This window comes from Streptomyces sedi (genome assembly GCF_006335015.1).
Classification (GTDB): Bacteria; Actinomycetota; Actinomycetes; order Streptomycetales; family Streptomycetaceae; genus Streptomyces; species Streptomyces sedi.
Window position 1 is genome coordinate 228,097 of record NZ_VDGT01000006.1, and the last position, 81,427, is coordinate 309,523.

The 81,427-nt window shown below is 73.6% G+C and carries 73 protein-coding genes and 1 pseudogene (1 of these 74 cut by a window edge); 32 read left to right on the forward strand and 42 right to left on the reverse strand.

All coding sequences use genetic code 11. The annotated features are described in order from the left end of the window. The 4 genes from gmd to FH715_RS10810 form a co-directional block, all read left to right on the forward strand. Positions 1-986 carry the 3' portion of a GDP-mannose 4,6-dehydratase gene (gmd, locus tag FH715_RS10795; RefSeq protein ID WP_246108670.1) on the forward strand. The gene continues 37 nt to the left of window position 1, outside the view, so 986 of the gene's 1,023 nt are visible here — the last part of the coding sequence; the start codon falls outside the window, past its left edge; it ends in the stop codon at positions 984-986. A gap of 232 nt (positions 987-1,218) precedes the next feature. Next, positions 1,219-4,077 carry a CBM96 family carbohydrate-binding protein gene (locus FH715_RS10800; RefSeq protein ID WP_139643667.1) on the forward strand — a complete coding sequence of 953 codons (2,859 nt, stop codon included), beginning with the start codon at positions 1,219-1,221 and terminating at the stop codon, positions 4,075-4,077. Then, positions 4,074-4,592: a hypothetical protein gene (locus FH715_RS10805; protein ID WP_139643669.1), complete on the forward strand. Its 519-nt coding sequence runs from the start codon at positions 4,074-4,076 to the stop codon at positions 4,590-4,592. The genes FH715_RS10800 and FH715_RS10805 overlap by 4 nt, the downstream gene beginning before the upstream one ends. Before the next feature lie 148 nt (positions 4,593-4,740). After that, positions 4,741-5,574 carry a glycosyltransferase family 2 protein gene (locus FH715_RS10810; RefSeq protein ID WP_139643672.1) on the forward strand — a complete coding sequence of 278 codons (834 nt, stop codon included), beginning with the start codon at positions 4,741-4,743 and terminating at the stop codon, positions 5,572-5,574. Between the two features lie 142 nt (positions 5,575-5,716). Here the strand turns inward: FH715_RS10810 and FH715_RS10815 are convergent, their stop codons facing one another. The 6 genes from FH715_RS10815 to FH715_RS10840 all read right to left on the reverse strand — a co-directional run bounded on the left by FH715_RS10815 (position 5,717) and on the right by FH715_RS10840 (position 11,889). Beyond that, on the reverse strand, positions 5,717-6,868 hold the full coding sequence (locus tag FH715_RS10815; protein WP_139643676.1) for a glycosyltransferase: 1,152 nt from the start codon (positions 6,866-6,868) through the stop codon (positions 5,717-5,719). A gap of 7 nt (positions 6,869-6,875) precedes the next feature. After that, a complete protein-coding gene (gene argS, locus FH715_RS10820; protein ID WP_425472704.1) occupies positions 6,876-8,660 on the reverse strand; it encodes an arginine--tRNA ligase in 1,785 nt (594 codons plus the stop codon). Between the two features lie 124 nt (positions 8,661-8,784). Then, on the reverse strand, positions 8,785-9,297 hold the full coding sequence (locus FH715_RS10825; RefSeq protein ID WP_139643893.1) for a GNAT family N-acetyltransferase: 513 nt from the start codon (positions 9,295-9,297) through the stop codon (positions 8,785-8,787). A 50-nt stretch (positions 9,298-9,347) separates the two neighbouring features. Further along, positions 9,348-9,866, reverse strand: a complete 519-nt coding sequence (locus FH715_RS10830; protein WP_139643683.1) for a tetratricopeptide repeat protein — start codon at positions 9,864-9,866, stop codon at positions 9,348-9,350. Beyond that, the gene (locus tag FH715_RS10835) at positions 9,863-10,708 is read right to left on the reverse strand and encodes an MOSC domain-containing protein (RefSeq protein WP_139643685.1); all 846 of its coding nucleotides are present in this window, start codon (positions 10,706-10,708) and stop codon (positions 9,863-9,865) included. Before FH715_RS10835 ends, FH715_RS10830 begins: the two co-directional genes overlap by 4 nt. Beyond that, a complete protein-coding gene (locus tag FH715_RS10840; RefSeq protein ID WP_139643687.1) occupies positions 10,687-11,889 on the reverse strand; it encodes an MFS transporter in 1,203 nt (400 codons plus the stop codon). The genes FH715_RS10835 and FH715_RS10840 overlap by 22 nt, the downstream gene beginning before the upstream one ends. An 86-nt stretch (positions 11,890-11,975) precedes the next feature. Between FH715_RS10840 and FH715_RS10845 the strand changes: the two genes are divergently transcribed. From FH715_RS10845 to FH715_RS10870, 6 genes are all read left to right on the forward strand, one after another. After that, positions 11,976-12,593 (forward strand): CGNR zinc finger domain-containing protein, encoded by a 618-nt coding sequence (locus tag FH715_RS10845; protein ID WP_139643689.1) that lies wholly within the window; start codon positions 11,976-11,978, stop codon positions 12,591-12,593. A gap of 190 nt (positions 12,594-12,783) precedes the next feature. Further along, positions 12,784-13,026, forward strand: a complete 243-nt coding sequence (locus tag FH715_RS10850; RefSeq protein ID WP_139643692.1) for a hypothetical protein — start codon at positions 12,784-12,786, stop codon at positions 13,024-13,026. A 4-nt stretch (positions 13,027-13,030) separates the two neighbouring features. Further along, the gene (locus FH715_RS10855) at positions 13,031-13,546 is read left to right on the forward strand and encodes a DUF6879 family protein (RefSeq protein WP_139643694.1); all 516 of its coding nucleotides are present in this window, start codon (positions 13,031-13,033) and stop codon (positions 13,544-13,546) included. Between the two features lie 6 nt (positions 13,547-13,552). Then, positions 13,553-14,401: a helix-turn-helix domain-containing protein gene (locus tag FH715_RS10860; RefSeq protein WP_139643696.1), complete on the forward strand. Its 849-nt coding sequence runs from the start codon at positions 13,553-13,555 to the stop codon at positions 14,399-14,401. A gap of 320 nt (positions 14,402-14,721) precedes the next feature. Next, entirely contained in the window at positions 14,722-15,177 is a 456-nt protein-coding gene (locus FH715_RS10865; protein ID WP_139643699.1) for an NUDIX domain-containing protein, read from the forward strand. A gap of 41 nt (positions 15,178-15,218) precedes the next feature. Continuing rightward, positions 15,219-16,163, forward strand: a complete 945-nt coding sequence (locus tag FH715_RS10870) for a hypothetical protein (protein WP_139643702.1) — start codon at positions 15,219-15,221, stop codon at positions 16,161-16,163. Positions 16,164-16,431: 268 nt separating this feature from the next. Here FH715_RS10870 and FH715_RS10880 read toward each other — a convergent pair whose 3' ends face one another. After that, on the reverse strand, positions 16,432-17,292 hold the full coding sequence (locus FH715_RS10880; RefSeq protein ID WP_139643706.1) for an SDR family oxidoreductase: 861 nt from the start codon (positions 17,290-17,292) through the stop codon (positions 16,432-16,434). Between the two features lie 158 nt (positions 17,293-17,450). On the opposite strand from FH715_RS10880, the gene FH715_RS10885 reads away from it, so the two are divergent. Further along, positions 17,451-17,903: a winged helix-turn-helix transcriptional regulator gene (locus FH715_RS10885; protein ID WP_139643709.1), complete on the forward strand. Its 453-nt coding sequence runs from the start codon at positions 17,451-17,453 to the stop codon at positions 17,901-17,903. 1,256 nt (positions 17,904-19,159) lie between these two features. Here the strand turns inward: FH715_RS10885 and FH715_RS29530 are convergent. Continuing rightward, positions 19,160-19,315 (reverse strand): annotated as a pseudogene (locus tag FH715_RS29530) (DapH/DapD/GlmU-related protein); the annotation flags it as partial. Between the two features lie 747 nt (positions 19,316-20,062). On the opposite strand from FH715_RS29530, the gene FH715_RS10895 reads away from it, so the two are divergent. Then, positions 20,063-21,508 carry a hypothetical protein gene (locus FH715_RS10895; protein WP_139643715.1) on the forward strand — a complete coding sequence of 482 codons (1,446 nt, stop codon included), beginning with the start codon at positions 20,063-20,065 and terminating at the stop codon, positions 21,506-21,508. On the opposite strand, the gene FH715_RS28555 is transcribed toward FH715_RS10895, so the two are convergent. The 3 genes from FH715_RS28555 to FH715_RS10910 form a co-directional block, all read right to left on the reverse strand. Next, the gene (locus FH715_RS28555) at positions 21,413-21,802 is read right to left on the reverse strand and encodes a hypothetical protein (protein WP_211367538.1); all 390 of its coding nucleotides are present in this window, start codon (positions 21,800-21,802) and stop codon (positions 21,413-21,415) included. The two genes, FH715_RS10895 and FH715_RS28555, sit on opposite strands and share 96 nt — an antisense overlap. After that, complete coding sequence (locus FH715_RS10905; RefSeq protein ID WP_139643719.1) at positions 21,783-22,745, reverse strand: aminoglycoside phosphotransferase family protein; 963 nt, start codon at positions 22,743-22,745, stop codon at positions 21,783-21,785. Before FH715_RS10905 ends, FH715_RS28555 begins: the two co-directional genes overlap by 20 nt. A 313-nt stretch (positions 22,746-23,058) precedes the next feature. Then, positions 23,059-23,457, reverse strand: a complete 399-nt coding sequence (locus FH715_RS10910; protein WP_139643721.1) for a hypothetical protein — start codon at positions 23,455-23,457, stop codon at positions 23,059-23,061. 84 nt (positions 23,458-23,541) lie between these two features. On the opposite strand from FH715_RS10910, the gene FH715_RS10915 reads away from it, so the two are divergent. After that, on the forward strand, positions 23,542-25,524 hold the full coding sequence (locus tag FH715_RS10915) for a bifunctional serine/threonine-protein kinase/glutamate ABC transporter substrate-binding protein (RefSeq protein WP_139643724.1): 1,983 nt from the start codon (positions 23,542-23,544) through the stop codon (positions 25,522-25,524). Positions 25,525-25,623: 99 nt separating this feature from the next. Here the strand turns inward: FH715_RS10915 and FH715_RS10920 are convergent, their stop codons facing one another. The 4 genes from FH715_RS10920 to FH715_RS10935 form a co-directional block, all read right to left on the reverse strand. After that, a complete protein-coding gene (locus FH715_RS10920) occupies positions 25,624-25,977 on the reverse strand; it encodes a hypothetical protein (protein ID WP_139643727.1) in 354 nt (117 codons plus the stop codon). Positions 25,978-26,100: 123 nt separating this feature from the next. Further along, the gene (locus FH715_RS10925; protein WP_246108671.1) at positions 26,101-27,375 is read right to left on the reverse strand and encodes an MATE family efflux transporter; all 1,275 of its coding nucleotides are present in this window, start codon (positions 27,373-27,375) and stop codon (positions 26,101-26,103) included. Between the two features lie 183 nt (positions 27,376-27,558). Further along, positions 27,559-29,301: a lipopolysaccharide biosynthesis protein gene (locus FH715_RS10930; RefSeq protein ID WP_139643730.1), complete on the reverse strand. Its 1,743-nt coding sequence runs from the start codon at positions 29,299-29,301 to the stop codon at positions 27,559-27,561. Next, positions 29,298-30,590: a glycosyltransferase gene (locus tag FH715_RS10935; protein ID WP_246108672.1), complete on the reverse strand. Its 1,293-nt coding sequence runs from the start codon at positions 30,588-30,590 to the stop codon at positions 29,298-29,300. Before FH715_RS10935 ends, FH715_RS10930 begins: the two co-directional genes overlap by 4 nt. A 391-nt stretch (positions 30,591-30,981) precedes the next feature. On the opposite strand from FH715_RS10935, the gene FH715_RS10940 reads away from it, so the two are divergent. Continuing rightward, positions 30,982-31,449, forward strand: a complete 468-nt coding sequence (locus tag FH715_RS10940) for an FAD synthase family protein (protein WP_139643735.1) — start codon at positions 30,982-30,984, stop codon at positions 31,447-31,449. Here the strand turns inward: FH715_RS10940 and FH715_RS10945 are convergent. Beyond that, positions 31,365-32,114, reverse strand: coding sequence for a CDP-alcohol phosphatidyltransferase family protein (locus FH715_RS10945; protein ID WP_246108673.1), 750 nt, complete (start codon positions 32,112-32,114; stop codon positions 31,365-31,367). The genes FH715_RS10940 and FH715_RS10945 overlap by 85 nt on opposite strands. 128 nt (positions 32,115-32,242) lie before the next feature. Here FH715_RS10945 and FH715_RS10950 point away from each other — a divergent pair, with 128 nt between their 5' ends. Further along, positions 32,243-33,241: an SCO2278 family lipoprotein gene (locus tag FH715_RS10950; protein WP_139643742.1), complete on the forward strand. Its 999-nt coding sequence runs from the start codon at positions 32,243-32,245 to the stop codon at positions 33,239-33,241. Positions 33,242-33,385: 144 nt separating this feature from the next. Here FH715_RS10950 and FH715_RS10955 read toward each other — a convergent pair whose 3' ends face one another. Then, positions 33,386-34,075 (reverse strand): bifunctional DNA primase/polymerase, encoded by a 690-nt coding sequence (locus tag FH715_RS10955; protein WP_139643745.1) that lies wholly within the window; start codon positions 34,073-34,075, stop codon positions 33,386-33,388. 229 nt (positions 34,076-34,304) lie between these two features. Here FH715_RS10955 and ddaH point away from each other — a divergent pair, with 229 nt between their 5' ends. Next, positions 34,305-35,177: a dimethylargininase gene (gene ddaH, locus FH715_RS10960; RefSeq protein ID WP_342782169.1), complete on the forward strand. Its 873-nt coding sequence runs from the start codon at positions 34,305-34,307 to the stop codon at positions 35,175-35,177. A gap of 78 nt (positions 35,178-35,255) precedes the next feature. Here ddaH and FH715_RS10965 read toward each other — a convergent pair whose 3' ends face one another. Together FH715_RS10965 and FH715_RS10970 are read right to left on the reverse strand one after the other, a co-directional pair. Then, positions 35,256-35,849 (reverse strand): ADP-ribosyltransferase, encoded by a 594-nt coding sequence (locus FH715_RS10965; protein ID WP_139643748.1) that lies wholly within the window; start codon positions 35,847-35,849, stop codon positions 35,256-35,258. A 260-nt stretch (positions 35,850-36,109) separates the two neighbouring features. Next, entirely contained in the window at positions 36,110-37,165 is a 1,056-nt protein-coding gene (locus FH715_RS10970) for a LacI family DNA-binding transcriptional regulator (protein WP_139643751.1), read from the reverse strand. Between the two features lie 161 nt (positions 37,166-37,326). Between FH715_RS10970 and FH715_RS10975 the strand changes: the two genes are divergently transcribed. The 4 genes from FH715_RS10975 to FH715_RS10990 are packed head-to-tail and all read left to right on the forward strand — an operon-like array spanning position 37,327 to position 42,809. Next, on the forward strand, positions 37,327-38,649 hold the full coding sequence (locus tag FH715_RS10975) for an ABC transporter substrate-binding protein (protein WP_139643753.1): 1,323 nt from the start codon (positions 37,327-37,329) through the stop codon (positions 38,647-38,649). Further along, complete coding sequence (locus FH715_RS10980; RefSeq protein WP_139643756.1) at positions 38,646-39,572, forward strand: carbohydrate ABC transporter permease; 927 nt, start codon at positions 38,646-38,648, stop codon at positions 39,570-39,572. Before FH715_RS10975 ends, FH715_RS10980 begins: the two co-directional genes overlap by 4 nt. A gap of 3 nt (positions 39,573-39,575) precedes the next feature. After that, positions 39,576-40,436 carry a carbohydrate ABC transporter permease gene (locus FH715_RS10985; RefSeq protein WP_139643759.1) on the forward strand — a complete coding sequence of 287 codons (861 nt, stop codon included), beginning with the start codon at positions 39,576-39,578 and terminating at the stop codon, positions 40,434-40,436. 24 nt (positions 40,437-40,460) lie between these two features. Next, positions 40,461-42,809, forward strand: coding sequence for an FAD-dependent oxidoreductase (locus FH715_RS10990; protein WP_139643763.1), 2,349 nt, complete (start codon positions 40,461-40,463; stop codon positions 42,807-42,809). Between the two features lie 479 nt (positions 42,810-43,288). Here the strand turns inward: FH715_RS10990 and FH715_RS10995 are convergent, their stop codons facing one another. The 6 genes from FH715_RS10995 to FH715_RS11020 all read right to left on the reverse strand — a co-directional run bounded on the left by FH715_RS10995 (position 43,289) and on the right by FH715_RS11020 (position 49,867). Beyond that, on the reverse strand, positions 43,289-44,281 hold the full coding sequence (locus tag FH715_RS10995) for a small ribosomal subunit Rsm22 family protein (protein WP_246108674.1): 993 nt from the start codon (positions 44,279-44,281) through the stop codon (positions 43,289-43,291). After that, positions 44,278-45,639 (reverse strand): Bcr/CflA family multidrug efflux MFS transporter, encoded by a 1,362-nt coding sequence (locus tag FH715_RS11000; protein WP_139643766.1) that lies wholly within the window; start codon positions 45,637-45,639, stop codon positions 44,278-44,280. The genes FH715_RS10995 and FH715_RS11000 overlap by 4 nt, the downstream gene beginning before the upstream one ends. A gap of 779 nt (positions 45,640-46,418) precedes the next feature. Next, complete coding sequence (locus FH715_RS11005; protein WP_139643767.1) at positions 46,419-48,041, reverse strand: alkaline phosphatase D family protein; 1,623 nt, start codon at positions 48,039-48,041, stop codon at positions 46,419-46,421. A gap of 244 nt (positions 48,042-48,285) precedes the next feature. Then, positions 48,286-48,612: a hypothetical protein gene (locus tag FH715_RS11010; protein ID WP_139643770.1), complete on the reverse strand. Its 327-nt coding sequence runs from the start codon at positions 48,610-48,612 to the stop codon at positions 48,286-48,288. Next, the gene (locus FH715_RS11015; protein ID WP_139643772.1) at positions 48,609-49,274 is read right to left on the reverse strand and encodes a hypothetical protein; all 666 of its coding nucleotides are present in this window, start codon (positions 49,272-49,274) and stop codon (positions 48,609-48,611) included. Before FH715_RS11015 ends, FH715_RS11010 begins: the two co-directional genes overlap by 4 nt. Beyond that, positions 49,265-49,867 (reverse strand): RNA polymerase sigma factor, encoded by a 603-nt coding sequence (locus FH715_RS11020; protein ID WP_139643775.1) that lies wholly within the window; start codon positions 49,865-49,867, stop codon positions 49,265-49,267. The genes FH715_RS11015 and FH715_RS11020 overlap by 10 nt, the downstream gene beginning before the upstream one ends. A 193-nt stretch (positions 49,868-50,060) precedes the next feature. Between FH715_RS11020 and FH715_RS11025 the strand changes: the two genes are divergently transcribed. From FH715_RS11025 to FH715_RS11030, 3 genes are all read left to right on the forward strand, one after another. Further along, entirely contained in the window at positions 50,061-50,597 is a 537-nt protein-coding gene (locus tag FH715_RS11025; RefSeq protein ID WP_139643778.1) for an Asp23/Gls24 family envelope stress response protein, read from the forward strand. 83 nt (positions 50,598-50,680) lie between these two features. After that, on the forward strand, positions 50,681-50,848 hold the full coding sequence (locus tag FH715_RS28175) for a hypothetical protein (protein WP_170184693.1): 168 nt from the start codon (positions 50,681-50,683) through the stop codon (positions 50,846-50,848). Continuing rightward, positions 50,845-51,876, forward strand: coding sequence for a YihY/virulence factor BrkB family protein (locus FH715_RS11030; RefSeq protein WP_246108675.1), 1,032 nt, complete (start codon positions 50,845-50,847; stop codon positions 51,874-51,876). The genes FH715_RS28175 and FH715_RS11030 overlap by 4 nt, the downstream gene beginning before the upstream one ends. On the opposite strand, the gene FH715_RS11035 is transcribed toward FH715_RS11030, so the two are convergent. Further along, positions 51,856-53,004, reverse strand: coding sequence for an alkene reductase (locus FH715_RS11035; protein ID WP_139643781.1), 1,149 nt, complete (start codon positions 53,002-53,004; stop codon positions 51,856-51,858). The genes FH715_RS11030 and FH715_RS11035 overlap by 21 nt on opposite strands. A 52-nt stretch (positions 53,005-53,056) precedes the next feature. Here FH715_RS11035 and FH715_RS11040 point away from each other — a divergent pair, with 52 nt between their 5' ends. Then, positions 53,057-53,467, forward strand: coding sequence for a MerR family transcriptional regulator (locus FH715_RS11040; protein ID WP_139643906.1), 411 nt, complete (start codon positions 53,057-53,059; stop codon positions 53,465-53,467). Between the two features lie 234 nt (positions 53,468-53,701). Here the strand turns inward: FH715_RS11040 and FH715_RS11045 are convergent, their stop codons facing one another. Genes FH715_RS11045 through FH715_RS11085 form a run of 9 tightly spaced genes read right to left on the reverse strand, consistent with a single transcriptional unit; the run spans position 53,702 to position 64,520 of the window. Then, entirely contained in the window at positions 53,702-55,111 is a 1,410-nt protein-coding gene (locus tag FH715_RS11045) for an FAD-dependent oxidoreductase (RefSeq protein WP_139643784.1), read from the reverse strand. Continuing rightward, positions 55,108-55,881: an isochorismatase family protein gene (locus tag FH715_RS11050; RefSeq protein WP_139643787.1), complete on the reverse strand. Its 774-nt coding sequence runs from the start codon at positions 55,879-55,881 to the stop codon at positions 55,108-55,110. The genes FH715_RS11045 and FH715_RS11050 overlap by 4 nt, the downstream gene beginning before the upstream one ends. Further along, positions 55,878-57,296, reverse strand: a complete 1,419-nt coding sequence (locus FH715_RS11055; RefSeq protein WP_139643790.1) for a dihydroorotase — start codon at positions 57,294-57,296, stop codon at positions 55,878-55,880. Before FH715_RS11055 ends, FH715_RS11050 begins: the two co-directional genes overlap by 4 nt. Positions 57,297-57,306: 10 nt before the next feature. Next, on the reverse strand, positions 57,307-58,224 hold the full coding sequence (locus FH715_RS11060) for an isocitrate lyase/PEP mutase family protein (protein WP_139643792.1): 918 nt from the start codon (positions 58,222-58,224) through the stop codon (positions 57,307-57,309). A 34-nt stretch (positions 58,225-58,258) separates the two neighbouring features. Beyond that, positions 58,259-59,002: a GntR family transcriptional regulator gene (locus FH715_RS11065; RefSeq protein ID WP_139643795.1), complete on the reverse strand. Its 744-nt coding sequence runs from the start codon at positions 59,000-59,002 to the stop codon at positions 58,259-58,261. Between the two features lie 30 nt (positions 59,003-59,032). After that, positions 59,033-60,331, reverse strand: a complete 1,299-nt coding sequence (locus FH715_RS11070) for an MFS transporter (RefSeq protein WP_246108676.1) — start codon at positions 60,329-60,331, stop codon at positions 59,033-59,035. Further along, positions 60,324-61,781, reverse strand: coding sequence for an MmgE/PrpD family protein (locus FH715_RS11075; protein WP_139643798.1), 1,458 nt, complete (start codon positions 61,779-61,781; stop codon positions 60,324-60,326). Before FH715_RS11075 ends, FH715_RS11070 begins: the two co-directional genes overlap by 8 nt. Beyond that, the gene (locus FH715_RS11080; RefSeq protein WP_139643801.1) at positions 61,778-63,190 is read right to left on the reverse strand and encodes an MmgE/PrpD family protein; all 1,413 of its coding nucleotides are present in this window, start codon (positions 63,188-63,190) and stop codon (positions 61,778-61,780) included. Before FH715_RS11080 ends, FH715_RS11075 begins: the two co-directional genes overlap by 4 nt. Beyond that, positions 63,183-64,520, reverse strand: coding sequence for an MFS transporter (locus FH715_RS11085; protein WP_139643804.1), 1,338 nt, complete (start codon positions 64,518-64,520; stop codon positions 63,183-63,185). The genes FH715_RS11080 and FH715_RS11085 overlap by 8 nt, the downstream gene beginning before the upstream one ends. Positions 64,521-64,714: 194 nt before the next feature. Between FH715_RS11085 and FH715_RS11090 the strand changes: the two genes are divergently transcribed. Beyond that, positions 64,715-65,641 (forward strand): aminoglycoside phosphotransferase family protein, encoded by a 927-nt coding sequence (locus FH715_RS11090; RefSeq protein ID WP_246108677.1) that lies wholly within the window; start codon positions 64,715-64,717, stop codon positions 65,639-65,641. Between the two features lie 256 nt (positions 65,642-65,897). Here FH715_RS11090 and FH715_RS11095 read toward each other — a convergent pair whose 3' ends face one another. Continuing rightward, positions 65,898-66,710 carry an SDR family NAD(P)-dependent oxidoreductase gene (locus FH715_RS11095; protein WP_139643806.1) on the reverse strand — a complete coding sequence of 271 codons (813 nt, stop codon included), beginning with the start codon at positions 66,708-66,710 and terminating at the stop codon, positions 65,898-65,900. A gap of 141 nt (positions 66,711-66,851) precedes the next feature. Here FH715_RS11095 and FH715_RS11100 point away from each other — a divergent pair, with 141 nt between their 5' ends. The 3 genes from FH715_RS11100 to FH715_RS11110 all read left to right on the forward strand — a co-directional run bounded on the left by FH715_RS11100 (position 66,852) and on the right by FH715_RS11110 (position 69,480). Then, entirely contained in the window at positions 66,852-67,430 is a 579-nt protein-coding gene (locus FH715_RS11100; protein WP_139643809.1) for a sugar O-acetyltransferase, read from the forward strand. A 123-nt stretch (positions 67,431-67,553) separates the two neighbouring features. Then, on the forward strand, positions 67,554-68,180 hold the full coding sequence (locus FH715_RS11105; protein ID WP_139643810.1) for a TetR/AcrR family transcriptional regulator: 627 nt from the start codon (positions 67,554-67,556) through the stop codon (positions 68,178-68,180). 91 nt (positions 68,181-68,271) lie between these two features. Beyond that, positions 68,272-69,480, forward strand: coding sequence for an MFS transporter (locus FH715_RS11110; RefSeq protein ID WP_139643813.1), 1,209 nt, complete (start codon positions 68,272-68,274; stop codon positions 69,478-69,480). A 135-nt stretch (positions 69,481-69,615) separates the two neighbouring features. On the opposite strand, the gene FH715_RS11115 is transcribed toward FH715_RS11110, so the two are convergent. Further along, complete coding sequence (locus FH715_RS11115) at positions 69,616-70,491, reverse strand: glycosyltransferase family 2 protein (RefSeq protein WP_139643816.1); 876 nt, start codon at positions 70,489-70,491, stop codon at positions 69,616-69,618. A gap of 412 nt (positions 70,492-70,903) precedes the next feature. On the opposite strand from FH715_RS11115, the gene FH715_RS11120 reads away from it, so the two are divergent. The 3 genes from FH715_RS11120 to FH715_RS11130 all read left to right on the forward strand — a co-directional run bounded on the left by FH715_RS11120 (position 70,904) and on the right by FH715_RS11130 (position 74,609). Beyond that, positions 70,904-71,953 carry a sugar ABC transporter substrate-binding protein gene (locus FH715_RS11120; protein ID WP_425472701.1) on the forward strand — a complete coding sequence of 350 codons (1,050 nt, stop codon included), beginning with the start codon at positions 70,904-70,906 and terminating at the stop codon, positions 71,951-71,953. Between the two features lie 87 nt (positions 71,954-72,040). Next, complete coding sequence (locus FH715_RS11125) at positions 72,041-73,585, forward strand: sugar ABC transporter ATP-binding protein (protein ID WP_139643819.1); 1,545 nt, start codon at positions 72,041-72,043, stop codon at positions 73,583-73,585. Next, on the forward strand, positions 73,578-74,609 hold the full coding sequence (locus FH715_RS11130) for an ABC transporter permease (protein WP_139643822.1): 1,032 nt from the start codon (positions 73,578-73,580) through the stop codon (positions 74,607-74,609). The genes FH715_RS11125 and FH715_RS11130 overlap by 8 nt, the downstream gene beginning before the upstream one ends. Before the next feature lie 42 nt (positions 74,610-74,651). Here the strand turns inward: FH715_RS11130 and FH715_RS11135 are convergent, their stop codons facing one another. The 3 genes from FH715_RS11135 to FH715_RS11145 form a co-directional block, all read right to left on the reverse strand. Continuing rightward, positions 74,652-75,194: a GNAT family N-acetyltransferase gene (locus FH715_RS11135; RefSeq protein ID WP_139643824.1), complete on the reverse strand. Its 543-nt coding sequence runs from the start codon at positions 75,192-75,194 to the stop codon at positions 74,652-74,654. Between the two features lie 113 nt (positions 75,195-75,307). Then, positions 75,308-76,069 (reverse strand): ALF repeat-containing protein, encoded by a 762-nt coding sequence (locus tag FH715_RS11140; protein ID WP_139643826.1) that lies wholly within the window; start codon positions 76,067-76,069, stop codon positions 75,308-75,310. A 508-nt stretch (positions 76,070-76,577) separates the two neighbouring features. Further along, entirely contained in the window at positions 76,578-77,591 is a 1,014-nt protein-coding gene (locus FH715_RS11145; protein ID WP_139643829.1) for an AraC family transcriptional regulator, read from the reverse strand. 127 nt (positions 77,592-77,718) lie between these two features. Here FH715_RS11145 and FH715_RS11150 point away from each other — a divergent pair, with 127 nt between their 5' ends. Then, the gene (locus FH715_RS11150) at positions 77,719-78,726 is read left to right on the forward strand and encodes an MBL fold metallo-hydrolase (RefSeq protein WP_139643832.1); all 1,008 of its coding nucleotides are present in this window, start codon (positions 77,719-77,721) and stop codon (positions 78,724-78,726) included. Here the strand turns inward: FH715_RS11150 and FH715_RS11155 are convergent. Beyond that, the gene (locus tag FH715_RS11155) at positions 78,711-79,931 is read right to left on the reverse strand and encodes an outer membrane protein assembly factor BamB family protein (RefSeq protein ID WP_170184694.1); all 1,221 of its coding nucleotides are present in this window, start codon (positions 79,929-79,931) and stop codon (positions 78,711-78,713) included. The genes FH715_RS11150 and FH715_RS11155 overlap by 16 nt on opposite strands. A 158-nt stretch (positions 79,932-80,089) precedes the next feature. Further along, positions 80,090-81,388 carry an outer membrane protein assembly factor BamB family protein gene (locus FH715_RS11160; RefSeq protein WP_139643838.1) on the reverse strand — a complete coding sequence of 433 codons (1,299 nt, stop codon included), beginning with the start codon at positions 81,386-81,388 and terminating at the stop codon, positions 80,090-80,092. Positions 81,389-81,427 lie beyond the last annotated feature (39 nt).

The window sequence follows — 81,427 nt, forward strand, 5'->3', positions numbered from 1 at the left end:
TCACCGGGCAGGACGGCTCGTATCTGGCCGAGCTGCTGCTGGCCAAGGGGTACACGGTGCACGGGTTGTTGCGCCGTTCCTCCTCGTTCAACACCGAGCGGATCGACCACGTCTACCAGGGCCCGCAGGACCCCGGGCGGACCCTGGTGCTGCACCACGCCGACCTCAGCGACGGCGTCGCCCTCGTCAACCTGCTGCGTGAGACCGCCCCGGACGAGGTGTACAACCTGGGCGCGCAGTCCCATGTGCGGGTCTCGTTCGACACCCCGCTCTACACCGCCGACACCACGGGACTCGGCACCCTGCGGCTGCTGGAGGCGATCCGCGCCAGCGGCGTGGACACCCGCATCTACCAGGCGTCCTCGTCCGAGATGTTCGGCTCGACACCCCCGCCGCAGAACGAGCGGACGCCCTTCCACCCGCGCAGCCCCTACGGCTGCGCCAAGCTCTACGGCTACTGGTCGACCGTCAACTACCGCGAGGCGTATGGCATGTACGCGGTCAACGGGATCCTCTTCAACCACGAGTCGCCGCGCCGGGGCGAGACCTTCGTGACCCGGAAGATCACCCGCGCCGTCGCCCGCATCGGGGCGGGCCTCCAGGACCATCTCTATCTGGGCAATCTGGACGCCGTCCGCGACTGGGGCTATGCGCCGGAGTACGTCGAGGCCATGTGGCTGATGCTCCAGCGCGAGGAGCCGGAGGACTTCGTGGTGGCCACCGGGGTGCCGGCGACCGTGCGGGACTTCCTGACCGCCGCGTTCGCCGCCGGCGGGCTGGAGTGGGAACGCCACGTCAGGTTCGACCCCAAGTACGAGCGTCCCAGCGAGGTGGACGCCCTGGTCGGGGACCCCGCCAAGGCCGAACGACTCCTGGGCTGGCGGCCGAGGACACACTGGCGGGAGCTGGCCGAGCTGATGGTGGCGGCCGATGTGGAGGCGCTGGAGGCCGAGTTGACCGGCGCCAAGGTGAGGGTCGACCGGTGAGCGCGGACTCCCCGCGGAGCGGGGGTGTGGGCGGGCGGCGTGCGGACGGGCGGCGTGCGGACGGGCGTCGTGCGCCCTTCACACCACCATGCGCCGACAACGTGCGCCCCGCCGCGGGGGTCCATCCTCACGGTGCGTCAGCTGTGGGGATGCGGAGTGTCAGTGGCGTGAAGGAGTATGGGGACCGTCGGATGGACAGGGCTGTGGGCACGGCAGTCGAAGGGGAGGCGCCATGAGGCTCAGGGGACTCGGGGGAGGGTGGTCCCGGCTCACCAGCCGCTCGCGGCCGTCGCGGGTGGCGTGGTTCGCGCGGACCGCGCGGTCGCGGGGCGGCCCGGCGCGGCACGCCAGGCGCCGCTCCCGGCGCGCCGTCGTCCTCGCGGCCGTACTGGCGCTGGGCGCCGGGCTGTTGGGGCAGGGCGCGGTCTCCGGGGGGGCGGGCGCGGTGACGCCACCGGTGACGATGACGGCCGAGGATCTGCCCACGTGGCAGACCAACGGCATCGTCCACGCCCTCGCGGAGGCGGACGGCGTGGTGTACGCGGGCGGGACCTTCTCCACGGTCCGCCCGCCCGGCGCCGAGTCCGGCACGGAGGAGCGGGACGCGGTCAACTTCGTGGCGCTGGACGCCGCGACGGGCGAGCCGGTGGCCGAGTGCGAGCTGGCGTTCACCGTCGGCTCGGGCAGCGCCTCGGTGCGGGCGCTGGCCGTCTCCCCCGACGGCTCCACCCTCTACGCGGGCGGCACCTTCGGCACGGTCGCCGGCTCGGGAGCCTCCAGCGTCGCCGCGTTCGAGCTCCCCGGGTGCGCGCGCAAGCCGTTCCCGGTCGCGGCCAACGGCATCGTGCGCGCGTTGGAGGCCACCGACGACACGGTCTATCTCGGCGGTGACTTCGGCCAGTTGAGCGGGCAGCCGCGCGCCAAGTTCGGCGCGGTCGACACCGAGGGGCGGGTGCTGGACTGGCGGGCCGACGCCGACGAGGCGGGCAAGGCCATCGCGGTCACGCCCGACGGCGAGCGGGTGATCGTCGGCGGGGACTTCTTCACGGTCAACGGCGCCGACTCGCACGCGCTGGCCGTGGTCGAGGCGGACTCGGGGGCGCTCGTGCGGGCCTACCCCGAGGGCTTCATCGACACCCGTTCCACCGTGCAGGACCTGGACGTCGACGCCACGGGCTTCTACACGGCCAACGAGGGCACCGGCGCGTTCGACGGCCGGATCGCGCTCGACCTGGACACGCTCGACGAGCGCTGGCGCGACACCTGCCTGGGCGCCACCCAGGCCGTCGCCGTCCACGACGAGGTGCTCTACAGCGGCCACCACGCGCACGACTGCTCCAGCATGGGCGAGTTCCCCAACCAGGAGCGGTACCACCTCTTCACGCAGGCCGTGGACGACCCGAAGTTGCTGGGCTGGTTCCCCAACACCAACGACGGCCTCGGCGAGCGGCTCGGCCCGCGGGTGCTGGCCGTCAGCACCGACCACCCCACGGACGAGCGGGACTTCCTGTGGGTCGGCGGCGGGTTCACCACGGTCAACGGGCAGCCGCAGTGGGGGCTGACGCGGTTCACCACCGAGCCGGACACCGGCTCCCCCACGGTCCCCGAGACCGCCGTCGCCTCGACGGAGGACGGCGTGGTGGAGCTGAGCTGGCGCGCCAGCGTCGACCTCGACGACTCGCTGCTGACGTACCGGGTCTACCGGGACGGCGCCTCGACCCCGCTGCACACCCAGGACGCCGAGTCGGTGCCCTGGCGCCGGCCGCAGCTCCGGTACACCGACACCGACACCGCGCCGGGCGAGACCCACAGCTACCGGGTGACGGCCACCGACGGCGCGGGGAACGTCAGCGCCCTCTCCCCGCCGGTGACGGTCACCACGGCGGGCGGCGGCCAACCGTACGTGGACGCGGTACTGGCCGACGAGCCGCTGCTGTACTGGCGTTACGACGAGCCGGCGAACAACTTCGCTTCCGACACCTCGGGGAACGACTCGGGCGGCGTGCACCGCGGCGGCCCGCGGCGCGGGGTGACGCCCTCGGCGGTGCCGGGCCCCGGCGCGGCGGCCATCGGGTACGACGGCGTCGACGACTACACCTACGGCGACGTCCGTTACGGCGGGATGAGCGAGTTCACGCTGGAGACGTGGTTCTCCACGACGACGACCAGGGGCGGCAAGCTGATCGGCCTCGGCGACCGCACCCTCCAGCCCTCGGCCAACCGGGACAACAACATCTACCTGCTCGACGACGGCCGGGTCGCCTTCGGCGTCTACGACGGCAAGTACCACACGGTCACCAGCCGGGAGAAGTACAACGACGGCGAGTGGCACCAGGTGGCCGCCTCCGTCGGCCCGGCCGGGATGCGGCTCTACGTGGACGGCGAGCAGGTCGCCTCCGACACCTCGATCACCGCGAGCCGCGAGGTCGACGGGTACTGGCGGACCGGCGGGGACAGCCTCAAGAGCTGGCCCGGCCGCCCCACCAGCGACTTCTACGAGGGCATGCTGGACGAGACGGCGGTCTACGCCCCGCAGTTGCCGGCGTCCAGGATCGCCGCCCACCACGAGGCGGCATCCGTGCCGACCGACACGGTCAGCCAGCTCACCCCGATCGCCGACACCTATGTCAACGGCGCGGCCACCTCGACGAACTACGGCACCCACCAGCAGCTGGCGGTCCGCGGGACCTCGGCGTACGAGAGCTATCTCGCGTTCGCGCTGCCGGAGGCGCCGGCCGGCACGGTGCTCAAGGACGCGGCGCTGCGGGTGCGGGTCAGCGACGACGCGGCGGCGGGCTCCACCGACGACTTCGCGGTGCGGCCCCTCCTCGGGGAGTGGTCGGAGACGGAGACGACCTACGCCGACCGCCCGGAGTGGGGCGAGGAGCCGCTGGGCACGCTCTCCGCGCCGGAGGCCACGGGCGGGAGTTACACGGCGCGGCTGGAGACGGCGGAGATAGCCGACGCGCTCGGCGGTGAGCTGGGCCTCGCGCTCACCGGCGACGGCGCCGACAGCCTGTGGCTGCGGGCCAGGGAGGCCGGGCAGGCCGCCGCCCGACCGCAGTTGCTGCTGACCTTCGGGGCGCCGTGAGGGGCGGCGGGCGCGGACGCGCCCTGCTTCCGGCGCTGGCGCTGCTGCTGACGGCGGGGCTCACCGCGTGCGGCGGCTCCTCGGACGACGAGGGGGCTTCCGCCTCGGGGGAAAGCGCGCCGCACGCGTTCTCGGACGCCCCGTCGGATCCGGCGGACTCCCCGGAGGGAGCGGGTGAGGACCCGGAGGGCGCGGGTGAGGAGTCGGAGGGGGCGGGCGAGCCGGTCGACGACGGGGTGCCCGAGGAGACCCTCACCGAGGAGGAGTTGGCGTCCTCGGACGACGAGTTCACCGAGGAGCAGCGGGAATTCCTGGTGGAGCGGGTGCCGACCGGGGTCGACCCCGGGGCGGTCCTCGACCAGGGCACGGCGGCCTGCGAACGGCTGGGCTATCTCTCCCGGCACGCCCCCGAGTCCATCGGGGAGGCGGTGGCCTCGGGCGAGATCCCCGAGGCGGAGGCGGCCGTGGGCCATCTCTGCCCGGAGTACGCCGAGTTGGTCTCCCCCGCCGACTGAGCCGGAACGGGCCGTCCGGGTCCCCGTCCGCCCGCGCCGTGCCCCTCCACCCCGCAGCCGCGCCCGCGGCCCTGCCCGAAGCCGTGTCCGAAGCCCCGTCCAACACCGTGTCCGAAGTCGTGTCCGAAGTCGTGTCCGAAGGAGCAGCGTGTCCCGACTACCGATAGCCGTGGTGATCCCCACGAGGAACGAGGAGGCGAACATCGTCTCCACGGTGCGTTCGGTCATCGCCCACTTCGCGGCCGTGGTCGTAGTGGACTCCGACAGCACCGACGCCACCCGCGAGTTGGCCAAGGCCGAGGGCGCCGAGGTCGTCGAGTACACGTGGGACGGCGGCTATCCGAAGAAGAAGCAGTGGTGTCTGGAGCGGGTCCGCACCGACCTCGACTGGGTGTTCTTCCTGGACGGCGACGAGACGCCCAGCGGGGAGCTGCTGGCAGAGCTGCGGCGGATCTTCCTGGACGGCCGGCGGGTGCGGCCGGCCGCGTTCGACATCCCGCTGGGGTACTGGTTCGCCGGCCGCCGGCTGCGGCACGGCCACACCATCGTCAAGCGGGCGCTGGTGGACCGCACCAGGGCCCGGTTTCCCGAGCCGGACGACCTGGAGGCGCCCGGCATGGGCGAACAGGAGGGCCACTACCAGCCGTTGGCCTACCCCGCGTACCGGCTGCGGGCCACCATCGAGCACCGCGACCTGGACCCGGTGCGCACCTGGTTCGAGCGGCACAACCGGTACTCCGACTGGGAGGCGTGGCTGGAGCGTCGCCCCGAGGTGCGCGAGGGGATCAGGCGTGCCAAGACCCGCCAGGGCCAGCTCTTCCACCGGGCGCCGCTGAAGCCGCTGCTCTCCTTCGGCTACGCCTATGTCTACCGCCGCGGCTTCCTCGACGGGAGGGCCGGGCTCGACTACGCGCTGGCGATGAGCTTCTACCGCTGGCAGATCGGCCTCAAGGCCCGCGAACAGCCTCCGGCGGCTTCCTAAGCCCGACAGTTCGCCGTTCGCGTCCCGCGCCGTCGTCGTCGCCGTCCGCGGAACGCGACCGGTCGCCCGCGCGGTCCCCGCGCCCCGGAGGGGCACACCGCCGTGCGAGCCCCCGGTCGGCGAGAGGGCCGGGGACACCCCGTCAGAGGGCGCGCCGGGTGGTCAGGACCTGGTGGTAGAGGGTGGTCAGGCGGTCGACGACGGCGTCGAGGGTGAACCGGTCGCGGACCAGGGTCCACGCCGCGCGGGAGGCGTGGTCGCGGGCGGGCGGGGCCAGGAGTTCCAGCACGGCGCGGCCGACGGCCGGTCCGTTGGGGCCCTCGGCGGCCGGCACGACCCGGCCGGCACCGGCCGCCGCCACGTCGGGCGCCAGCCCGTTGGTCGCGGTGACCACCACCGGCGTGCCCACGGACATCGCCTCCAGCACCGACAGCGGGAACGCGTCCCGCGTCGACGGCAGGACCAGCGCGCTCGCGCCCCGCAGCGCCGCCAGCACCTCGGGACCGTCCAGCGCCCCCACCACGTCCAGCGCGTGGCGCACCCCCAACTCCTCGGCGAGCGCGACCGTTTCGGCCAGCGCCCCGGTGTCGGGCCCGGCCAGGGTGAAGCGCGCGTCCGGGTGGCGGGCCAGCACCGTGGGCATGGCACCCACGAAGTCACGCGGGCGTTTGCCCTCCTGGACCCGCGCCAGATAGAGCAGCCGGGGCGGACCGGCGGGCGCGGGGGCGCGTTCCCGCGCCGGTACGCCGTTGACCAGCCGGTGCGCCGGCGCGATCGGCGCGGGCGCCACCACGGCCGCCGTCTCGCGCCGTTCCCGCTCGGTGAGATGCAGCACGGCGTCCGCGCGGCGCAGCACGCGCCGCACGCCGAGCCCGTCGACGATCCGCGCGACGCGGTTCTCCGTCGGGTCGACCATGCCGTGGGTCTGCAGCACCAGCGGTGTGCCGGCGCGCAGCGCCAGCAGCGCCACCGGCAGCGTCACCAGGTCCCGCATCAGGTGGACGTGCACCACGTCCGCCGACCGCACATACCCGAACGCCCTCGCCAGCAGCGCCGGCGAGGTGATCCCGCTGACCTCGAACCGGGGCAGCACGTGCCGCGCGCGGAAGAGCCGCACCCGCGCCCCCTCCACGGAACGCGGCAGCGGCCCCGCGGGGAACTCGTCCCCGAGCGCCAGCAGCGTGGCGCTCTCCCCCCGTTCGGCGAGCCCCCGGCAGAGCCCGAGGGCCACCCGGGTCGGCCCGCCGAACGCGTGGCTCGGGGTGTGCAGTGTCACCGCGTGCAGCACCCGCACCGTCGGCTCACATCCGGTCGGGCGCGGTGATGCCCAGCAGCTCCAGCCCCTGGGCGAGGGTGGCCCTGGTCAGCTCGCAGAGCGCGAGCCGGTTGGCGCGGACCTCGGGGGTCACGCCCTTCAGCACCGGGCAGGACTCGTAGAACGTGGTGAACGCCTTCGCCAACGCGTACAGGTAGCTCGCGAGTTGGTGCGGCTCCAGGGTGTCGGCCACCTCGGTCAGCGCCCGCCCGAAACCGTCGAGCGCCAGGCCCAGCGCGTGCTCCGCCGGCTCCAGCGCCAGCTCCGGCTGGAACGCGGCGTCCGCGCCCTCCGCCTCCGCGGCCCGCCGCAGGATGGAGGCGATCCGGGTGTGGGTGTACTGGAGGTAGACGCCGGTCTGGCCGTTGAAGGACACCATCCGGGCGACGTCGAAGGAGTAGTCGCGGTTGCGCGAGGTGGACAGCTCCGCGTACTTGACCGCGCCGATGCTCGCCACGCGGGCGATCTCGGTCAGCTCCTCCTGGTCCAGCCCGGGGTCCTTCTCGGCGACGACGTTCCGCGCGGCGTTCCGCGCGTCGTCGAGCAGGTCGGCGAGGCGCACGGTGCCGCCGGCGCGGGTCTTGAACGGCTTGCCGTCGGGGCCGTTGATGGTGCCGTTGGCGGCGTGCACCGCCTCGACGGAGTCGGTCAGCCAGCCGGCCCTGCGGGCGGCCCGGAAGAGCATGTCGAAGTGCTGCGACTGCCGGCTGTCCACGACGTAGATCAACCGGGTGCCGCCGTGGGTCTCGACGCTGTACCGGAGGGTGGCCAGGTCGGTCGCGGCGTAGCCGAAGCCGCCGTCCGACTTGCGGACCAGCATCGGCACCGGCTTGTCCTCGGGGCCCCTGATCTCGTCGAAGAAGATGACCTTGGCGCCCTCGCTGTCCTCCAGGATGCCCTTGGCGGCCAGCTCGTCGACCACGTCGTTGAGCCACGGGTTGTAGAACGACTCGCCGGCGGTGTCGTCCCTGGTCAGCAGCACGCCCAGCCGCTCGTAGACCTGCTGGAAGGCGGTCTCCGACTCGGCGACGATCTCCTTCCAGATGGCGACGGTCTCCGCGTCGCCGCCCTGGAGGGCGACGACCCGCCGCTGGGAGCGTTCCTTGAACTCCGGGTCGGCGTCGAACGCGGCGCGCGCGGTGCGGTACAGCTGGTCGAGCGCGGAGACCGCGCCGCCCGTGCCGGCCCGCACGACGTCCTCGTCCTTGCTGCGCCAGCTGGCCTCGGGGTGTTCGAGGATGTACTGGATCAGCATCCCGAACTGGGTGCCCCAGTCGCCGACGTGGTTCTGCCGGACGACGCGCGCGCCGAGGAAGCCGAGGACGCGGGTCAGGGCGTCGCCGATCAGCGTCGACCGCAGGTGGCCGACGTGCATCTCCTTGGCGACGTTGGGCCCGGAGTAGTCGATCACCGCGACCTCGTCGGCCTGCGAGGCGGGCACCCCGAGCCGGGGTGCGGCCAGCCGGACGGAGAGACGTTCCAGCAGGGCCGCGTCGGTCAGGTCGATGTTGAGGAAGCCGGGCCCCGACACCTCGACGGAGGCCACGAACGGGGCGTTCTCCACCAGGTGGTCGCGGAGGGTGCCGGCCAGTTCGCGCGGGTTGCGGCCGAGGCGCTTGGCCATCGAGAGCGCCACGTTGGCCTGGAAGTCCGCGTGGTCGGACGGGCGGACGAGCGGGTCCGCCGAGGCCAGCTCGGCCGGCAGTGCCTGCTCCATCGCCGCGGTCACCGCGGCGCCCACCTCGTCGGCCAACGGCCGTACCTGATCCACCATCTTCTGTGTACTTCTTCCCCGGGAGTCGAACCGCCTCATGGGCGCCTGTGCCGCTTCTAGCATGGCAGGCCCGGGGCACTGCCTCCGACCCAGTCGCCGCCCGGGCCGCCCGGCCCGGCGCTCAGCCGGCGTCCAGGGCGCGCTGCATCAGCAGGGTGTCGACCCAGCGGCCGTGCTTGCGGCCCACCCCGGTCAGCCGCCCGACGTCGCGAAACCCGTGCCGGCGGTGCAGCGCCGCCGAAGCCGGCGTCCCGACGTCCGCGATCACGGCCACCATCTGCCGGGCCCCGGCGTCGGCCGCCCGTGCCATGAGGGCGCGCAGCAGCACGCCGCCCAGCCCACGGCCGGTGTGGCCGGGGGCGAGGAAGAGCGAGTCCTCGACGGTGTGCCGGTAGGCGGGCCTCGTCCGCCACGGCCCGGCGTACGCGTACCCGGTCACCGTGTCGCCCTCCTCCGCGACCAGGAACGGGAGGCCGCGCGCGGTGATCGCGCCGTGCCGCTCCCGCCACGCGTCGGCGTCGGGGACGACCTCCTCGAAAGTGATCGCGGTGTGCGTCACGTAGTGGGCGTAGATCTCGGCGACGGCGGTGAGGTCGGCGGCGGTGGCCGGCCGGACGGCGGCGGGCTCGTGCACGGCCGGCTTCTGACCGGTGCGCCGTCCGGGGTCCGGCGCCTCGTCCGCCGTCACGGGGCGCTCCCCGGCCAGGTCTCGTCCAGGCGGTCGGCGTAGTAGGTGAGCGCGCGGCCGTAGTCGGTGACGGCGGGGTCGGCGCTGGTGTCGGCGAGGAGGTGGAGGAGGAGGCGGACGGCCTCCTGGTGTTCGCCCGTGTTGTGCAGCGCCATCGCGAGGAACGCGCGCAGTCCGCCGTGGTCGGGGAACTCCGCGACGCCGCGCCGCAGCGTCTCCACCGCCTCCGGGTAGCGGCCCAGCGCGCGGTAGGTGGAGCCGAGGCCGAGCAGCGCGCCCTGGCGGTCGGCGGGTGGGAGGGCGGCCGGGTCGGCGAGCGCCGTCTCGTAGAAGGGGACGGCCGCGGCCTCCAGGCCGAGCGCGTCGTGGGTCCACGCGGTCTGGAAGGCGATCTCCGCGTCCTCGGGGAGTTCGGCGCTCAACGCCAGGAGCCCGGTCCTCGCCCGCTCGGCCTCACCGGAGCCGCGCAGCACGACCGCCGCCGCGAGCCGCCGGTCCCTGTCGTGGTGGGTCATCGGGCCATGGTGCCCGACGGGGCCCCGGCGTCCCGCACGAGATCGGCGACGCGGTCGCCGACCGCCAGCGTGCCCGGCGTGAGGACGGCGAACTTGGCGCCGAAGACCACGCCGCCCGCCGGGTGACGGCGGTAGTCGGCGAGGGTGCGCAGCGGTTCGGGGCCGGCGCGGGTGCCGGTGCGCTGGTCGACGAGGGTGACGGCGCAGCGCACGGCGAGCTTGGCGAAGCCGAGGCGCGCGCCGCCGAGGGTCAGCGCGCGGTAGGCGTCCTCCTCGTGTGGCGCCTCGGTGTCGTCGAGCACCACGTTGGGGCGGAACCGGTCCATGGGCAGCGGGGGTTCGCCGCGGGCGGCGAGGCGCGCGTGGAACGCGTCCAGCGAGGCGCGGCCGACCAGCAGCACGGCGCAGCTGTCGGCGTAGCCGCTGGTGCCGGGGGTGAGTCCGTCGGTGGTCCGCCGGTGGTCGGGCGGGACGCGGACCAGCCGGCTGGGGCGGCCGAGGAGTGCGCCGAACCAGTCGGCGGCCTCCTCGCCCTGGTCGACTCCGGTGAACGGCTGCCCGAAGAGCGTCACGGGTCGGGCGGGGCGCGCGGTGTCCACGGGGAGCGTGAGCGGCGCGAACCCGGGCGCGGTCAGGGTGAGTCGGGCGCCGTCCTCGCTCATCGAGGGGCGGGCCAGGGCGAGTCGGGGGTCGGCGCGCTGGCTGCGGTGGGCGCCTTCGGCGTCGACGACCATGAACGCGCGGTCGTGCGGCAGGCCGGCGGGCCCGAGGTGGGCGACCCGGTGGCGCACCCCGGCGCAGCCCTTGACCGGGTAGCTGATCAACTCGCCGATGTGCGCCATGCCTCCGAGCCTATGCGGCTTCCGCCCGGGGCCGCGCTCCCGGCGAGGGCGCGGTGGAGCGCGGCGGCGGCGAGTTGGCAGAGCGCGACGGCCCCCAGCAGGGCGGGTGGGGGGAGTTCGGCCGCCAGGCCGACGGCCGCCGCGCCGAGGGAGGCGGCGGTCAGTTTGAGGCCGGCGCCCAACGTGAAGACCTGCGCGCGGGCGTGCGCCGGGGCGTGGGCGGCCCGGAGCCGGAGCGTCGCGGTGAGCAGCGGCCCGTCGCAGCAGCCGGCGAGGGCGTAGAGCGGCAGCGCGCACGCGAGCCCGGGCGCCCAGGCCGCGGCGGCGAGCGCGAGCCCGAGGCCGAGGAGCGACCAGCCGGCGAGCCGCCCCGGCTCGACCGTGCCGGGCACGGCCAGCGAGCCGAGGAGCGCGCCCAGCGCGAACGCGGTGAGCAGCGCCCCGGCCTGGCCCGGCGCGCCGAACCCCTCGGCGAACAGCACGCTGGCGGTGGTCAGCGCGCCGAGTCCGAACGAGGAGAGCACGGTGGCCGAGGTGACCGCGCGCAGTGGGCGCACGGCCCAGACGACGCGCGCGCCCGTAAGCAGGTCGGCGCGCAGCCGGGTGGTGCGCGCCGGCGCGCGGCGGCCGAGGGGAAGCGTGGCGGCGAGCGGCGCCGCCAGCCCGGCGGAGAGCGCCAGCGCGGCGAGCGCCGCCCCCGGCGAGACGGCGCCCGCGAGCAGGGCGACCAGCGCCGGGCCGGCCAGCGAGGCCGCGTTGTAGCCGGCGGCGTCCCAGGCGTACGCCCGGTCCCTGGCCCGGCCCTCCGGCGTCAACTCGGCGACCAGGCTGGAGAGTCCGCCGGAGACCACGGGGCCGCAGGCGCCGCCGGCGAGGGCGACGGCCAGCACCAGCGGGGTCGGCGCCCGGCCGACGAGCGCGGCCAGCGCGGCGATGGCCAGGGCGAAGCAGCCCAGCGCGGCGCCGCACAGCGGTGCGGGCCGCCGCACCCGTCCCACCAGCGCGCCGGTCAGCGGCGCGGTGGCCACGTGCGGCAGCAGCCAGGCCGTGAGCACGAAGGCGCCCTGGGCCGCGTCGCCCGTCCTGGCCAACGCCGCCAGCACGACGGCGACGCCCATGCCCTCGTCGGCCAGTCGGGCCAGGAAGGCCGTGGTCAGGCAGCGCCCCAGCGCGGCGGTCATCACGCTCCCCGTGTAATGTCTTATGGAACAGAGCCATTACACGCCGGGCGAGCGGTCCGGGCAAGAGGGCGGAAGGGGGCGGGCCCGTGTCGGGGAACGGCTTCGCGGCGGCGCGACGGGCCGTCGACGTGGTCAACGCCGTGCGCGCCACCCCGGCGGCGAACCGCGAGCGGTTGGCGGCGCTGCTGGTCGCGCACGGCGAGCGCCCGTCGGACGTCGGCCCCGCCGCGCTGACCGAGGCGGACGCCGAGGCGCTGCGGGCGGCGGCCGGAGCGTTGGCCGAGGTGCTGACCGAGACGGACGTGGACCGCGCGGCCGAGGCGCTCAACGCGCTACTCGCCGCGTGCGGCGCCCGCCCACGGCTCTCCCGGCACGACGGGCACGTCTGGCATCTCCATGTGGATCGGGGGGAGGACGCCTCGTGGGCCGAGTGGTTCACGGCTTCCGGCGCCCACGCTCTGGCTCAACTCCTCAGCGAGCACGGCGGGTTGGCGTGGGGCGTCTGCGCCGCCGCCGGCTGCGGGCGCTGCTATCTGACGCCGGGCCCCGGCAGTCCGCGCCGCCACTGCTCCCCCGCCTGCGCCAACCGCGCCCGGGTCGCCGCCCACCGCCGTCGTCGCGCGGCCGAGCGGCGGACCACCCCTCCGACCGGAACGGGCTGGTCGGGGGCCCCTTCCCTTCCCCGGCGCCATCAGGGATCTTGATCGCCTTTGCAACCAGGGCGCTTGAGCCCCGGATTTGTCGGCAGCTACCTGACGGAGCGCCGCATCGCCTGTGGGTAGCTTCGGCCTCACGCCCAAGTCCTGTCCAGATATGCGGTCTTGACGTGTTCCACCAACGGAGTGAGAGTCATGCAATCCACCGCAATCGGATCGACATGGCGGGAGGCCGAGCATGAAGCTGCGGTTCCTCGGGATCATCCCGAACAGCCCTGACACCGACTCTCCGACAATCTGGCTGGAGGAGGAGACTGGGGATCTGTTGATCCAGTCCCACCGAGCCACCGAGGCTGAGGTGAAGGCGTGCCAGGAGATCGGCTCAATCCCTGGACACGGCACGGATGTTCCGGATCATAAAGTGATCATCCGCCTTCCCAAGGTCATGCGGCGGTACCTGCCGCCCCACGACAGCGAGTAGGACTATGACGAACCCTGTGCTTGAGGGGCTGGCGAAGGCGCGCCGCTCGGCTGTCCACCTGGAGATGCGGGACGCCTACCAGATGAACGACCCCGAGTTCATCGCGTGGCGGAACGGCAAGAGGCTGGACCCTACGGCCGACCGCTCCGAGTGGTGGCGTCCGTTCCTGGACGTGGCGACGGAGACGACGGCGCGGGGCGTGATCATGCGGCGGGCCCGCATCGTCTCGGAGCCGGTGACCGACTACATCCGCTACGAGCATGACGTGACCTTCCCCAACATCGTGGCAGGGGAGCTTGTCCGGTGGTTGCCCCGTCGGCTGGCCGCTGACATCCCACTGCCGGGAACTGACCTGTGGATGTTCGACGGCGAAGCGGTGTTGTTCACGTACTTCTCTGGCGTCGGGGAGGCTGTTGACCGTGAGTGGCGGACGGAGCCGGAGGTGATCCAACTCGTCTCCCGCGCCTTTGAGTTGGTGTGGGAACGGTCTATGCCTCACGAGGAGTACAAGCCGGTCTAGCGAGCCATGCCCCAGTCAGCGTCATCGAGCGTCCGGCAAGCCCGGCAGCTCCTTGCCGACCGCCTACGGGAGTTGGCCAAGGACGCCGGGCTTGAGGGCAAGGACCTTGCCGCGCTGTGCGGGTGGCACCCGTCCAAGGTGTCCCGCATCTCGACAGCGAAGACACAGCCGAGCGAGGACGATATCCGCGCGTGGTGTGCGGCATGCGGCGCGGAGGACCAGGCGGCGGACCTGATCGCTTCCCTGCGAGCCGTAGAGGGCATGTGGGTGTCCTGGCGGCGAATGGAGCGCGCGGGGCTGCGGCGTGCCCAAGAAGCCCGCTTGCCGCTGTACGAGCGCACCCGCTGGTTTCGGGCCTACTCGCCGGGTCTCTTCCCCGGTCTCCTCCAGACGTTCGGGTACACCGAGGACGTGTTGCGCGCTGTCCAGCGGAGACGGGTAAGCGTCGATGACGTGGCCGACGCCGTAGCCGCCCGCATGGAACGTCAGCGAGTGCTCTACGACGGGCACCGGCGGTTCGCGTTCCTCGTCGAGGAATCCACGTTGCGCAACGGGCTTGGCGACGCCGAGACGCAAGCGGAACAGCTCGACCACCTGACGGACATCGCCGTCCTGGCCAACGTCAGCGTCGGCGTGGTGCCTACTCGACTTGGCCGGACCCGAATGCCGGTAGAGGGCTTTTGGATCTTCGACAGAACGCAAGTGAACGTGGAGCTTGTGTCCGGCTACCTCACCATCACGCAGCCCAGCGAGGTGACCGCCTACGCCGACACGTTCGCCACGCTGGCCGATATGGCGGTCTACGGAGACAAGGCCCGCGCGCTACTGGTCAAGGCGCGTGACTCTCTCGTGTGATCAGCGCGCAATCGCATGCAATCGGCTGTGAGTTGAGGCCTTGCCGTCCCTAGCTTTGCCTCATCGGATCACGCGACGGAACGGCGGAGTGATGGCACACACCACGCGGGGGGAACCCCGTGGAGCTCCCCGTGAGGCTCGACGAGGAACCCCAAGCCCTGTCCCCCTCGGTGTCGCCAAGGCTCCCCCGTGCCAAGGCACAGGCCCCAGGGGGACGGGTTCCGACCCTCATCACCGAAGTGCGGGCGTGACTCGCATTTCACTCCACAGGTTGAACCGGCATAGCAAGCGTCCGACGTTGCCCGATCGAAAGGGTGCGCATGAAGCGAATCATTGCCCGAGTATGGAAACTCATTCGCGGCCCTCTGCAGTGGCGTGTCCTGTGGTTTGCTCACGCCAAATTCATGATCGGCGTAACGGGCGTGGTGCGGAACGAGGCAGGAGAGATCCTGCTTTTGAAGCATCGCATGTGGCCCGCCGATCGACCGTGGGGACTTCCCACCGGATACGCGGTCAAGAGCGAGGAATTCCCGAAGACCATCGTTCGAGAGGTTCTGGAAGAAACCGGCCTTGACGTCGTTCCGGGGCGGCTGCTTCAGGTGACCAGCGGCTACAAGCTCCGCGTAGAGATTGCCTACGAAGCTCTCTGCATGGGTGGAACTCTCAAGCTCGACAGCTTCGAGATTCTGGAGGCGAAATGGTTCAGCCCGGACGCGCTCCCGGAGGGGATTCAACAGAGTCACATTCAGCTCATCAAGGCGGGCACGCCGACTTGACGGAACTCGCCCCGAACGAATCCGTCAGTGACGCTAAGGCAATGGCGGCGCTGACGGCGATGCGTGCCGACACATCGTCGCTCACGGGCAAGCACCCGGCCCACGTCTTCAGGCCCCTGCCGGAAATGCTCAGCCGGTGGGCGGCCGACGGCATCGACACCACACTTTTCCATGCCGGTGTCGAGAACGCCAAGCGCCGGTACGCCGGGTACGGGCTGGCCGCGATGCTCCCCCTTGACCGCGTGTTGGTCGGCGCCGACTCCTCGCGCGCTGGGGCCTTCGGCGGATTCCATCACCCGGACCAGGGATACAGGCACCTTCAAATGGTGGCCGTCATCACCATGTACGGGCCGATGGAACTCCGTATTCCCGAGCGTCCCGCGCTGGCGGTGCTCGATCTGCTCCGCGCGTACGCCCACGACTGCCTTCACTACGGGTCGCGTCGGCGGTACGTGGAAGTGGCAGGCGTGCCGGTACGGACTCAGTACGGGATCAACTACCGCCGCGCAACGGGACAGTCGTACTCGGCTAAGGATCAGCGAGGAACCCCGTACACGCGAAATCTCGGAATCGTGATGGAAGGTGCGTGCGACACGGAAGCGCGCGCCATCACCCGGCAGACGGCGGAGCGGTTCGGCATCAGGCAACCCACGGACGCTCTCAACGCTCTCGCGTTCCGAGACGTGACGGGAACGCTGACCGAAGAGGACACCGGGCGCCTGGCGGAAATACCGGAAAGCGAAGAACGGACGCGATACGCGGCGGCGCTCAGCGGATACGAGAGGGACGTTAATCGGCGGTACTCGCATTTCCTGGGAGAGTTTGCCCCTGGGGAAGAGGACGAGTGCCACAGTCGCCTGCTCACGGCCATCATCAGCGGCGACGTGACGGCGCTGGGAACGTGGCTGGACGAACGACACGGCCCCGGAACCTTCGCGGGCCTGTTTCGCACGCCGGGCTACTTCGATCCGGGCTTGACTGCCTGAGCGGCCCTACGGCCCCGTCCGTGTGCTCCCCATGGCGCACGGGCGGGGCCTGTTCGTGCGTCTAAGCGGGTCGGGCCAAGCGCGCTAATCTGTGGCTCTGTTGGTCCAGGGGCAGACGATGTCGCCCCAGATCTCGACGCGCATCGCGGCCGTCGTCTCGGCGGTCTCGGCCCCGGCCCCGGCCGCGGTCTCGGTCTCGGTCATCTCGTTCTCTCCGTTCTCCTCGGTCGGCCGGTCGTCCCCGTCCGCCCCGCGCCGCGCCGCGCGGTCAGGCGCGCAGCGCCTCGGCGAGGGTGGTGGTCGGCGGGGTGGCGGGGCGGCCGAGGAGCTTGGGCAGGTCTTCGGTGACCGTCTCCAGCACGCCATCGGCGACCCTCAGGTCCACGTCGACCAGCAGCTCGACGACGAACTCCGGCAGCCCGGCGCCGCGCAGCACCTCGGCGAACTTCTCGCCCGGCAGGTCACGGTAGGCGACCGGCCGGCCGGTGATCCGGGCGGCCTCGGCGGCCAGTTCGGGCAGCGACCAGGTCCTCGGGCCGGTCAGCTCGTACACGCGGCCGGCCTGGTCGTCGAGGGTCAGCACCTCGGCGGCGGCCTCGGCGTAGTCGGCGCGCGCGGCGAACGCGGTCCGGCCCTCGCCCGCGCTGCCGGGCAGCTCGCCGGTGGCGACGGCCCCGGAGAGCTGCGTCAGGTAGTTCTCGCTGTACCAGCCGTTGCGCAGCAGCACCGAGGGCAGCCCCGAGGCGGCGATGGCGCGTTCGGTGGCGCGGTGGGCCTCGGCCAGGGCGAGCGGGTTGGTGTAGGCGTTGATCACCGAGGTGTAGGCGAGGAGTTCGACGCCGGCGACGCGGGCGGCCTCCACGGCGGCCAGGTGCTGGCGCACGCGGGTCTCCTCCGCCCCGACGGAGGAGACCAGCAGCAGCCGGCGCGCGCCGGCGAAGGCGGTGGCCAGGGTCTCGGGCCGGTCGTAGTCGGCCTCCCGCACGGTCACCCCGAGGGCGGCCAGGTCGGCCGCCTTCTCCGGGGTGCGCACGGCGGCGACCAGCTCGCCGGCCGGCACCCCGCGCGCCAGCAGTCCCCGGATGACGCCGTTCCCCAGGCCGCCGTTGGCACCCGTGACCACGATCATGTTGACGCTCCCTCGTACTCGTCGCTCGTACTCGTCACTCGGCGGCGGACGCCTGCCGCGTCCGCCGGTTCGACCGCAACGGTACACGCACTTTTTGATAGCACAAACTTTTTGACAGTGCTGCCGAGCGGTACGCTCGACGGCGGGAGGTTTTGTCCATGAACGAGATGACCCCGGAGGACGAGCGGCAGGCGCACCTGCTGGCGTTCGACGTGTTCGAGAAGAACTGCCCGTCCCGCACGGTGCTGGAGCATCTGACCGGGCGCTGGGGGGTGCTGGTCATGGCGGGGCTGCGCAAGCGGGGGCCCGCGCGGTTCAACCACCTCCGCCGGCGCATCGGCGGGGTCAGCGAGAAGATGCTCGCCCAGACGCTCCAGGCGTTGGAGCGCGACGGCTTCGTGTCGCGCGAGGTGCTGGCGGTGATGCCGCCCAAGGTCAACTACTCGCTGACGCCGCTGGGCGAGAGCACCGCCGACCATCTGCTGGCGCTGATCGAGCACATCGAACGGGAGATGCCCGCCGTCCTCCAACGGGACGAGCGGGCGGAAGGCCCCGGGGAACGGGACAGGGGAGAGGAACGGCTGGCGCGGACGAGCGCGACAGGCGGCTGACGCGGGGCCGCGCGGCGGGTCCGGCACCGCGCGACAGGGGCGCCTCCGGATACGAGGGGGCGCCCCCGCCGCGCGGGCTCGTTTCAGCGCGCGGCGGGCGTCTCGCCGAGCTGGGTGGCCGGTTCCGGACGGTGCACGCCGGTCGGGCGGTAGCCGAGGGACTCGGCGACCCCCACCAGGTCGGCGAGGTACCAGAGAGTGGCCAGCCACATCTCGGTGCCCTGGAGCCCGGGCCGCTGGTCCCGGCCGACCGGCCCGCCGGGCGGCGGGAAGCGGAACGGGAAGCCCTCCCCGTCCACCCACCGCTCCAGCAGCGGCCCGCACTGGCCCGTGGCCCAGGCGGCGACCTCGTCCGCCCGGTGGGCCGGCACCTGCCGGGCGGCCAGCCACAGCGGGTGCGCCACGTCCAGCACGTTGCAGGAGGTGGTGCGGCCGGGACCGAAGTGGCGCGGGTCGGCGGCGTGCCGCAGCACCGAGTCGACCAGCCGCTCCGGGTACGGCACGGGCAGCCCGAACTGCGCGAACGAGCCACGCGACGCCCGGTAGTACCCGTTGACCGGCTGGAGCAGCCCGTCGGCGGCCCGCTCCTCGCTCCACAGCCCGGTGCCCGGCCGGCAGTGGGTCAGCAACCACCCGAAGTAGACGTCGAGTTGGCGGCGGGTGTGGTCGGGGCCCGCCGGGTCGAGGGTCAGGTTCCAGTGGAACGCCGTGCCCAGCGCGTCCACGCCGGCGCCGGCGCCCCAGCCGCGCTCCCGCCACGGCAGCGCGGCGAGAACCCCGACGAGCGCGTCGGCGTCGAGTGCGGCGACCGCGCCCACCGGGTGGGCGAAGCGCGAGCCCAGCAGCTGGAGCGCGTACCCCAGGCTCAGCACGTGGTAGTCGGCGTCCCCGTCGCTGCCGAAACCGGCGGGCGCGGGGCCCGGCCGGCCGTTCTCGTCCAACGGGGCGATCAGCCCGGTGACCGGGTCCTGCCCCTGGCGCAGCCGGCGCACATGCTCCTCGACCGTCAGCTGCCTCGGCGCGCTGCCGTGCAGCAGCGCGGTGATCTCGACGGCGTCCGCGTGCGCCCGCAGGGTGGGCGGCGCGTCGGGGGCGTCGAGGTAGCGGCCCGTGGCGGCGCCGTCCGGCGCGGTCGCGGTCGCCTCCCAGGAACGGGCCACCACCGCGTCGGCCTGCTCCCGCGCCCGGTCGGCGAACGCGGCCAGCCGCCCCGCCAGTTCCGCGCGCGGGTCCCGGCGCGCGGCCTTGGGCGCGCGCCGGTCGCGGATCACGCGCGCCGGGTTGCCGCCGACCACGGCCCACTCCGGCACGTCGCGGGTGACCACGGCCCCGGCGCCGATCACGGCTCCGGAACCGACCGTGATGCCGTCCAGCAGCACGGCGTTCGAACCGATCCAGACATCGTCGCCGATGGTGATCCCGCGCTCGGAGGTCGGCTGCCGGTGAACCGGCCGATCCGGCTCCATGCCGTGGTTGAACCCGAGAATCGAGGCGTGCGCACCGATCCGCACCCCGTTGCCCAGGGTGACCGTGCCGCGCAGTACGGCGAACGGGTTGACCGAGCAGTGGTCACCCGCGGCGACCGTGCCGGTCAGATAGGCGTGGGCGGCGACATAGCAGTCGGAGCCGAGCCGCAGGCTGGTCGGCTGGACCATGGCCAGCTCGGAGAGGAAGCAGCGCTCGCCGAGCTCCCCCTCGATCCCCGCCAACACGGCCTTCTGCCGCGCCAGTTGTGCCGCGCGCGTGTCCTCGTCCGCGCGCCGCCAGAAGAGCCACGCGTTGTAGTCCAGCAGCCGGGGGTCGTCGTCGGGGCCGAGGCCCGTGGGCGGCTCGGCGGCGGCGGGCTCGTCGGCGATGGCGGGCTCGGCGGCGCGGGGGCCGGTGGCGTCGGGGTCGTCGGGCGCGGCGGCGGGTACGTGCGGTGACATGGCGGCTACGACACCTCGTGTCTTGTTCGTGCAGGTGTGCGCATCGTCCCCCGGATGCCGACACCCCGTCCACACCCGCCCACAGGGCGGAACACGACCGGGGCGCGCGCCCGGCCCCCGTCCACCGCGCGGCCGGAACCGGTGAAAGGCCGCCGCGCCCGACCTAGACTGAGCCCTCCCGTGGCGGCGGAACCGAAGCCTCCCGTGGCGGAGCGGCGGAGGGGAGACCGGGTGGCGATCGAGGTGCCGCGCCGAGCCGTGCTCTCCCGGCCGCTCTCGGTCCCGCTGATCGCCACGGTGGTGGGCGCGTTACCGCTCGCGGTCGCCGCCCAGCCGGGCCCGGGGATGCGGGACACCGCGTTCTGGCTCCAGTTGGTCGTCGCCGGCTACGCCGGGGTGCGGCTGTGCGCGATGGTGCTCTCCGGGCGGCGGCAGCTGGTGCAGGGCGCGTTCTGGCTCTTCGGCTATCTGGCGATGGGCATCGCGCCGCTGGCGCAGAGCGTGCTGGGCCGCGACCCGACCCCCGTGCTCGGCCCCCGCGAGGACACCCAACTGGCCATCGCGCTGGTGCTCTGCGGCATGATCGCGTTCGACGTGGGGGCGCTGCTCGCCCGGGTCCGCCCACTGGGGCGCGAACGCGGCAGGCCGGCCAGTGTGCACCGGGGACGGCTGGCGGCACTGGTCATCCTCGCCTATCTGGCCAGTGGTCTGCTGATCGTCCAACTCGGCGGCCCCGCCGTCTTCTTTACCAGTCGGCAGGAGATCAGTGCCAGCCTCGCCGAGGCGACCGGCGGCCCCTCCGACGCGTCCGACGGCGGCGGAGAGGCGGGCAACGCGCTGCTGCGGGGCTTCGGAACGGTGCCGGCGATGCTGGCGCTGCTCTTTCTCACCCGCTGGCTGGTCACCTCCCGCGACGCCCGCCGCCGACCGGCCGTGGTGCTGCCGTGGGCAGGGCTGCTACTGGTCAACACGATCGTCAACAACCCGATCTCCAACCCGCGTTACTGGTTTCTCACCGTTCTCTTCGCGCTGCTGTTCACCGTCTTCCCGCGCAGCCCGGTGATGTACCGCGCGGCGCTGGCACTCGGTCTGGTCGTGGCTTTGCTGGTCTTCCCCTTCACCGACCGCTTCCGCTACGAGGAGGGGGAACAGCGCCCGCTGGAGACGGACTCCGTGTTGGAACCACTGGTGGTCAAGGACTACGACCAGCTGAACATGTTCGCCAACACCGTCACCTTCGCCGACGACGGCAACGGCCACTCCTACGGCGAGCAACTCGCCGGCGCCGTGCTCTTCTTCGTGCCGCGCGGCCTGTGGGCGGACAAGCCGGAGGACACCGGCTTCCTGGTCGGCGGCTGGATGGGCACCGACAGCGCCAACCTCTCCTCCCCGCTGTGGGCGGAACTCTGGCTGGACTTCGGTCCGTTGGGCATGAGCCTGGTCTTCGCGGGCGTCGGCTACGCGGCGGCGCGCACCGACCGGCGCTATGTGCGGCGCACCGTGGACGACCCCTCGCCCGGCAACGTGCTGGCCGTCGCGGTGCCGGTCCTCGCCGGCTACAGCTTCATCCTGCTGCGCGGCTCACTCCTCCAGGCGTCCGGCCGCATCGGCATCGCCCTGCTCTGCCTGGCCCTGGTCACCACCTTCCGCCCACGCCCCCGCTCCGAACTCCGCTGAACCCGGCGGCCCGGGGCCGCGTCGGCCCGCGAGGAACGCCGCCAGCCACGCCGCGTGGTCGGCCGGGCCGTGCAGCGGCGTCGCCGGGGCCACCAGCAGGTCGGAGCCCAGGAGTTGGTCGAGCGCGTCCCACACCACCGCGTCGTCCAGCTCCGGCGCTTCGCCCTCCATCACCTCCCGCGCCCAGTCCGAAGCCGCGCCGGCCGTCGCCGGATCGGCCACCAGCAGCCGCAGCCGGCGCTCCACCTCGCCGCGCAGCCCGCCCCCGTCCCCCTCAGCCGGCGCGCCGCGCACGCAGCACCTCAGCGACCCGGCGGTCTGCCCGGACATGCGCCGACGGCGCGGTGACGCCGGCCTCGACCTCCCAGAGCACGCTCTGCAACACCCGCGCCAGAGTCCAGGCCACGGCCCGCCGCCGTTCCAGGCCCAACACCTCCGTCATCAGGTCGAAGCGCCGCAGCACCGCCCGGGCGACGTCGCCGCCCGCGACCACCTCGCCCCAGCGGTTGTGCAACGCGGGCAGCAGCTCGAACGCCGGGTCGCCGGCCAGCGGCTTCGGGTCGATCGCCAGCCACTCCGCGGGCCGGCTCCCGCCGGGCAGCGGCGCCAACACGTTGTCGTAGTGCAGGTCCCAGTGGAGCAGCCGGTCACCCGCGCCGTCCGGCAGCACCTCGGCGAGCGCCCCGGCGCAGCCGTCCAGCAGCCCGCGCGACGCCGGGTCGCCCACCCGCCCGCGGGCGGCCGGGGCGCGGCGCAGCAGGTCGGCGGCGATCTCCTCCAGCCGCCGCAGCCCGGGCGGTGCCGGCACCGAGGACAGCTGGGCGAGGCGCGCGCTGAGCAGCCGCAGCGCCTCCTCCGCGTCCGGCACGGACCCCAACGAACGGCTGGCGTCCAGTCGTTCGAGCAGCATCGTCCCCGAAGCCGGATCGTGCTCCAGCAGCCGCACCGCCCCGGCGCCGTCCCAGGCGCGGAGCGCCGCCGGCTCGCCGCGCGTCTCCTCGTCGACGGGCTGCAGCTTGAGCACGGCGGCCGTGCCGTCCCGCCGCCGCACGGGCACCACCAACGCGACGGCCCCGCACGCCACCGCCCCCTCCGGCGTCAACCCCCACTCCCCGAGCCACTGGTCGGCCAGCGCCGGCAGCCGCGCCGCCCACGCCCGCCCGGCCTCCCCCGAGTACCGCGCGTGCGCCTCGCGCAGCGACGCGGGGACCTCGACGAGGAAACGTGACCGGGACACGGGACGAGCGAACCACGCCCCCGGGCCGCGGTCCACCCGGACACGACGGCGCGCCCCCACCGGCCGCCGCTCCACCCGGCACACCGTGAACGCCCCGTCCCGGGCGACGCGCCGCCCGTCGGCTCCCCCTTGTCAGCCCGCCTCCCGCTCGGCGGCCCAGGAACCGGACTCCCGCGGACGCGGGGGCGCGACGGCCGAGGCGCCGCAGGCGTTACGCCAGCCAGAGCAGATCGAAATGGGCGAACCACGGCTCCGTGCCGGAGTCCACCCAGATCCGCGGCCCCTCCCCGCCCGGCGCCACGGTGAGGTCCCATCACGCCCAGCCGCGCATCCCGAACTCCGGCTCGAAGCGGGAGAGCCAGTCCTCCCACTCCCAGGGCCCGTCCGTTCCCGGGTGGGCCAGATAGCACGCCCGCCCGGCGCGGGCGAAGTCGGGAACGGCGAGGTCGACGCCCGCGCCTCCCCCCGCCGACACCGCCAGGAACCAGGAGGGGACCGACCCCGTCGGCAGCTCCTCGGCATCGAAGTCGACCGTCGCCGCGAGCGCCAACGTCGAGGCGAGTACCTCACGCAACCGACGCTCGTAGACGTCGACGGGCTCGGCCGGCCTCACGTCGAGGCACGCCAACTCCGTTGGCGCCGCGCCTCTTTCGGATCTCCGCACCAGTCGCCGCCGCTCGGCGGCCAGCGCCCCTCGTCCTTCCACGACCATTCCCGTCCGTCTCCTCGCCCGCCGCTGCCTACGGGTGTCGGGTTTCGGGCGGCGTTGTCGGAGGAGTCTGTCAGAGTGGGGCCCGTGGACCCTCTGACGAGTCAGGACCCGGTGCGGCTGGGCGAGTTCACGCTGCTCGCGCGGTTGGGCAGTGGCGGCATGGGGCGGGTGTACCTGGCGCGGTCGCCGGGTGGGATGCAGGTGGCGATCAAGGTGATCCGCGAGGACATCGCGGAGAGCGCCGACGCGTTGGCGCGGTTCCGGAGGGAGGTCGCGACCGTGCGGACGGTCCGCGGCCCCTACACGGCGCGGCTGGTCGGGGCGTCGCTGGAGGAGCCGCCGCACTGGCTGGCGACCGAGTTCGTGCCGGGCCCGACGCTGCTGCGCGCCTCGCGCGGCACCCCGCTCGAACCCGCCCTGTGCACGGGTCTGTTCGCGGCCCTGGCGGAGGCGCTGGTCGCGGTGCACGCGCACGGGGTGGTGCACAGGGACGTCAAGCCGCACAACGTGATCCTGGCCCCCGGCGGCCCCCAGTTGATCGACTTCGGGATAGCGCGGGGCGACGAGCAGACCGCGTTGACGCACACCGGCCACACCCCGGGGACCGTCGGCTACTCGGCGCCCGAGGTGCTGCTGGGTGGTGCGGCGGGGCCGGCCGCCGACGTGTTCGCGCTGGGGGCGACGATGGCCGCCGCCGCGACCGGCCGCCCCCCGTACGGGAGCGGCGAGTGGCCGGTCGTCGGGTACCGGGTGGTGTACGGGGAGGTGGACGTGGCGGGCGTGGAGCCCGACCTCGCCGCGTTGATCCGCCGGTGCGTGGCCCGTGAGCCGGCCGAGCGGCCGACGCCCGAGGAGATCGTGCGCCGGTGCGGCGTCTCGTACGCGCTGGCCGAACTGCCCGCGTACCGGCGGCTGCACGCCCCGGAGCCGGAGGCTTCCGAACCGGCGGCGGCTCCGGGGGCGCCGGCCGAGGCGTCGCCGTGGGCGCACCCCACGGTCACCGCGACGGACCGGCCGCCGGTGCCGGCCCCGGAGCCCGAGCCGGAATCGGAACCGGAGCCGGAATCGACGTCCGCGCCGGGGCCGGCGAGCGACGGGCCGCCGGAGGCGCCCGCGCGGACCGCGCCCCCGCCGCCCCCGCCTCCCCGCACCGCGCCGCGGGCCGCGCGCGGCCGGCGGCGGGCGCCGCTGCTGGCCGGGGGCGGGCTGGTGGCCGTCGGGGCGGCGGTGACGCTGCTCGCCTGGTTGCTGCCGAACGACGGCGGCGACGCCTCGGCCGACGACTCCCCCACGGACGGACCGGCGGACGGTTCCCCCACGGACGGACCGGCCGACGACGGCGGCGGCGAGGGCGGGGGGACCGTGTCCATCGGCGTCCGGTTCGACCAGCCCGGGATGAGCGTCCTCACCCCCGAGGGCGAACCGGCCGGCTTCGACGCGGACGTGGCCCGCTATGTCGCCGCCGAACTCGGCTACGCCGAGGAGGACATCGACTGGGTGGAGGCCCCGGCCCCCGAGCGCGTCACGATGCTTCAGACGGGTGAGGTGGACTTCCTGGTGGCCGCCTTCACCATCACCGACGAGCGCATGACCGAGGTCGACTTCGCCGGCCCCTATCTCTCCTCCCGCCAGGACCTGCTGCTACGCGCCGACGACGAGCTGACCGACGTGTCCGAGCTCAACGACCGCGTCCTCTGCTCGGTCTCGGGCAGCACTTCCGCGCGGGCCGTGAGCGACGGGCTGGCCCCGGGGGTGACGCTGGTGGAGCAGGCCACCTACGGCGAGTGCCTCGACGCACTCGCCTCCGGCCAGGTCGACGCCGTGACCACGGACGACGCCACGCTGGCCGGGTACGCCTCCGCGGAACCCGGCGTGTACCGGCTGGCGGGGCTCAGCCTCGGCGGCCCCTACGAGTACGGCGTGGGCGTCCCCAAGGGCGAGACGGAGCTGGCCGACTCGATCGACGCGGCCCTGGCGCGGATGGTCGCCGACGGCAGTTGGGCGGAGTCCGTCGAGACCCACTTCGGCGGGGCCGAGGACTACGAGCCGAGCCCGCCGGTGCTCTGACCCGCCGACCGGCGGCGCGCCCCGGCACCGGGCGGCCTGGGGCCGCGCGGGGAGCCGCGCGGCATGCCGGGGGCGGTGGTCAGCCCCGCCCCACGCTGGTCAACGGAAGGTGTGGACCAGCGTGATCTCGCCGACCAGATGGGCGTTGAACTCGTCCAACTCCTCGGCAGGAACCCACAGTTCGAGAATGGTCCGGCCGCCGGCCCGGCGCACCGGGTAACGGGCGAGAAACGCCGAGTCCATCTCGAAGCGGGTGACGAAGCCGGCACCGTCGTGCTTGACGTTCCAGTCGCGGGCGATGCGGACGGCGTAGTCCTCGTTGAGCACGGGGTAGAAGATCGGCTGCTCCGGCAGCCGGGGCGGCCAGGCGCGCCAGCCGGCGGCGCGCACCAGCTCCAGCTCGGCGGGCCCGGTGGGCCGCCAGAGCGTCGTGGTCCTCGCCTGGCCGTTCACGCTGTCCCTCCCCGTCCGAAGACGGCCGCTCGGCCCGGCCGTCCAGCAGAAGGTAACAATGATCGTCCGCCGGAGACGAACCCGTTTCGCCCCCGGCCGACGGCGGCCGGGGGCGCGAGAGGCTCAGGCGCGGACCACCGTGCGGAGTTCCAGGGCGGCGCGGAGCCAGGAGGCCAGGGCCTTGGCCGCGGAGCCGAGCGCGAGGCCCCATGCGGCGCCGAGGACGCCGCCGGTGGCGTACCCGACGAACAGCGCGACGACGGAGAGCGTGGAGAAGACCAGCTGGATGGGGAGGGTGGCGCGGGGGGTCAGCACGCGGAGCAGCAGCAGGCCGCAGGTGCCCAGCGCCATGAACGCGTACTGGCCGCCGGTCGCGGTGAGGATCTCGGAGGCCGAGTCCCAGGTGTCGCCGAGGAGTTCGCGGCCCATGGTGTCGGGCAGCACGGTCAGCGCCGTCGCCCACACGACGGCCGTCGCGGCGAGCGCGCCGCCCGCGCCCAGCGCGGCGCGGGCCTGCGGGTGCGGCCCCGGGCGGCGGTTGAGCAGCGGGGGGCCGAAGGCGGTGGCGGAGTTGAAGAGGACGTTGAGCGGTCCGAAGAGGGTGCCGGCGCCGCGCAGCGCGCCGACGACCAGCGGGTTGGCCAGCAACCCCAGGCAGATGATGGCCAGTTGGGAGGCGGCGTTGCCGACGCCGAACTCGACGACGAAGCGTCGCCCGAGGTGGCGGTGGCCCAGCAGCCGGGCCGGGCGAACGCCGCGCACGTCGCGGGTGCGCCAGGCGAGCAGCCCGCCGGTGAGCAGCAGCGCGGGGGCGGCCGACAGCCCCCAGGCCAGGACGAGTTGGCCGGGTCCCGTGCCGTGCGACTGGGCCGCCAGCACGGGAACGACGACGGCCAGCCGCAGCACGTCCCCGGCCAGGGCGAGCGGGGGTATGCCCAGTAGCGAGCAGGCGTAGCGCAGGATGTCCTGGGTGAGGACGATCGGCAGCACCAGGCCGAGCGAGGCGAGTCCGGCGGCGGTACCGCCCGGGAGGGCGAACGTGGCCAGGGCGAGGACCGCGCCGACGGCGGCGGAGCCGGCGAGGGTGAAGGTCGCGGCGTCCCAGCAGTGGCGGTTGAGCGTGAAGTCGGCGCCCTTCCGCAGGACGAGGGGCTGGCCGACGTAGGCGCCGGCCGCGCCGAGGAGCACCGCGAACACCGTGTAGACGACGGCGAAGGAGGCGAAGTCGTCGGCCGTGGACTGGCGGGCGGCGACGATCACCACCGCGATGTTGGTGAGGGCGGCCACGCCCTGGTCGGCGACGGCCGCCAGGGAGGACGAGGTCAGGGAGGTGCGGGGAGTCGGGGGCGTCGGGGGCTCGGCGGGGGTCGCCGGGCGGGCGCCGTTGTCTTTGCTCACTGCGTGTTTTCTCTGCTCACTGCGGGGGTCAGTGGGAACGGGTGGACGGGGTGCTCGGGAAGGGGGCGGGGCTTCGGGAAGGGGGCGGCGACCGGGGCGGGCCCGGGTCGCGTGCCCCGGGGTGAACTCCGGCGCGCGGACGGTGGCGTGCGCGCCGGCGGGTGGGGCGGTCGGCGCGCGGGGTCAGATGCGGTGGCGGGGGTCGCCGTCCTCCAGCTCGGCGGGGTCGAGGACGCGCAGGCCCATGGTCTCCGCGTTGCCCTCGCCGCGTTCGGCGCCGGGGCGCCCCCGCGCTCCCGGGGGCTGTCCCGGCGGCGTGCGGGGCGCCGGGTCGGCGGGGGCGTCGCGGGGCGCCGCGGGCTGGCCGCGCGTGTGCTCGGAGCCGTTGCCCCAGGAGTGGAGTACGGCGCCGAGCAGCGATCCGCCGGCGCCGACGACCAGTTCGCGGACCCGCGCCAGATCCTCGCGGCGCACCTCGGCCGGGTCGCAGACGACCAGCACGCCGTCGACGCGGTCGGTCAGCGCGATGGCGTCGGCGTAGGAGAGGACGGGCGGCGCCAGCACCACGACGACGGAGCCGCGCACGTCGGCGTGGGCGATGAGTTCGGTGGCGGCAGGGGAGGTCAGGGCGCGCGGCACGTTGCGGACCCGGCGGCCGGGGACCAGGTCGAAGATGCCGGACTCCCCCGCGTCTATCGGCACCCGCATCCCGGCCGGCCAGCCGCCGCCTTCGGCGCGCGCCGGGGCGTGCGCCCAGCCGGGGGCCACGCCGTCGGCGTGGCGCAGCTGCTCGGTGAGGGTCGGGGTGCGCAGGTCGGCCTCGACCAACAGCGCGTTCATGCCCATCTCGGCGAAGGCGGCGGTGACGTTGACGGCGGCGGCCAGCGGGGTGTCGATGCCGCCGCGCGGCGCGACCACGAGCAGCCGGCGGCGCTGGGCGAACGCCTCGTCGTAGGCGAGGCGGAACGCGATCGAGCGGTACTCCTCGGCCAGCCTGCCCTCGGCCAGCAGCTGTTCCGGGTCGCGCCCGGCGCGCGGAAGCACGCCGAGCACCGGCGCGCGCAGCGCGCGGGTGACGTCGCCCGCGGAGCGGACGGTGGGGTCGAAGACCAGCCGCACCCAGGCGGCGAGCAGGCCGAGGCCGATGCCGACCACGTAGCCGAGGCCGAGCAGCAGCGGCAGTCCCGGTCCCGCGGGCGAGGAGGGCGGGGTGGCCTCGGTGATGACCCGGCCGCCCGTGGTGTCCAGGGCGCGCAACGCGCTGATGTCGGAGTTGAGTTCGGCGATCCGGCCGACGACCTGGGAGAGGTCGGCCACCGCCAGGTCGTAGGCGGAGGTGCCCTCGATCAGGGTGTCCACCTCGGCCTGGAGCTGGTCGCGGCGCTCCAGCAGCGGTTCGCGCTGGCCTTCGAGGGAGGCGACGTTCTGGGTGATGGTCTCGTCGGCGTCGGCCTGCCGGTTGGCGAGGTAGGCGGTGACGAACGCGCCGGCGCGCTGGGCGGCGGCCTCGGGGTCGGAGGCGCTGTAGGCGAAGCGCAGCACCTGCGTGTTGGGCGGGTTGGTGACGGTCAGGCCGCGTTTGAGGCGGCCGACGCTCTCGGAGGTGCCGAGGGTCTGGGCGGCGCGCTCGGCGACGATGTCGCTGACGGCGGTGCGGCGTTCGGAGCCCATGGCGACCCGGTCCATGGGGGCGGGGGCGGCGAACGGGTCGGCCGTCGGGGTGCGGAGGCTGACCTCGCCGGTGGCGACGTAGCGCTCGTTGGCGGTGAGGCCGAGCCAGGCGCCGCCCGCCAGGCCGAGCAGGATGCCGCAGATGATCAGGGCGCGGTAGCGGAGCAGTTGGCGGAACTGGTCGCGCAGCAGGTCGGGCTCGTCCCACGGCTGGTGCGGGGCGGCGGCGCGTTCGGCGCCGGCGACCGCGCTCACGCGGGCGCCCCTGGGAGCGCGGGGCGCACGGCGCGCACGCGCGCCGGCGCGTGCGCGGTCAGGGCCTCGTCGAGCAGCGCGGAGACCCGGGCGAGGCCGGCGGCGCGGCTGAGGTGGCCGGCGGCGTAGGCGGCGCCCGCGGCGCCGAGCGCGGCGGCGCCGGCCGGGTCGGCCGCCAGCGCGCGGGCGGCGTCGGCCAGCGCGTCCGGGTCCTCGGGCGGCACCAGCCTGCCGCCGCCGGAGCGGCGCAGTTCGGCGGCCGTGCCCCCGTCGCCGGCGACGGAGGCGAGTACCGGGCGGCCGGCCACGAAGTAGGAGGTCAGCTTGGAGGGGACGCTCATGTCCAGCACGCTGGCGCGCTGGGTGACCAGCAGCACGTCGGCGGCGGCCAGGACGTCGGTGAACTCGGCCTCGGGCGCCGGCGGCAGCAGCTCGACGTTGGGCAACCCCTCGGCGGCGGCGGCCAGTCGGGCGCGGCAGGAGCCGTCGCCCATCAGCACCACGTGGAGTTCGGGCGCCCGCCTCGCGGTCTCGACCAGCACGTCGAGCCCCTGCTTGACGCCCATGTTGCCGGAGTGCAGCAGCACGGTGCGCTCCTGGGGCCAGCCCAGGCGTGCGCGGACGGCCGCGCGCGGGCGCGTGGGGGGCGTGACATGCGACCAGTTGGGGACGAGCCGGATGCGCGCGGCGGGAACGCCGAGGGCGCCGACCCCCTCGGCGAACGACTCGTGGATGACGCCGACCAGGGTGGCCCGCGCCAGCATCCGCCGCTCGATCCCGGCGGCCAGCGCGGCGACCCGCCCGCCGCCGGCGATGCCGCTCTGCGCGGCGGCGGCGCCCATCAGGTCCTGCACGACGGGCACGAAGGGCACCCGGTGGCGGGCGGCGATCCGGGCGGCGAGCAGCCCGCCGGCGAGGCTCGGCACCTGGGCGACGACGGCGTCCGGCCTGGCCATCCGGGGCGGGGCGAGCAGCCCGTGGCCGAGGATGGTGCCCTCGTAGGCGGCGCGCCGTAACGCGCTCTGCCGGCCCGGGACATAGTGCCGGCGGCGGTGCACCAGGACGCCGTCCCGTGCGTCGACCAGCCGCCAGCGCCCCCGGTACTCCGGGTCGACGCGCCAGGCCGGGTAGTGCGGCAGGCCGGCCAGGACGTGCACCTCGGCGTCGCGCGCGGTCGCCCAGTGCTCGGCGAGCTGGGTGGCGTAGGGGCCGATCCCGGCCTGCTCGGGCGCGTAGTTGGTGGATACCAGCAGCAGACGTTCACCGCCGGGTGCCTGCGGGTCGCTCACGACGCTTCTCTTCTCCACTTCTCCACCGTCGGGGCACGTGGCCTCCGTGGCGGCGTCCGTGACAGCGGGGGACCTCCCTGGCAGCGGTGGCGCACAGCTTATCGGCGCGCGACCGGTACGGCACGACCGTGCGTCAGCATCCCACGACGGGCGGGGAACGGAGGACGGTGTGGCGGACATCGGCCGGAGAACGGCCGTGCGGCGGCCCGGGGTTGGCGGTCCGGCCGGCGTCGCGGGTGTGGATTCCGGCCAATCCCGTTCGCCCGGGGGCGGGTTGGCCGTTCCCCCTCCGGCGACGGCCGACCCCGGGTTAGGCTCCGGACGACGCGGCGGGGCGCCCCGGACAGGGGGCGCCCGGGATGGGCACCGGCCAGTGGGGGGTACGGACGTCATGGGGACCGTGGGGTACGCGCCGGGGGTCTACGACCTCTTCCACGTGGGGCATCTCAACATCCTTCGGCACGCCAGGAGTCACTGCGACCATCTGGTGGCCGGGGTCGTCTCGGACGAGATGGCGGCGCTGGCCAAGGGCAGGCCGCCGGTGGTGCCGCTGGTGGAGCGGCTGGAGATCGTGCGCGGCATCCGCCATGTCGACGCGGCGTTCGTGGAGACCGTGCCGGACAAGCTGGAGACCTGGCGGCAGGTGCGGTTCGACGTGCTGTTCAAGGGCGACGACTGGCGGGGCACGGCCCGGGGCGAGAAGTTGGAGCGCGACTTCGCCACGGTGGGCGTGCGGATCGTGTACTTCCCGTACACGGTGCACACCTCCAGCACTCAACTGCGCGGCGTGCTGGACGCGTTGAGCGCCGAGAGCGCGCGGAACCAGCGCACGGAGAAGCCCGCGCAGCACAGCACGTAGGCGCAGCCGAGGGCGAGATAGCCGTAGCGGAAGGCGCGTTCGTCGCCGAGCAGCACGAAGAGCAGGCAGAGGGTGCCGTAGTCGACGGGCAGCAGCGCCAGCGCGCGCCGGCGCGAGGGGGCGGGCGGCGGCGCGGTGGAAGGTGCGTGGCGGCGCAGCTGCTCGGCGAGCAGGCCGCCGAAGAAGAGCAGCAGGTGGGCGAGTTGGAAGCCGAGCGGCAGCAACAGCCAGCCGTCGCCCGGCAGTGCGAAGTGGCGGTGGAAGGTGATCAGCACCACGGCGTGCAACGCGGTGATCTTCGCGAGGTCCACGGCGTGGTCGAGCCATTCGCCGGCCGGCCCCGACCGGCCGAGCAGCCGGGCGAGTTGGCCGTCGGCCGAGTCCAGGGCGAAGCCGAGGAAGAGCCCGAACCAGACGGCGCACCCCCACGCCCAGGACGGCTCGGCGAGGGCGACGGCGGCCAGCGCGGCGCCGCTGACGGCGGCGCTGAGCAGCGTGACCTGGTGGGGGCCGAGCCCCAGGCGGTAGGCGGCGGCGGCCAGTCGGCGTCCGACGGGGCGGTTCACGTGCCGGGAGTAGAGGGAGACGCCCCTGGCGGTCTTCTGCGCCTCGGCGAGCCGCGCGACGGCGGCTCCGTAACCCAACGTCCGCCCCGTCCCCACCATGCGTGGCATCATGCCACGCGCCGCCCGGCGTCCGTCAGGCCGCCGGTGCGACAGCCGCCGCACGCGACCGCTCCCGGCACGGCTACCATCGGGGGCCGAAGCGACACACGACGGGGAGGGCCGAGGAGATGCGGCTGCGCGCACGACTGACGACGACCACGGCGGGGCTGTTCGTGGCCCTGGCCACGGTCACGTCCCTGTCGGGGTGCATGACGGTACGCGGCGAGACAGCCGTGGTGCCGGCGACCACGGAGGAGGAGGCCCAGGAGGTCCTGGACCACTACTTCGAGGTCAGCAACGAGGCGTGGGGCGCCTTCGATCCGGAGCTGAACGCGACGGTCGAGGGCGGCGCGCTGGCGGAGATCAACGGCGCCTCGATGGTCGCCCAGGGCGCTTTGGCCGAGGAGGCGGAGGCGGCGGGCGAGGAGCCGACCGTCCGCGAGCCGCTGTCGCCGGTCGAGCCGCGCTTCCTGATTCCGCAGCAGTCCGGGTGGCCCAAGTTCTTCATGGTGGACACCCAGCTCGACGTGCCGGACAGCGAGCACAACTGGCTGCTCACGTTCGCGCGGAACAGCGTCGACGAGCCGTGGAAGGCGCGTTACCTGTCGGTGCTCGCGCCGTCGGCCATCCCGGAGTTCGCCGAGGACGGTGACGGCTATCTGGAGGAGTTGCAGGTCTCCAGCGAGAACACCGGCCTTTCGGTGGTGCCGGGTGAGCTGGGCGAGACGTACGCCACCTATCTCCAGGAGGGCCAGGGCTCGTTCCTCGGCGGCCCGCACACCTCGGAGACGCTGGCGGTCAGGGACGAGCGGGCCGAGGACGCGGCGAGCCAGACCGACTACGCCGACGTGCCGCAGGAGGAGGCGGACCACCCGTCGTTCGCGGTGCGGACCGCCGACGGCGGGGCGCTGGTGCTCTTCACGATGCGGATGGACGAGAAGCAGACCTGGGCCGAGGGCGAGACGCCGGTGGTGGACGACCGGGTGAAGCCCCTGATGCAGGGCACGGCGGACCGGGCGGTGACGCTCCAGCGCTTCGCGACGTTCACGGCCTATGTGCCGGAGGGCGAGGACCCGGTGGATCTGCGTTCCCGGCTCGCGGGCGTCTTCAACGCGCTGGGCGAGTAACGCGCGAGCCCCCCGCGGGCTTCGACGCGTCAGCACGACCCGCACGGGGAACGGGGAGGGGCACCATGGCCCCTCCCCGTTCCCCGTGGTCGCTCGTGGCTGTGCGTGCTTCCCGCCCGGTCGTCCCGCGCGGGCGGTGTCGGCTCAGCTCGGCCAGGCCGGCTCTCGATGGCTGGCGCAGGCGTCGGTCAGGGTCTCCAGCAGCGCCAACGGGTCGGGCAGCGGGTGCTCGGGGCCCCGCAGCCACCGCGCGCCCTCGCGCCCGTCCTCGGTGAGTCGGGAGGGCGGCAGCAGCACATAGCTGCCCCGGCAGTGCCAGCGCAGCCCGTGGTGTTCGTCCACCGTCTCGGGGTGGCAGTCCAGTTCGCAGGGCCACCACTCGTCCTCGTCGTCCGGGGTGCCCCTGGTCGCGGTGAAGAAGAGCATCCGGTCGGGGTCGACCACGGCGACGGGGCCGACCTCGACCCCGTCGGCGGCCAAACGTTCCAGCGCCTGGTGGCCGGCGGCCAGCGGCACGTCGAGCACGTCGTGGGCGCGGCCGGTGGCGGTGACGAAGTTGGCCTCGGGGTCGGCGCGCAGCCAGCGCAGCACCTGCTCGGGGTCGGTGGTGGCCTCCGCGTTCCAGGTGAGGGAGACCGGGTGCCGCGCCGGCGTGGGACAGCCGATCCGGGCGCAGGAGCAGCCGGGGCCCCTGGGGCGCGCGGCCGGCGCGACGGGCAGCCCCGCCTCGGCGACGGCGAGCAGCGACTCCTCGCGGGCCAGTGCGGCGGCCTCACCGCCGGCGTCCCGACCACCACGACGCCACCAGCGGGGGGTTCTGCTCTCGCGTGCCATCAGCTGCCTACCGCCTCACTTCCGTCTCGTCAGCAGAGCAGCGCTCGGATGTCCCGCGTTATTCCGCGTCCCTGGAAAACCCGCGCGCTCCCGGACGCTCCCGGGGTGCGACCGGGGCGCCTCGGGCCGTACTCCGGGTTGCACTCATCCTGCCCTGTCGCCGCCTCGGATGGGTAATCGGTGGGCCCTGGTGGACGGCGCCCGTGCTGGGCACACTGTGCTCACCGCGGTGCGTTCCGCACCAAGCCAAGCGGCCCTTCACCCACAAGGAGCCTCGGTGTACCGACCTCGTCGCTATCTGATGTGTCCACCGGAACACTTCCGTGTCACGTATTCGATCAATCCGTGGATGGACCTGACCAAGCCTGTCGATGTGCGACTGGCGATGGCCCAGTGGAGCGATCTGCGTGACTGTTATCGCTCGCTCGGCCACTCGGTGGAAGAGCTGACCCCGCACCCCGACCTGCCCGACCTGGTCTTCACGGCCAACGGCGGGCTGCTGCTGGAGGACCGGGTGCTGGGCGCCCGGTTCGCCCACCCCGAGCGGTACGGCGAGGCGGCGGTGCACGAGGAGTGGCACCGGGGACAGGGGCGGAGCGAGTTTCAACGCGCTCAACACACCAACGAGGGCGAGGGCGACTTCGCGGTGACGGCCGACTGGCTGCTGGCCGGCCACGGCTTCCGTTCCAGCCCGCTGGCCCCGCAGGAGGCCCAGGAGTACTTCGGGCGGCCGGTGATCGCGCTGGACCTGGTGGACCCGCGCTTCTACCACCTGGACACCGCGCTGTGCGTGCTGGACGACGCCCCGGGCGAGGGCGACGGGGCGCGGAGCACCGTCATGTACTACCCGGGGGCGTTCTCCCCCGGCAGCCGCGCGGTGCTGCGGCGGCTCTTCCCCGAGGCGATCGTCGCGGCGGAGTCGGACGCGCTGGCGCTGGGGCTGAACGCGGTCTCCGACGGGCACCACGTGGTGCTGCCGCAGGCCGCCGTCGGGCTGCTCGACCCGCTGCGGGAACGCGGGTTCGACCCGGTCCCCATCGACCTGTCGGAGCTGCTGAAGGCGGGCGGCAGCGTCAAGTGCTGCACGGGCGAACTGCGTTGACCCGAGCCCGGGACCGTTGAGACGTCCGCCCGCCGCCGGGCCGAGAGCGCCGGCGGCGGGCGGAGGCGCGGCGCGGGCTCAGCCGCGCCAGGGGGTGTAGTGCGGGTTGTCGACGCACTCGTCCATGATCTCGGTGCGGCTGTCGGCGTCGATCGGACAGGCGCCGACGACGAACTCGGTGGCGATGCCGCCGGGGAAGGCGACCTCGACCTGGTCGGCCCAGCGGTGCTGGTCGCCGATGGTGGCGTTGACGTCGATGCCGCCGGGGGCGTCGATGTAGTAGTTGTAGCCGGCCGAGCGCCAGCCCTTGTACAGGTCGTGGTCGTAGCTGGTGCTGACGAACGGCGACGGCTGGTTGACCAGCACGTACTGCTCCAGGTCGTACTGCCCGCCGACCACGTCCCTCGGCTCGAAGCCCTCCTCGAAGACCACCTCGGGCGCCCTGCCGTCCGCCCGGTACAGCTGGCGGCAGTCGTCCCGGTAGTCGGGGTCGGGGGAGATCCGGTCGACGTCGACGTCGTGGTTGTTGGCCGCGTACAGCGGGTCCTCGACCACGGGGCAGGCGACCGCGGCGCTGGCGACCGGCGCGGCGGTGATCGTGAGAGGGGTCAGCAGCAGGCCGACGGGCAGCGCGAAGACGGCTGCCCGGCGCAGGGTTCGCTTCCAGAACATGGCGCCCACCCTGGCGACCCCGGCCGCCGGCACCGCGCAATGTCACCCGATAGGCGGCGTGGCGCGGCGGCAACGCGACGCCGGCCGACGGGAGTTCACCGCCGCGTCCGGGGGCTGACGCCCCGGAGGCGGGGGAACGTCCCCGCCTGCCGCTCGACGGCCGCCTTCCACGAGGGACATGCCCCGCTCCACGGAAGGGACCCGCCCCTGTCGTGCGACGCGCGGCGGCGCCCCGCCGCGCCCGCGCGCCACCGCCGTCGTCAACTCCCCGCCGCGGCCAGCGAACTGCCGCGCACCAGCAACTCGTGCCCCATGCGCACCGTCCGGTAGGGCAGGTCGTCGCCCCGCGTGATCCGCTCGTTCAGCAGCCGCATCGCCTCCCGGGCGATGCCCCGCTTGTCCGGCGCGACGGTCGTCAGCGGCGGGTTGCAGTACCGCGCCTCGTCCGTGCCGTCGAAGCCGACGACGGCCAGGTCCTCCGGCACCCGCAGCCCCCGTTCCCGCGCGGCGTGCACCGCCCCGACGGCGAGCATGTCGTTGAACGCGAAGACCGCGTCCGGCGGCGCCGGGCCGTCGAGCAGCGCGCCGACCGCCTCGGCGCCCTCGGCGCGGGTGTAGTGGTCGACGCGCGGCGCCAGCGCCGGCTCGAACGGCACCCCCGCCTCCTCCAGCGCGGCGCGGTACCCGGCGATCCGCCGGTGGCTGTTCTCCGTGCCGGCGGCCGGCGACTCGCCCACCGCGGCGACCCTGCGGCGGCCCAGCGCCAGCAGGTGCGCGACGGCCTCCCGCGCCGCGCCCTCGTTGTCGACGATCACCACGTCGCCCGGGCCCCGGTCGCCCTGCTCGCCGAGGAGCACCAGCGGGCGGCCGGCCGCCTGCGCGGCGACCTCGTCGGCGACCAGCGCCTGCGGGAAGAAGACCAGCCCGTCGGTGGGCGTCGGCCCGTAGCCGGCCAGCGCCCGGCGCTCCAACTCGCCGTCGCCCTTGGTCTGTTCGATCAGCACCGTCCAGCCGAGCGCGGCGGCCTCGTCCAGCAGCAGCCGGGCCAGCTCGGCGAAGTAGGAGTTGTCGATGGTCGGAATGGCGAACGAGACGGCGCCCGAGCGGCCGGCCCGCAGGTTGCGGGCCGAGGAGTTCGGCACGTAGCCGATCCGTTCGATGGTCTCCAGGACGCGCTGGCGGGTCGCGTCGGAGACGTTGGGCGCGCCGCGCACCACGTTGGATACCGTCATCACCGACACGCCGGCGAGCGTGGCGACGTCCCTCAGCGAAGGGCGCCCGCCCGGCCGGGGACCTCCGGAAGCTTCACGTGGCATGGCGCCCAGTATGGCGCGAGAGGAACAAGCCGAGCGAGGGGGGTTTACAAGCCAGGTTTAACGTTACACACTCGGGCGAAGTCCAGTCTCAGGACGTGCGACCCGGATGCCGCGAGGCACCCGGGTGCCGTCGTCCTCGAATCCCGCACGAGGCCCCGAACATGCCGCGACACACCCGCGACCCCGCGACCACCCCGCGACCCACCCGCCGGACCGTGCTCGGTCTGGCCGCCACCGGACTGGTGGCGGCCGGCTGTGGCGGCGGGGGAGGTGGTCCCGGGATGGCCGCCTCCTGGTGGGGCGACCCAGGACTCAACGACGCCCTCAACGACGCGGTCGGCGCCTTCCGCGACTCCGGCACCGGACGGCCGCGCGTCCGCTCCGAGTTCCTGCCCTGGGACGGGTACTGGGACAAGCTCGCCACCCGCACCGCCGGCGGCGACACCCCCGACCTGATGATGCAGGCCGCCACCTATCTCCCCGAGTACGTGGGCCGCGGGGCGCTGCGCCCGCTGGACTCCTACCTCGGCGACGCGCTGCGCCTCGACGACGTCGACGCCAGCGCCCGTTCCACCGGCGGCTACCGGGGCAGGACCTACGCCGTCGTGGCCGCGACCAACGCGCTGACCGTGATCGCCGACCGCGGGCTGCTGCGCGGGGTCACGGGACGCGACCTGCCGGACGACCGCGCCTGGACCTGGGACGACCTGGAGGAGCTGGCCGGCGAGGTGCACCGCGCCTCGGACGGGGAGACCTTCGGCCTCCAGGACGGCGGCGGCGACCTGATGGCGTTCCAGCTCTTCGTGCGCCAGCGCGGGCGCGAACTCTTCGACGGGGACGACCGCCTGGCGTTCCCCGTCGACTGGCTGGCCGAGTGGCTGGCGCTGTGGCAGCGGCTGCGCGAGAGCGGCGCGGCGCCGCCCGCCGACATGACGGCGGAGAGCGTCAACATGCTGGCGCAGAGCCCGATGGTGCGCGGCCGGGCCGCGATGTCCTTCGCCTGGACCCAGGACATCGGCTCGCACGCCTCGCTGCGCGAGGCCGAGTACGCGGCGCTGCTGCCGCCGGGCCCTTCGCGGAGCGCGCCGGGCGAGGCGCGCCCCGGGCTGTGGATCAACGCGGCCAGCCTGTGGTCGGTCGCCGCCGAGACCCGGCACGCGGACACGGCGGTGGAGCTGGTGGACTTCCTGGTCAACGACCCGGCGGCCGAGGAGCTGCTGGGCACCCGGCTGGGCACCCCGCCGCGCGCCGACGCGCGCGCCCGGGCGCGCGAGGGCGCGGACGCGGTGACCCGGGTCTCGCTGGACTACATGGACCTGGTCGCCGAGTACTCCACGCCGCTGCCCCGGGTGTGGCCGCTCGGCTTCACCGAGCTGCGTTCGGAGTTCAACCGCTACAACCAGGACGTGGGCTTCGGCCTGCGCTCCCCCGAGGCCGCGGCCGACGCCTACTACGACTACGCGGCGGGGGTGGTCGAGGGATGAGCGCCTCCCCCCGCACCCGCGTCCGTGTCCGGGCCCGCCACCGGCACAACGGCTGGGGCTATCTCTTCCTGGCGCCCTGGCTGGTGGGCTTCTTCCTGCTGGTCCTCGGCCCGATGGCCGCCTCGCTGGCGCTGTCGTTCACGGACTTCAACCTCTTCGACCCGCCGAAGTGGATCGGTCTGGACAACTACCGCCAGGCGTTCTTCGACGACGAGCGGTTCTGGAACGCGCTGCGCGTCACCTTCACCTATGTCTTCGCCTCGGTGCCGGCGCGGCTGGCGTTCGCGCTGGCCGTGGCGATGCTGCTCAACCGGGGCGTGCGCGGGCTGCGGGTCTACCGCGCGGTCTACTATCTGCCGTCGCTGCTGGGCGGCAGCGTCGCCATCGCGGTGCTGTGGCGGCAGCTCTTCGGCTCCGACGGGCTGCTCAACCACTTCCTGTCGTGGTTCGGCGCGGACACCGGGCACTCCTGGATCGCCGACCCCGACACCTCGCTGCTGACCATGATCGTGCTGGCGGCCTGGCAGTTCGGCTCGCCGATGATCATCTTCCTGGCGGGGCTGCGGCAGATCCCGCAGGAGTTGTACGAGGCGGCGGAGCTGGACGGCGCCGGGCCGATCGCCCGGTTCCGCGCGGTGACGCTGCCGCTGCTGAGCCCGTTGATCTTCTTCAACCTGCTGCTCCAGGTGATCGGCGCGTTCCAGGCGTTCACCCCGGCGTACGTGGTGAGCAACGGCACCGGCGGGCCCTCGGACTCGACGCTCTTCTACACCCTCTACCTGTACGAGGAGGGGTTCACCCAGTTCCACATGGGCTACGCGTCGGCGCTTGCCTGGGTGCTCTTCGCGGTGATCGCGGTCTTCTCGGCGATCGCCTTCCTCTCGTCCAAGTACTGGGTCCACTACGCGGATGTGAGGAGCTGACCGATGTCCGTGCTCAACCGCCCCGCCGGCACCACGGCACCGTCCTGGCGCCGCTTCGCGCTGCACGCGGCGCTGGCCGCCGGCGCGTTCGTCACCGTCTACCCGCTGCTGTGGATGACGGGCAGCTCGCTGAAGCCGGAGAACGAGATCTTCGGCGGCTCCTCCCCGGTCCCCGGCAACCCGACCACCGAGCACTACACCGAGGGCTGGAGCGCCGGTGGCGACTTCGGTACGTACTTCCTCAACTCGCTGACCATCTCGGTACTCGCGGTGATCGGGAACGTCCTCGCCTGCTCGATGGCGGCCTATGCCTTCGCGCGGCTGGACTTCCGGTTCCGCAAGCTGTGGTTCGCGCTGATGCTGGCCACGATCATGCTGCCGTACCACGCGGTGCTGATCCCGCAGTACTTCCTCTTCCACGAGCTGGGCTGGGTCAACACGATCCTGCCGCTGGTCATCCCGAAGTTCCTGGCCACGGACGCGTTCTTCGTCTTCCTGATGGTGCAGTTCATCCGCTCGCTGCCGCCCGAGCTGGACCAGGCGGCGGCGATCGACGGCTGCAACCCGTTCCAGACCTACCGGCGCCTGATCTTCCCGCTGCTGCGGCCGGCGCTGGTGACCACGGCCGCCTTCACGTTCATCTGGACCTACGAGGACTTCTTCAGCCAGCTGGTCTACCTCAACGACAGCAGCCAGTACACGGTCCCGCTGGGGCTGCGGATGTTCCTCAACTCGATGGGCGACTCCAGTTACGGCCAGCTGTTCGCCATGTCCGTCCTGACCGTGCTGCCGGTCTTCGTGCTCTTCGTCCTCTTCCAGAAGCACCTGGTCGAGGGCATCTCGACCGGCTCGGTCAAGGGCTGAAACCCTCCCAAGGAGACACTCCCCATGCACCACCTCACCGAAAACTACGACGTCGTCGTCTGCGGCGGCGGCCTGGCGGGCCTCAGCGCCGCCGTCGCGGCGGCGCGCCACGGCTCCCGCACCTGCCTGGTGCAGGACCGCCCCGTCCTCGGCGGCAACAGCTCCTCCGAGATCCGGGTGGTGCCGCGCGGCGCCGCCATCTACCACGCGTACGCCCGCGAGACGGGCGTCGTCTCCGAGCTGCTGGCGGCCGAACGCGCCACCAACCACGAGGAGATCTTCGAGAACGGCTGGACCAACGGCGTCTGGGACCTCGTCCAGTACGACCTGGTGATGAACACCCCGGGCCTGACGCCGCACCTCAACACCTCGGTCACCGGCGTCGACGTCACCGACGGGCGGATCACCTCGATCACCGCCCGCACCACCCACGCCGAGACCGAACTGACGCTGCGCGCCGACGTGTTCGTCGACTGCACCGGCGACGGCGTGGTGGCCGACCTCGCCGGCTGCGAGTGGCGCATGGGCACGGAGGGCGCGGACGAGTTCGACGAGCCGCACGCGCCGCCGACCGCCAACGACAACGTGATGGGCTCCTCCATCCACTTCAAGACCCGGGACGTCGGCTACCCGGTCGAGTTCGAACTGCCCTCCTGGGCGGTCGAGTACGACGACGCCTCGTTCTTCTACAAGGGCGGCCGGCGGCCCAGCACGCTGCGCGGCGGCTTCTGGTGGATCGAGATCGGCGTGCCGTGGCACACCATCCACGACAACGAGCGCATCCGCCACGAGCTGACCCGGCACGCCCTCGGCGTCTGGGACTGGATCAAGAACAAGGACCCGAAGCTGAGGGAACGCGCCGCCACCTACGCGCTGGACTGGATCGGCCAGCTGCCCGGCAAGCGGGAGAGCCGCCGGATCATGGGCCAGCACCTGATGACCGAGCACGACCTGCGGCGGCCCGAGCCGTTCGAGGACGAGATCGCCTACGGCGGCTGGAACATCGACCTGCACACCCCCGGCGGGCTGCTCGCCCCCACCAGCGAGCCGACGGCCGCCGAGGGCCACGACCCGTCCGCCTCGGCCGCGGTGGCCGCCTACGTCGGCCCGTTCGGCATCCCGCTGCGCAGCCTGACCGCCAAGGACGTGGACAACCTGCTGATGGCAGGCCGCAACGTGAGCGCCACCCATGTCGCGCTCGGCTCCGTGCGGGTGCAGAACACCACGGCGCTGATGGGCCAGGCCGCCGGCACCGCCGCCGCCGTCGCGGTGCGCCGCGGGCTGACGGCGGCGGCCGTGCCGGCGGAGGCCGTCGACGAGGTGCAGCAGACGCTGCTGCGGGACGGCTGCTTCCTGCCGAACGTCCTCAACACCGACGCCGACGACCTCGCCCGCCGGGCGCACGCCGTCCACGCCAGCTCGGAGGCGGTGCTGCACGGCGCGGGTCCGCACGACCCGTGGCGCGCCGAAGGGTGGGACCGGCGCAGGAAGTTCGGGCCCGACGACCCGGCCGACGAGCTGACGGCCCGCCGGGGCCAGTGGATCGGCGCCGAGATCGCCGACGGCCGCTTCACGCTGCGCGAGATCGAGGTGTGCCTGAGCAACGACGGGGACGAGGAACGCGAGGTCGCCGTCTCACTGCTGCCCGTCGACCACATCTGGGACTACCGCGTCGACCGGGAACCGCTGGCCACCACCACGCTGCGGGTGCCCCCCGGGCGGCACCACTGGCTCCCGTGGCGGCCCGAGCTGGGGAGTTCGGCGGCGGTCGAGGCGCTGCCCGGCACCGGCCACCGCTATCTGCGGCTGGACCTGGCGGCCACGCCAGGGGTGCGCTGGCACACGGCGAACCGCGTCGAGCCGGGCCACGTCAGCGCGTTCCAGATGGCCAGCGGGCAGCTGCGCCGCTTCCGCGACGGGGTCACCGCCGCGTTCCGCGTCTCCCCGCCGCAGGGCTGCTACGGGCCGGGGAACGTGCTCAGCGGCGAGACCAGGCCGCACCGCGCGGTGAACGTCTGGCGCTCCGACCCGGCGGCGCCGCTGCCGCAGTGGGTGGCGGCGGAGTGGGACGAGCCGGTCGAGCTGCGCACGGTGCAGCTGACGTTCCCCGGCCATCTGATCCGCGACTACGAGGTGTACGGCCCGTTCTACCGGGACCCGCAGTGCGCCCGCGACTACACGGTCGAGGTCACCGAGGCGGCGCCCGGCGAGCCCGCCGAGTGGCGGCCCGTGGTGACGGTGACCGGCAACTACCAGCCGCGGCGGCGCCACGAGCTGGCGGAGCCGGTCCGGGCGCGGCGGGTGCGGGTGGTCGTCCACGCGACCAACGGCGACCCGTCGGCGGCCCTGTACGAACTCCGCTGCTACGGCTGACCGCCCACGAACGCACCGCGCCGAGGACGACCACCCACCCAGCCGGTGCGGCACCGTAGTCGCCTGGCCCCCGCCACCCATGCACCGCGCAGTTCCCCGCGCCCCCAAGCCGCCCACCGGCAGTGAAGGGGCGCGGGGAACTGCGCGAGCAACCACACACCGGGCTCACGCCGACAACCCACCCAGCCACGAAGCTCCGTACTCGACCAACCCCCGCCACCCAGCATTCGCGCAGTTCCCCGCGCCCCCAAGCCGCCCACCACCGGTGAAGGGGCGCGGGGAACTGCGCGAGCAACCCAACGCCGGGGCGAGGACGACAACCCGCCCAGACCGGCAAGGTCAGTAGTCGGCCAACCCCCGCCACGAACGCACCGCGCCCCCAAAGACGGCCGCCCGCGGCAGTGCGGGGGCGAGCAACCACTCACCGGGGCAAGGACGACACACGCCGCTGCCCGTCCGGCAAGGACCCCGTCGCGGGGTCAGCCGCCCGGCAGGGCGTACGGGTCGCCCCACGCCGTGTCGCGGGCCAGCCGATAGGCCCCCGCGCCGTGCCGCTTGGTGACGGTGCGGGCCTCCGTCGTGCCGTCCGGGAGGCACAGGTCGAGCAGCACCTGCCCCTTCCGCTGCCGCGGCCGGCGAATCACTCGGGGCTCTCCCCCGCCGACCGCCGGCGGGTCGCTGAAGGCCACGACATAGGAGAACTTCTCGTCCTCGTAGGGGAGTTCGCCCCCCTTGACCCGCCGGTGCAGCGCGGAACGGTTGACCCGGGTCCCGAAGTGGCACCAGTCCTCGCCGACGGTCAACGGGCAGCTCGCGCCGTGCGGGCACGGCGCGAGCACCGTGAGGCCTGCCGCCAGCAGCTGGTCCCTGGCGGCGCGCACCCGCAGATAGCCGTCCGGGGTGCCGGGCTCCACCAGCACGACGGCCCGCCCGGCCGCGGCCACCGCCGCGACGGTGGCCTCCCGTTGGGCCTCGGGCAGCTCGCCCAGCACATAGGAGACGGTGACCAGTTCGGCCGTGGGCAGCTCGGCGCCGATGGCGTGCCGGCGCCACTCGGCGGCACGCACCGCGGCCGGCGCGGCCGGCGCGCCGGCCAGCTCGCGGCCGAGGTCGAGCGCGGGGCCCGCCCGGTCGAGGACGAGGGTCGGGCGTTCCGTCGGCCAGACCCTTGTGGCGGCCCAGGTCGCGGCGCCGGTCCCGCCCCCCAGGTCGAGGTGGCTGGCCGGGGTCCAGTCGGGAAGCCTGGCCGCGAAGGCGGCCAGCGCGGCCGAGACCGCCTCGAAGGTGGCCGGCATCCGGTAGGCGGCGTAGGCGACGGCGTCGGACCGGTCGCGCAGCTCGGGCGCCGGGCCAGGGGTGGTGCCCCGGTACCCGGCCATCAGCCGCTCGACGGCGCCCGCCGCGCCGCGCGGCGGCAGCCCGGCGAGCAGCCCTTCGAGCGAGGCCCGCAGTTGGTCGGAGGTGCTGGTCACCCGGGAAGTGTAGGCCGGGCGGCGGACCGCTTCGGCCGGCACATCGTGAAGTAGCACAGCGCCCCGGCGAGCACCGCGACCAGCTGGACGACGGCCATCGGCACGGCGGTGTGCTCCCCGGCGACGCCCACCAGCGGGGAGGCGACCGCGCCGATGAAGAACTGGAACGCGCCCAGCAGCGCGGAGGCCGCGCCCGCCGCGTGCGGCGCCCGGTCCAAGCCCTCGGAGTTGGCGTTGGGCAGCACCAGCGGCATGGAGCCCATCAGGAAGAAGAGCCCGACGGAGATCGCCAGCAGGTTGGCCTCGCCGAAGACGCCGGTGGTCATCACCAGCAGCGCGACGGCGGAGAGGGTGATCATGCCGAGCCCGATCGACATGGTGCGGTGCACCGGGACGCGGCCGACCAGGATCTTTCCGTTGACCTGGCTCATCAGCACCAGGGCGATGGAGTTGGCCATGAAGACCATGCTGTAGGTCTGCGGCGAGGCCCCGTAGATCTCCTGCACCACGAACGGCGAGGCCGCGACGTAGGCGAAGAGCGCGGCGAAGACCAGGCTGCCGACCAGCAGATGGCCGGTGAAGACGCGGTCCTTGAAGAGCCCTCCCATGGCGCGCAGCGCGGCCGGCACGCCGCCGCTCTGCCGGCGCTCGGGCGGCAGGGTCTCGGGCAGCCAGCGGATGACCACGAAGATCAGCACCACGCCGGTGCCGGCAAGCACCAGGAAGATGCCGCGCCAGTCCGTGACCCGCATCAACTGGCCGCCGAAGACCGGCGCGAGGATCGGCGCCACGCCGGAGACCAGCATCAGGGTCGAGAAGAACCGCGCCATCGCGACGCCGGAGTAGAGGTCGCGGACGATGGCCCGCGCGATCACGACGCCGGCCGAGCCGGCCAGCCCCTGCACGAACCGGCAGCCCGTCAGGATCTCGACCGTCGGCGCGAACGCGCAGGCGACGGAGGCGACCACGTAGCAGGCCATGCCGGCGATCAGCGGCCAACGGCGGCCGAGCTGGTCGCTCATGGGTCCCACGATGAGCTGCCCGAGGCCGAGGCCCAGCAGGCAGGCGGTGAGCGTGAGCTGGATGGTGGCGGCGCCGGTGCCCAGCGAGTCGGCGACCTCGGGGAGCGCCGGCAGGTACATGTCGATGGAGAGCGGCGGCAGAGCCGAGAGGCTGCCCAGGATCAGGACGATCAGCAGCCCCGCCTTGCGGCGCTTGCTGAGCTGCGGGGTGGGGAGCGGAGTATGGAGGGCGGCGGTGGATATCCCGGGGGGGGCTCCGGTGGATATCTCGGTGGCGTTGGGGGGACGAACGTCGGAACCTGATACGGCCGTTGGGCTCTGGCCGAGCTGAGTCATGCACCTCTCCGGGAATCGTTAGGACGACCCAATCATCCCACGATCTGCCTTCGCCGCCTTCGGATAACGGCCGGACGAATGACGCGTTCCCGGCGGACGAACGCCACCGGAACCGCGCGCGTCGCCCGCTCGTTTGCGCTGGCCAGCGCCGTCCTGACGCGCCGCCCCCGGCCGGGGGCCGCCTGCCGGCGGGGCGCCGGGAGGGCCCTGCGGGGCCCTCCGACCCGGAAGTGAAACGCGTCTCATCTCCGCCGGAACGACCACCCACCCACCCGGTGCACCGTCGCTGTCGTCCGCACCCCGCCACGAATGCACCTGGCCGACCACGCCAGCCCACACCAGGGGCGCGGGGAACTGCGCGAGCAACCCACCACCGGGCCGAGGACGACAACCCACCCAGACCGGCAAGGTCAGTAGTCGACCAACCCCCGCCACCCATGCACCGCGCAGTTCCCCGCGCCCCCAAGCCCGCCGTCACCTGCCGAACGTGAACCCGCACCTGACCCACCACGCCCACCACAACCAGGGGCGCGGGGAACTGCGCGAGCAACCGACCACCGGGCCGCACCCGACAACCCACCTGAGCCACGCACGTGAATAGTCGACCAACCCCCGCCACCCATGCACCGCGCAGTTCCCCGCGCCCCCAAGCCGCCCACCGCCGGTGAAGGGGCGCGGGGAACTGCGCGAGCAACCCACCACCGGGGCGCAGACGACAACCCACCCACCCACGAAGCTCCGTAGTCGACCAACCCCAACGCCCCGCGCGGGGACGGCGGTCAGGCCCGCCGGAGGCCCGGCTCTCCCGCCGTCGTGGTGAACGTGGCGGCCGTCGTGACGCCCGCGTCGGGGGTCGTGACGCGGTCGACCACGCGGTACTCCGCGCGGGCCGCCGTCTCGTCCAGGGTCACCACCACATACCCCCGCCGCCCGTCGTAGAAGCGGAGATGCGGGTTGGCGCCGGTCAACGCCTCCCAGTTGGCCGGCCGTTCCGCCCCGTCCCCGCCGCTCGCGACCGAGCTGGTGACCAGCTCGACCCCGACCGTGCGGGAGTCCGGGTCGTCCCAGTCGGCCTTCAGGTCGAACGCGTAGTGCACGTGGACGTCCCCCGTGCACACCACCAGGTTCTCGACGCCCGCCTCCTCCGCCGACGCCAACAGCCGTTCCCGCGCCGCGGGGTAGCCGTCCCAGGAGTCCATCGACAGCGGCCACGGCCCGGTCACCCGGTCGCGGCGGCGGGCCACCGTCACCTGCTGCGGGACGACGTTCCACACCGCCTCCGACCCGCGCCAGCCGTCGGCCAGCCAGCGTTCCTGCTCCGCGCCGAGCAGCGTGCGCGCCGGGTCGGCGGCCTCCTCGCCCGGCAGCTGCCAGCCGTCGCCGTGCGCCTGGTCGTCGCGGTACTGCCGGGTGTCGAGGATGTCGAGCTGGGCCAGGCGCCCGTAGTGGAGCCGGCGGTGCAGCCGCAGGTCGGGGCCGTCGGGCAGCTGGGGGGTGCGCAGCGGCATGTTCTCCCAGTAGGCGCGGTAGGCGGCGGCCCTGCGCACCAGGAACTCCTCGACGGGGTCGTCCTGTTCGGAGACCGCGCCGGCGTAGTTGTTGTCCACCTCGTGGTCGTCCCAGGTGACGACGAACGGGTGCGCGGCGTGCGCGGCCTGGAGGTCGGGGTCGGAGTGGTAGAGCGCGTAACGGGTGCGGTAGTCCTCCAGCGTGCGGGTCTCGCGGTTCAGGTGGGAGGGCACCGGGGTGCCGCGCACGCCGGCGGTGGCGTCGACCGCGTACTCGTAGAGGTAGTCGCCGAGGTGCAGCACCGCGTCCAGTTCCGGCTCGGCGGCCAGGTGCCGGTAGGCGGTGTAGAAGCCCTGGTCGTAACGCTGGCAGGAGACCAGTCCGAAGCGCACCGCGGCGGGCAGCGCGCCCGGCGCCGGCGCCGTCTTCGTGCGACCGGTGGCAGATGACCAGTCGCCGGTGGTAAAGCGGTAGTGGTAGGTGGTGGCGGGTTCGAGCCCGGCGACCTCGACGTGCACGCTGTGCGCGAACTCGGGGTGGGCCACCTCGGTGCCGGAGGCGACGGGCCGGGTGAAGTCGGCGTCGCGCGCGACCTCCCAGGCGACCTCGTAGGGCTCGGCCGGCAGCCCGCCGTCCAGCTCCAGGGGCAGCGGCGCCAGCCGCGTCCACAGCACGACGGAGTCGGGCAGCGGGTCGCCCGAGGCGACTCCGAGGGTGAACGGGTCGCTCTCCAGGGCCGATCCGTCGGCTGCGGGGGCGGCGTGGGCGGTGTTCGGCAGGTTCGCGGCGAACGCGATCGCGGCGGCGGCGCCGGTCACGGTGAGGAAGCGGCGGCGGTCGATCCGGCGGGCGGCGGTGCGGAGTTCGTCGGTGGGGGACGGAAGCTGCGTCATGTACACGAGTGCAGCCAGCGCGGCCTACGGGCGGCTGACCCCGCCCTGGCGCCCGGCCGGCGATCCGATGGCCGCCATCGGGCCGGCGGGCGAAGCGCGGGCCACGCGCGAACTCCGCCCCGTTAAGCCCGGGTTGCCCAAGCCTTCGCCCGCCGAAAGGGAACGGTCGGACCCGTTCGCCATACGAGCACCGTTCGGTCGGTGAACGGTCGAAGCGGTCGGCAAACCCGCCGCCCGGCGAAGCTCAGGTGATGCTCGTGACGGTCACGGTGACGCCCAGCGGTCCGGCGGGTGTCCCGGGCGCCGCCTCGGCCACCGCGCCGCGCACCGCGCGCCGCACCGCGCGGGTCACGTCGACCGCCCGGTGGCCCCGCACGACGCCCACCGACACCTCCACGCGCCACCCGCCGCCCGGCAGCGGATCGACGCGCACCCCGCCGGCGCCCCGCCCGCCCGGGCGCCCGCGCAGCAGCCCGGCGATGCCGGACGCGGGGAAGGCCACGCCCTCCACGCCGCGCACCGCGAGGCCGACCGCCTCCCGCACGCGGTCCCGGACACCGTTCCCGTTCACCGCGCCCGCCTCTCGCCACCCGGGAGGGTGTCCGTCAGGTCCAGCACATGCACGTCCACCGTCCGCACCTCCAGGCCCAGTTCCTCGTCGGCGGCCACCGCCAGCCGCGCCCGCACCGCCTCGGCCAGCTCGGGCACCGTCCACCGCAGCCCGGCCACCATCTCGATCCGCACCGCGACCGGCCCGCGCGGCGGGCCCTGGCCGGAGGAGTGCGCGCCCAGCGGCGCGATCCGGCAGCTGCCGACCCGCACCCCGCCCAGCTCCTCCACCGCGTCCCTGAAGACCCGTGCCACCGCGGCCTCCACGATCCACGCGTCCTCGTTGGGCTCCCCCAGCGGCAGGGTGCGGCCGGGGCGCAGTTCGAGCCGGACGATCTCCATCACCCGGGTCGTCACGCGCGAGGCCAGGCCCTGGGGCGCCGGCGCGTGCTCCTCGGCGGCCCTGGTCGCGGCCACCACCTCGCCCAGCGCGCGCAGCTCGGCGAGCGCCGCCTGGCAGTACGCGCACTCCCGGGTGTGCGGGTCGGCGGCGGTCCTGCCCTCGTCCCACGCCTCCCACAGTTCGGCGAGCGGCCGGCCGCAGTCCAGGATCTCCTCGTCCGGGGCCCGCTCCACGTGCGGCTCCTCGCCGCTCCCGGAGGCGCCCGCTCCCTCTAGCGCCATGCTTCCATCGCCTCCATCAGGTAACGCCTGGCTCGGAAGAGCCGACCCCGGACGGCCTGCGGCGTGATGCCGACCGCCTGTGCGATCTCCTCGTAGCTCTGCCCGTGGAACTCCCGCAGCACCCAGCACGCCCGCTGCTCGGGCGAGAGCCCGCCGAGCGCGTCGCGCAGCGCGCGGACCGCCGCCCGGTTCTCCGCGGCGCGCGCCGGGGACGCCAGCGCCTCCGGCGCCTCCGGCTCGGCGACCGCCTCCAGCGGGTCGGTGGGGCGGCCGGCGCGGAGCAGATTCAGACAGCGGTTGGTCACGATCCGGTACATCCAGCTGCGGAACGCCGCGTCCCCGCGGAACTCCGGCAGCCGCCGCCAGGCGCTGACGAACGCGTCCTGCACGGCGTCCTCCGCGTCCGCCGAGGCGCCCACCCCCGCGCGCCCGCCGAGCAACTGCCCGGCCAGCCGCAGCAGCACGGGCCCGTGCCGGTGCACCAGCGCCTCGAAGGCGGCCTCGTCGCCCTCGCGGGCACGGGCCGTCAGCAGGGCGTCGTCGCCCCCGCTGTCGTTACCGGTCTCCGCCCCGGCATCGGCGTCGATCGCCACCCCTCGCTCCTCACTGGACTACTCGCGCCACCGTTCCCACCCCTGCTCTACCCGAGGCACCCGGGGGCGCGCCATGGCCGAAACACGACCGTCTCAAAAAACGTGCGTGACGTTTCCCGAACCACCGTGTCCTACCAGATGTGAGCGCGACCGGGCTTCCGGTCGCGGCCCGACCGACGAAAGGCAGGCAGCCATGGCAACCAAGACAGCCTCGCACAGTGCCGCTGACAGCGCCCAGGACCAGACCGCCGCCGGGGACGAGCGGCTGCCGCGCCAGACGGCGGCGGCCGGGCGGGACGCGAACACCACGGTGAGCGAGGGCACCTCCGGCACGCAGGAGCCGGCGGCGACCCGCGGGCGCACCTCGATCGCCGGCGGCGTCGTGGAGAAGATCGCCGGAATGGCGGCCCGCGAGGTCCCCGGCGTGCACGCCCTCGGCGGCACCCTCTCCCGCACCCTGGGCGCCGTCCGCGACCGCGTCCCCGGCGGCAGGACCCAGGTCTCGCGCGGCGTCAAGGTGGAGGTCGGCCAGCGGCAGACCGCCATCGAGCTGGACGTGATGGTCGAGTACGGCGTGCCGATCAGCGACCTGGCGCGCGAGGTGCGGGAGAACGTGATCTCCGCCGTGGAGCGGATGACCGGCCTTGAGGTGATCGAGGTCAACGTCTCGATCGTCGATGTGCGCCTCCCCGACGAGGAGCTGGAGGACGACGAGCCGCGCGTGCAGTGACGCGTCGCGTACGGTGACGACGCGCACCGTGACGGTGCGCCGGCGGCTTGCGGAAACGGACGGAACGGAACGGGAGCGGCGGAATGCGTGGTGAGGAAGGGCACGGCGGTGCCGCGCGCCGGGGGGCCGGTGCGCGGCGGGGGCGGCCCGTTCAGGGACACTGGTCCCAGCGGCGCCTGCCGGCGCTGACCGCGGTCTGTGCCGGGCTGGCCGTGTGGCTGGCCCAGGTGGTGGAGGCGGCGAGCAGGTGAGTCGGGCCGAGGACGGGCGGACGCGCGACGGCGAGGGCCGCCGCTGGTGGGTGGCGTTCCGGCGCACACCGGTCTCGCTGTGGCGGGACGACATCGACCACTGGGCCGCCGCTCTCACCTACTACTCGGTGCTGGCGGTCTTCCCCACCCTCTTCGTCGCGCTGTCGCTGATCGGCATGGCCTACCCGGCCGCCGGGCCCGAGCTGATCGGCCACGTCTCGGCGCTGGTCCCCGCCAACTCGCGGCAGGACGTCTACACCGCCCTCACCGACGTCACCGAAGAGCGGGCCGGGGCATGGGTGTTGATCGTGGTCGGCGTGCTCAGCTCCATGCTGGCCTCGTACAACTACCTCAGCATCTTCCGCCGGGTGCTGCACGCGATGCACGGCGTCGCCGACCGCCGACCGCCGTGGCGGGCCATCCCCCGCACCATCCTCACCGCCCTCGGGCTGCTGGGGCTGCTGGTCGCCAGCGCGGCGGCGCTGATCCTCAGTGGCGAGGCGGTGCGGGCCATAGGGCGGGTGCTGGACCTCGGCGAGGGCGGCAGCACGGCGTGGACGGTCTTCAAGTGGCCGCTGCTCGTCGTACTGGTCGCCACGCTGGTCCTGGTCGTCTTCAGGACCGGCCCCGACGAGTCCCGCTCGCCGCAGCGGGCGCTGCCCGGCGGGGCGCTGGCGGTGCTGCTGTGGCTGGTCGCCTCGGCCGGCTTCGCCCTGTACGCCTCCCATGTCCCCACCTACAACCGGCTCTACGGCTCGCTGGCCGGGATCGTGGTCTTCCTGGTGTGGCTGTGGGTCTCCAATCTGGCGCTGCTGTCCGGCGCCCAGTTCAACGCCGAGCTGGCCAAGCTGAACCGCGGCGAGAGGGCAGCCGCCGCCGCGCCGCCCGTTCCCTCCCGGCCGCCGACGCCGCCGGCAGGGCCGTCGGCGTTAGCGCCGGCGCGACCCGCGGTGCCGCCGCGCCCCGCGTACGCTCCCCCGCCGCCGCACCCGCCGTCCCGCCGGGCCTCATCGGCCGGCGTCCGCTAGCGCCGCCGGCCCCGGGCCGTCGGCGAGGGTCGGGTAGTCGGTGTAGCCCTCGGGGCCCCAGCCGTAGAGCCCGTCCCGGTCGATCGCGTTGAGCGGGGCGCCGGCGGCGAAGCGGGCGGGCAGGTCGGGGTTGGCGAGGAACGCCCGCCCGTAGGAGACCAGTTGGGCGCGGCCCTCGGCGATCAGCGCCTCGCCCCGCGCCCGCGTGGTGGCCGGGCCGTTCTCGCCGACGTTGGCGACCAGCGTTCCCGACCAGCGGGGGCCGAGGTCGGCCAGCGCGGGGTAGCGGTCGTTGTCGGTCAGGTGCAGATAGGCCAGGCCGAGACCGTCCAACTCCTCGACCAGCGGCCGGTAGACCGGCGCCGGGTCCTCCTCGACCATGCCGAACTGCGGGTTTCCCGGCGACAGCCGCAGCGCGGTGCGTTCGGCGCCCACCGCGTCGGCGACGGCACGGACCAGCCGCAGCGGGAAGCGCCGCCGGTTGGCCGGGGAGCCGCCCCAGCGGTCGGTGCGCAGGTTGGTGTTGTCGGCGAGGAACTGGTGCGGCAGATAGCTGTTGGCGCCGTGCAGCTCCACCCCGTCGAAGCCGGCGGTGGTGACGGCCAGCCGGGCGGCCTCGGCGTATTCGTCGAACGTCCGCGCGATGTCCTCCTCCGTCATCTCCCGTGGCACGGCGGCCGGTTGACGACTGCCGTCGCGGAGCGCCACGCGCTCGGGCGCGGCGACGGCCGAGGGCCCGGCCGGCCGGCTGCCGTCGACGCGTCCCTCGGGGTGGCCCAGCCGGCCGCCGTGCATCAGCTGGGCGAAGATCCGGCCGCCGGCCGCGTGCACCGCGTCGGTCACCTCCCGCCAGGCGGTGGCCTGCGCGGCGTTCGCCATGCCCGGGATGCGCCATCCGCTCTGCCCGGCCGGGCTCGGCCACAGCCCCTCGGTGACGATCAGCCCCGCGCCGGTGCGCTGCGCGTAGTAGTCGGCGACGATGGGCTGCGGTCGCCCGTCCTCGGTACCCCGGTAGCGGGTCATGGGTGCCATCACCAGCCGGTTGGGCAGGCTCAGTCGGCCGAGGGAATAGGGCGTGAGCAGCGCGGCGTTCGTGTGCGTGTTCGGATGGGCGTTCGGCTGTGTCATGTCGGGACGGTAGGAGGTGACATCGGTGTCAGGTTCAAGTGGCCCCGGGCTGATGGGGATCGGCGAACTGGCCCGCCGCACGGGTGTCAGCGAACGGTCGCTGCGCTACTACGAGCAGCAGGGGATGCTGGCCGCCGAACGCACGGCCGGCGGCCAGCGCCGCTACCCGGAGCACGCGGTGCACCGGGTGATCCGCGTGCAGGAACTCTTCGCCGCCGGGCTGTGCAGCGCGAAGATCGCGGAGCTGCTGCCCTGCCTCAGGGACGAGGACGGCGGCCCCTCGGAGGCGGCGACCCCGACGCTGCTGGCCGAACTGGCGGTGGAACGGGCCCGGTTGGACCGCATGATCGCCCGTCTGGAGGCCAGCCGCGAGGTCCTCGACCAGGTGATGACAGCGGCCGGCACCCCCGGCGGTGCCGCGGACGACCACCCACCTGCCCGGTGCGACACCGCGGTCGACTGACCCCCGCCGCCCACCGGCGTGGAAGGGGCGCGGGGAACTGCGCGAGCAACCCGACACCGGGGCGAGGACGACAACCCACCCGACCACGAAGCTCCGTAGTCGACCAACCCCCGCCACCCAGCACGCGCGCAGTTCCCCGCGCCCCCAAGACCGCCACCGGCGTGGAAGGGGCGCGGGGAACTGCGCGAGCAACCACCCACCGGGCTCACGCCGACAACCCACCGCACCAACCGCCTACGGCAGTCGCCTCCCGAGGCCGGCGGCGCCAGCCGCACTCGCCCCGGCCACGCGGCCCAACCCGACGGCCGACAGGAGCCCGTTGCCCGAGGAGTAGCCCCGCGCGCCCGAGCGGCCGGAGAGGCCGCCCGCGACGCCGCCGACCGCGAACAGCCCGGGGATCGGCTCCCCGGCCTCCGTCAGCACGCGCGACTCGCGGTCCACGTCCACCCCGCCCTGGGTGTGGAAGAGCGCGGGAACGGAGCGGACCACGCAGTACGGCGCGGTCAGCGGGCCCATCGGGAAGTCGGTCCTGCCGGTGGCGTCCGCCGAGCCGTCCGCCGCGGCCCGACGCTGGTCGGCGACGGCCTCGGCGAACCGTTCCGGCGGGCAGCCGATGATCGCCGCCGCCGCCTCGGGCGTGGCGGCCTCCTTCACGCCGCCCGCGTCGACGAGTTCGGCGAACTCGGGCTCGTTGCCGGCGATGAAGTCCCGGATGCGGGTGTCGAAGACGACCCAGCTCTCCTCGGCGACGCCGGCGACGACCGGCGCGAAGCCGGAGTAGCCGACGCTCTCGTCGCCCATCCGCAGCCCGTCGGGGGAGAGCAGGAAGCCGCCCTTCTCCACGGAGGTCCAGCTGACGATGGAGCCGTGCGGGTAGGCGACGGCCGCGTAGCCCTGGAAGGCGCCCATGTTGAGCAGCCTGGCGCCCAGTTGGTCGGCCCAGGCGATGGCCTCGCCGGTGGAGCCCTCCGCGCCGAAGTACTGCGCGCGCAGCGACTCGGGGATCCAGCGGGCGATCATCTCCTTGTTGTTGCCGAAGCCGTTGGCGGCCAACACCACGGAGTGCGCGCGGAGTTCGTAGCTGCCGGCGCGGTCGCCCGCGACGCGGACGCCGACCACGCGGCCGTCCTCGACGAGCAGTTCGCGCACCGGGTTTCCGGTGACCACGTCCACGTCGAGCCGCTTGGCGGCGGCCGTCAGGTCCTTGACCAGGGACTCGCCGCGCCGGTCCGGCGGGGCGTGGAGCCGCTGGACGCTGTGGCCGACGTGCTTGTAGTCGGTGATGATCCGCAGGTCGACGGCGTGCTGTTCGACGAGCCACTCCACCAGGGAGGCGGACTCCTCGGCCAGGAAGCGGACCAGGTGTTCGGCGTCGTGACCGCCGCTCTGCCGCAGCAGGTCGGCGGTCATCCGCTCCGGGTCGTCCTCGATGCCGGCGGCCTTCTGGTAGCGGGTGCCGGCGGCGGGGATGGAGCCGGTGGAGACGAACGTGTTGCCGCCCCAGCGTTCCAGCTTCTCCAGCAGCGCGACGCTCGCGCCCGCCTCGGCCGCCGCGATGGCGGCCGTCAGCCCGCCGCCACCGGCGCCGACGACAACTACGTCCACGTCCACGTCGACGCCCACGTCACTTCTCCGGTCGCTCATCGCCGACTCCCCTCGTTCTTCGGCCCGTTCGGCCCGTTCTGGTCGCTCAGCGCCACCAGCCGGGGCAGCAGCTGCTCGGTGGTGGAGACGTCGGCGTACTTCTGCGCCATGTCGAAGAGGTTGACCTCGTGGACGACGGGGCTGCGGTCGTACACCGCGTCGCTGGGCACGGCGACGCGGAAGTTGTAGGAGAACGCGTCCGCGACGCTGGAGCGCACGCACCCCGACGTGGTGCAGCCGGTGACGACCAGGGTGTCGACGCCGGCCTCCACCAGGTAGCTGGTGAGCGGGGTGCCGAAGAACGCGCTGGGGTGCCGCTTGGGGAGCAGCACGTCGCCCTCGGCTGGCGCGACCTCGGCGACGAAGTCGTAGCCGTGCTCGGGGATCTCCATGATTCCGGGGACCTTGGCGCCGAGCCGGCCCGCGTCGTAGCCGCGCTTGGGCGCCACGTGCGGGTAGAGCACCGGCCAGCCGTTCTCCCGGAAGGTCCGCAGCAGGGTGCCGATGCGTTCCACGGCGGCCCAGCCGGTCTCCCCGCAGCTGGTGGTGAACTCGCGGGTGGCCTCGTCGAACGGCATCGGCCGGGTGCCGATCGTGCGGTACTGCACGTCGATGATCAGCAGCGCGGGCCGGGCGCCGAGCCCGGAGGGCCGGCCGAAGCCGGCGAGTTCGTAGCGGTGCCTGGTCTCCGCGTCGATCGCCCCGGCGCCGCCCACCGTCCAGGGCTGGTCGGCGCCCGCGTCGTGGGCGGGGCGGGTGGGGTCGCTCATCGTGTCTGCTCCTTCTCCGCGGCGGCCAGGGCCGAGGCGCCGCTGTGCGCCCGGGGCAGATAGGCGCCCCGGGGGGTGTTCGACAGTTGCCCGTCGCGGACGGCGAAGTGGCCGCGCACCAGGGTGTGGACGACCCTGACCGGCGCCTTCCGCCCTTCCCAGGGGGTGTACTCGGCGGCGGAGTGCTGCCGTTCGGCGGCGATGGTGGTCTCGCCTTCCAGGTCGACGACGGCCAGGTCGGCGTCGGCGCCGACCCGGATCACGCCCTTGCGCGGGTAGAGCCCGAAGAGCTTCGCGGAACGGGTGCTGGTGGCGTCCACCAGCCGGGAGAGCGGCACCCCGCGCCGCAGCCCCTCCCCCAGCGTCAGCGGCAGCAGCACGCCGGTGCCGGGGAAGCCTGCGGAGGCGGACCAGATGTCCTTCTCCTTGAACGAGCGGTGGCGCGCGTTGTGGTCGGAGCCGACGGTGTCGACGCTGCCGTCCGCGACGCCCTCCCACAGCGCCTCCAGGTCGGACTCCGGCCGCAGCGGCGGGTTGACCTTGCCGTAGGTGCCGCAGGGGGAGCCGGTGGTCAGCGTCAGGTAGTGGGTGCAGGTCTCGACGAAGAGGTTCGGGTAGGCGGAACGCTGCATCCGCATCGCGTTGAGCCCGGCCGCGCTGGAGGTGTGCACCGCGTAGGCGGAGGCGCCGGTGGCCGCCGCCAGATAGGCGACGCGCTGCTCGGCCTCGGCCTCCACCAGCGGCGGGCGGGTCAGGTGCCAGGCGTGCAGCGGGCCGCGGGACTCGTCCCTCGGCTGCTGCCTCAGCTTCCAGACGATCTCGATGTTCTCCGGGTGCGGGTTGACCATCGCGCCGTGGTCGGCGGTGATGCCCAGCAGGTCGTACATGAAGCCGTCGTCGTTGCCCGGCATCCCCAGGTAGGCGCCCTCGTCGCCGCGGAAGTTCATGAAGAACTTGAAGCTGGAGACGCCCAACTCCCGCACGTAGTCGGGGACGGCCCGCACGTGCTCGTCGGTGCCGAGCACGAAGTGGAAGCCGAAGTCGGTGTGGGTGCCGGACTCCATGGCGCGGCGGGAGGCGGCGTGCACCTCCTCGTAGGGCTCGGAGCTCATCAGGTAGACCAGCATCGAGGTGACGCCGCCGGCGACCGCCGAGGCGGTCTCCCGTTCGGCGTCGTCGCGCTCCTTCGGCACCCGGATGTCCTTGCCCAGGTGGACGTGCGGGTCGATCGCGCCGGGCAGCACGGTCGCGCCCCGGAGGTCGACGGTCTCGCGGGCGGCGGCCGGGGCGCCGGGCGCGCCCGGCTCGACGATGCCGGCGATCCGGCCGTCGTGGATCAGCAGGTCGGCGTCGACCAGTCCGCTCTCGTGCAGGAAGACGCGACCGCCGGTCAGCCGCAGGTCGTACTCGTTCATCAGGGCTCCGTTACTCGGGGGCGTCCGTGGGGGCGTCCGGGTCGGTCACCTCGCCGTCGGGCCGCTCGGCGTACCGGCGGTCCAACGCGTCGAAGTGCGGCTTGCGCACCAGTTCCTGGCGCTCCGTCCAGCTGATCATGAGGTCGGCGGCCTCCCGGGTGTCGCCGTGCCGCGCGAGGTGGTCGAGCACCGACTGCATCCCGAGGACCGCGCCGCGCATCGCCGCGTTGGCGTAGAGCGCGACGGAGAAGCCGAGGTCGGCGAGGTCCGCGCGGGACAGCAGGGGGGTGCGCCCGCCCTCCACCATGTTGGCGACGTGGCGGCCCGGCACCGTCTCGGTGATGTACCGCATCTCCTCCCTGGTGGTCGGCGCCTCGACGAAGAGCACGTCGGCGCCGGCCTCCAGGAAGGCGGCGGCCCGCTCGCAGGCGGCCTCTATCCCCTCCAGCGCCCGCGCGTCGGTGCGGGCGACGACCAGCAGGTCGGGGTCGTTCCTGGCGTCGACGGCGGCGTGGATCTTGCCGACCATCTCGGCCGTGGAGACGATCTCCTTTCCGTCGAAGTGGCCGCACTTCTTCGGGCTGACCTGGTCCTCGATCTGCACGGCCGCGGCGCCCGCGCGCTCCAGGGTCCGCACGGTGCGCTGCACGTTGAGCGCGTTGCCGAAGCCGGTGTCGGCGTCGACGACCAGCGGCAGGGAGACCGCGTCGGCCATCGCCGCGACCTGCCCCGCCAGCTCGGGAAGGCTGAGCAGCCCCAGGTCGGGCATCCCGAGCTGGGTGTTGGTCACCCCGGCGCCGGACACGTAGACCGCGTCGAAGCCGGAGAGCTCGACGACTCTGGCCGTGAGCGCGTTGGGGGCACCCGGCAACATCAGCGGCCGTTCGTCGCGCTCAAGGAGTTGCCGCAGCCTGGTCGTGGTTCTCATGCTCGCCTTCGCTCGCGTGTCGGTGTTCTTCGGTTCAGTCGGGTGCGACGGTGCCGTCCGCTCCGCGTGACCGGTCGTCGCTTCGGGTCGTGGGGGCGTCCTCGTCGCCCGGCAGTCCCAGCACCGCGATGGCGCTGGCCATGGAGTGGTCGAGGTGGCGGATCATCAGCGCGGTGGCGCCCTCCAGGTCCCGCGCGCGCAGCACCGCCACCAGCTCGCCGTGCTCGACGACGGCCGCCCGCGCACGCGTCGGACGCTGACCCGACATGGAACGCGCCAACGACAGCTGCCGGTGCGCCTCCAGGGCGCTGCGCATCAGCGCCTGGTTGCCGGCCAGCAGCACCAGCCGCAGATGGAAGTCCAGCTCCTGCGGGTAGGCGTGCCCGGTGGACTCCCGCATCCGGCTCTCGGTGTCGGAGAGCATGGCGTCCAGGTCCTCCAGCTCCGCGTCGCTGGCCCGCGCGCACACCAGCCGCACCGCGTGCAGCTCCAACGCGGCGCGCAGCTCGTAGAGTTCGACGATCTCGTCCCGGGAGAACGTCCGCACGAAGGCGCCCCGGTGGCTGATCACGGTCAGCAGCCCCTCGCTGGTGAGGCGTTGGATCGCCTCCCGCAGCGGGCCCCGGCTGATGCCGAGCGACGAGGCGAGGGTCACCTCGTTGAGCCGCTGGCCGGGTCCTATGGAGCCGTCGAGGATCATCTCGCGCAGCACGGACTCGGTGGCCTGCGCGTAGGTGTTGTTCCTCGGCAGCAGACGGCTCTGGTCGGACTCGGACATCGGCTCTCCTGTCGTGTTCGGGGGACCGGTTCAGGCGTCCCGCAGGGTCGTACCGGCAGTCTCCTTCAGGGTGAGCGCGGCGATGAGGGTCAGTACCGCCGTGCCGATGACGAACCAGGCGGGCGCCAGGGGCGACCCGGTCTGGTCCACCAGCCAGGTGCAGATGTAGGGCGCGGTGCCGCCGGCCGCCGCACTGCCGATGTTGAAGCCGAGCGCGATGCCCGTGTAGCGGACCCGGGTCGGGAACATCTCGGCGAACGTGGAGAACGCCGCGCCCATCAGCGCCGAGTCGATCAGGCCCATCACGATGTGCGCGGAGATCGCCCAGCCGGGGCCCATCTCGAAGAGCATGAACCCGGGCACCGGCAGCACCAGCGCGGCCACCGAGGCGCCGACGAAGACCGGCTTCCGCCCGACGCGGTCGGTCAGCGCGCCGAAGAGCGGCATACACACCGTCGAGACGGCGAGCGTCGCCGAGGTCGACCAGAACGCCAGCCCCGAGTCCATGCCCACCGTCTCGGTGAGGTGGATGTTCACGTAGACGTAGAAGACGTAGTACGCGGAGAACAGCAGGATCGACAGGCCCACGCACTGGATCAGCGCCCTGCGGTGCAGCCGCAGCGCCTCCAGGACGGGCGCGCCGGACTTCTCGTCCTTCTGCTCCACCTTGCGGAACGAGGGCGAGTCGTGCAGCTTGGCGCGGATCAGCAGCCCCACGACGCCCAGCGGGATGGCGATCAGGAACGGCAGCCGCCACGCCCAGTCGTGCATGGCCTCCTCGCCGAGCGTCTCGTTGAGCAGCGAGACGGTCAGCGCGGCCAGCAGCGAACCGCCCAGCGCCCCGGTCTGGGTGGTGGAGCAGTACATGCCGCGCCGCTTCGGCGGCGAGTACTCGGCGACGAACGAGGCGGCGCCGCCCAACTCGCCGCCGGCGGCGATGCCCTGGAGGCAGCGCGCCAGCACCAGCAGCGCGGAGGCGCCGACGCCGATCGCGCCGTAGGTGGGGAGCACCCCGATCAGCCCGGAGGCGACGGCCATCAGCACGACGGTGCCGGCCAGCGCGTTCTTCCGGCCGTAGCGGTCGCCGAGATGACCGAAGATCACGCCGCCGACCGGGCGCAGCGCGAACGCGACGGCGAACGTGGCGAGGGTGGAGAGCAGGGCGGCGGTGTCGTCTCCGCTGACGAAGAAGTGGGTGGCGAGGATGGTCGCCACATAGCCGTAGACGCCGAAGTCGAAGTACTCGACGATCGAGCCGACGGCGCCGGCGGCCACCACCCGGGGCGGCACCTTCTGCTCCTGGGGTGCGGACGTGGCGGGCTCAGCCATGGTCGTTCTCCTCCCGGTGGGACGTTCCGGGTGTCGTGTGCTCGCGCGCGGTCAGGCGCAGCACGCCGAGGTCGGGGTCGGGCGCGCCGAGCAGTTCGTCGGCGACGGCCCTGGCGGCGTGGTCCGCGACCCCGCCGAGGGCGGCGTTGGCGAGGAACTTCGCCACCACCTCGTCGGTGCCCATCGGGCGGCGGGCCGAGCCGCGCACGTCCTCGACGTGCGCCTCGTGCGTCGCGCCGTCGGTGGTGCGCACCCGCACCCGCGCGGGGAAGACCTCCGGGTAGCCGGAGTCGGGCCACGGCTCGGCGGTCACCAGCCGGGCGGCGGCCAGCAGGTCGGGGCGGACCCCGCCGCGGAAGTGGTCGGCCCGCACGTCGCCGTCGACCAGCTGGGCGGCCAGCGCGTAGGGCAGGCTCCAGCGGGCGTCGTTGGCCCTGGCCGGGTGCCGCTTCGCGGCCCACGGCTCGGCGATCACCGGCAGCTGCCCCTCGGGGACCGCGCAGTGCACCTCGGCGACGTCGGCGGCGGCGACGCCCGAGTCCAGGACCCTGGCCAGCGCCTCGACGAACGGGTGGATGAAGTGGCAGCAGGGGTAGCCCTTGAACGCGGCCTCCGGCAGGTACCAGCGGGTGCCGACGGTCGCGGCCAGCGCGGCGAGCCGGTCGGCGCCGGTGGCGTCGCCGGCGAACAGCTCGAAGAAGCCCGTCGGCCCCTCGAACACCCCGTCCGGCCCGGTGACCCCGGCGCGCGCCAGGTCCAGGGCGAGCAGCCCCGACTGGGCGGCGAAGCCGGGCTGGGCGGCCTTGACGGTGGCGCCCTGCCGCAGGAAGGCGAAGGTGCCGGCGGCCTGGCTGCCGGCGATGCCCAGCGCGTGGGTCAGCGCCCCGGCGTCGACCCCGTGCACGACGCCGGCGGCGACGGCCGCGGCGAAGGGGCCGGCGGCCGAGGAGCCCTGGAAGCCGCGGGCCTGGATGGTGCCGGGCGCGGCCAGCCCGATCCGGATCAGCGTCTCCCAGCCCAGGGCGTAGCCGCGCAGCATCCGCGCCCCGCCGCCGGCGCCGGTTCCCTCGACGGCGGCCCGCTCCTGGGCGGCGGCGAGCGCGGCGGGGGCGAGCACGGCGCTGCCGTGCATCACGGAGGCGACATGGGTGTCGTCGTACTCCAACGAGTGCGTCAGGGTGCCGTTGACCAGCGCGGCGAGCGGCGCGGGCGCGGTGGCGCCGGTGCCGATGACGGTGCAGGGGCCGGCGCGTTCGGGCCGTCCGGCCAGCGCGGTGACGCCGGTGACGGGGCCGGTCGCGGCGGCGGCGAGCGCCACCCCGCAGGCGTCCAGGAAGTGCAGCCGGGCGGCGGCCGGCACCTCGGCGGGCGGCTCGACGCGCGGGTCGGCTGCGGCGAGCACGGCGTCCGCCAGCAGTCGGGCGGCGGTGGTGTCGGGGTGCGTGGTCATCGCGTTCCCTCCCCGGCGTCGGCGGTGAGCCGCGCCAGCAGGTCGGCCAACGGAACGTCCCAGTCCACGCCCTCGCCGAGGGTGACGGCCGCGACCTCGCCGAAGTACGGGTAGCGGCCCGCGGTGAGGGCGTCGATCTTTCCCAGCAGGTCGCCCGCCGACAGCGGCCGGTCGGGGCCGCCCAGCGCGCTGACCACCTCGTGGCTGTGCCGGGCGCCGCCGCGCAGCTCGACGGTGACCCGCGCGGGCCGGTCGTGCGGCGGGTCGCCGATCGCCGGGTGCTCGCTCAGCTCGACCCGGCCGCGGACCTCGGCGACCGCGCGGTCGCCGAGCCACTCGGCGGAGAAGACCTCCGGCGCGGTGGACCCGGTGACCAGGGTGGCGGCGACGGCGTGCGGCACGGAGAACTTCCCGGCCAGCACGTTCTCCGGCCGGTCGCCGTCCAGGGTCAGCGCCAGCGGGTGGGTCTCCACCCGCACGGAGGCGACCTCGTCGGGCGCGAACGAGGCCAGCGGCCCGGCGCGCAGCGCGTGGGCGGCCTCGACGGCGGCGTGCGCGTACTGGCAGCAGGCGTAGACCTTGTGGTAGCCGTCCTCGACGGCGTACCGCTCGCCGAGGCCCTCGGTGAGGGCGGCCGGCTCCACGGGGTGGTCGAGGCCGTCGGCGAAGACGGAGGCGAGGCCGTCGTCGGAGCCGGCGACGCCGAGCGCCGCCAGGTCGGCGGCGAGGAAGCCGGCCTGGGCGCCGGCGCCGGCCCAGGCGTTGCGCACCAGGGCGCCGCGCCCCGCGTGGGCGAACGGGCCGACCATCGCCAGGCTCGCCGCGCCGGAGACCGCGTCGGCCAGGGTGCGCGCGGTGTGGCCGCGCGCGGCGGAGACGGCGGCGGCGGCGCCGATCGGGGAGAGCGTGGCGTGCGGGTGCAGGGCGGGCGGCCGGGGCGCCGGGTAGGCGCGGGCGACCCGGGTGACGATCTCGTAGCCGACGACCAGCGAGGTGAGGGCGCGCCCGAGGGCCGCGTGCTCGGCCTCGCACTCGGCGACGGCGGCGGGCACCGTGTACAGCCCGCCGTGGCAGGTGGCGCGGCGGTAACCCTCGTCGAGTTCCTGCCAGTTGGCGGCGACCCCGTTGGCGAACGCGGCCCAGCCCCGTTCGGCGCGGTCGGGGGCGCGGGTCAGCAGGGTGGCCTCGGCGCCGGGGCCGCGGCGGGCGGCGAGCGCGGCGACCTCGGTGACCTGCCGGTCGGTCCTGGCGCCCGCCATGGCGGCCAGGTCGTCGACCAGGATGGTGGCGGCCCGGCGCCTGACGCGTTCCGGCAGGGCGCCGATCCCGCCGGCCGCCAGATCGGCGGCCCACTCGGTCAGCCGCCGCAGCTCGCGGGCGGCCTCCCCTCGGGTGTGCTGGTCAGCCACGGCGGCCTCCGGGGACGGCGGTGGGCTGGGGCGCGGCGGGCGTGCCGTTGGACCCGTACCGGGGCTTCGCGCCGAGCGCGCAGCCGGCGGCCAGCGCGCCGAGCGCCGCGATGTAGAGCGCGAACGGGTAGTTGCTGTCCGACCAGGCGTACAGCGCGGTGCCGATGAACGGGGCGGTGCCGCCGACGAGCGTGGTCGGGATGGCGTAGGCCAGCGAGGCGCCGGTGTAGCGGACCCGCGGCGGGAAGAGGTCGGCGTAGATCGCCGGCTGCGGGGCGTAGGCGGCGGACTGGACGACGGCCAGGGCCACGGCCATGGAGGCCAGGATGACCCAGGTGTTCCCGGTCTCCACCAGCAGGAAGTAGGGGAAGATCATCAGCGCGCTGAGCGCCCCGGCGATCGCCACCTGGCGGCGCAGCCCGATCCGGTCGGCGAGCGCCCCGAAGAGTGGCACGGTCACCAGGTAGAGCGCGGCGACCAGCGTCACGTGGTGCAGCACCTGGTCCTTGTCCACGTCGAGGTGGTCGGTGGCGTAGGACAGCGTGTAGGTGGAGACGGTGTAGAAGATCGCGTTGTTGGCGGCGGCCAGCCCGGAGCCGAGCAGGACGGACCTCCAGTCCTCGCGCAGCACGTCGGCGATCGGCAGCTTCGCCTGCTCCTTGCGCTCGGCGGCGGCCTGGAACTCGGGGCTCTCGGCGACCCGGGAGCGGATCACGGTGCCGATCGCGACGATCACGACGCTGGCCAGGAACGGCAGTCGCCAGCCCCAGGACTCGTAGCTGTCCCCGCTGACCCAGCTGGCCAGGCTGACCGCCCCGGCGGCCAGCAGCATCCCGCCCGGCGCTCCCATCTGGGTGGCGCTGCCGAACAGCCCCCGCTTGTGCTTCGGCGCGTGCTCGATGGACATCAGCGCGGCGCCGCCCCACTCGCCGCCCAGGGCCACGCCCTGGAAGAGCCGCAGTATCACCAGCAGGACGGGGGCGCCCACGCCGATCTGGTCATAGGTGGGAAGACAGCCGATCAGAACGGTGGAGACACCGATCGTCAGCAGCGACAGCACCAGCATCTTCTTGCGACCGATCCGGTCGCCGTAGTGCCCGAAGAGGATGCCGCCGAGCGGTCGGGCGGCGAAGCCCACGGCGAGGGTGGCGAACGAGGCCAGCGTGCCGGCGACGTCGCTGGCGTTCGGGAAGAAAAGGTCACCGAAGACGAGCGCGGCGGTGGTCCCGTAGATGAAGAAGTCGTACCACTCCAGCGTCGTCCCGAGAAAGCTGGACGCCGACGCGCGCAGGGACTGCTGTGGAGCGCGAGCTGGGGAGTCGCTCTGCATGATCACTCCAACGGGGAAGAGAGGACATTCACAAAGGGGGCGTGCCGGCGTGCAGCAACACTCAACCGTGAACTGCAAACTGTCAACAGTTCACAGAGATGTCTCTTTCCGTGCCCAACCGGTCGCCGAGCGGAGCGTGGCGACGGTGTGGCCGACGGATAAACCGGTGGACAGCGGGCCACGGCCCCGCTCGGATGGGCCGGGTGGGGTCGACGACGAAGATGCACGAGGACGAGCTGGAGCTCGACGAGACACTGGTTAGGCGACTGGTCAGTGACCAGTTCCCGCGCTGGTCAGGACTGCCGATCCGGCGGGTGCCGTCGTCCGGCACGGACAACGCGATGTTCCGGCTGGGCGAGGCCCTGGTGGTCAGGCTGCCGCGCCGGCCACACGACGAGGAGACGGTCGCACGGGAGGCCCGCTGGCCGGCCGCGCTGGCGCCGCATCTGCCGGTGGCCGTTCCCGTTCCCCTGGAGGTCGGTGCGCCCGGCGGGGGCTATCCACAGCCCTGGTCGGTGCACCGCTGGCTCCCCGGCCGCAACCCGGTCGTCGGGCAGATCAACGAACCGGCGCGGCTGGCCCGCGAGTTGGGCGAGTTCGTGGTGGCGCTGCGCTCCGTCACCCCACCGGCGGACGCGCCGCGCGCCCGCCGGGGGGTGCCGCTGACCGAACGGGACGCCGCCACCCGCGAGGCGATCACCCGGCTCGCCCAACTCCCCCCGGGTACAGAGCCGTTCGACCTGGACGAGGTGACGGCCCTCTGGGACCACGCCGTCGCCCTCCCCGCCCCGGACGGCCCCGACCGCTGGCTCCACGGGGACATCTCCCCCGGCAACGTGCTGACCGGCGAGGACGGCCGGCTGAGCGCGGTGATCGACTTCGGCGGGATCGGGGTCGGCGACCCGGCGGCCGACCAGGCCGTCGCCTGGAACCTGCTCCCGGCGTCCGCGCGCGACACGTTCCGGGCGACGGTCGGCGCCGACGACACGACCTGGCTGCGCGGCCGGGGCTGGGCCCTGTCGGTCGCGCTGATCCAACTCCCCTACTACCGCGAAACCAACCCCGCCCTCGCCGCCAACTCCCGCCACGTCCTCCACGAGACGCTGGCCGCTGGGCTCTAGCCCGCCCCCCGGCCCTCCCCAGGGGCGCGGGGAACTGCGCGGCGCATCCGCGACGGGCCGCAGACGACAACCGAGCGACACGACCAGACGCGTAGTCGAGTGCACCCCGACGACCAATTACCCGCGCCGTTCCCCGCGCCCCCAGGCGCCCCCAAGGGGCGCGGGGAACTGCGCGCCGCATCCGCGACGGGCCGCAGACGACAACCCACCGCCATCACAACGGCGGACCGTCGCCCCACCAAACCCCCGGAGGGACTCAGCGCAGAGTGAGCACGTTGCCCGTCACCAGCCTCGCCTCCGGGGAGACGAGGAACGCGATCGTCTCCGCGACCTCCGCCGGGTCCGCGACATGGAAGTGCGTCCTACTGCCCGCCACGAACGCGCGGACCTCGTCGGTGATCCAGCCGGTGTCGGTCACCGGCGGGTGCACCACGTTGGCCGTGATCCCGTAGCGCGCCAACTCGGCGGCGGCCGACAGCGTGTAGTGGGTCTGGGCCGCCTTCGCCGCGCCGTAGGAGACCTCGCCGGGGAAGCCGAGTTCGCCGCCCGAGGTGAGGCCGACGACGCGGCCCCAGTCGGCGCCGCGTTCCCGGTGGCGGCGGGCGAACTCGGCGATCAGCAGCGCCGGCGCCCACGCGTCCACCGCGAACTGGTGGGCGACCTTCTCGGGCGTGACGGGCGCCGAGGCGCGGCCCACGGCGTCGGGGCGGTCCGCGTCGAAGGAGTCCTGGATCCAGCCGGAGGCGTTGTTGACCAGGATGTTGACCGGGCCGAGCAGTTCCTCGGCCGCGTTCAACAGCAGGGCGGCGCTTGCCGGTTCGGCGAGGTCCGCCTCGAAGGCGGCGGCCCGGCCGCCGGCGGCGCGGATGCGCGCGGCGACCGGTTCGCCGTCGCCGCCGCCGTCCGCCGCCCGCAGGCAGGCGCAGAGCACCGCGATGCCGCGCCGGCCGAGCGTCTCGGCGACGGCCTCGCCGATGCCGTGGCCGGCGCCGGTGACCAACGCGACCCGCTCGGCGGGAGCGGCGGGGACGGGAGAAGGGGCGGAAGAGCCGGAAGGGGAGATCGTCATGCCCCAGCGGTACCACGAACGCCGCCGGCCGCCCTGCGATTTCCGTCGACCCGCCGGCGCCCAACGCCCGCCCCTCCGCAGGAGAAAAGCCCAGCTCAGGACGGGTGTACGTTCGTACACCCGAGGTGTAGTCTCGCTCGGGTGACGGACTACTTCGCCGGGGACGACCGGAGCAACCTGGAGCGGATGCTCGCGGGCGACCTCTACATCGCCGACGACCCCAGAATCCTCGCGGCCCAGCAGCGCGCGGTCCGCCTGGCCGGGGAGTACGCGGCGGCCTACGCCACCGACATCGAGGGCGCCCAGTCGATCGTCAGGGAGCTGGTCGGCTCGCTCGGCGCGGACGCCCACATCCGGCCGCCGCTGTATGTCGACTACGGGAGCTATCTCTCCGTCGGCGACCGCACCTTCGTCAACTGCAACCTGACCGCGCTGGACGTCGCCCCGATCACCGTCGGCGCCGACTGCCAGATCGGTCCCAACGTTCAACTCCTCACGCCCACCCACCCGTTGGAGCCGCAGCCGCGCCGCGACAAGCTGGAGGCCGCGAAGCCGATCACCATCAGCGACAACGTGTGGCTCGGCGGGGGCGTCATCGTGCTTCCCGGGGTCACCATCGGGGACGACTCGGTGATCGGCTCCGGCTCCGTCGTCACCCGGGACATCCCTTCCGGCGTCCTCGCCCTGGGGAATCCGGCCCGGGTGATCAGGTCGCTGTAGTGCGTTCCCCCGCGCCCTCGTTCGACGCCGCGCCCTCGTTCGGCGCCGCGTCCTCGTTCGACGCCGCACCCCGGGTCGGCGCCGTGCCGCACGGACGGCGGTCGTGACGTTCGGACGGCGGTCGTGACGTTCGGGCGGCACGACCCGGACCGCCGTGACCGCATACTGCGCGCGACGCTCGACGTGATCGCCGAGGTAGGGGTCGCCGGCGCCTCCCACCGGAGGATCGCGGCCAGGGCCGGGGTGCCGTTGGGTTCGATGACGTACCACTTCGACGGCATGGACGCCTTACTGCGGGAGGCGTTCACCGGCTTCGCCATGACGGTGGTCACCACCTTCGAGCAACGGCTGGGCGCCGCCCGGGACCTGGCCGAGGCCAGGGAGGCGGTGGCCGACCTGGTCCACGATCTCTCCCGGGGCGACGAGGGCAACCAGCGGTCGATCGTGCTGACCCACGAGCTGTACACGCTGGCGGCGCGGAAGCCGGCGTTCCGGGAGCTGACCCGGGAGTGGATGCGCCGCAGCCGGGTCGCTCTCGAATGGCACTTCGATCCGGTGACGGCCCGTCAACTGGACGCGCTGATCGAGGGGTTGGCGATCCACCGGGCGTTGGAGACCGAGCCGCACGACCGTTCCCTGACGATCGAGGCGATCGCCAGGATCACGGCGGGGACCGCAGCCCCGGCCGCTCCTCCCGCGTCCGCGCCCTCCGCGCCGGCCACGCCCTCCGCACCGAACGCTGTTCGCTGACCCGAACAAGTCCGGGCCCACGGTAGCGGGCCCGCGCCCCCACCCGCCCCCTCACTCCCTCTGACGCACTCGCACGCCCGGAAAGAGAGCCATGCCCTCCCTCGCCGCAACCGACCGCCCTGTCAAAGCGCGCTGCGCGGTCGCCGCGCTCTTCTTCACCAACGGTTTCCTCTTCGCCAACGTCGTCCCCCGCTACCCCGAGATCAAGGCCGACCTGGCCCTCTCCAACGCCGCGCTGGGCACCGCCATCGCCGCGATGCCGCTGGGCGCGCTGCTTCTGGGGCTGGCGGCCAGCCCTCTGATCAAACGATTCGGCTCGGCTCGCACCGCCGTCTTCAGCCAGCTGCTGATGGGCTTCAACATCCTGCTGGTCGGCACGGCCCCCAACCTGGCGGTGCTCTGCCTCGGCATGTTCCTCGCCGGCAGTCTCGACTCGATCACCGACATCGCGATGAACGCCCACGGGCTGCGCGTGCAGCGGCGGTACGGGCGTTCCATCCTCAACTCCTTCCACGGGGTGTGGAGCATCGGCGCGGTGGTCGGCGGCATAGCCGGCGCCGGCGCGGCCCAGGCGGGGTTCTCGCTGGCCATCCATCTGGCGATCGTCGGGGCGCTGGCGATCGGCTCGGCGTTGACGTCGAACCGCTTCCTCCTGCCGGGCCCGGAGGACGCCGAACGCACACCCGCCGAGGCAGCCGCCGAGGGCGGGCAGCCGGCGGCGCAGGGCCGGCGCGCCTGGCTGCGGCGGCCGGTGCTGATGGCGTTCCTGCTGCTGGGGCTGCTGACGGCGGCGGCGGCCGTCGTCGAGGACGCGCCGGCGTCCTGGGGCTCCAACTACCTTCAGAACGAGCTGGGTTCGAGCCCGTTCGTCGGCGGCCTGGCGTTCATGGCGCTCCAGGGGACGCAGACCGTGGCCCGGCTCTGCGGCGACCACGTGGTGCGCCGGCTCGGCGACCGGACGACGGCCCGGATCGGCGGGCTGCTGGTGGTCGTCGGCATGGGGGTGGCGCTGCTGTGGCCCTCGGTGCCGACGACGGTGCTGGGCTTCGCGCTCTGCGGCATCGGCATCGCCACCCTGATCCCGGCGGCCTTCCACGCGGCGGACGAGATCCCCGGGCTGTGGCCGGGCGCGGGCATCGCGGTGGCGGCGTTCCTGCTGCGCGTCGGGTTCCTCGCCTCGCCGCCGGTGATCGGGCTGATCGCCGACGCGGAATCCATTCGTCTCGGGCTGGTGCTGGTCCCGCTGGCCGGCCTGGTGATCCTGGCCACCTCGGGAATCCTCGACAAGCGGTCTGCCTAGGTCCTGTCGCGCCCCGCCGACGGAGGAGGGGCGCGGGGAACGGCGCGGGCGGCCGTCCAGGGGCCGAGGCTGACCACCCACCCCGACCACGCATGTGGGTGGTTACCCGGTCACCACACCAGTTCCCGGGGGTCACTACACCAGTGGGGGCCGCCCCGCCCTGGTCAGCCGGCGGACAGTGTGCCAGCTCATCGGCGCGCGCCGCCCGTAGTCCCCGCGCCATCCCTCGGCGAAGCCCTGGAAGGAGACCCGCAGCGTCCGCCCCTCCCGGGTGCGGGCCAACGTGACCACCAACCAACTGGCCAGGTTGAAAGGAACCAGTACCGACGGCAGGTTGCGCCGCGCCAGCCAGACGCGGTTGCGGGCGGTGAGGCGGTAGAAGCCCTCGTGCCGCGTCGGGCTGGTGGCCGGGTGGTGGACGAGGACGTCCGGCGTGTAGCGGCCGGTGTAGCCGTGGTCCCACAGCCGCCAGGCGAGGTCGACGCCCTCGTGGAAGAGGAAGAAGTGCCCGGGCCAGCCGCCCACCTCCTCGAACGCGGAGCGCCGCACCAGCACCACGCCCTCGGCCATCACCGTCGCCACCCCGCCCCGCGCCGGGTCGGAGGCGCGCAGTCTGGGCACCCAGCGGCGCAGCGTGGTGCCGTCGGGGTCGGCGATCCTCGGCTGGACATAAGCCAGTTGGGGATCGCCGCGGAGGTAGGTGACCAGTCGGGCGAGGGCGTCGGTGGTGGGCAGTACCGCGTCGTTGTCGAAGAAGACCAGATGGTCGCCGGCGACCTGCCCGGCGCCCACGTTGCGCCCCTCGGGGATGCCGACGTTCTCCGGCAGCGAGACGGTGCGCAGCCCGTCGGGGATGCCCTCCGGTACGCAGCCGTTGCCGACCACCACGATGTCCAGCTCCACTCCGCGCTGGGCGCGGAGCGAGGCAAGCGCCTCCGCCAGCTCGCGGGGACGGTCGTTCATGGTCAGCACCACCGCCCCGACGCGGGGAAGCGCGTCGCCCTGTTCCATCACGTGCCTCCGCTCGCGTGCGCCGCTGCCGCGCGTACGCCGGTCGTTCACCCCACCGTCCGCGTGGGGATGCCTCACCTTAGAGCACCCCCGGGTGACGACGGGTCTTCACAGCGTCGCCACCGGCAGAGACATAGGGTCACTTCTCCACCCCAACTCCATGCGGCTCTCGGGGCGTTCGTCGCTGACCTGCGACGGCGTGGTGTTTTTTGCGCGGGCCATGGACAGCATCACCGGCGGGGTCTATAAAACGATCCCATGTCTGGTCGCGCCGAAGGGCCCCGGTCGCGCACCCCCACTCGCCCGTCCGACTCCGCCGAGTGCTCACCGTTCCTCTTCCACTCCTGCGCCGTGCCCCGCTCGCGGACCGGCGGCCGACCGCCGCGCGCCCGTCCGAAGGAGAAGATCAGAAGTGAAGCCCCGCCTCCCCCGCCTGGCCGGAATCCTGCTGCTGTCCACCGCCCTGCTGACCGCCTGCGCCGACGACCCCGGCGGCGCCGGGGGCGGCACCATCGGCGTCGACTACCCCCGCTCGGACACCGACTTCTGGAACTCCTACATCGGCTATGTGCCGGAGTACGCCGAGGAGCTCGGCCTCGACATGAAGACCACCAACTCGAGCAACGACGTGGCCACCCTCGCCTCGAACGTGCAGACGTTCCTCAGCCAGGGCGTGGACGGCGTCGCCATCGCCCCGCAGGACACGGCGGCAGTCGCGCCGGTGCTCCAGACCCTCGCCGAGCGGGACATCCCGGTCGTCACCGTGGACACCCGGCCGGACGAGGGCGAGGTCTACATGGTGGTGCGCGCCGACAACCGCGCCTACGGCGAGCAGGCGTGCCGCTATCTGGGCTCCCAGCTGGAGGGCGAGGGCAAGATCGTGATGCTTCAGGGCGATCTCGCCTCGATCAACGGCCGGGACCGCACCGAGGCGTTCAACGACTGCATGGAGGCCGAGTACCCCGGCATCCGGGTCTTCGGCGAGGCCACCAACTGGGACGCGGCGACCGCGGCGCAGAAGCTCCAGACCACCCTCACCGCCCACCCCGACGTGCGCGGGGTCTACATGCAGGCCACGTTCGGGCTCTCCGGGACACTACAGGTACTTGACCAGTTGAACATGGCGGTTCCGCCGGACGATCCCGAGCACGTGTTCATCGTCTCCAACGACGGCATCCCGCAGGAGCTCCAGCTGATCGGCGAGGGGAAGATCGACGCCACCGTCTCCCAACCCGCCGACCTCTACGCGGAGTACGCGCTGACCTACCTTCAGGCGGCCCTCGACGGCGAGACGTTCGAACCGGGCCCGACCGACCACGGCAGCGAGATCGTCGAGGTGCGCGAGGGCGTGCTGGAGGACCAGTTGCCGGCGCCGCTGGTCACCAGGGACGGCGGCACCTACGGCGGGGTGGAGAGCCTGCCGTTCGACGATCCCTCGCTCTGGGGCAACGACCGCGGCTAGGCCGTCTCGACCTGGGGCAGACGGCTTCGGCGCGCCCGGGGTTGACGTCGGGCGTGCGGGGACGCGGAGAGATACGGAGGCTTTCCGGTGGGTGACGAAGCGAGGCACGACCGGGCGTCGGAGCGCCCGCCGGCGGCGCTGGCCGTCGGGGTGAGCAAGCGCTACGGGTCGACGGTGGCGCTGGACGGGGCCGGGATCAGCGTGGCCGCGGGGGAGACCCACGCGCTGGTAGGACGGAACGGCGCCGGCAAGTCCACGCTGGTGTCGATCATGACGGGGCTGGTTCGGCCGGACGAGGGCGAGATCGCCTTCGACGGCGGGCCGGCGCCCCGGCTGGCCGACCGGGAGGCGTGGCGCGGGCGGGTCGCCTGCGTCTACCAGAAGTCGACGGTGATCCCGGGGCTGACGGTGGCGGAGAACCTGTTTCTCCACCGGCAACCGACCACCCGTCTTGGACTGGTCAACTGGTCAGCTCTCCGCCGCCGGGCGGCCGAGCTGCTGGCGGAGTGGGACGTGTCGGCGGACGTGCACGCGCTCGCCGGTGAACTCACGGTCGAGCAGCGGCAGTTCGTGGAGATCGCCCGTGCGCTCTCCGGCGGCGCGCGGTTCATCGTGCTGGATGAGCCCACGGCGCAGCTGGACGCCGCCGCGATCGGCCGGCTCTTCGCCCGGATCAGGGAGCTCCAGCAGCGCGGAGTCACCTTCCTCTTCATCAGCCACCACCTCCAGGAGGTCTACGACCTCTGCGACACGGTGACCGTCTTCCGCGACGCCCGGCACATCCTGACCGCGCCGGTCGCCGAGCTTTCCAAGGGGGAGCTGGTCGCCGCGATGACCGGGGAGGAGGTCACCGCCGCCTCCGGCCATCTGCGCGAGCGCCAGGCCGACCCGCCGCCCGAGGCGCCGCCGGTGCTCACCGTCGAGGGGCTGACGCTCGAAGACCGCTACGCGGACGTGTCGTTCGCGGTGCGCGCCGGCGAGGTGGTCGGGCTGGCCGGCGCGGCGGACAGCGGCCGGATCGAGCTGGCGGAGACCCTCGCCGGGCTGCGGGCCGCCGACGCGGGAACGGTCGAGGTGGACGGGCGGCGGCCCCGGCCGGGCGACGTGCCGGCCGCGTTGGCCGCCGGCGTCGGCTTCGTTCCCGAGGACCGCCACCGGCAGGGCCTGGTCCCCGACATGACGATCGCGGACAACACCACCCTGACCGTTCCCGACCGCCTGGGACCGAGAGGGCTGATCGATGTGCGCCGACGGGACGCTTTGGCGCGGGAGATGATCGACGATCTCGCGATCAAGACGCCGGGCCCCGGGCTGCCGGTCTCCGGCCTCTCCGGCGGCAACCAGCAGAAGGTCGTCATGGCCAGGGCGTTGGCCAACAGGCCCCGGCTGCTGGTGCTGGTCAACCCGACCGCCGGCGTCGACGTGCGCTCCAAGGACTTCCTGCTCGGCAAGGCCGAGCAGGTGGCCGACGAGGGCACCGGCGTGCTGATCGCCTCCGACGAGCTGGACGACCTGGCCCTGTGCGACCGGGTGCTGGTCATGTTCCGGGGCCGGCTGGTCGCCGCGTTCACCGCCGGGTGGACGGACAACGAACTGGTCACCGCCATGGAAGGGGTACACACCGATGCCTGACTCCACGGTCGTCGAAGCGCCGGAACGGGAGCCGGGCGCGCGGGCGCCCCGGCTGCTGGGCGGCCGGATCCCGATCGCCAGACTGCGGGAGTTCGCCCTGGTGCCGGCCATCGTGGTGGTGGCGATCGCCGGCTGGATCGTGGACCCGGTCTTCGTCCAGCGCCAGAACGTGATCAACATCCTTCAGACCATGTCGGAGATCGCCCTGTTGGTGCTGGCGCAGGCGCTGGTGCTGATCGTGCGGAAGATGGATCTGTCGCTGGAGTCGACCATGGGCCTGGCGCCCGGGGTCGCCGCCTGGCTGACCGTCACCGAGGCCGGCCAGGGCCTGGACCTGCTGCCGGGCGCCCTCGCCGTCCCGGTCACCCTGGCCGTCGGGGTGGCGATCGGGCTGGTCAACGCGCTGCTGATCGTCCGCTTCGGGCTGAGCGGCTTCATCGTCACGCTCGGCATGTTGATCATGCTGCGCGGCACCCTCACCGGCATCTCCGGCGGCCAGACGTTCTTCCAACTCCCCTCGTCCATGAGCTATCTGGGCACCACCCAGTGGCTCGGTCTGCCCGCGTCCGTCTGGCTCTGTCTGACGCTGTTCGCCGTCGGCATCGCGGTGCTCGGCTACACCAGCTTCGGCCGTTCCCTCTACGCCATCGGCGGCAACGAGGACGCGGCCCGCGCCGCCGGCATCCGCACCCACCGCACGGTCGCGATCGTGCTGGTGGTGGCGGGCCTGCTGGCGGCGCTCGGCGGGCTGCTGCTCTCCGGCCGCCTCGGCTCGGTGGCCGCCGCCCAGGGCGACGGAGCGATCTTCACCGTCTTCGCCGCCGCCGTCATCGGCGGCGTCAGCCTCTCCGGCGGCCGGGGCAGCCTCTTCGGCGCGTTCACCGGCATCCTGCTGCTGTTCATGATCCAGAACGTGCTCACCCTCGGCGGCGTCCCCGCCGAGTGGATCGACGCGCTCAACGGCTCGATCATCCTGCTCGCGCTCGTCATGTCCCGCATCACGACCGGAAAGGCACAGGACTAGGTGTGCTGTCCGGCACGGCCGGAAGCGGGGCGTTCGGTCTGGTCAGCCGGCCGCCGCGTAGCAGCGGATGTCCACCCGCTGCTCCGGTCCCCACCACTCCTCGACCGTGCCCAACAGCCGCCAGCCGAGCCGCTCGTACAGCGCCGCCGCCGCGGCGTCCGAGGCCACGACGTCGAGCACCGGGTGCAGGCCGCGTTCCCCCGCCTCGGCGGCGGCGCGCGCCATCAGCAGGCCGCCGATGCCGTGGCCCCGGGCCCACGGGGCGACGAAGAGCCGGTTGACCACGGCCGTCGTCTCGGGCCCCACCCCCGCGTGGGCGCTCCACAGCCCCGGCGCCACGTCTCCCCCGTCGCTCGCGGAGAGCACCACGTGACCGGCCACGCGGCCGTCCAGCTCCGCCACCCAGGCGGCGAGCAGCGTGGGCGGGGTGAGCCAGGCGCCGGGGTTCCCCGGCCAGTTCATCGGATAGCGGTCCTCTTGGTGGACCCCCTCCAGCACCCGTGCACACGCGTCGATATCGCTGTCGGTCCTCCGCCGGACGCTCGGGGTCGAGGTGTGCGCACGCCGGCTGTTCTCGTTGCTCATCGCGGCATCAGAACACGGCCCCGACGGCGTTGCACAGCTACTTTCGTCGATGCCCGGCGTGGCGGACGGCGGTCACCCGCCGCCCGCCACGCCGGGCTACCGGTTCGCGACGGTCAGGCGTCGACCTCGTACTGGCCCTGCGTGATGAAGTAGCGCAGCGCCTCGGGCGTGCCCTCCTCCAACGCCGCCTCGGCGGCGGCGCGCAGCGCGTCGCTGATGTCCGGGTCGGCCAGGATGCGGAAGGTCGCCACCTGGTCGTCCTCGAACTGCGCGAGCCGGTAGCCGGTCTCGCGGAACTCCCGCACGGCCTGCGGCGTTCCCTCCTCCAGCGCCGCGATCGCCTCGCGCTCGACGGCCTTGTCGCCGGCCCGCTGCGCGTTGTTCAGGATGCGGAACGTGGCGACCTTGTCGTCCTCGAACTGCGCGACGGCGTAACCCGTCTCGCGGAACTCCCGCAGCGCCTCAGCCGTGCCGGCCTCCAGCGCCTCGGTCACCTCGCGCTCGACGGCCTTGTCACCGGCCTCCACCGCCAGGTTCAGGATGCGGAACGCCGCCACCCGGTCGTCCTCGAACTGGGCTGCCGGGTAACCGGTTTCGAGGAACGCGCGCAGCGCCTCCTCGGTGCCGGCGTCCAGCGCCTCGTTGGCCCCCCGGATCACCGCCTTGTCGTCGGCCTCCGTGGCCGCGTCCAGGATGCGGGTGACGGCGACGCGGAGCTCGTCCAACTCGTCGTCCGCCGTCGCCGTCGGCACCACGCCGTCGCCGGCGGGGGCGGTCGCGCCAGCGCCGCCGGAGGCGAAGGCGGGCGTGGCCAGCAGCAACGTCGGCGCCAGCGCGGTGGCCGCCACGGTCACCGCGACACGGGTCAGTCTCATGGGAAAGCCCTTCAGGTTCTGCGCGCAGCGCGCGCCTCGTGCGGAACCGAGGGCCACCAGTGACCCGGGAAGGTCGCCGCCCACCCCCCGATGGCGGCGCGACTCTCCCCCCGTGCGTCCTGCTTGTGTGCCCCCCGGCAATAACGAACATACCCGCGAAATGGTCGAATGATCACCGCGAGAGCGTGACAACCTTCACTTTTTGTCGACTGTTGACCGAACCTGCTCCGGAACGCGACCAGTTCGCGGGGCGGACACCCCCCGCCCCGGAGACGCCTCCGCGGGTGCGGCACCCACCGTGCGACTGCCGCGGCTCGTCACCCTCCGGCGTGCCGTCCTGATCGGCGGAAGGCCCACGGCGCGCCTCTCCGGACCGGCCACGGCCGCCGCCCCTACCTGAGCCCGCCACCGCCGGAGCCCGTCGGGGCGGCCCCGGGCTCCGGGGACTACGCGTCGAGGACCGAGGCCGGTCGGCCGCCGTTCCTCATCCCGCCCCGAGGGGCGACGCTCATCCGGGTCCCGGCCCACCGGGGTCGCCCGGGCCATCCGGGTCGTCCGGCGCCGTGACCACCGTGCGCGCCGCGATCCGCAGCCGGTAACGGCCCGGGGTGATCCCGAACTCCCGGGCGAACGCGTGGGAGAGCGCGTACGGGCTGCCGTATCCGACGCGGGCCGCGATGGTGGCCAACGTGGCGCCGGACTCCCGGAGTTGGGCGGCAGCCAGGATCAGGCGCCACCAGGTGAGATACGCCATCGGCGGCCGACCGACCAACGCGCCGAACCGGCGCGCCAGCGTCGGCCGGGAGACGCCGGCCTCCGCCGCCAGCCGCTCCGCGGTCCACGGCGCCGCCGGGTCGTCGTGCAACGCCCGCAGCGCGGCGGCCGTGACCGGGTCACCCAGTGCCCGGGGCCAGGCCCCGCTGGTCGCCTCCGCCATCCAGGAACGGACCAGATAGACCAGCAACAGGTCAAGCAGGCTCGGTAGCGCCACGCACGAACCGGGCCGCGTCTGGTCAAGCTCGCCCGCCAACAGTTCGATCGCCGCCCGGAGTTCGGGGTGCGCGCCGACCCGGCTCGGCAGGTGGACCACCTCGGGCAGCTCGGCGAGCAGCGGGTGGAGCCGGCTGCAGTCCAGCCGGTACGTGCCGCACAGGATCTCCGCCGCGCCCGCGGCGCCCGCGGTGTCGGGCCCCTCCGGGGCCGCCGCCCGCGTGCCGTTCGCCGCCGCCCAGCGCGCGAACGGCACCGCGCGCCTGGTCGCCGTGCCCCACTCCGGGCTCGACGCCGCGTCCGCCAACACATGCCCGGCGCCGTGCGGCAGCAGCACCGCGTCCCCCGCCCCGAGCATCACCGGCGGGCCGCCGCCGTCCGGCAGCAGCCGGCAGCCGCCGGCCATCACCACATAGAAACCCGCACCCTCGTACCGTTCCCGCCTGGCGTGCCAACGTCCCGCCGGCCACACCCGGTGAGACGTCGGGTGCCCCAGCCGCACGGCCGAGATCGCGTCGCTGACCACATCCACCGTCGCAGGCTATCCGCCCCGGCTGGTTGACCACTTCCACGGGGAACTGACCAGTGAGCGGACCACGTATTCCACTGAGCCGGTCACGCATTGAACCGCTCAGCTCGCCGTTTCTAGGGTCGGTTCCATGACCGACACCACAGCGACCGGCACCACGGCGACCGACACCACGGCATCCGCGACAGACGCGACCACGACGGACCCGACCGCGACCGAACTCGCCTCGCGCATCCGGCGCTTCGTCCTCGGCGACGTCGAGATCATCCGACTCGTCGAGTGGCACCGCCCGTTCGCGCCCGCCGCCGAGCTGGTGCCGGAAGCAGCGCCCGAGGCGTGGACCGACCACGCCGAGTCGCTGGTACCTGACCACTATGAACCGGTCAACAAATGGGCGGTGCTCGCGCTCCAGTACTGGGTGCTGCGCAGCGAGGGCCGGACCATCCTGGTCGACACCGGCGCCGGCAACGGGCGCGAACGCCCGGGAATGCCGCCGTTCCACCAGTGCGAAGGCGACTTCCTCGACCTTCTCGCGGCGGCCGGCCTCGCCCCCGACGACGTCGACCTGGTGGTCAACACCCATCTGCATGTCGACCACGTCGGCTGGAACACCAGGGCAGCCGACGACGGCACCTGGGTCCCCACGTTCCCCCACGCCCGTTACCTGCTGCCGGCCGCCGACGACCACCACTACGGCCCGGAGAACGCCTACGGCGGCGGCGCCGCCGAGGTCGACCGGCTGATCTACCAGGACAGCGTCGCGCCGATCCACCGCGCCGGCCTCGCCCAACGCTGGGACGGCCACCACCGCCTCGACGGCGCCCTCACCCTGGAGTCCGCCCCCGGCCACACCCCCGGCTCCTCCGTGCTGCGCCTGGCCTCCGGTACCGACCGCGCGGTCTTCGCCGGCGACCTGCTGCACAGCCCCGTCCAGATCCCGCACCCCCACCACAACAGCGGCGCCTGCCTCGCCCCCGCCCAGGCCGCGGCCACCCGACACCGCGTGCTCCAACGCGCCGCAGACGAGGGCGAGTTGCTGATACCTGCCCACTTCGGCGGCTCAGGCGTCGTCGAAGTCCGGCGCGACGGTGGGGCGTTCACCGCGACCGACTGGCAAACGGGTCACTCCGAGAGCTGAAGGGCGGTCACCCACTCGTCGTCCTCGGAGACCTGGTAGAGCACCCCGTCGCGCACGAGGGTGACTCCGTTCCACCGGGAGGCATCACCCGGCTCGATCTCCTCCCGCAGCGCCTCCCCGGTTCGGGGGTCCCACCAGACACGGAGGCGAGCCCACCCCGCGCCCTGCCGCTGGAGAGCGTCCCAGATCGGATCTCCCTCGTGGAAACCGGACTCCGTCGGCCCTCCGCCCGTGCTGCTCCGGAGCCATCCCAGCCCGTCGTCGGCCATCGACTCGCTCCACAGCTCGGCGCCGCTGCCCAGGTCGTAGGCCTCGACGGTACTCGCGTCGACGTTCTCCACGACCAGCGTCGAACCGCTGATCACGCCGCCGAAGACGCGGTTGGGCAACGGGCTCGCGCCGCGTTCCTCCCCCGCGTCGTCGAGAAGACGCACCGTGCCGCCCACGCTGAGGGCGAGCTCAGCTCCGGGGAGAACCTCCCAGGTGTCGTACGGATCCGAGAGAATCGTGGACTCCCCGGCCCACAGCCGGTCACCGCTCTCGGTGTCGAACGCGGCCGCCTCCATCGTCCCTTCGCCGCCACCGGTGAAGGCAACGGTGTAGGTGTTGGCGTGCCGCCAGCTGGTTTCCCCGACGTGCCCGGGATTCCCCGGCGCTTCGAGCGCCGGCAGGAGTGCGCCGCTTCCCGCGTCGAACCGGACGATCCCGGCGTACAGCGCGACCGAGACCACGTCCCCAGCGACGACCACGGGGCTCTGCCGGGAGTCCGGATTGACGTCATCGGCGGGATGGGCGTCCGCGAAGTCGTCCTCCCACAGGATCTCGCCGGCACGCGCGTCCAGGGCGGCCAGCATCCGGCACTCCCCACCCCGCCGGTACATCACGGCGGCGATGCCGTCGTCGTTCACCTCGGCGGAGTGCTGGCAGAACGACTCGGCGCCCGGCGGGGGTTCGAGCGACCACAGCTCCGTTCCCGTCTCCGGGTCGAGGCCGACGACCCTCTCCTCGGTCACGAAGACGACCGGCCCGTCGTCGACCGACCAGGCCCAGGTCGGTTCGGGCCCCCCGTCGCCGATCTCCGTCTCCCACAGCCACGTCATCGTCGCCTCCCGCGGCGGCGTCCCGGTCTCCCGTCGCTCCTCGGCGCCGTCCGACCCGTCACCGCCGCCCGACGTACACCCGGCGAGCAACAGCCCACCCGCCATGACGGCGACCGTTCCCCGACGCACGTGCCCTCCGCGGTATCTCACACGTCCCCCTGACCGTTCTCCGTCACATCGACGTGACCATCGACGTGACCATCGACGCGCCGAACGACCCCGCACGCGGGGGCCGTTCGGCACACCCCCGGTTCGCGCCCGGTTCATTCGGAGAGCTGGAAGGCCTCCAGCCGTCCGCGCTCAGTGAAGGCGAGCTGCACGTCGTCGCCCCACTGCCCCAGCGTGACCCAGGGCTCGTCCCGGGGGTCGGCCACTTCCCGCACCGTCTCTCCGGTCTCCGGGTCCAGCCACGTGTAGACATGATCCGACGTGTCGCCACCCGACGCGGCGTCCGGCTGGACAGCGATCCCGTGGACGACGGGTTGACCACTCGTGTACGCGAACGGCTGCCCCGCCGCTCCGGTGTCGCTGCCATACAGCGGCCCGGTGTAGTAACCGAGCCCCCCCGCCCACAGCTGCTCTCCGCTGCGGAGGTCGTAGCCGGCTATGCCCCCGGCATAGTCTTCCGAGACGAGCGTCGAGCCGGTGACCACCCCGCGCACGCTGTTCCCGATGCGGGCACGCAGCACGCCCGAGGAGTCGAACAGGTACAGCTTGTCCTCCCCCTGGAGCACCACGTCATCGGCGGGGAGGAGTTGCCCCACCAGCCACGCCCCCTGGGGGAACGGCCGCCTGTTGGTCCACAGCTCCTCTCCGCTCTCGGTGTCGAACGCGATCATCCGCTCCACGCCGGCGCAGTCGGGGACCGCGACCGTGTACGAGCGGGAGTGCACCCACGTGAGGTAATTCCGGCAGTGCGGGTCGTCGTCCCAGGGGGTTTCGGGAGCCGGGAGCGGGTCTCCCGTTTCGATGGCGAACCGTTCCACGGAGCTCTTGTCCGAGACGACCGAGACCAGTCCCTCAGCCACCACGAGCGGAGGGGGCCGCCACCCGTCACCCTCCGGCGAGTCGCCCAGGCCCTCGGTCTCCGCGAGGTCCACCTCCCAGAGCGCTTCGCCGCCGCGCGCGTCCACGGCGACCAACGCCCCGCACTCCCCTCCCCGTTCGAAGACCACGGCGCCGACCCCGTCCTCGTTCAGATCCTGCGACACCTCGCAGACCCGGCCCGCCCCCGAGGGGGGCGCGAGTTCCCATGTCCGCTCCCCCGTCTCCGGGTCGAGCCCCGCGACCCCGTCGATGGACACGAAGACGCTCGGCCCGCCGTCCGGCGTCCAGAACGTCGACGGCAACGAGGTCGCGGTCCCGGCGTCGGTCTCCCAGAGCAGAGTGGAGGTCTCGACCTCGGCCGACGCTCCCGCCTCCCCCGACCCGCCGCCCTCGCCCAAGGCGTCGGCGACACCGCCCCCGCCCGACGAGCACCCGACCAGCAACAACCCGCCCGCCGCGACGGCGGCTATCCCCCGAAACGTTCGTTTCTTACTTACGCGCTTACGTACCCGCATATCTCCCCGCCGGTTTACGTCAATTGGCACGCCGGGAGC

Bases quoted from the DNA above. Each gene is read 5' to 3' on its own strand.
- FH715_RS11135 (WP_139643824.1), bottom strand. From the start codon at position 75,194: ATGAGCAACGAGAACAGCCGGCGTGCGCACACCTCGACCCCGAGCGTC.
- FH715_RS11040 (WP_139643906.1), top strand. From the start codon at position 53,057: ATGGGGATCGGCGAACTGGCCCGCCGCACGGGTGTCAGCGAACGGTCG.
- FH715_RS11045 (WP_139643784.1), bottom strand. From the start codon at position 55,111: ATGAGCGACCGGAGAAGTGACGTGGGCGTCGACGTGGACGTGGACGTA.
- FH715_RS11115 (WP_139643816.1), bottom strand. From the start codon at position 70,491: ATGGAACAGGGCGACGCGCTTCCCCGCGTCGGGGCGGTGGTGCTGACC.
- FH715_RS10885 (WP_139643709.1), top strand. From the start codon at position 17,451: ATGAACGAGATGACCCCGGAGGACGAGCGGCAGGCGCACCTGCTGGCG.
- FH715_RS10860 (WP_139643696.1), top strand. From the start codon at position 13,553: ATGCCCCAGTCAGCGTCATCGAGCGTCCGGCAAGCCCGGCAGCTCCTT.
- FH715_RS11050 (WP_139643787.1), bottom strand. From the start codon at position 55,881: ATGAGCGACCCCACCCGCCCCGCCCACGACGCGGGCGCCGACCAGCCC.
- FH715_RS11140 (WP_139643826.1), bottom strand. From the start codon at position 76,069: ATGAGACTGACCCGTGTCGCGGTGACCGTGGCGGCCACCGCGCTGGCG.
- FH715_RS11155 (WP_170184694.1), bottom strand. From the start codon at position 79,931: ATGGCGGGTGGGCTGTTGCTCGCCGGGTGTACGTCGGGCGGCGGTGAC.
- FH715_RS10985 (WP_139643759.1), top strand. From the start codon at position 39,576: ATGTCCGTGCTCAACCGCCCCGCCGGCACCACGGCACCGTCCTGGCGC.
- FH715_RS11070 (WP_246108676.1), bottom strand. From the start codon at position 60,331: ATGGCTGAGCCCGCCACGTCCGCACCCCAGGAGCAGAAGGTGCCGCCC.
- FH715_RS11095 (WP_139643806.1), bottom strand. From the start codon at position 66,710: ATGACGATCTCCCCTTCCGGCTCTTCCGCCCCTTCTCCCGTCCCCGCC.
- FH715_RS10880 (WP_139643706.1), bottom strand. From the start codon at position 17,292: ATGATCGTGGTCACGGGTGCCAACGGCGGCCTGGGGAACGGCGTCATC.
- FH715_RS10955 (WP_139643745.1), bottom strand. From the start codon at position 34,075: ATGGCACGCGAGAGCAGAACCCCCCGCTGGTGGCGTCGTGGTGGTCGG.
- FH715_RS10945 (WP_246108673.1), bottom strand. From the start codon at position 32,114: ATGGTGGGGACGGGGCGGACGTTGGGTTACGGAGCCGCCGTCGCGCGG.
- FH715_RS11085 (WP_139643804.1), bottom strand. From the start codon at position 64,520: ATGCAGAGCGACTCCCCAGCTCGCGCTCCACAGCAGTCCCTGCGCGCG.
- FH715_RS10830 (WP_139643683.1), bottom strand. From the start codon at position 9,866: ATGACCCACCACGACAGGGACCGGCGGCTCGCGGCGGCGGTCGTGCTG.
- FH715_RS11025 (WP_139643778.1), top strand. From the start codon at position 50,061: ATGGCAACCAAGACAGCCTCGCACAGTGCCGCTGACAGCGCCCAGGAC.
- FH715_RS11110 (WP_139643813.1), top strand. From the start codon at position 68,272: ATGCCCTCCCTCGCCGCAACCGACCGCCCTGTCAAAGCGCGCTGCGCG.
- FH715_RS11160 (WP_139643838.1), bottom strand. From the start codon at position 81,388: ATGCGGGTACGTAAGCGCGTAAGTAAGAAACGAACGTTTCGGGGGATA.
- FH715_RS10940 (WP_139643735.1), top strand. From the start codon at position 30,982: ATGGGGACCGTGGGGTACGCGCCGGGGGTCTACGACCTCTTCCACGTG.
- FH715_RS10835 (WP_139643685.1), bottom strand. From the start codon at position 10,708: ATGGCGCACATCGGCGAGTTGATCAGCTACCCGGTCAAGGGCTGCGCC.
- FH715_RS11130 (WP_139643822.1), top strand. From the start codon at position 73,578: ATGCCTGACTCCACGGTCGTCGAAGCGCCGGAACGGGAGCCGGGCGCG.
- FH715_RS10855 (WP_139643694.1), top strand. From the start codon at position 13,031: ATGACGAACCCTGTGCTTGAGGGGCTGGCGAAGGCGCGCCGCTCGGCT.
- FH715_RS10840 (WP_139643687.1), bottom strand. From the start codon at position 11,889: ATGACCGCCGCGCTGGGGCGCTGCCTGACCACGGCCTTCCTGGCCCGA.
- FH715_RS10965 (WP_139643748.1), bottom strand. From the start codon at position 35,849: ATGTTCTGGAAGCGAACCCTGCGCCGGGCAGCCGTCTTCGCGCTGCCC.
- FH715_RS11035 (WP_139643781.1), bottom strand. From the start codon at position 53,004: ATGACACAGCCGAACGCCCATCCGAACACGCACACGAACGCCGCGCTG.
- FH715_RS11150 (WP_139643832.1), top strand. From the start codon at position 77,719: ATGACCGACACCACAGCGACCGGCACCACGGCGACCGACACCACGGCA.
- FH715_RS11075 (WP_139643798.1), bottom strand. From the start codon at position 61,781: ATGACCACGCACCCCGACACCACCGCCGCCCGACTGCTGGCGGACGCC.
- FH715_RS10950 (WP_139643742.1), top strand. From the start codon at position 32,243: ATGCGGCTGCGCGCACGACTGACGACGACCACGGCGGGGCTGTTCGTG.
- FH715_RS11055 (WP_139643790.1), bottom strand. From the start codon at position 57,296: ATGAACGAGTACGACCTGCGGCTGACCGGCGGTCGCGTCTTCCTGCAC.
- FH715_RS10800 (WP_139643667.1), top strand. From the start codon at position 1,219: ATGAGGCTCAGGGGACTCGGGGGAGGGTGGTCCCGGCTCACCAGCCGC.
- FH715_RS10980 (WP_139643756.1), top strand. From the start codon at position 38,646: ATGAGCGCCTCCCCCCGCACCCGCGTCCGTGTCCGGGCCCGCCACCGG.
- FH715_RS11005 (WP_139643767.1), bottom strand. From the start codon at position 48,041: ATGACGCAGCTTCCGTCCCCCACCGACGAACTCCGCACCGCCGCCCGC.
- FH715_RS10870 (WP_139643702.1), top strand. From the start codon at position 15,219: ATGGCGGCGCTGACGGCGATGCGTGCCGACACATCGTCGCTCACGGGC.
- FH715_RS28175 (WP_170184693.1), top strand. From the start codon at position 50,681: ATGCGTGGTGAGGAAGGGCACGGCGGTGCCGCGCGCCGGGGGGCCGGT.
- FH715_RS10910 (WP_139643721.1), bottom strand. From the start codon at position 23,457: ATGGTCGTGGAAGGACGAGGGGCGCTGGCCGCCGAGCGGCGGCGACTG.
- FH715_RS10990 (WP_139643763.1), top strand. From the start codon at position 40,461: ATGCACCACCTCACCGAAAACTACGACGTCGTCGTCTGCGGCGGCGGC.
- FH715_RS10975 (WP_139643753.1), top strand. From the start codon at position 37,327: ATGCCGCGACACACCCGCGACCCCGCGACCACCCCGCGACCCACCCGC.
- FH715_RS11065 (WP_139643795.1), bottom strand. From the start codon at position 59,002: ATGTCCGAGTCCGACCAGAGCCGTCTGCTGCCGAGGAACAACACCTAC.
- FH715_RS11090 (WP_246108677.1), top strand. From the start codon at position 64,715: ATGGGCCGGGTGGGGTCGACGACGAAGATGCACGAGGACGAGCTGGAG.
- FH715_RS11000 (WP_139643766.1), bottom strand. From the start codon at position 45,639: ATGACTCAGCTCGGCCAGAGCCCAACGGCCGTATCAGGTTCCGACGTT.
- FH715_RS10865 (WP_139643699.1), top strand. From the start codon at position 14,722: ATGAAGCGAATCATTGCCCGAGTATGGAAACTCATTCGCGGCCCTCTG.
- FH715_RS11060 (WP_139643792.1), bottom strand. From the start codon at position 58,224: ATGAGAACCACGACCAGGCTGCGGCAACTCCTTGAGCGCGACGAACGG.
- FH715_RS10970 (WP_139643751.1), bottom strand. From the start codon at position 37,165: ATGCCACGTGAAGCTTCCGGAGGTCCCCGGCCGGGCGGGCGCCCTTCG.
- FH715_RS11015 (WP_139643772.1), bottom strand. From the start codon at position 49,274: ATGGCGCTAGAGGGAGCGGGCGCCTCCGGGAGCGGCGAGGAGCCGCAC.
- FH715_RS10850 (WP_139643692.1), top strand. From the start codon at position 12,784: ATGAAGCTGCGGTTCCTCGGGATCATCCCGAACAGCCCTGACACCGAC.